The organism is Collinsella aerofaciens (genome assembly GCF_018785245.1).
GTDB lineage: Bacteria > Actinomycetota > Coriobacteriia > Coriobacteriales > Coriobacteriaceae > Collinsella > Collinsella aerofaciens_AD.
In genome coordinates this window covers 1-92,217 of the sequence record NZ_WQPL01000033.1, presented here as the reverse complement: position 1 = coordinate 92,217, position 92,217 = coordinate 1, and the positions used below count along the sequence as shown (strand labels likewise).

The following is a 92,217-nucleotide window of genomic DNA, read 5'->3' as shown; positions in this document are numbered from 1 at the left end:
GCCGAGTCGCCGTGCCCGCGCGCCTTGCCTTTCGGGTTCACCATCCATGGTGGGGCGCGTTTCTAACGAAGCCGTAACGGTCGTTGGGGTCTTATATATGTCTGGACACTCTATGCTCGCGCTGGATAGACATCGCCAGAACGGGTATAGTATCGAAAGTTTTGTCGTTTACCAGCGGGGGAGTCCTGTGGGAATCAAAAAGAAGATCAAAAAGGAGCTTATCGGCACCTCCGATTACCCGTCGAATAAGATCTTTACGATCTCCAATTTCATTACCTTCACGCGCCTGATCCTCACACTGGTCTTCCTGTACCTGTTTGTGACGGACAACAACCGCGTCGTCGCCATCGTCATCTACGCCATCGCGGCCTCCACCGACTGGATGGACGGTCAGATTGCCCGCATGACCAAAACGGTCTCGTGGCTCGGCAAGGTTATGGATCCCATTTGCGACCGCGCGCTGCTATTTACAGGCGTTTTAGGTCTCGTGGTCCGTGGCGAGCTTCCCATCTGGGTCTGCGTGCTCATCATCGGTCGCGATATCTACCTTGGCATTGGCACGCTCATCGTGCGCCACTATCACCGCCGTCCCATCGACGTGGTGTTTCCCGGCAAGATTGCCACGGCTCTGCTCATGACCGGTTTTTCGCTCATGCTACTAGGCTTTCCCACTGTGGACGGCTGGCATCTGCTGCCCGCCACGTTCACGGCCTTCCCGGGCCTCAACGGCAGCCCGGTACCGCTTGGCATTTTCTTTGTGTACGGCGGCGTCATCTTCTCCATGCTCACCGCTGTCATCTATTCCATTAAGGGCGGAGCGGCCATTAGACAGGCCGTGGCGCATCCCGAGGACGAAGACATCGACTTTCTTAACCCCGAAATCGAAGATTAAGCCATTGGGGTATGATTACGTACAGTTCATTCTTTGCGGCATGTCCGCGTTAAGTTAGGGGTTGTCATGGACAACATGGTTAACAATATGCCTCAGAACGATAAGGCTTCAGACGCCACCTGCGTTTTCCGCGTTCCATCGAGCGATGTCACCGTTCCCGACCTCATGGCCAACGTGCACATAACCGCGCCCGTGTTGTCTATCGTCAAGGGCCCGCAGACCGGCGCCGCCTTTGAGCTCGAGGACAACGTGACCACCATCGGTCGCGATCCCGCAAACGGCATCTTCCTCAACGACATGACCGTGTCTCGTAGCCATGCGCGCATTATTCGCGAGGGTCTGGGAGCCCGCATCGAGGACCTGGGCTCGCTCAACGGTACGTGGGTTGACGGCGCTATCGTCAACGGCGCACCGCTGCACGACGGCTCTTCCGTCCAGATCGGTACGTTTACGCTCATCTATCACGAGAGCACGCCGGAGCGCATCGAAACCGGTGAGTAGGGCATGGCCGAACGCAATTATCTGAGTATCGGCCAGGTCGTCAATTTACTTCGAGGCGCATACCCCGATCTTTCGAACTCAAAAATTAGATTTCTCGAAGATGAGGGGCTCATCACCCCTCATCGCACGCCTAAGGGCTATCGTCAGTACTCCAAGGAGGACGTTGACCGCCTGGAGGTCATTCTGCATCTGCAGAAGACTCGCTACATGCCGCTCAACGTGATCAAGCAACGCCTGGAAAACGCCACGGACCTGTCTACGCTCGCCTACGAGGTGGGCCTGCTGTCCGACGTTCCGCTCAAGACGGAGCCCAAGGAGACCAAGCAAAAGCTGCATCCCATCGAGACCATTCCCGACATGCTCGGTGTTGAGATCTCGTTTATTCGCTCCCTGGCCGAAAACGACCTCATTCGCATCATCAAGAGCCCGCAAAACCGCGAGCTAGTCGATGGCCGCGATTTCCCGATCATCCGCTACTGCTCCGAACTTTTGCGCTTCCATATCGAGCCTCGAAACCTGCGCCAGTACGTATCGTCGGCAAACCGTGAGTCCTCTATGTTTGAGCAGGTGCTCGTGAGCATGCTCGGTATGGATACTTCCGACGACGAGCGCGACGCCAAGCTCGAGCGTGCGTTTAAGAAGTTGCATGACCTCACCGAGGGCGTGCATACCGCACTGCTCAAGAACCGTGTATTCGAGTCACTCAACGCCGTGGTCGAGGACGCCGATATCGATGCCCTCGACGAGGAAATCGCACGCTCGGAATCCACCAAGGCCAAAAGCGAAGAAGCATCCGTCCCAATGGCTCCTGTGCGTGAGGAATCCCTCGTGCAGCCGCTCAAGGTTGTCGCCCCCTCGCACGTCGGCACCGCCAGCGCGGACAAATAGACGCTGCTACAAACCAGCTTCCCATGAAAGGTAATGCCATGTACGACTTCGAATCTCATATCGTCGATATCCCCGACTATCCCGAGCCCGGAGTCGTCTTTAAGGACATCACGCCGCTCTTTGGTAATCCCGAGGCACTAAAAGCCATGGTAGATGCCCTGGCTGAGCATTTTGCCGGCATGGGCATCACCAAGGTCGTGGGTCCCGAGGCTCGCGGCTTTATGGTCGGCGTGCCCGTGGCTGTCGCCCTGGGCGCCGGCTTTGTGCCAGCTCGTAAACCGGGCAAGCTGCCACGCAAGACAGTAAGCCAGAGCTACGAGCTCGAATATGGCACCGACTCTATCGAGATCCATGCCGATGCCATTACCTCTAAAGATACCGTGTTGATTCTGGACGACTTGGTCGCGACGGGCGGAACCGTCGAGGCAACAGGTAAACTGGTGCGAGATATGGGCGCAAAGCTTGTGGGTTACGGCTGTATCCTCGAGCTTGCGTTTCTCAACCCGCGCGAGAAGCTCACGCCCTCCAACGAGGACGTCGAGCTCTTTAGCCTGGTAACGGTGGACTAACCGCTACCCCTAGATACCGGAAAGGAAGCTCCATGCGCACAGCAAACACGCATAAAAACATGGCACGCTGCGCTGCTACGGCAACCCTCGCTTGTGTTTTGGGCCTGGGCCTCGCGGCTCCTGCCTATGCCGATACCGCATCCGACCTTGCCGCTGCTCGTACCAAACTCGAGCAGATCGGCACGCAAACCCAGCAGATCTACGACGAACTCGCCACTCAGACGCAGGCACTCGACCAGACCGCTGGCGAGATCACGCAAAAGCAGCAGGAAATCGCCGATGGCCAGACCAAGCTTTCCAACTACGTTGCAGGTGAGTACAAGACCGGCGGCCTGAGCCTGCTCCAGGTACTGACGGGCGTCGATGACCTGGGCGATATGCTCAACCGCCTGTTCTACTACGGCAAGGTTTCCGACAAGCAGGCCCAAACCATCCAAGAGGTCAAAGAGCTCAAGCAGGAACTTACCAACAAGCAGGCCGAGCAGGAGAAGAACGTCGCCGCTACGCAAAAGAAGGTCGACGAGCTCAACGCTCAGCAGGCCGAGGCTCAAAACGTTGTGAACTCTCTGGACTCCCAGCTGAAGGCCGAACTTGCCGCCGAGGCCGAGGCCAATGCCGCACTGCAGGCCGGCATTAACGCCAGTACTGCCGAGAAGGCCACGGTGAACACCGAGACCGCCGGCACGACTGAGAACACTAACAAAGGTGGCGGTACGACCAATGACGGCGGCAACACGCCTGCCCCCACTCCCACGCCCGCTCCTGCCCCTACGCCGCAGCCCGCTCCGGCTCCGGCTCCGACTCCGGCCCCTTCTGCGCCGAGCCAGTCAGTTGACGGCGGTTCCGTTGTTTCGCGCGCCTACAGCAAGCTTGGCTGCGCTTATTCCTGGGGCGGCATTGGCCCGAACAGCTTTGACTGCTCGGGATTTGTTAGCTACTGCCTCACCGGTCGCTACTGCCGCCTGGGCACCACCGGCACGTTTATGGGTTGGACGCGCGTTTCCGATCCTCAGCCGGGTGACGTTGTGGTCAACTCTTACCACACCGGCATCTATATTGGCGGCGGCCAGATGATCCATGCTTCCGACTACAACACGGGCGTTATCATCAGCTCTGTCGCAGCCGGTATGAACAACAACTACATTTTCGTGCGCTACTAAGTCACTCTGTATAGCAAACGAATGTGAACCTCGTGACCTATGGGCTGCGAGGTTCATTTATTTGTAACCGCTCTGCATTCACGATTCCAATGAGCTAGTTTTCAATACTAGATGCACGTTTCATAGATAGGCAAGATGGCTATAATAAATGAGAAACATTTAGAAAGGACCCTCTATGAGCTGGGCACTTATCTCCGATTCAAGCTGTAACCTCCGCGATTGGCGACCGACCGCGCCCCATACCACCTTTGCAGTTGCACCCCTCAAAATTCGAGTGGGGGAGCGCGAGTTCGTCGATGACCTCACGCTCGACGTTCACGAACTCAATTGCGCCGTGCAAGCGGAGTCGAGCGCTTCTTCGAGCGCCTGTCCGAGCGTAGGCGAGTGGAGCGAACTCTTTAGGCTTGCCGACAAGACAATTTGTATGCCCATCTCGGAGGGCGTATCGGGCAGCTATAACGCCGCCGCCACGGCACGCGATTTAGTTCTTGCCGAGGAACCGGACCGTCAGATTCATCTGGTCAATTCACGCGGAGCCGGCGGCAAAATGGACCTGATCTTCCTCCTGTTCGACCGGTATCTTGCAAGCAATCCAGACGTTTCATTTGAGGAAGCCTGCAGCTATTTCGACGAGCTGGAACAGAACAGCAAGATCCTCTTTAGCCTGTGCTATTACGAAAATCTCGCCAAGGCCGGACGTATTCCCAAGGCAGCCGGGGTCATCGCCAATAAACTCAACATTCGAGTTTTAGGCACTGCAAGCGAGGCGGGGGAGATTAAGCTCGTTGGTCACACCCGTGGCGAAAAGAAGATGCTTGGCAAGATTGTCGATACCATGGAGGCCGAGGGCTTTACCGGCGGCGAGGTCGTTATCGACCATGTCGAGAATGAGGCGGGCGCCCAGGCACTCGCCAGCCGCATTGTGGAGCATTGGCCCGGCTCCAAGACCATCATCATGCCCTGCAATGGACTGGATTCATACTATGCCGAGATACACGGGCTCATTATCGGCTACGGCATGGGCGTGGCTTCGGGCCAATAAAGTCCAACTAAACAAAAATACGGGCGGGACAAAGTGTCTGATGGCTCTTTGTCCCGCCCGTCTTGTACCTCGGTTAGCTATTAAACCCATTGAACTTTAGGTAGCTCATTAGATACGCCTTCGATACAAAAGACGATACCGCGCTGCGAACGAGCAGCGACTCGCGTGTGACCTGATGAGCCGTATCGGGTACAGGAACCTGCTCAATCGAAAAAGCCGCGCGAATCGACGCCTCGAGCTGATCAATCACATAATCAAAGGCGGTCGGTGCATCGTAGCTCAGACGTTGAATGTTAAAGAGCGCCTGAACAGCAGCGATGGGCAGCACCTGCTTAAAAATACAGATAGCAATAAGGCGAGCGATCTGCTCGCGACCATATTGCTTTTTTACCGGAGCCGGCACCAGACCGACCTTTACGTAGTTGTTGATCATGGAAGGCGTAATGACGGGCTGCTCCACACAAATCGAAAGCGGCTCCATCCACAGTTCGATATACTCAATGACCTGGTCACGGTAGAGCGTTACATTCGGCAACTGGTTATAGCGCGGCAAGCTGAGCGTATTGAGTTTACGGACTATATCAGACTGGATAAATGCATCAGGTAGCACCGTGGGCTGAATATCCTCTGGGCTAATACTAACCGACGTATCGGACATAGGAATGACATGTTTAACGTGATTCATATGGTGCCTCCGTTCGTTTTCAATATTGTATTCTAGATTATCTAGTTTTGCATACCACAATGAACGGTATGATCGTCGTCTTTGGCTGGGGTCAGGCCGTAGGATAACTGGCTCGTATTTTGCACAACAAAACGTCCAGCGGCAACGAGCTTGAGGCAGCGCTGACGCTGGACGTTTAAGAAAAATAACAACCTTACATAAGATATATTATCGTACTTATCCGCGTAAGAAAGCATATGCGCTGGTAGCCGCTATGGCTCCGTCCGAAACGGCGGTCACAACTTGACGTAAACGCTTGGAACGGATATCGCCGGCAGCAAATAAGCCAGGCGTGCGGGTGGCCATCGATTCGTCAGTCACAATACCGCCGTCGGGAGCCAGATCCACCAGATGCCCAACAAGCTCGGTATGAGGCTGCGTACCGGCAAAGACAAAGATGCCAAACGAGCCAGGATCGAAGGACTCGGAATAGGTTTCACCGGTGGCGTTGTCCTTAAATGTGATAGTCGTGGGCATAGCCTCGCCCGATAGTTCCACGATACTAGTTTGGCACCTAACTGAAATATTATCTTTTGCGAGCACCTTTTGAACCACGCCATCGGGAGCCCGGAACTGATCGCGGCGCAAGACGATGGTCACGCTGCTGGCGATTTCTGACAAGAACAGGGCTTCCTCACAGGCAGCATTACCACCGCCTATGACAAAGACCTGCTTGCCACGAAAGAACATGCCGTCGCACGTCGCGCAATACGAAACGCCACGACCGCGATACGTATCCTCGCCAACAAAACCAGCAGATCGCGGCGTGGCACCCATGCAAGCGATAACGCTCGAGGCCAGTGTATCGCCCGTATCGTGATGCACCGTAAACAGCGCTGTATCAGCATCGTACTCGATGCCCGTCACCATGCTCCATGTAACCTGCGCTCCCAAGCGCTCTGCATGTTGCTGAAAACGCTCGCCAAGTTCGGCGCCGCTCAAGAGCGGAATGCCCGGATAGTTCTCGACCTCATTGGTTGTGGCGATTTGTCCTCCCGACATGCCTTGCTCTATCACGGTCGTCGTTAGGTTGGAGCGCGCCGCGTAAATGGCGGCAGCATAGCCCGCAGGGCCGCCACCGATAATCGCAACATCGATCGGCTGATGGGTAGTCATGAAAAGACCTCCTGTCGAAAGATTGGCGTTCACTGCGCTCATACCCAAATTTAGGCGAACGTGTCATTCATGCACTACAATGATTCATTGCGAAACAATGATGAAGGGGAGTTATCGATGGATCAAACGCAGATGGGCAATGACGCTCCCCTGCCCACGCAAAGCACTCCCCAATCGGAACAAACCACGCTCTTGGCTCAGCAAAAACCTCTCGTGACCATCGTGCATGCCTCGGTCGGATCGGGCCACAAGGCCGCCGCAAATGCGATTGCGCAGGCATTCGACCTCATCCGCGGCACCCATGGCATCCCCAAGGATGTTGAGATTGAAGTGCTCGATATCCTTGATTTTGGACGTATAAAATTCGACGGCAACAAAACGGCCGCCTCGTTTACCGGCGCCACGCGCCCAATTTATGACTTGACCTGGCGTTATACCCTTACCGGACACCTGCTTTGGGGCGGTGGCACGGCATGGTCGCGCATCATGTTCCCCGAATTTAACGAATACGTACGGACTCGTAGGCCCATTGCCGTGGTCGCCACGCATATCACGGCAGCCAACGTTGCCGTCGGCGCGCGCGTCATTACGGGCATCGATTATCCCGTCATTTGCGTACCGACCGATTACGAGGTCGAGGGTTGGTGGCCCCATAAGGACACCGACCTATTCTGCGTGGCAAACGAGTTTATGGCCGAGACACTTCGCCCCCGTAAGGTTCCCGAGACAAAGATCCGCATTACGGGCATCCCAATTCGCGCCGGGTTCGACACGGATTACAATCGCGAGGAAGAACTCGAGAAGTTCAATCTCCCCACAGACAAGCTCGTTGTGCTAGTGATGGCCGGCGCCAGTTTGCCTCAACCGTACGTTCGCTTTCGCGCGGAGATGGACCGAACCCTCCCCTTCCTGCGCAGTTTCGAGGACATGCACTTTGTCTTTTTGCCGGGCAAGGATGCCGAATATGCCAATCGCCTCAAAACGCTCTTCGATGCCATGAAACTCGAGAACGTCACGGTTCTTGACTACGTCGATGACATGGCAGCGCTCATGCACGGCTGCGACCTGGCAATTCTCAAATCGGGCGGACTCACTGTTACCGAATGCCTGTGCGCACACCTGCCAATGATTCTGCTGGGCAAGTCATATGGCCAGGAAAAGGCCAACACCACCATGCTCACCGGCATGGGCGCCAGCATGCATGTCACCACCGCACGCGAGCTCATCGTAACGTTGCGCCATCTCCACGATCATCCCGAGTCACTCAAGGCACTGCTCATCAATGGCGAAGTGCTGCGCCGCCCACGCGCCGCCGAGGACATCGCCATCGCAACCATGGAGCTTGTAGGCAAGCCCCAAAAACGTAAACGAGCCTTCTGCCGCTTCTACTGGGGCGAAAAACCCGCGCATATCCGCTAGCGTCTTAATGTCCGCTGCTCGGCGGGAGCCGCCCATATATCATTCCATGCTCAAACATTCTCGCTTCGCAGGGGCGCATGAATCCCGCCCGTCCGGGGCTCACCCATATCATTCCATGCTCAAACATTCTCGCTTCGCTTCGCTCGCTGCGAAACTGCGCGTGGAACGATATGGGTGAGCCCCGGACGGGAGTCTTCTTGCTTGAAAACAAAAAACAATCTTTCTATCAAACCGATTCGATAAGGGAACTTTTCATTAATCGAACCGGTTTGCTATAAGATTTTATCTGCTTTTTCTGAAGAAGCCGTTTCAGTTGCTAGCACGTAAGCGAAGCTCTCCCGTGGGAGGCCCCTATATATCGTTCCACGCGCAGTTTCGCAGCGCAGCGAGAATGTTTGAGCATGGAATGATATATAGGGGCCTCCCACGGGAGAGCGGACATTACAATACGCCGCTAGAACCGAAACCGCCGGCTCCTCGGTCGGTTTTGTCTAGTTCGTCTACCTCTACGAGATTGACCGTGGGGACTTCTTGGATGACGAGCTGGGCGATGCGGTCGCCTTTGTTGATCTGGATATTGTTGGTGGGATCCAGGTTGATGAGGATGACCTTAAGCTCGCCTCGATAGTGGGCGTCGATGAGACCGGGAGTGTTGACTATAGACAGGCCCTGCTTAATGGCTAGGCCGCTGCGGGGCTGGACAAAGCCAGCATAGCCATCGGGCAGTGCAATGGCCAGGCCAGTAGATACCAAGCGGCGCTCAAAGGGCTTGAGGGTGCAATCCTCGTTGGCGCGGAGGTCAAGACCGGCATCTGTGGGATGAGCGTATTTGGGAAGCTCGACCGTGGGATCGAGACGCTTAATGTTAACGGTAATGTTGGACATGAAATCACCTTAGCTTGTCGAGCTCTTGCAAAAACTCATCTACGTCTTTGAAATCGCGATAGACCGAGGCAAAGCGAATGTAGGCCACCTTGTCGATCTTGGCCAAGCGCTTGAGCACCATATCGCCCAGTTCGTGGGACGTTACAGCCGTCAGCGTACGGGAACGCAGCTCCACCTCGATATCATCGATGATCTCGTTGAGCTTTTTCGTATCGATATCGCGCTTAATCGTGGCGCGCATCAGGCCGACCAGCAGCTTGTTGCGATCGAACCGCTGCTTTGACCCGTCGGATTTGATGACCTCGATGGGATCTTCGCAGCGCTCGAACGTCGTAAAACGATAATTGCAAGAACAACACTCGCGGCGACGCTTGATAGTGTTGTTCGACTCCTGCATACGGGAATCGACAACGCGGGTATGTGCCTTGCCGCATTTGGGACAGCGCATGGTACCTCCTCTTAAACGATAACAAGGGTACCATGCGACCGGGCCGAAATCTTACGAACGAGCCGGAACTTTCAGAACTGCACCAGCATCAAGAGAGCCGCGATCGAGGTGATTGACGCTACGGATCATGTCGGAAGTCTCCTGCGTGGAAAGACCATCGATGGGATGCTCCTGAGCAAGCGACCACAGGGAATCGCCGGACTGCACGCGAACCGTCTCGTAGGTAACGTTGGCTACGAAATCGGCATATGCTGCGTGACGAGCAGAAAAAACTGACGTGGCAAGCACGAAGAACAGGGTGAAGGCTACGGCAACAGCAACAATCGTCGAGGCCTTCAGAGCAACAGGAGACAAAGCAACGGACGCACGATGGGTGCGAACGGGTTTAGTGGCCACGGCCTGAAAATGAGACCGGCCGCCCTTCACGACCGTGAAGGCAGACGAGGCGGGCGCCTCAAGCTTAAGGGCGAGATTTCCCTGGATCATATCCGCTGCGTTCATTTTGTTCTCCTCTCGTTTGTTTTGACGAGAACTGTTTTATCAAGCCGCGGGGACAAAAAAGTCTAGCGCGGGAACGAGTGTTCGGTTATTATTATCTTCGAACAGTTGTTCCTGTCAAGCAAAAATAGAACATTTGTTTGGTATGGGTAGAGAGGAATCCCTGATGGCTCGCAAAATTACCAAGCGTCAGCAGCAAATTTACGACTTCATCAAGGAATATCAGCAGGAGAAGGGCTATCCGCCCAGTGTGCGCGAGATGGCTTCGGCTGTGGGCCTTTCCTCCCCTAGCACCGTACATGCGCATCTCTCCGCACTCGAAGCACGCGGCCTGCTCAAGCGTGACGCCACCAAGCCTCGCGCTCTCGAGCTCTTTGACGAGGACGGATCTTCCGTATCCATCTCAAAGTCCGATGAGCCCACGGCGCCGCGCGGCACCGTATCGCTGCCTCTCGTAGGCCGTGTCGCTGCAGGGATTCCCATCCTTGCCGAGCAGAATATCGAGGACACCTTTACCATCCCAACCGAGATCGCAACGGACCAGGGGTCCTTTATCCTTGAGGTCCACGGCAATTCGATGATTAACGTCGGCATCTATAACGGCGACTACATCATCGTTCGCGAGCAAAAGAGCGCCATGAATGGCGAGATTGTCGTGGCCATGATCGATGGCTCCGCAACAGTCAAAACGTTCTACAAGGAGCAGGGACGCGTTCGCCTGCAGCCCGAAAACGACACCATGGAGCCCATCTACGCGACAAATCCCACGATTCTGGGCAAGGTCGTCGGTTTGATGCGCCGGTTCTCGTAATGCAGAAACGTATCACCGTCTTTGATACCATTCGTGGGTTTACCATGCTGTCGATGGCGGGATTTCATGCCTGCTACGACCTTGCCTACCTATATGGTTGGGAGATGCCCTGGTTTACCCAGACCATCTTCCAGGACATCTGGCGTGCCAGCATCAGTTGGGTATTTTTATTTATTGCCGGCTGGATGTGCATCCTCTCGCGCAACAACATCAAGCGTGCCGCCAAATATGCCGCTGCCGCTTTGGTCGTATGGATTGCAACGACGCTCGTCTCGGTTGATGACTCGGTGAACTTCGGCATCATTTTCTGCATGGCGGCGTGCACTGCCATTGTCGCGCTCGCGCGCCCGGTTCTCGATAGAGTGCCGGCAGTATGGGGTATAACGATTTGCCTCATACTCTTTGCCTGTACCTGGAGCATTCCTAAAGCGGTCTACCCTATCCCCTATCTAGCTTGGCTGGGGTTCCCAAGTCCGGACTTTGTCTCCGGTGATTACTATCCACTCATACCCTTCTTATTTATGTACCTCGCAGGCTTCTTTACCGCCCGCGCGGCACAGAAATCAAACCACAAGGTACCAGCATGGGCCTATGCAAATCCCATCCCGGTGCTCGCAAGCCTCGGACTCCATGCGCTGCCGTTCTACCTGCTTCATCAGCCCATTATCCTAGGCGTTTTGGAGCTGATTTATTCCGTTCGGTAACGCTCAAGACGTGGTGCGATACGGGCTGGCAGCTTTGCCACAATACGAACGCCGCCCTCAAGATATTCCTCGTGCAGAAGGGTTCCCTGTTCGTGCACGAGCGTGATTAACGCGCCCTCTCGATACGGGATATCGGCCGAGAGCAACACGTCCGTAGCGGCCGCTTCACGAGCGATGCGGTCGACTAAGTCATCAAGGCCCTCACCCGTCTGAGCCGAGAACAGCACCGCCTCGGGATAGCGCCGGCGAAAGCTCAAACGGTCGACGCTATCGAGCAGATCAATTTTATTGAACACGGTAAGCGTCAGGCGTTCACCGGCACCAATCTCGTCAAGGACACGATCAACTGCCTCGAGCTGACGCTCGTAATCCTCATCGGAAGCATCTACAACTTTAAGAATCAAATCGGCGCCGAGCACCTCGGAAAGCGTAGATTTAAACGCGTCGACCAGGCCATGGGGCAGCTTTTGAATAAAGCCGACGGTATCGGTAATCGTCATGCCGCGGCCGCCGGGCAAACGGTACGAGCGCGTCGTGGGATCGAGCGTGGCAAACAGCTTATCCTGCGAAAGTACCGTGGATCCCGTCAATCGATTAAGCAGCGTCGACTTACCGGCATTGGTGTAACCAGCCAACGCCACGCGAAACGCCGGCGATTCAATACGGCTTTTCGATTGCACATCGCGACGTTGTTCAACCTGTTTCAGCTCGCGTCGAAGAGCCGCGATCTTATTGCGAATCAGGCGACGGTCGACCTCGAGCTGGCTTTCGCCCTGGCCAAAGCGCGAGCCAATACCGCCACGAGTCTGTTCCTTGGCAAGGTGGCTCCACATACCTCGCAGACGAGGTAGCAGGTACTGCAGCTGAGCCAGCTGTACCTGCAAGCGGCCCTCACGAGTCTGGGCATGCAGGCCAAAGATGTCCAAAATCAATGCCGTACGATCAATAATCTTGACCGGTTCACCCACGGCTTTCTCAAGATAGGACTGCTGCGAGGGCGTCAGGTCGTCGTCGAAGATAACAACATCCGCATCCATGCGATGCACCAAACCGCACAGCTCCTCGACCTTTCCGGAGCCGATAAACGATTTGGGATAGGGCTTGACCAGGCGTTGAGACAAGCGTGCCACGCATTGGGCCCCAGCAGTGTGAGCCAAGCGCTCGAGCTCGTCGAGCGAACGGTCGAGCGGCCAGGCGTTATCGCGCCACTCAACACCAACCAATATGGCGCGCTCGGGTTCATGCGCCGTGGGGACCAAGGGAAAACGAGCCATTAGGCAGCCTCGATACGACGGTAGATATCATCAACGACCTCATCGATCGTAAACTCATCCATATCGAACCACACGATGCGATCGTCACGTTTAAACCAGGAAAGCTGGCGCTTTGCATAGCGACGTGAACGCATCTTGATAAGCTCACGAGCCTCATCCATGGTAATAGCGCCACGCAAGGCATCAATAATCTCTTTGTAACCAATTGCCTGCATCGACGTGAGCGCATCGCCCAGGCCCTGGTCCATAAGGCCACGGACCTCATCAACCAGTCCCTGCTCAAACATAAGGTCGACACGCAGGTTAATGCGCTCATAGAGCACTTCACGGCTACGCGTCAGACCAAACCACAAGGCATGATAACGCTCACGCGGAACACTGAATTTCGACTTCTGCTGAGCATACGACACGCCGTCATCGTGCATCTCGAGCGCACGAATCACGCGGCGAACGTTATGGGGATGAATCACGGCAGCCGATTCCGGATCGCGCTCAGCAAGCAGGGCATGCAATGCTTCCTCGCCAATGCGCTCGGCAAGCTCTTGATAGCCCGCGCGGCGTTCGTCCTCGAGGTCTCCCGAAGGAAAATCCATTTCATCGAGTGCGGCCTTGAGATACAGGCCCGTACCGCCGCAAAAGACCGGAAGACGTTGCTCGCCAAGCAAACGCTCGACATGTGCTCGGGCGTCCAACTGGTAGAGCGCGGCGGAATACGCGACGCCCGGATCCACGATATCGACAAGGCGCAGGGGTGCCGAGCACTCCTCGGGCATCATCTTGGCCGTACCAATGTCCATACCGCGATAGATTTGCATCGCGTCACACGACAACACTTCGGACGAAAGGCGAGCAGCCAGGCGATCGGCAACATCGCTTTTACCGACCGCCGTCGGACCGACAATCGCTATGGCAGAAAGGCTTGCACCGGGAGAGATCATTAGCGCGGCTCGCCCACAACGGAGCCAGACAGATACCACGTCTTGGCGATATCAACATCGACGTCGACGATTTTACCGATGAGCTGATCGATGCTATAGCCAGCAGGAATCGGCGCATGCACAGTCTGATTCTTGGGACTCTTGCCCAGCAGGACCGCGTCGTTCTTTTTACTCGTTCCCTCAATGAGCGCCGGCACCACAGTATGAAGCTCACCCTGGTTATACTCGTGTGCTGTGGTCTCGATAACCTTAACCAGGCGGTTGAAACGCTCGAAAATAACCTCATGCGGCGTAGGATCATCAATCTCGGCGGCCGGGGTACCGGCGCGCTTGGAATAGATGAAGGTATAGGCCTGGGCATAGCGGACCGTCTCGGCAAGTGAAAGCGTCTGCTCAAAGTCTTCTTCAGTCTCGCCCGGGAAGCCAACGATAATGTCGGTCGAGAGCGCGATATCGGGCATACGGTTGCGAATGCGATCGACCAGGCCCAAATAGTCCTCGCGTGTATAACGGCGATTCATCTCTTTGAGGATCCGAGTCGAACCTGACTGGACGGCCAAGTGCAGCTGCGGCATAACGGCAGGCGTCTCGGCCATAGCGTCGATGGTCTCGGGCAGTAGATCCTTGGGATGCGAAGACGTAAAGAAGATGCGCTCCACGCCCGTATCGCCCACGGCACGCAGCAGATCGGCAAAACGCGGCTTGCCAAACAGATCGCGACCATATGAGTTAACGTTTTGGCCCAGCAGCGTAATCTCACGCACGCCCTGGCGCACCAAACCGGTCACCTCGTCGACAATTTCCTCGAAGGGGCGACTCTTTTCGCGACCGCGCACGTACGGCACGATGCAATAGGTGCAGAAATTATTGCAGCCCGTCATGATGGGCACCCAGGCGTGATACTGAGTCTCGCGATGCCACGGCATGCTCATGGCATCCGTATCCTCATGCTCATTGGTGCGGATATGACGCTTACCATCAAGGAACGCCTCGGCAATGAGCTCGGCCACATGTGCGATAGAATGCGTACCAAAGATGACATTGACGTTATCGACGTTGGTGAGCAGGCCCTCGCCATCGCGCTGCGCGATGCAACCACCAACGGCAACCACGCGCTTACCCGAAGGCGAAGGCGGCAGGCTTTTGCAGGAATTGCACTGACCGTACAGGCGAGTATCGGCGGCCTCGCGCACGCAGCATGTCATGAAGACAACGATATCGGCATGCTCGGGATCGAGCGCCATGAGGCAGCCATACGAATCGAGCAGACCGCTCACACGCTCGGAGTCGTGCTGATTCATCTGGCAGCCAAAGGTGCGGATAAAGTAGGTTTTACCGGCAAGAATATCGCGTACGGAACGCTGGTCCATGTGCATAAGTCCTAACGATGGGGAGCGAAACGAGGCAAGCAGAAGCTATGCCACAGGCTTAACATCATCCATGACGACGTTATCCATAGCAGCTCGATTGATCTGGTGAACGTAGATAGAAAGGCGGATGGCCGTGCGCGACTCCCCGTTAATGAGGATGTCGGAGAACACGGGCGCGCAGGAAATATCAAAACCAGTTGGAATCAAAAAACCGCGCGCGATAGCCACGGCCTTAATGGCCTGGTTGACAGCACCGGCGCCGACACACTGGATGTTGACGGGTACACCATCCTTGACCATGCCGGCGATGGCGCCGGCAACGGACGCGGGCGATGATTTGCTTGATACCTTCAGGCAATCCATGAAGAAACTCCTGCGTTTAAAAGTACGTTTTAACTGCAATAACTGTATCGTACCGAGTGGACTCGGTAAAGGCACTATTCCTCTTTGGCAAGATCGAAGGTCACAGTGATTCGATCACGCGAAACACGAATCTTTGGGTCGCCGCAAAGGTTGAGATAGTACCGGGCGGCAAGGTCATTAAAGTCACGCTCCACAGCACGCGAAAACTGTGCCATGTCATCCTTGGCAATACGTAGCCCGCGACGATCCTTCGCAAGATCGACAGGAGCCGGCGTATGCGAGGACGAATCACGCTCGCGCAGCAGACGCGCGGTCACACCGCGAACGGGCTTAATCTGCCCTGCCAAAATGCGATAAGCCGTGCGCTCGGACATCTCAAGACCCAAACCCGAACAGATACGGATAAAGTCCTCGGCATCAGAGGCAAGGCCTAAACGATCGACAACCGGAAGCTCGCTCTCGTCATCAATGAACAGGAGACGCGACGTATCGAGCTGACTTGACGCCTGAGCATAAAGGGTCGCGGCAATCTCAGACGGAGAACCAAGATAGACATCGCAACCACGCAACTCCTCGAGCGCAAACTCACAAGCAGCGCGAATAATATTATGCGGACCGCGAGCACAGACATAACGCCCGTCCTCATCCTTGACGGCCTGGGGCCAGCTGGACTGATCGGCACGCTCACTGAGGCGGTCGGCCGCAACGCTCACCTTAAAGGCTGAGCCAAGATCGACACCGGACGTAACCACGCGGGCCTCGTCGGTGTTCTGCTTGATCGAAAACAATGCCATGCCACGACCGTGAACGCCCCAACGGTCCATCTTCATGCTCTCGAGCTTGGAGGTAACACGGGCATCGAAGATTCGCTCTTGCATATCCTGCGGAACGCCCGAACCGTTATCCAAAAAGACAAGCGTGCGGACGCCATCTTCCTTAGTCGTGGCGAGATAGACCTTGTCGGCGCCAGCATCGCGAGCATTACGGAGCATTTCGATGACGATGTCCTCGACATGCTGAATGTCGTGCTTTGCTTGGCGCCGCTCGGCCTCCGAAACGCGGAGGCGGACATACCCCTCGCCAAGGTTCTCCTCGACGCGAAGGTTGCCCTCCCCCGACATCGACGCGATAAATGAGATGAGCTCGTTCGCGTCGCTCATGTTATTTAGCGATATCGACAGCGCGGCTCTCGCGAATCACGACGACGCGCACCTGACCGGGATACTCCATCTCTTCCTCGATCTGATGGGCGATATCGTGAGCCAGGACCGTGGACTGGGCATCGGAGATCTTGTCCGGCTGAACCATGACGTGGACCTCGCGACCAGCCTGCATGGCATAGGTACGCTCGACGCCGTCATGGGAGTTGGCAATCTCCTCGAGCTTCTCAAGACGCTTGATGTAGTTCTCGGCAGACTCGCGACGGGCGCCGGGGCGAGAGGCAGAGACAGCATCGGCGGCCTGTACCAGGACATCGAGCACCGTGTTGGGGTCGACGTCGGCATGATGAGCCTCGATAGCGTGGACGATAACGGGCTTCTCGCCATAACGGCGGGCAAGCTCGGCGCCGATGACGGCATGCGGGCCCTCGACGTCGTGGTCGATTGCCTTGCCCAGGTCGTGCAGCAGGCCGGCGCGCTTGGCGGTCACAACGTCCAGGCCAAGCTCGGAAGCCATCACGCCGCACAGGTCGGAGACCTCGAGGGAGTGCTGAAGCACGTTCTGGCCAAACGAGGTGCGGTAACGCAGAGCACCGAGGGTCTTGACGATCTCGGGGTGCAGGTCGTGAATGCCGGTGTCGAAAGCAGCCTGCTCGCCGGCCTCGCGCACGCGCTGCTGAACCAGGTCGGCAGCCTTGTGATACATCTCCTCGATGCGGGCGGGGTGAATGCGGCCGTCGGCGATGAGGTTCTCGAGGGCGACACGGGCGGTCTCGCGACGGACCGGGTCGAAGCTCGAAAGAACGACGGTCTCGGGCGTGTCGTCGATCACGAGGTTGACGCCGGAAACCTGCTCGAAGGTCCGGATGTTGCGACCCTCGCGACCGATGATACGACCCTTGAGGTCATCAGAGGGAATGTGCACGGAGGTAACGGTGACCTCGGCAGTGTGGTCGGCAGCGCAGCGCTGAATCGCCAGGGACAGAATCTCCTGGGCGGTCTTGTGGCACTCGGCGCGAACCTGCTGCTCGGACTCGCGAATGATCGTGGCGGCCTCGTGGGTGACCTCCCCGCGAACCTTATCGAGGAGCTCCTTGTGGGCGTCCTCGCGGGTAAGGTCGGCAATACGCTCGAGCTCGGAGGTCTGCTTTGCGCAGAGCTCCTCGAGCTCACGGGAGCGCTTCTCGACCTGACCGGCCTGGCTGGACAGCTGATGCTCGCGCTTGTCGAGAGCGTCGTTGCGGCGATCGAGGGATTCCTCGCGCTGCATCACGCGGTTCTCGAGCGTACGAATCTCGTTCTTACGCTGCTTGTCCTCGGCCTCGGCCGCCTGCTTGTTCTTGATGATTTCCTCTTTAGCCTCGAGCAGAGCCTCTTTTTTGAGGGTCTCGGCCTGACGCTTAGCATCACCGATCAGGGACTCAGCCTGTGCGTGTGCCGACTGAATCTTTTCGTCGGCCTCGTGAAGACTACCCTGCTTGGCGGTGCGCATGAAGGCAATGGCGGCGATGGCACCCAAAACGATGCCAACGAGCGCTGCGATGATAGGCATGCTCACTCCTTTTTATGGATTCGTTACACAACAAAGCGAACCATCCTTACGAACGGCTCGCGACATTTGAGTAATATGGGCGCAGCTTATGCGGGTCGGATACAGATAAACATATAAACAAACTCATCACAGATGAGCACATATCACAAAGCAAATGACAGTGTTTATCGTACGTTGAACCACAACAACTGTCAAATAAATGGCCCCAGCACGGCGGCTAAAACGCGGTGAACGGCAGGACCACAAAACGCATATGCCTAAACCGCACATTCCTCGCATTCGGCATCGAGGCGTGCCTTAACGGCATCGGCGGCGATGTGATACGAGAAGCCCTTGCCCATCAAAAACCGAACCAGTTTTTCGAATCCGCGCGTCTCTGGAACACGTCGCTTGGCGAGCAGGGCCGACGCACGCTCCAAATCGTCTTCGACGGCAAAATATTCCTCGGGATAACCGGGAATGTCATCGAGCACGACATGACGACGCTTGAGCTCGGTCTCGATTTTGCGCTGTCCCCAACCACGCCGCTTGCGTTCCTCGATAAAGTACGAGCAAAAGCGGTTCTCGTCTAAAAAGCGATACTCGGTGGCGCGCTCGACGGCGAAATCAATCGCTGTCTGGTGAAAGCCGTAGCAAGCCAGCTTGTCACGGACCTCACCCGTCGCATGGTCGCGGCGCGATAACATCTCGGTCACCATGGTAAGTGCACATTTACGCTCGAGGAGCTGCACCGCCTCACGAAAGTTGTCCCAATCACAGGGAAGATCTGGGCGGTTTTTGACATACAGGCGCGCGACCCGCACGGGAATCCAAATAGAACGCTCAAAACCGCCCTCAAGCTCACAATCGATATGTGCGCAAGGCTTTTTGGACGCATACCCGCTCGAGAACGAGGAGGCCGCCTTCTTATCGGGAAAGACGACCGTGGCCTCGGTCACCGTATACGACATGAGCGTAACCGCTACTCGTCGTCATCATCGAGCATGGCGGAACCATCGATGGCGTAAAGCTCGTCAAACTCCTCAGGCGCAGGCTGATCGGTCAGCTCGACCTCGGACGGAGCATCGTCATCAAACTCAAGTCCGCAGGCAAGGCGGACCTTATGCTCAATCTCGTCGGCGCAATCGGGGTGTTCGCGCAGGAAAGCCTTGGCGGCCTCGCGACCGTTGCCGAGCTTGTCCTCGCCATAGGCAAACCAAGAGCCCATCTTCTTGCAGATGCCACACTCAACAGCCATGTCCAGAATCGAGCCCTCCTTAGAGATGCCCGTACCGTACATGATGTCGAACTCAGCAGAACGGAACGGAGCTGCCACCTTGTTCTTAACGACCTTGGCGCGCACGCGGTTACCGATAACCTCGTCCTTAAGCTTAATGCTGTCGATGCGGCGAATGTCGATACGAACCGAAGAGAAGAACTTAAGGGCGCGACCGCCCGTCGTGGTCTCGGGATTGCCGAACATGACGCCGATCTTCTCACGCAGCTGGTTAATAAAAATGCACGTCGTGTTGGACTTGGACAGCGAGCCGGCGAGCTTGCGGAGCGCCTGGCTCATCAGGCGAGCCTGAAGACCGACCGTAGTGTCGCCGATTTCTCCCTCGATCTCGGCACGCGGGGTCAGCGCGGCGACGGAGTCGACAACGATGGCATCGATGGCGCCGGAACGCACAAGCATGTCAACGATCTCGAGCGCCTGCTCACCCGTATCGGGCTGGGAAATGAGCACCTCGTCGATATCCACGCCGATGCGCGCTGCATACGTGGGATCGAGCGCGTGCTCGGCATCGATAAATGCCACAACGCCACCCATTGCCTGGGCCTCGGCCAGGATCTCGAGCGAAAGCGTCGTCTTACCGGAGGACTCGGGACCGTAGATCTCGACGATACGGCCGCGCGGCACGCCGCCGATACCCAGCGCGGCATCGAGGGCCAGAGCGCCCGTGGGAATGGCCTCGACCTCGAGCTCGGGACCACCGTCACCGTACCTCATGATGGAACCCTGGCCGAATTTCTTCTCGATCTCGGCCTTGGTGGTGGCGATCATCTCATCGCGCTCTTTACCCGTCGTGCGAGCATGAACGGTACGTACGGGACCTGAATTCTTGGCCATGAATAGCCCTCCTCTTAACAACCTGCATCGATAATAAACGAACGGCTGTTCGTGGTCAACCGTTCAGGCCAATCATATGCAGGCAGTCTTTCCAAAACCCAACCAAACGCCGACCAAACACTGACCAAATGCTTGACCACAAAGGGACAAATAAGAGCAAGGAAGGCAAGAATACGTCTACAACCAGCGCAAACGCCAAATGAGCCTAAGGTCCCTATCTCCACAATTAAGGGGCCCTGAGGCCCCTTAAAACACGTCTATTCCATAGAGTTGAGCACAAGGGCAATGCGCCCCAATGCCTCCGTGACCGCATGGGCACGAACACACGAACGGTCGCCCTCATAGTAGCAGCGCACAGAGTCCACGACTGGCACGCCCCCATCGGCGGAACGATACGCCCAGCCAATATAGAAAGTGCCAGCCGGATCGTCCTCAGTGCCGCCGCCGGGGCCGGCATAACCCGTTGCGCTCACTGCAATATCGCTCTGGTACAGCTCCAGCGAACCCACCGCCATCTCGCGCGCGGTCTGATGCGACACCGCGGTATAGCGGTCGAGCGTCTCCTGCTCAACACCAAGAACGAGATGCTTAATCTCATCGCAATAGGTCACCGCACCGCCAAGCAGCGCCGCCGAGGCGCCCGGGATATCGGCAATCGTCGAGGCGATCATACCCGCCGTCAGCGACTCAGCCGTCGAAACCGTCACGCACCGAGCGCTCGCTCGCTCGACAATATCACGCGCCAGCTCCTCGTTATGTGCGAAAATCTGCTCAAAAGAGTCCGTCATACCCACCAGGACCTAGACCGAAAAGACGATCTTGCGGCAGTTCCAGAAGTACTGGGCGCCCGAGATAACGGTCAGGACAACGGCAACGGCGTACAGGAAGCGCGACACCGAGTAGATGCCGAGCGTCAGCGCCACCGGGCCAAGGTGCAAGCCGGCCATCGCAAAGACGCACAGATAACCGCAGATGGAGACCATCGTGGTCGCCGTCTTGTACTTGCCGAGCTTATCGGCCGCAACGACCACACCGGCAGCACTCGCGACCATGCGAAGAGCGCTCACCAGCAGCTCACGGAACAGGATAATGAACACGGACCACACGGTCACCGCGCCAAAATCCAAGAACAGCAGCAGGGCCGAGAACACCAGCAGCTTGTCCGCGATGGGGTCCAAGAACTTGCCGAAATCGGTGATCTCGTTGCGCGAACGCGCCAGATAACCGTCGACCTTATCGGTGCACGACAGGATCACATACAGAATGAAGGCAGCGGCGGCGAGCGGGCCGTCGAAGGTGCTCCAATCCGTACCGGCAACACTCGTGTGAGAAAGCGCCGACACGATCATGAACACCGGGATAAAGACGATGCGAACGCACGTCACGATGTTGGCGGGCGTCCAGACACTCGTCAGTTCCTTATTGCTCTCGTTAGCCATGACGCTCTCCTACTCCACAACATGACCGATAAGCTCATAGCAGAAGCTATCGGTAAACTCGACGGTCAGAATATCGCCCACGGACGCCTCGCTAGCGTCCAGATGCACCGCGCCATCGGAATCGGGCGCCTGGAACCAGGCATGGCCGATCAGCTCGGCGCCATCCTCGGTCTCTTCGATACCGTCGACGATTACCTGGGCGCGCTCGCCCACATGTGCGGCGGTGGCGGCAAAACCGAGCGACTCGGCCAGGTCCATGGCCTCCTGGGCGCGCTCGAGCTTAACCTCCTCATCGACCTGGCCCTCCATCTTAGCGGCCAGGCTGCCTTCCTCACGCGAGTAGGCAAAGACACTCGTGTAGTCAAAGCCGACGGTGTCCATAAAGTCGATAAGGTCGCGGAACTCGTCGTCGGTCTCGGTCGGGAAGCCGACCATGGCCGTGGAACGAATCACGATGCCGGGAATGCGCTCGCGAAGGTCGCGGAACAGATCCTCGAGCTCCTGGCGCGAACCGGAGCGCCGCATGGCCTTGAGAATGCGCGCGTCGCAGTGCTGCACGGGGATATCGATATAGGGCAACACCTCGGGCGTATCGCGAATCGTCTCGATGAGTTCGTCAGTCATGCCCTCGGGCTGCAGATAGAGCACGCGGACCCAGACGTTGTGCGGGCGCACGGCCTCGGCGACGGCACGCAGCAGCTGCGCCAGATTGCGCGGCGAGTCATCGGCGACGTCCTCGTCGGCAAAGTCGGTACCCCAGATGCCCGTGTCCTGGCCGATCAGCACGATCTCGCGCACACCGCCGGCAACCAGGTCGCGCACCTCGGAGATGATGCTCTCGGCATTACGCGAATGATAGCGGCCGCGAATGTAGGGAATCATGCAGAAGCTGCAGAAGCGGTTGCAGCCATCGGAAATCTTGACGTAGGCAACGGCGCCCTCGACGGTACGCTTGACCTGCGGGATATAGGCTGCAATCTCACGCTCAACACCCAGCACGCCATCGATGACCGCCACGATGCCGTCCTCCTCGTCGGCCTTCACAAAGGCAGCGACCTCGGGCAGCTCGTCAGGCAGGTCGTCGCCATAGCGCGACGGCACGCAGCCGCACATGACGATGGGACAAGAACGCACGCCGTCCTGAACCTCGTTGGCGAGCTCGAGCGTGGTCTCGATGCTCTCGGACGTTGCGGAGGCGAGGAACGAGCACGTATTGACGATGGCAATATCGGCATCCTGCGGGTCGAATGCCTCCTCATAGCCCGCGGCGGTCAAAAGAGAACGCATGCGGTCGGTGTCAACCTCGTTCTTGGCGCACCCGAGGGTGATGTAGAGCACGGAGCCCAACGGTGTATCCATGTTGGAGAGCGGTCCTTTCGAATGATATTAGCGGTAGTTGGTGAACTGCAGCGGCTGGCCGTAGTCCTGGTCGCGCAGGAACTGGATCACAGTCTGCAACGCGTCCTTCGAAGCAGAGGAAACACGCAGCTTGTCGGCCTCGATGGTCACCTTGACCTTGAGCTTTTGGTCCTTGATGTCCTTGTTGATCTTCTTGGCGGTCGCCTGGTCGATACCCTCGACGATATGGCCGAGCACGCGCACGGTGCCGCCCGACGCCGCCTGCGGAGCATCCCACGAGACAGCCTTGAGGTCAATGCCGCGCTTGATGAGCTTGGAGCTCAACACGTCGATAATCTGTTTGGAGACAAAGTCGGCCGGGGCGTTGATCGTAAAGAGCTTGTCGCCCTTCGAAAGCTCGATCGTGGCACCGGAATCCTTAAGGTCATAGCGCTGGGAAATCTCGCGCGTGGTCTGCTGGAAGGCGTTGTCGACCTCTTGCATGTTGACCTCGGACACGACGTCGAAGCTGGAATCTTTAGCCATGATGTTTCCTTTCGCGTACGAGCGGCTTAGTAGCTATCGTACGAATAGTCGGTAGAATCGGTGGGCGTCTGACCGTCAGTTGCGGTATCGGCGCCATTCGTGGACTGGGCATCGGTGCCGTCGGTGGTATCGGTACCATCGGTGGTGTCGGTACCATCAGAACTTTTACCATTCTCGGAATCAGTCGTCTCCTTCTTGGGAACGGTGATCGTCACACGCGCCACGCCCGAGGTCTTGGTATCGTAACGAACCTTTTCACCGTTCTTGGTAACGGTGACATCGGAAGGCTTGGACGTGGTGATCTCGATTGAGGACTCGGGCGTGTACTCCTGCTCAAAGGGGCCAGTCGCCTGAGCGCCATAGACCGACTTGCCGTCGACCTTGACCTCAATCCACGCGGTCTTTCCCTTGGCAACGGAGACCTTGACCTTCGTGACCTCGTTCTCTTCCTTCTTGGCCGTCGTCTTGGTAGCGTCCGAATCAGTCGACTCATCCGTCGCCTCATCGGTGTCTTCGTCCTCGTCGACCGTTTCGGTCTTCTTAGAAGACTTCTTAGTCGTCGTCTTGGTGGCAGTGGGCGTCTCGGGCGTGGTCTCGGGCGCCGAAGATGCGCAGCCGCGCAGAAACACCACGATGAGAACGATCAGCAGCAACGCCACGGCACCGATGCCGGCGTAGACGATACGCGGATCGAGCCCGTTGTTTTGAGGAGTACGGGATCCGCCGCGTCCACGACCGGAACTGTTGCGGCCGCCTCCCTGAGGCATACGACCGCGATTGCTATCGGGACGGCCGCGATAGCCACCCTGGCCCTGAAGGCTGCGCTGACCCGAGCGGGGCGCAAGTTCACCGCGGCCTTGATAGCCACGCTGGCCCGAACGCGGAGCCGAAGAGCGCTGACCATACGGCTGTGATTGAGAGCGAAGACGCGGCGTCACCTGCGTGGTATCGGCATCCGCATAGCCACCGCGAGAGCGTCCGGTGGAGACACCACGGTAACCGCGATCGGAATAGCCGCCGTCGCCGTAGCCGGCACGAGGGTCACGCGCCACGCCGCGGGCAGCGGGAAGTGCACGGTCCTCGGGCATCGGCGTACTGCGGAACCGGTCACGCTGTGAGCGAATCTCCTCGCCCGAACCCGTCTCGGTAATATAACCGGCCTGCTGAGGACGCTGTCCATAGCGGGTCGAACGACCGCCCTGAACCATCAGGAAGCGCCCGTTATCGACCGAGGAACGCGAATTGACGTAGCCGGCGGCGTCCTGAAAACGACCGCCCCGCTGCGACGTCTCGCGCTCGTATGCCATCAGGTCGTCAAAGTAGGCATTGACTACCTCGCGCGGATTGAGGCCCAAAAAGCGAGCATAGCTCGAAATCATGCCCTGCGCATAGCCGCGCGGCGGCATCGAAGCAAAGTTACCGGTCTCGAAAAACTCGATGATCTGCGGCCTGATTTTGATGGTGTTGGCGACCTGCTGAATGGATAGGCCCATTCGGCGACGCTGCTCGAGCAGCATGTCACCAAAGCGTGCGGCCATCAGAATCCTCCAAACTCACGATCTTCACGTGCCATCTCGGCGTCGACAGATTCCAGCGCGGCAAGCCCCTCCTCGTCCAACAGGACCTCGCGCGGCTTGGAACCGTCGGGCGGGCCGACGACACCCTTCTCTTCCAGCATGTCCATAATACGCCCGGCACGCGCATAGCCAACCTTCAGACGACGTTGCAGGCCAGATGTGGAGCCAAGCTGCGATTCCACCACAATATGGGCGGCTTCCCAAATGAGCGGATCATCGTCTTGCGGCTCGGCGACTCCGGTGCGGACAATGCCGCCGCCACCCGCCATGGACATGGAAGCGGGCGCCACGGCAGACAGGATCTCCTCGTGGTAGTCTGGCTCGCTCTGCGACTTGACGAACTCGACAATCTCGTTGATTTCGTCGTCCGAGACAAAGCAGCCCTGAATACGGCGAGGCTTACCCCAGTCGACCTTGGAGAACAGCATGTCGCCCAAACCGGTCAGCTTTTCAGCACCCATCTGATCGATGATGACGCGCGAGTCGATGCCCGTAGCAACGTTAAAGGCGATGCGGTTGGTGATGTTGGCCTTGATGAGGCCCGTCACCACGTTGGAGCTGGGGCGCTGCGTGGCCACGATAAGGTGGATACCGGCGGCACGGCCCAGCTGGGCGATACGCACGATCGAGGCCTCGACATCCTTACCGGCGACCATCATCAGGTCCGAGAGCTCGTCAATGATGATGACCAGGTAGGGCATCTTTTGCGGTGGGTTGTCGTAATGCTCAAACTCGCCGGCGGCCTGCTTTTCGTTGTAGGTCGAAATCTTACGCACGTTAAGGCGCTCGAAGACCTTCAGGCGGCGCTCCATCTCGGACACCGCCCACTGCAAGGCACTCGCGGCCTGCTTGGGCTCGGTCACCACAGGCACATAGAGATGCGGCAGACCGTTATAGCCCGCAAGCTCGACGCGCTTGGGGTCGACCATAATCAGGCGAACGTCCTCGGGAAGAGCGCGCATGAGCAAGGTCGTGATGATGGAGTTGATCATGACCGACTTACCGGAACCGGTGGTACCGGCAATCAGCAAGTGGGGCATCTTAGCGAGGTCGGCGACAACCGGCGTGCCCTCGGCATCGCGGCCGATGGCCAGCTCGAGCGGACCGCCCTTCACATAGGGCAGCACGTCACCCAGGTTGACGTTCTGACGCTTGCGATTGGGGATTTCGATACCCACAAGCGAGGTGCCGGGAATCGGCGCGAAGATGCGCACCGACTGGGCGGCAAGCGAAAGCGCGATATCGTCCTCGAGGCTCGAGATCTTGCTCACGCGCTCGCCCTCACCGGGCTGCAGCTTAAAGGTCGTCACCGTGGGGCCGGCGATCCAGCCGACCACGCGGGCGCTGCGGCCAAACTCAAGCAACGTCGACTGCAGAGACTCAGCGGTCTGCTCCAGCTCCTTGTCCGAAGACGCGGCAGAAGCCGACTGCGGGTTGGCATGAAGGATTTCGAGCGGCGGAAGCTTAAGACCGTCCTCTTCTTCGCCCTCGTTATCTGCGGCGCCGCCGCCCGCTCCCCCATCGCTAGCCGCAGCCGATTCGACAGCACTCAAGGCAGGCGCATCGGCAACCTTGGGATGCTTCAAGAAGTCGGGAATCTGAGGTGCTGCCGAGACAGGATTCACGGCAAACGGCGGCTCGGACTCGTCAATCTTATCGGGATCGTCTTCCATCGAAAGCTGGCCGGTTACCTGGTCGCGCTTGGCACGGCGACGCGGCAGCAAAGTGGTCTTGGCGGTCTCGAGCGGAGTCTCGTCGTCCTCGTCATCGCCCTCGGTGAGCTCAATCTCACTATCGGACCAAGACGGGTCTGGCTCGCTCGTGTTGAGCTTGGGCGCGATCTTGCCCTTCTTGGCATGGCGACGCGGCAGCAGCGTGGTCTTGGCGCGCTCTGCCTCCACGGCCTCGGACACGTCGACAAACGGGTCATCGTCCTCGTCATCATCCAAAATCGGGTCGGCATCGCCACCCATGGCCGTGGTCACGGCGGCGTCAGTTCCCTTCTGGCGCAAGATGCTCAGGTGCGGACGGGCAACGCCGGGCACCGACAGGGCTTCGTCGTCACCCCACGGGCTCGCGTTAACATCGGCACGACGGCGCTCGGCAAAATCGGCCGCGCGGTCGCGGGCAGAGCGCAGCACGCCACCCACCGAAAAGCCGATGATGACCAAGCCCACGACGACAAGGCCCAACAGGACTACCATCGCGATAGGCTTACCCAGGGCATTCTGCAGCGCACTCGCAATAAACGCACCGATGTAGCCACCCGAGGCGGACAAATTTTGCGGCGTGAACATAAGGTCACACGAGACACTCGTACCCGGCACCATCAGCGAAAGAATGGAGACGACGGCGATAAAGACCACGGCGCCGCCCGCAACAGAGCGCACGTTGAGCGGCGAGTCCTCGCCTAAAAAGAGCGTGGCGGCAAACAGCAAAATGACGATCGGCAGCACGTAGGCGCCCAGGCCAAAGCCCAGGTGGTAAAAACCGGCAACAGCAGCCGTCACGGGCGCTGTTGCCGGAGAAATCACGGCAATAAAGGACGCAATCGCCAAAACGGCAATGACCACGCCGGCGATATCGCGATTGGCCGAGGGCTCCACCAAGGGCTCAAAATCGTCGAAGTCCGCCTCGTGGCCCTTATTGGCACGCAGATGGGAACCGGCACCCTTAGCAGATGCCGGTTGGTTATTGGCCTTATTGCCTTTGGCGTTTTGTGCAGATCCGCGCGCCAAACTAAACCTCCATGACGACCGGGATGATCATCGGACGGGTGCGCGTACGGCTCCAGATAAAGTTAGAGAGCGAATCGCGCACGGCCTTGCGAATGGCATCGGAACCGCTGCTCGTAAAGCTAAACTTGCCCTTCTCGATCGTCTTCATAATGGACGCGGAGGCATCCTCGGAGAATTGGTCGTCGATGGCAAACGAGACGCCGCGGCCCGAGAACTCGATGGCCTCGATCTTCTTGTGCTTGAGCGAGACGATGGCAACAGCGGTAACCATACCGTCGTTGGCGAGCTTCTGACGATCGCGCAGGACGATGGGGTCGGTATCGCCGATACGCAGGCCGTCGACGTAGACGACGCCGGACTCGACGGGCGTACCGCGTTTGACGATACCGCCGCGCATCTCGAGCGTGTCGCCGTTATCGAGGATAAAGATGTGATCATCCTTGATGCCCATCTTACGAGCAAGCTGGGCATGGGCACGCAGATGCACGGCCTCGCCGTGAACCGGCATAAAGTAGGTGGGCTTGGCCATGGCCATCAGTAGCTTGAGTTCCTCCTGGCTACCGTGACCGGAGACGTGAACGAGAGCGCGGTTCTTATCCCACACGTCGCAGCCGAGCTTGGCCAGACTGTTGACGACCTGCTGGACGGCCTTCTCGTTGCCAGGAACGGGAGTTGCCGAGAGGATAACGGTATCGCCCTCGTGGATGGAGAGCGTCTTGTGCTCTCCGTTGGCCATGCGGGACAGGGCCGACAGCGGCTCGCCCTGCGAACCGGTGCACATGACGACGATCTTGTCGTCGGGCAGGTTATCGATATCGAAGGCATCGATGATATCGGCATCGTCGATGTTGAGGTAGCCCAGCTCACGCGCCACGCGGGTGTTCGTGAGCATGGAGCGACCGGTCACAACGACCTTACGGCCGCACTTGCGGGCGGCATCGCAGATCTGCTGCAGGCGATGGATATGGCTCGAGAACGACGCGACGAACACGCGACCCGGGGCGTTCTTGATAGCGTGCAGCAAGTTGGGACCAACCTCGGCCTCGGACTTGGTAAAGCCGGGAACCGTGGCGTTGGTGGAGTCGGACAGCAGCAGGTCGATACCCTGCTTGGCAAAGCGGCTGATAGCGGCATAGTCGGGCGTAACGCCGTCGATGGGCGTCTGGTCGAGCTTAAAGTCGCCGGTGTGCATAACGGTGCCCTGGTTAGTGCGAATGAACACGCCCAGAGCGCCGGGGATGGAGTGCGTCATCGAGAAGAAGTCGAGCGAGATGCCACCGAGATTGACATGGCTTCCGCCCTTGACCTCGCGGAACTTGGGCGCGCGGATTCGGAACTCAGAGAGCTTGCCCTCGATAAAGCCAAGCGTCAGCTTGCTCGAGAAGATGGGCACCTTGTTGTTGAGGTCCTGCAGTAGATACGGAAGCGAACCGGTGTGGTCCTCGTGGCCGTGGGTGACGACGATACCGCGGAGCTTCTCCTCGTTTTCAAGAACGTAGGTGTAGTCAGGAAGCACCAGGTCGATACCGGGCTGGGAGTCGTCGGGGAACATGAGGCCAGCGTCGACGAGCACCATGTCGTCGCCGCACTCGAAGACCGTCATGTTCTTGCCGATGCCGTCAAGGCCGCCGAGCGGAATGATCTTCAAGGGAGATGATTTTTTAGCTGCCATAGGTTAGTGTGGTTTCCTTTCTTCGAAACGGGTCTGGAACAACCGACGGGGCGCTTCTGGCAAACCGACCGCCGGGAACGTACAAACATGCATCACAGAGTCGATGCAATATCCACAGTATGATACCCATTTGCACAACAACAGACCACCCATGCATCAAAGCCCCATCTGAACTGGTCTATCCCGCCGGTTTCCCGTGGGGCGGGCACTGATGAAGTTTTCTGCTCTACAGTCCTGCTCACGACGGAGGCCACATTAAGTGGCCTCCTGTTCGTGCGGAACTCGCGATAAACTTCATCAGTGCCCGCCCCACGGGAAAACTGCCAATAAGGGACCAGGTTTATTTTGGGCAGCTTTATCTGGGAAAATACTGCTACGTCTATCTACTGATCTGAAATCTGGCTACTGAATAGACTGTCTAACTAAATAGCGAGCGGCACTAACCAGCCCTTTTGCTTGCGCCCGGGAGGGACGCATATGAAGTTTATCGCGAGTTCCGCACGCAAAGGAAAGCACTTAATGTGCTTTCCGTCTTGCGCAGGACTGTAGAGCAGGAAACTTCATATGCGGCCCTCCCGGGCGCAAGCAAAAGGGCGACCCCCTTAGGAGTCGCCCTTGTTGAGCTGCTTATGTTTAGCTGTTACTCGGCGTCGTGGTGACGGCGGGGCTTGCGGCCTCCGTTGTCACCGGGACGGCGCGGACGGTCGCTGCGCTCGGAGCGCTCGCGACGCGGACGCTCACGGCGCTGGAAGTGCTCGCCGTCGCCCTCAGAGGCACCCTCGGCACGAGCCGGGGCCTCGGGCTTGTCCAGACGATCGAGCGAAATCTTGCCACGATCGTCGACCTCGATGACGACGACCTTGACCTCGTCGCCCACGTTGAGGACGTCCTCGACCTTCTCCACGCGGCCCTTGGCGACGCGGGAGATGTGCAGCAGGCCGTCCTTACCGGGCAGCAGGTTGACGAAGGCGCCGAAGGGCTGGATGGAGACCACGCGACCGGTGTACTCCTCGCCCGGCTCGGGAACCTTGATGATGAGCTTGATACGCTCGACGGCCTGGTCGACGGACTCGCCGGTGCCGCCGACAAAGACGGTGCCGTCCTCCTGGATGTCGACCGAGGCGCCGGTCTCGTCCTGGATACCGCGGATGACCTTACCGCCGGAACCGATGACGTCGCGGATCTTGTCGGTCGGAACCTGGATGGAAACGATGCGCGGAGCGGTGCTGCGCGTGGTGTGGCGCGGCTCGGGAATCACATCGAGCATCTTCTGCAGGATGAAGGCGCGACCCTCCTTGGCCTGTTGCAGAGCGCGGGCCAGGATGTCGAAGGTGAGGCCGGTGGCCTTGTTGTCCATCTGCAGGGCGGTGATGCCCTCGGTGGTGCCGGTGACCTTAAAGTCCATGTCGCCCAGGAAGTCCTCGAGACCCTGGATGTCGGACAGGACCACGGTCTTGCCCTCCTCCTGGATCAGGCCCATGGCGATACCGGAGACCGGGCGCTTAATGGGCACGCCGCCGTCCATAAGGGCGAGCGTAGAGCCGCAGGTCGAAGCCATCGAAGAGGAGCCGTTGGACTCCATGACCTCGGAGACCACGCGGATGGCGTAGGGGAACTCGTTCTCGTCGGGGAGCACCGGAAGCAGGGCGCGCTCGGCCAGGTTGCCATGGCCGATCTCGCGGCGCTTGGGGCTGCCCATGCGGCCGGTCTCGCCGGTGCAGAACGGCGGGAAGTTGTAGTGGTGCATGTAGCGCTTGCCCTCGGTGGGCTCGATGGTATCCAGACGCTGGCCCTCGTTGAGCATACCGAGCGACAGGACAGAAAGCACCTGGGTCTGGCCACGCTGGAACAGACCAGAGCCGTGAACGAGCGGCAGGTAGTTGTCCTTCACCATGATGGGACGGATCTCGTCGGCGGCACGGCCGTCGACGCGCTCGCCGGTCTCGACGACCATGGTGCGCATGGCCTTCTTCTCGAGCTTCTTGAGCGCCACGGGGATCTCGCGCTCCCAAGCGGCCTGCTCCTCCTCGGTGAACTCGGCGCGGATGGACTCCTTCAGAGCCTCGACCTTACCGATACGGGAGAGCTTGTCGGCGTCGCGAAGGGCGGCAGCCATCTCGTCGTAGTGGGCGAAGATGCGCTCCTGGACCTCCTCGACGGGCTGGTCGAGCGGGTACTCCTTCTTGACGATGGGGCCGTTGACCTGCTCCCACTCGGCGACGAACTCGTCCTGAGCCTGGCAGAAAGCAGCAAGGGCCTCCTGGCCAAACTTCATAGCGGCGAGCATGTCGTCCTCGGAGATCTCCTCGGCGCCGGCCTCGACCATCGAGATGAAGTCGGCGGATCCGCCCAGCTCCAGGTCCAGATCGGAGTTCTCGCGCTCCTCGTAGGTGGGGTTGACGATAAACTCGCCGGTCTCCACGTTACGGCCGATGCGCACGCAGGCAAGCGGGCCCTCGAAGGGCACGCCGCCGAGCGTCATGGCCAGGGAGGCACCCATGACGTTGATGACGTCGAAGGGGTTGACCTGGTCGGCGACGAGCGAGGTAGCGACAATGTGTACCTCGTTGCGGAAGCCGTCCGGGAAGCTCGGGCGAATCGGACGGTCGATCATGCGAGCGGTGAGCGTGGCCTTCTCGCTGGGACGGCCCTCACGCTTGAGGTAGCCACCCGGGATGCGGCCGGCAGCGTACATCTTCTCGTTGAAGTCGACGGTCAGCGGGAAGAAGTCATAGTTCTTGCGCTCCTTGGAGACGACCACGGTATCGAGCATCGTGGTGTCGCCCTGCTTGACCAGACAGGCGCCAGTGGCCTGCTTGGCAAGCTCGCCGGACTCAAAGGTGTAGGTCTTGCCGTACAGCTCAAAGGTCTTGGATACGAGTGTCATTGTTCTCCTTTACCCCACAGGCCCCTTGCCTGCGGGCTTCTCATGTGACGCGGGCCCCCTGCCCCCGCCACGCTTCAGAGCGTGATTGTTCACGCCCTTACACAAAAAGAGCGTCCCGCATGCAGGACGCTCTTAGCATGTACAAGTTCGCTACTGAATATTGTCGCGAATGCCCAGAGCCTTGATGAGCTCACGGTACTCGACGATGTCGTTCTTCTTGATGTAGGAGAGAAGACGACGACGACGGCCGACGAGCATGAGCAGGCCACGACGGGTGTGGAAGTCCTTCTGGTGGGACTTCATGTGCTCGGTCAGCTCCTTGATGCGCTCGGACAGGATGGCGACCTGAACCTTGGGGTTGCCGGTGTCGACCGGGGTGTTACCGAACTGGGCAGTCAGCTCAGCCTTGCGCTCTTTGGAAACAGTCATTGTTTCACCTTTCGTTTAACGTCGCCCACGGGCGACTCGATTCGCCTCGGACTGGGAAGCCGCCGGTGGAGCGAGCAACCAAGATCGAGGTACCAACAGGCCGATATGTTACCACAAGCAGCCCGCCCCTGCGCATCATCACCGACCCAACATGAATTCCATCGCACGGAGGCGCTGATCGGTGTGCGTCGCAGCCCAAACATGCGAAAGCCCGAGCAAGAATGCCGCCGTATGCGGGTCGATTCGCTCGGCCATGAGCGCATCGAAGGTCATGGACATGAGGGCGCGAAGCCATGCGACCTCACCAGTCGATACCAGCTCGGCACCCGGAACGCTCGACGCGCACGATCCGCACATGAGCCCGCCCGCCTGTGGTGAAAAATACGACAGCATGGGGTCTCCGCACAGCACGCAGGCCGAAAAATCTGGTCGATAGCCAACGTGCGACAGCAGCTTAAAGACATATGCCGCCACAAGTAAATCCATATGCGCAGCGTCGAGCCCGCTGCCGACCAGGGTAAGCGCCCGTTGCGTAATGGCAAAGGTAAACGGGTCCTCGGCGTCCTCGAACGAGCACACGCGTGCGACCTCGGCGATCGCGCTTGCGGCGCAAGTCGTCTCGTAATCGGGCGCAGCGCCGAGCGGCGCCTCCATAAGCTCGGCCTGGGAAACCACGTCGAGTGACCGTCCATGCGCAAGCAGCATATCAACGGTACAGAACAGCTCGCAGCGCGCCGCCAACCGCCCGCCGGGCTTACGCGCACCCTTTGCCACGGCACGAACCTGTCGACCCCGCTCGTCAAGCATCGTCAGGATCAGGTCCGTCTCTTTGAGCTTCGTCTTATCGAGGACGAGCACCTTCGTGCGATATGTCCGGGAGCCTGCCATGCGCGCCGCGCGTCCTTAGTCCTCGGCGTTGTAGCCAAAGCGGCGAATCTGGGCCTCGTCGTCACGCCAGCCGGCCTTGACCTTCACGTCCAGCTCCAAAAAGACCTGCGTGCCAAAGATGCGCTCAAGATCGCGGCGGGCGTCGATACCGATATGCTTGATCATCTCGCCGCCCTTGCCGATGATGATGCCCTTTTGGCCCTCGCGCTCGACGTAAATGGTGGCGTGCACGCGCAGCACCTTCTTGGTCTGCTCGAGCGCATCGCAGATCACGCCAACGGAGTGCGGAATCTCATCACGGGTGCGGCGCAAGACCTTCTCGCGCACAAACTCGGCAACGAGCGTCTCATCGGAAGCGTCGGTACCCATGTCCTCGGGGAACCAACGCGGACCCTCGGGCAAAAAGTGCGCAACGGTCTCTATAAAGGCATCGACGTTGAAGTTCTTAACCGACGACGTCACAATCTCGTCGTCATATTCCATAAGCTCGTGGGCAGCCTTAAGCTGCTCCATGACCTGTGCGGGGTCGGCCTCATCGGCCTTAGTGAGCACCAGGACCTTCTTGCAACGAGCGCATCTGACACGCTCGGCAACCCAGGCGTCTCCCCTGCCGATGGGCTTGGTGGCATCAATCAAAAACGCGACGACATCGACATCGTTCAGCTCGAACAGTGCACTCTTGTTGAGCTCGGATCCCAGACCGTCCTTGGGCTTATGGATACCCGGGGTATCGACAAAGACCAGCTGGTAGCCGGGGCGGTTGACGACGGCGCGCATACGGCGGCGAGTCGTCTGGGCCACCGGCGAGGTAATGGCGACCTTCTTGCCGTAACAGGCGTTGAGCAGCGTGGACTTGCCGGCGTTGGGGCGTCCGACCAGGGCCACAAAGCCGCTGCGGAAACCGGGTTCCACGTCACCAAAGCCCGCGAGGTTCTCATCCTCGTCGCACAGGGCGTCGAGCTCCTCATCGCTCATGCCCTCAAACGGGTCGAACTCCTCGACATCCTCGAGCCCCTCGGTATCCACCGCGTCCAAAGTCTCGTCGTCCAGGATCTCATCGGTAGGCTGCATATTGTCGGACATGGGAATCCCTTTCTAAATAAAGCCGAGCGCGTGGGCAAATACCAGCACGCCCACAATCGCGGCGGTGATGGAAAGAATGTATACAGAGGCGGCGGCGATGTCCTTCGCACGCTTGGCCAGCGGATGGAGCTCCTGGGTCGCTAGGTCGACGATAGCCTCCATAGCGGTGTTGCACAGCTCGCCGTGAATCACCAGGCCACAACAGATGATAATCGTGGCCCACTCGGCAATGTCAAGGCCCACGATACAGCCGGCAATGACGGTGCACACGCCCGCCAAGAGCATGACCTTAATGTTGCGCTCGGTCTTGACGGCGGTGACGAAGCCCTCCATGGCGTAGGAAAACGACTTTAAGAAGGACGGATGGTCCTTGTTCGATCCGGGAATCATAGACGGCTCCTAGTCGTGGGCGTGGTTGGTGATGGGGCCGACGTGGACTAGCTTGGGGTCCTCGCCGCGCTCGAGCGCCAGATCGCGCAGGATGGCGTCCTCGCGGGCCTCCATGACCTCGGCCTCGTCGTCCTCGATATGGTCATAGCCCAGCAGGTGCAGCATGCCGTGTACGAGCATCAGACGACACTCGTCAGCGGGGCTATTGCCAAAACCGGGGGCCTGACGGGCAATAACCTGCGGGGCCAAGATGATATCGCCGAGCTCGAGCGTCTCGTCGGCGGGAATATCCTCGTCAAAGGCCGAGTCGCATTCAAACGAGAGCACATCGGTGGTGCGGTCGATACCGCGCCACTCGTGGTTGAGCTCGTGCATCTCGTCCTCGTCGACATACGAAAGGGAAATCTCGACTTCACGCTCAACGCCCTCGGCGGCAAGCACAACCTCGCAGATGTGCTCCACCTCCTGCGCGTCGAGCAGCGTATCGAGCTCGGCATCGTTGCTGATCAATACACTCAACGGGACTCCTTTCGGTCGCGCGGGCGCTGCTCGCGCACGTCATCATAAGCATCATATGCCTCGACGATACGCCCCACCAGGGCATGGCGCACCACGTCGGCGCGCTCGAGGTGCGAAAATGCGACATCGTCGACACGACCCAAAATCTGCTCAACGTCGGCAAGACCGCCGCGACGACCCACCAGGTCACGCTGGCTCAGGTCGCCGGTAATCACGAACTTGGAGTTGAACCCAAGGCGTGTCAGGAACATCTTCATCTGCTCGGGCGTGGTATTTTGCGCCTCGTCGAGCACCACGAAGGCATCGCTCAGCGTGCGGCCGCGCATGTAGGCAAGCGGGGCGATCTCGATCACGCCGCGCTCCATAAGCTCATCGGTGCGCTCGCGATCCATCATGTCAAAAAGGGCGTCGTAGAGCGGACGCATGTAGGGATCGATCTTTTCCTCGAGGGTGCCGGGCAAAAAGCCCAGATTCTCCCCCGCCTCGACAACCGGACGCGTCAAGATCAGACGGCCCACCTCGTGACGCTTGAGCGCGGCAACGGCGAGCGCCATGGCCAGATAGGTCTTACCGGTGCCGGCAGGACCCAGGCCAAACGTGATGGTATGCGTGCGGATGGCATCCACATAGCGCTTTTGGCCGAGCGTCTTGGGGCGAATGACGCGGCCGCGATACGAAAGCAGCACGTCATCGCGAAGCGACGTAGCCTCGTGCTCACCGTCGCGCAAGACGGCCAGGCAGCGAGAGACATCGTCGGCAGACAGCGTGCGCCCGGCGGCCGCCTCGCAAAAAGCGTGCTCGAAAAAGCGCGCCACGAGTTCGACCTCGTCCGGGTCGCCGCTCACGGAGATGCTATCGCCACGGGCGACCACATGAGCGCGAACCAAACTCTCGAGCGCACGAAGGACGCCGTCGCCGGCGCCCAAAACGCGCGAGGGATCAATCCCCTCGGGAACGGTAAGTCTAATCTTCGAGGCTTCCATGAACCTCCCTGCGTGCATGGACCAAGCCGGAATCATCGACTCCGATGATAGCAACATCGAGCAGGCACGGGGCTGTAAGTCCACAGGTATCGTCAAGACGGGCATGATGGAACGAGCCGAGCGTCAGGTTGTCGCCATACTCGAGCACGGCACGCTCGACCGTGCCCACGCGACGGCGAGCGTCGGCAATAGCGAGCTCCTGTGCGGCGGCCCGCATACGGCGGCTGCGCTCGGCCATAACCTCGGGCGGAACCTGGTCGGGCATGTCGGCAGCAAGGGTACCGGGACGCTTGCTGTAGCGGAACACGTGCATACGCGAGAAACCCACACGGCGGCACAGCGCCAGCGACTCCTCGAACTCCTCGTCCGTCTCGCCAGGGAAGCCGACAATAACGTCGCAAGAAAGTGACGCCTGCGGCAGATTGGCGCGAATCATACGCACCGTGTCCTCAAAGGCCTCCGCACTATAGGGACGGCCCATGCGATGCAGGGTCGCCGTGCAGCCGGACTGCACGGGCAGGTGCAAAAACGGGGCGATACGCTGCGGAAAGCGCGCCATAACCTTAAGCAGGCGCTCGGAGATATCCATGGGCTCGACCGAGGAAATGCGCACATGCGGAATAGACGTGCGCTCCATGATGGCCTCGAGCAGCTCATCGATTTCGACGTGCTCGTCGGTCGCGCTCTTGCCATCGTAGGCACCCAGGTTCACACCGGTCAGCACCACCTCGGGCACGCCGGCCTCCTGGGCCTCGCGAACTTGCTCGAGCACGGACTCGACGGGCACGGAGCGCTCGGGGCCGCGCGCCTTCCACACAATGCAATAGGTGCAGCGATGGTTGCAGCCATCCTGAATCTTCACGCCCAGGCGAGAGCGACCGAGCGCATCGACCACCTCGCCATCGCTGCAGGCGGGAACGCTATCGGATTCGACACCCAGTACCTCGCAGACGCGCTCGGCGACATCTATCTTGGACGGCTCGGCAATCACGCGATCCGAAAGCTCCGACAGCTCCTCGGGATGCAAATTGACCACGCATCCGGTCACGAGCACATAGGGCTCGTTTGGATGGGCCAGCGCATGACGGACGGCCTTACGGGTCTTGGCCTCGGCCTCGCCCGTAACGGCACAGGTGTTAATGACGATCAGATCGGCATCCTGGGGATCCACAATAGCAAAGCCCAGGCGCATAAGATCGGCAGTGATACGGTCAGACTCAACCCGGTTGACGCGGCAGCCGAGGTTGACGACGGAAATATGGGGTGCGAGCACGCGGGCTCCTTAATCGAGGATATCGTCGAGGGCACTCTTGATACGGTCGGTCACCGACTTCTTACCGGAAGCGACGTCATCGCCCATCTCATCGGCAAAAGCACGGAGCAGCTCGTGTTGCTTATTGGAAAGATTGGTGGGAACGACCACGCGCAGTTGCACGATCAGGCGACCACGCGAACCGCCACCGCCAATGCGCGGCATGCCGTAATTATTGACGCTCACGGTGTCGCCGTACTGTGTACCAGCAGGGACCGTCACCTTGACGACCTCATCGGGCATAATGCCCTCGACCTCGATCTCGCAGCCGAGCGCTGCCTGCGCAATCGAAATATCGCTAACGAGGTACAGGTCGTCACCGTTGCGCTTAAAACGCTCGTGGTCGGCGACGCGCACGTTGACGATCAGGTCGCCCGAGGGCTCGCCGCGAAGGCCAGCCTCGCCAAAGCCGCTCACGCGCAGCTGGCGACCGGTCGAAACGCCGGCGGGGATATCGATGTCGATCTTTTCATGCGAAGGCGTGCGGCCCTGACCGTCGCAGGTCTCGCAGGGATGATCGATGACCGTGCCCTCGCCGTGGCAGTCGGGACAAGGCGAAGAGGACTGAACCTGGCCCAGGAACGAACGCTGGACCGTCGTGACATAGCCCGTGCCGTGGCAGCGGCTGCACTGCTTTTCCTGCGCGCCCTCGGCCCTACCGGTGCCATTGCAATCCTCACAGGGAGCAAGGCGGTCATAGCTGATCGTCTTTTTGCACCCGAGTGCCGCCTCCTCGAGCGTCACCGAAAGGGAGATGGCCATGTCGCGGCCGCGACGACGCTCACGGCGATTTCGGGCGCCACCGCCGGCACCGCCGCCAAAGAACGACGAGAAGAGGTCGTCCATGCCCATGCCGCCAAAGATATCGTTAATGTCGACGTAGCCCGAACCACCAGGGCCGTCGGCAATGCCGTAACGGTCGTAGTTAGCACGCTTCTGCTCATCGGAAAGAACGGAATATGCCTCGTTGAGCTCTTTGAACTTGGCCTCGGCCTCGGGGTCGTCCGAAACGTCCGGGTGTACGGTACGGGCCTTCTTTAGAAACGCGCGCTTAATCGTCCGCGCGTCGGCATCCTTGTCGACGCCAAGCACCTCGTAGTAATCCCTATTTTCCGACACGACCGAATCCTTCCGACTTTCATTATTGTCACAGTGCGTCCTATACCCAAGCTGGGCCGGCCGCAAACAGAGGGTTTGATGTTATTGCATTGCGTAGGGTGAAAGCATGGCACGTTGCGAGCAGCTCGCAAACCAAACCGACACGAGCGCAAACATAAATCCGTTGGCAAAACCGTTGGCAAACTGCATCGCGCCGCGCTTCCACCACAGCAGGCTGCGGTGCAGCACGCCGTCCGAGAGCACCATGAACAGGCCCATGGCAAACGGAATAAAGCACATCACGGCAAAGGCCGAGAACACGCCCGAGATGGCCGATAGCACCAAAAACGGCGCCACGATGCCCATCAGGTAAAAACCGGTACGGGCCTTGCCTTCCAGGCGCTCGGCCTCAACATGGGCGCGACCGACCAGATCACCGCCAGAGGCGCCGTTGGTGCCGGCATGACCCATGCCGCCAATACGGACCTCGTCGCCATCGTGCGTGCCGGCGGGAAACTCAATCGTCTGCTCGGAGGTCACACGGGTCCGCCCGCTGCCGCCGCAATCGGGACAGGGGTCGGCGACGACCTTACCGGAGCCACCGCACTCAGGGCAGACCGACTGGAACGTGCCGGCACCAAACAGAAAGGACAGGTCGACATCGATGTGGCCGCGACCACCGCAGCTCGGGCAGGTATGGGCATGCTCAGACGAAACGGAGCCCGAGCCACCGCAATGACCGCAGGTATCGAAGCGCGTGTAGCGGACGGTCTTGCGGGCACCGCCCTTGGCCTCCTTGGCGTCGAGCTTAATATCGACGACCACGTTGGCGCCGTTCTCGGGATTATAGGCAGCCTGCCCGCGACGCGGCTGGCCCCAGGCTCCACCAAAGGGAAAACCACCCTCAAAAGGATTGCCGTACCCGGCGCCGCCGGCATAGCCGCCACCGTAGGGCGAGGCCGAAGGTGCACCCGCAAAGGGATTGCCAGAGCGCATAGCGTCGTAGCGCGCACGTTTTTGCTCATCCGAAAGCACGGCGTAGGCCTCGGAAACCTCTTTAAACTTTTCCTCGGCATCCGGCTCTTTGTTGACGTCCGGATGGAGCTTGCGGGCCTTTTGCTGAAAGGCCTTTTGAATATCACGCGAGGTGGCGTCCTTGGAGACACCCAGAATCTCGTAGTAATCTTTTTCGTTCATCGTCGCCATGCGCGGCAACCTCCTGCTCACAGCAGCGTATATATTCCGGTAATTCTACCCGAGCGGCCTAAGCTAGATCCCAAAACAGCTCGAACAGAACATTTCCATCGAGCCAGCCCAAGTGGGTCGGCGCCAGACGAGCTCGAACATGGCCCGCGACGACATCTGCCGAAGTGAAGGGTCCCTCATGGACCCCGAACGTCTCGGGCACCCAAGTGGCAAGACCCAATTCGAGTGCGCGATCGCAGGCGGCTGTCAGCTCATCGGCCGGGATGACACGAGCCGCGCAAACCAGCAGGTCGGACGCGACACCGCGCGTCATGCGGCAAGCAAGCATCAGGTCTTCGGCCGCAGCCTCACGCTGCGACAGATATTCGGCCTCGAACGCCATCGCGTCATCGTCACGTTGCACCAGACGCACGCGGTACGAATCGCCTCGAGAAAACACGCCGGGGAACAAACCTGTAAGACGGTCGAAATCCTCGGCGTCGAGCATGCCCGCGGCAGAACGACCCAGGCCCAGGTAGCCCCGTCCGGTCCAGTAGGCAATGTTATGGGCGCACTCATGGCCGTCGAGCGCGTAGCTCGCCACCTCATACGGGTGATAGCCGGCGGCACCCAGGAGCTCGCGTGCCACGTCCATGCATGCGGCCTGAAAATCCTCATCAGGCTCGAGCGACTCGTCGCGGCACGCCATGCGATAAAGGGGCGTCCCCTCCTCAAGCGTGAGCGGGTAGACCGACACATGATGCGGAGCCGCCGCCAGCACGCCATCGAGCGTGCGCTTCCAACTCGCCGCGGTCTGCCCGGGAAGTCCGCACATAAGGTCGCACGACACGTCAAGCCCAGAGTTCTTGACCGTCGCGATGGCGGCAAACGCCCGATCGGCATCGTGAATACGGCCGATGGCGGTAAGTTCGGTGTTATCGAGCGTTTGCACGCCCAGAGAGACGCGTGTGACACCAACCTTGGCAAGCGCAGTGGCAAGCTCGGCGGTCAGCGACTCGGGATTGGCCTCGCAGGTAAACTCAACGGGGGCGCACCACGCACGAATACGCCGCGCCAGCTCCACCAGGCGCTCCCCCGCCAGCGACGGCGTACCGCCGCCAACATAGACGGTGCGGATATGGTCAAGGGCCCCAGCCTTGCCAAAAGCATCGAGGCGCGCGAACAACTGCTCAAAATAGACATCGAGCGCAGCACTCAGGTCGCACGGAGAAAAACTGCGCGAGTCAAAGTCGCAGTACCGGCACTTTTGGGCGCAAAACGGCACGTGCACGTACAGCGCGGTAACGGCCACCCTTAAGCCTCCAGCGGATGAGGGGGCACCGATTCGCCGGCGGCAAGGGCAGCCTCGCAGGCCACCACATCGCGCTCGATATCATCGACCAGCACCATAAACTCCTCGTACGTGGAGCAGCGCACCACCTGAGCGCGCCAGGCGGCGGCATGGGGCATGCCCTTTAGATACCAGCTCGCGTACGTACGGGCGCGCGACATAAGCGGCAGAAGCTCGTGCGTCAACGTCAGGTGCTCACGCAGAGCCTCCAGGCGCTCGACCGAGGAGCGAGAAGGAACCGGCGTGCCATCGAGCGCAAGGGCGCGAGCATCACCGAACACCCACGGATTGCCGTAGATGCCGCGCGCGATAAACACCGCGCTGGCACCCGAGCCTTGCAGATGCTCAGCAGCGTCCTCGGCCGAGAACACATCACCCGAACCAATCACGGGAATCTCGACAGCGTCGGCAACCTCATCGACGACAGACCAATCGGCCTGGCCCGTATAGAGCTGCGTGGCACAACGACCGTGCACGGCGACTGCGGCGGCACCGGCGCCTTCGAGCATCTGGGCAAACGTCGCGGCATTACGGTCCTCGGCATAAAAGCCCTTGCGGATCTTTACAGTCACGGGCACATGTGCCGCGCCCACCGCCGCCTCGACGATCTTCTCGGCCAGATCGGGCGTGCGCATAAGCGCCGAGCCCTCGCCCTTGGTAACGACCTTGCGCGCCGGACAAGCCATGTTGATATCAATCAATGACAGGCGATCACCCACGCGTTCCTCGACAGCAGCGACGGCACTCGCAAACTGCTCGGGCTTGGAGCCAAAGAGCTGCACGCAAATCCGCTGCTCCTCGTCGGCCGGTAGCACCAGGCGCCAGGTCTTGTTGCTGGCATAGGCAAGGCCCGCCACGCTCACCATCTCGCTATAGGCAAGGTTGGCACCGCGGCGGCGGCACATGATGCGGTAGGCAGGGTCGGTCACGCCGGCCATGGGAGCCATAAGGAACGGCTGCTCGGCATAGGCACCCAGCAACCGCGTACTGTATTCACAAAGCGCCATGGACTTACTCGTCCACCTTGAGGATCGCCATAAAGGCCTCCTGCGGGACCTCGACCGAACCGATGGCCTTCATGCGCTTCTTGCCCTCTTTCTGCTTCTCGAGCAGTTTGCGCTTACGCGAGATATCGCCGCCATAGCACTTGGCCAAAACGTCCTTGCGGCGCGCCTTGACGGTGGAGCGGGCGATAATCTTGTTGCCGATGGCGCCCTGAATAGGCACCTCGAACAGCTGGCGCGGAATGATTTCCTTGAGCTTGTCGCACAGACCGCGTGCCAGGCCATAGGCCTTGTCCTTGTGCACGATAAACGAAAGCGCGTCCACCTCATCGCCCGAAAGCAGGATATCGAGCTTGACGAGCTCGGAGGGACGATACTCGTTGAACTCATAGTCGAGCGAGGCATAGCCCTTGGTACGGCTCTTGAGCTGGTCAAAGAAGTCCAGGATGAGCTCGGCAAGCGGCATGTCAAACCGCATCTCGACCGATTTGCTCGTGAGATGGATCATGTCGGTCGTAATGCCGCGGTGCTCGATGGCGAGCTGCATGACGGCACCCGTATACTCGGGCGGGCAGATAATCTTGGCCTTGAGGTAAGGCTCCTCGATGCGCTCGATGCGCGTAGCCTCGGGCAGATCTTGCGGGCTGCGGACATCAATCATCTCGCCGTCGGTCTTGTAGACGTGATAGTCCACCGAAGGGCTCGTGGCAATCAAATCCAGATTGAACTCGCGCTCCAGGCGCTCCTTGACGACCTCCATATGCAACAGGCCCAAGAAGCCCACGCGGAAGCCAAAGCCGAGCGCCACCGAGGTCTCGGGCTCCCACACCAACGACGGGTCGTTGACATGCAGCTTATCGAGAGCGTCGCGCAGGTTCTCGTAATCCTTGTTGTCGATCGGGAACAGGCCCGTATAGACCATGGGCTTGGCCTCGCGGTAGCCGGGAAGCGGCTCGGGGCAGGGATTCGACGCCCACGTGAGGGTATCGCCCACGTGCACGGCCTCGGGATCCTTCAGGCCCGTGACCACGTAGCCCACCTCGCCGACCGTCAGTGCGTCTACCGGCGTCTCGGCGGGACGCTTGACGCCCACGCCGTCGACCAAGAAGTCACCCTCGGCCTGCATCATGCGCAGGGTATCGCCCTTTTTGATGGATCCGTCAAAGACGCGGACCGTGGCAACGACGCCGCGGTACTCATCGAAATACGAATCCAGGATAAGCGCCTTGAGCGGCGCGTTAGCATCGCCCTTGGGCGGAGAGATCAAAAAGACAATGGACTCCAGCAGATCGTGGATACCCTCGCCGGTCTTGCCCGATACGCATACGGCATCGTCGGCAGGAATCGCCAGATCATCCTCGATCTCGGTCTTAACCTCGTCGGGATGTGCCGACGGCAGGTCGATCTTGTTGATGGCGGGCACGATATCCAGGTTGGCGTTCATGGCGAGTGTCGCGTTGGAGACGGTCTGCGCCTCGACGCCCTGCGTGGCGTCGACGACGAGCACCGCGCCCTCACAGGCGGCCAGCGAGCGCGAGACCTCATAGGTAAAGTCCACGTGGCCCGGTGTATCGATCAGGTTGAACTGATACGTCTCACCATCGTCGGCGTCATAGGAAACGCGAACGGCATTGGACTTGATCGTGATGCCGCGCTCGCGCTCGATATCCATGGTGTCGAGCAGTTGCGACTCCATATCGCGCTCGTCGACGGTATGGGTGAGCTCGAGGATGCGGTCACTGATCGTGGACTTGCCATGGTCGATGTGCGCAACGATTGAGAAGTTGCGGATGTGGGAAATGTCAATTGAAGTATTCATGCGGACTATCTTACCCGAGCGGTACAAAAAATGGAGCCTGTTCCATAAAACAGGCTCCATTTATGCGCGTAATCTGTGTGGTGTGAAATTTACAACTTAGGCGTTGATGCTGTTCACGAGCTTGGCAAGACCGGACTTGCGGTTGGAAGCCTGGTTCTTGTGGATAACATGCTTGGCGGCAGCCATGTCGAGACGCTTGGTGACGGTCTTGAGGGCAGCCTGGGCCTTCTCGGCGTCGCCCTCGGCGACGGCGGACTGGACGTGCTTGGTCAGCGTCTTGAGCTCGGACTTGACAGCCTTGTTACGCATGCGAGCTGCCTCATTGGTGCGGATACGCTTCTTCTGAGACTTGATGTTTGCCACTTCTGGAGTTCCTTTCGAGTTCCTTGCAAAAAATGTATGACACCTCTGAGACACGGTGAGGTCATGCAAGCGCCTACTATAGCACGCTCCCCCTCAAAGGGATAGAACGAATTTGTCAAATAGGCAGGTATCATCACGATTTTCTCAAGATGTTCGTAATCCAGAGCAAAAGCGCGGTCTCAGAATCGGCCGAACCCTTGAGCGCGAGCTCCACATCGACCGCTCCCTCGAGCACTGCGACGAGCTCTGCCATCGAAAAGCGGCGAGCCCAGGTCAGGTGATTCTTGACCTGCCAGGACTGAAGCTTAAGCGTTGCGGCCAGCTCACGACCCTGTCCGCGCGCATCGAGCGCCTTGGCAACGATAAGCTCGCGAATACGGCCGCACAGCAATGTGTAAGTCCACACGTAGCTCTTGGCGGGCAGTAGATTGAAGAGCTCGAGCGAGCGGCGCATGTCACGGGCCGAGACCGCATTGAGAAAGTCCCAAGGCTGAACCTCGGCCGTACGTACAATCCAGCGCTCAACGTCGGCAAGCTCAATCTGGGGCGCCTCGACCATCTGGGCAAGCTTAGCCAAGTCGTTATCGAGCATGCGAGTGTTTTCACCCGAACGCGAGACGAGTTCCTCGGCTGCCGCCGTCGAGATCGACTTGCCATGCTGCGTCGCCATCTGCTGAACGCGGCGCGGTAGCTCCCAGCGCTTGGTGACGGAGCAATCGATCACGGCCTTCTTGTCGATCTTGGCGATCGCCTTATACAGGCGCGTGTTCTTGGCAAGCGAGTCGGCGATGATGAGGCAGACCGTTGTGGGGCTGGGACTTGCGAGGTACTCGACGAGCGGCTCCGAGACAGCTTTAGCGAGCTTTGAGCAGCCATCAAGGATTACCAGGCGAAACTCGCTGCCCATCGGAAAGGTGTTAAGCGATCCGATAATGGACTCGATATCGGGGTCCTTAGTCATGTCGCGCTCGTCGAGGTTAAACTCGACCATACCCGACTTTTCCAGACGCGCTTTCATACGCGAGACGGCGTGATCGCGCTTGACTCCGTCGGTACCGACGATCAGATATGCCGGCAGCAGACCGGTTTCGGACATTGCGCTCCCCTCCCGCAGGCCTTCGTATTCGTTCCGTGCCATTCTAGCCCAGGGGCCCACCACACGCCAACGACGTCGTCACGGTCGCTGGCATCGCATCGCAAAGCCATTCGCAGTTGGCGTGACGGTAATGTCGCCGTGTTCGATGGTGCACGCGAACACGCCGCCCGCTTCCTTAACGGCATCGATGCAGGCATCGGACGGATGGCCGTATCGATTCCCCTCGCCCGCGCTCGCGAGGGAAAGCTCGGGCTTCAGGACGTCCAGCAACTCACCATCGACTGAAACCTTAGAGCCGTGATGCCCAAGTTTAAGTACATCGATATCTCCCACTTCCTGCACGAATTCCCGTTCTTGATCGAGCTCGGCATCACCGATGAGGAGCATGCGCAGGCTCTTGCCTTCCTGAGCATAAGAGAGCAGCAGGACAAGCGAGTCCTCATTTCCCTCGCCATCCACGGACTCGAATGGCCACATCACGCGGGCGCAAAATGAGCCGATGTCGACCGTATCCCCACGGCGCACCTGCCGATACTCCACGCCAGGTCTGTTCAATACCTCGACAGGAGCATCCTCCAGCGCATCCGCCGCCACGGCAATCGTTCCGACCGAAAACTGTTCGAGCACGGCAGGCAGACCACCCCAGTGGTCCTCATCCCAATGCGTAACAAAGACGGCATCGATATGGTGCACGTTATTGCGAACCAACGCCGCTACCACGCGTTCGTCGAGCCCGCAGTCGACGAGCGCTACTGCGCCGCCCTCGCGGATAAGAATCGCATCGGCCTGGCCCACATCGAGTACCGTCACCGAAGGCGGAGCGAATCGATCCCAGTAGACGTACGGAATAGCAGCCAAGAGCACCAGGCATGCAAGCCCCGCCGCCATAGGACGTGCACGGGGACGCGGCCACCAGATCAGCAGAACCGCCAGCATACACGGCACTAGGTAAATCCACATGCTATCGGGCGACGCACTCACGGATGCACCCGGCACGGCGGCAAACAGCTGCTCGAAGAACAGCGCGCAACGGGCGGCAATCATGGGCACAACGAGCGCCCAAGTCCGCAATGGTGCCACGAGCGAAAAGGGAACCAACACGATCGAAACAGCAAGCAGTACGCTCACCACCGGACCGATGACCGCATTTGCCAGCGGAGCAATGAGCGAGAACGTACCGAAGGCAGGAATGGTAATGGGGAGCGTCGCCAACTGCGAGCACAGTGTGACGGAAAGCATACTGGCGATGCCCGATGGCACACCCAGCTCACCCAAAGCGTAGGTCGCATAGGAGCAAAAGCACAGAATAGCAAAAACGCTGGCGCATGAAAGTTGAAAACCCATCTCGAACAGCACCGTCGGCCGCAGTAGCACAAAGATGGACATGGTTACGAAGAGCGCCGATGCGCCGTGCCGGCGACGCCCTGCGCCGTTTACGACAAGCGTCGCGAACACCATGCAGCACGCGCGCACGGCCGAGGGCGAAGCGCCCGTAAAGGCAGCGTAGCCCACAAGCGTTATCGCCAATATCACCCGCTGAAAGCCACGTGAGATGCGAATCTTTTGCAATACGCCCTCGATTACAAACCCCACGATAGCCAAATGGCTGCCCGAGACGGCGATAAGATGCGCCGTACCCGTCACCGAAAACCAGTCGCCCGCCTGCTGGGCGCGCAGCTCGGCCGAACGACCGCAGACGACACCGGCTATGAGCGCACGCGCCGGGTCGGTCGCAGGCGCAATGGACGCAAGCAGCTCATTTCGCAACCGAAGCAGCGGCCCCGGAGAGCCCTCATCGACCGACAAAATCCGAACGGCTTTAACCTTGCGCACCTCGCCTCGGAGCGCTCGCGATCGTCCATACGCATCGTTCTCAAAACGTGAAACGCGACCGATAACACGCACGTGCGCCCCAAACTTGAGCTCGCGGTCACACGTTAGGCGAACCGTTGCCAAGTTCTTACCGTCCGCGCGTGCCTCGCAGGTATAGGAATACACGTCGTCGTTTATGGATGGATCGCCCTGCACGACAAACTCGAGGCCGCTTGCCGCTCGACCGTCGAGCGCCTTCGAGGCGCTGAGCGCACCCACAGCCCACCACGCCGAGACGACCGCTCCCGCCACGAGACCGACGGACGCGGCATACAGCCACCGCTTCAAAGGGGCAAGCCGCGCACAAGATTGAGCCAGCACAACGAATACCGCCGCCGCAAATGGAATGGCCCATAGCAGCCCGACCGCCGGCGCCTGCTCCCTCAGCAGCACATCAGCGGCCACGTTGAGCACCAAGGCGCAGCTCATGCACACGCCGGCACACAGAGCCATCGTCCACGGCATCAAGGGCCGCGGAGGCATCACATGCTCGCGCTCTGTCGCACTCATACGCAGATGCAATCTTTGATTTTGGCAAGCTTCTTCTCGCCGATTCCCGACACACGCATCAAATCGTCAACCGAGGCAAAAGCACCGTTCTTTGTACGCTCATCGATAATCGACTGGGCCATGGAGGGGCCGATGCCCGAGAGCGTCTGCAGCTCTGCCGCACTTGCCGTATTGATGTTTACTAGGCCTGTTGCGCCACTCACGCCCGATGATGCGGAAGCCCCACCATCAACACCGGCTTCCGCAATGGACGCCTGCTGTTCCCCTACCGTTGGAACGTGAATTTTTTGTCCATCAGTGACCTTAGATGCCCGATTGAGCCCCGTAACGTCTGCCTCGGGCGCCAGCCCGCCGGCGGCATCAATCGCCTGAGCCACCCGCGCGCCGTCCTTGAGGCGATATACGCCGGGCGACACAACGGCGCCATCAACATCGACATAAACCTCTGCCGCGGCAGAAGCCTTTGTCGAAGAGCCTTCGGATACCTTTCCGCTCGAGGCATCGCCGGATCCCGGCTTCACCAACGAGCCTGAACCGTCAGTGCGCTCAAACGACACACCGCCGGCACCGCCGCCAAGGTTCGCCATCGCCAAGCCGCTCGCCATCGCAATGACGACCAGTATCGCCATCAACACTGCCTTATGACCGAACAGCTTGTCCGCCCAGCGGTCCATCTTTTTGACCCGTTCGTGTTGTTCGCGCTGCGCCATAGCAAAACCTCCCAACACCATCGTGTCAGGAAAGGAGTTCCACAACAGCCACGCCCCAAAACCGGTTTTCTCGGTCAAACCAAAAGCTGACCAAAACCTTGCACAAATCTGTCCATTTATTCAGGCACACGTCAGCAAATGAACACTTAGCTGCAAAATGCTCAGATAGCAAAAGACCGACGATGCAGACGCATCGTCGGTCTATGCACATATTTACTCGTGATCTTGGTAAATCTCACGCGGAGCAAGCTCCGAATGTTTGCGTTTTAAGGTCTTGGGGGCCTTATACGTGTTGCTCTCAAAGTCGATGTACTCGGTCTGCTTGAGCAGGCGCTCGATCATCTCCTCGTGATCGAACAACTCCCAGGCCTCATGAACGGCATCGAGTTTAGCGTGCGTCTCGGGACGGCGCGGCATAAAGAGCGTGCAGCAGTCGGGAGCGGCCTCAGTCGAGATATCGAACGTACCGATCTCCTCGGCGCGCGCGATGATCTCCTGCTTGTCCGAACCGATGAGAGGGCGGAACACGGGGATCTTCACAGCCTCGTTGACGGCCATGATGTTCTCAAGCGTTTGGGAGGCAACCTGCCCAAGCGATTCGCCCGTAACGATGGCCTTGGCGCCCTCGATGTGTGCAATGCGCTCGGCAACCGAATACATAATGCGGCGATACATGATCACGCGCAGGTTGCTGGGACAGGTGACCGAAATCTCACGCTGGCAGTCGCCAAACGGCACCACGTACAGGCGGCCGATCTGGACACCCGGCTCAAGCGCACGGATGATGTCCTGCACCAAATACTCGCTCGTGTCGGGCGTCTGCGGACGACCGGAGAAATGTACCGGCACGCACACCGCGCCGCGACGCGCGAGCATCCAGGTCGCCACCGGAGAATCGATACCCGACGACAACAGCGTCACGACCTTGCCGGCAGAACCCACCGGCAGACCGCCCACGCCACGCTCGGAGCGCGCATACACGTAGACGCTACCCTGGACCACCAGTACGTGCACCATCGCATCGGGGTCGTGCATTTGAACCTTTTTATCGGGGAAGGCCTCGCACAGTACCTCGCCCACCTGACGATTGATATCAATCGAGGTGAGCTCATAGTCGGTATTGGAGCGCTTGGCGTGCACCTTAAACGAATCGAAAGGACCAAACTCGCGCAGCGCCTTGACGGCGGCGGCACAGTACTCCTGCGGGTCGCGGTTAGTGTGATACGCCAAAGACACACGAGCAACGCCGGGAACGGTGCGAATGACACGCGCCGCCTCATCGGCCTGATGCTCGTTAAAGGTCACGAGGATATAACCGGAAATTCGAGACACGGCATTCACGGAAAAGGCGGCCAAGGCCGCCTTGATGTTATCCATGAGGATATGCTCAAAATGTGCGCGGTTCTTACCCTTCAGTCCAACCTCGTGATAGTGGACCAGGCAGACGCGAGCCGCCATTTAGGCTTCAGCAACCTTGTGGCCGAGCGCCTTCTCGTAACGGGCCTCGTCGTAAGAGATGTCACCGTCGACAATCTCGTCCATAGCCATCGAGATAGTGTCGGCACCGGAAAGCCCGATGGTGATGTCATCGACATCCTGGACGGCAAGCACGCGGTTGTGCTGGCCACGCAGCATGCTATTGATGTCGCAGGCGCGCTTGGAGGCAAGCGAAGCGAGCAGGAAGCGGTTGTGATCGGTCTTCTCCAGAAGATCGTCAATGCAAGGCTTTACAACGGACACGGACCTCAGATCCTTTCATGCATATCGAGAACGCGAACGAGCTCATCGGTCGCGCGGTCGAGATCGTCATTTACCACGACGTCGTCGTAGCGGTCGGCAAGGGCAAGCTCATCGGCGGCGTTTGCCATACGCAGCTCAATCGTCTCGGGCGTCTCGGTACCGCGACCGACTAGACGCTCGCGGAGCACCTCAAGCGAAGGCGGCTTGATAAAGATCAGCACGGCCTCGGGGAAACGCTCCTTCACCTGCAGGGCGCCCTGGACATCGATCTCCAAAATCAGAGATGCGCCAGAGGCGAGCTTGGATGTGACCTCGCTCACCAACGTGCCGTAGCAGTTACCGTGGACCTCGGCCCACTCAACAAACTCACCGTTTGCCACGCGGCGGTCGAACTCCTCGCGCGTCAGAAAAAAGTAGTTGACGCCGTCGACCTCACCTTTGCGTGGTGCTCGCGTGGTAGCCGAAACCGTCAGGCCCAGGTTCGAGCGGCGCTCGCGCACACGAGTGACGAGCGTACCCTTGCCTGCGCCTGACGGTCCAGAAATCACAAAGAGCTTGGAATCCTGAGCGCTCACTTATTTGGTCAGCTGCTCGAGGAGCTGCTCGCGCTGACGGACGCCGAGGCCCTGGACGCGACGGGTAGCGGAGATACCGAGCTCCTCCATGATCTTGGCGGCCTTGGCCTTGCCATAACCAGGGAGAGACTCGATGAGGGTGGAAACCTTCATGCGGGAAGCGATGGGGTCATCGGAGTTGAGCACGGACTCGAGGGACTTCTCGCCCTTCTTAATCTGCTCGCGAAGCTCAGCGCGGGCGTGACGTGCGGCAGCAGCCTTCTCAAGAGCCTGCTTGCGCTGCTCATCGGTAAGCTGAGGGAGTGCCATTCGTACCTCCAAAAAGTTAGGTTATATCTGATTCAATAATTGGCATTTTAGCACGTAGAACGTACAAAATGCCCAATCGCGGCTCCATAGGTTAGACGATACCCGCAAAAAGTGCAATATACTGCGCCCAAAGTTAAGCCCCTGACCTGCGATTCCACACAAAGGATGGGAAAGTTTACGCAGGCACAGGGGCTATTTTGTGCTAATGAGACCCAAAAGTGGTGACTTAGGGGAATCTTTTACGCGACGTTTTCGACCAGCTCGGCGACAATGGCGTCAAAGGCGGCAACCGGATCGTCGGCGCCGGTGATGGGACGGCCCACCACAATGTGGCTCGCACCGCGCTCGATAGCCTGGGAAGGCGTCGCCACGCGGGACTGGTCACCAAGGGCGGCACCCACCGGACGCACACCCGGAGTCACGATCAGGGCATCAGGGCCCAGCAGCTCACGCATGTCGTGAGCCTCCATCGGCGAGCACACGATGCCATCGATGCCGTTGGCCTGAGCGAGCTTTGCCAGGCGGGCGGCCTCCTCGGCCACGGGCGACTCGACGCCGATCTCGCTCAAGGCATCCTGATTCATGCTCGTGAGCACGGTGATGGCGACGAGCTTGGCGCGGTCCTCGCGCGCCTCCTCGGCACCCTCGCGGCAGGCAGCGAGCATGGCGCCCGAACCCAAGCCGTGAACCGAGAGCAGGTCGGCACCGGCAAGCGAGGCCGAACGGGCGGCACCGCGAACCTGATGCGGAATATCATGGAACTTAAGGTCAAGGAAGACCTTAAAGCCCAGGTCCTTGAATGTCTTGACGATCTGGGGACCCTCGGCGTAATAGAGCGTCATACCAACCTTGAGCCAGGCGGCATGGCCCGAAAGCTCGTGGGCGAGCTCGAGCGCACGCTCGCGGTCGCAGTCGAGAGCGACGATTACGCGGTCGCGGGCATCGGTCTCTAGCATTCGAAAGCACCTACCAGTTCGTTGATGTCCTTCACGCCCTGGGACTCGGCCCAGGCCTCGAGCTCGTGCGCGATCTTGAGCGAAGCGCACGGATCGACGAAGTTGGCCATGCCGACCGACACGCAGGTGGCGCCGGCCAGGATAAACTCGGCCGCATCCTCGCCGGTCATGACACCGCCGACACCGTTGATGGGGATATCGACGGCCTGGGCGACCTCCCAGACCATGCGCACGGCGATGTGGTGGCACAGCGGGCCCGAAAGGCCGCCCTTGGGCTTTGCCACGCGGGACTTGCGGGTATGGACGTCGATGGCCATGCCCTGAATGGAGTTGATGACCGAAAGGCCGTCGGCGCCGGCAGCCTCGAGGGCCTTGGCAATCTCGGCGACGTTGACCGGCGCCATCTTCACGAACAGCGGCTTATCGGTCACCTTGCGGCAGGCAGCCATAACGGATGAGGCGCCCTCGGGCGTAGAGCCCATGGCGGCGCCGCCGGCGGCGATATTAGGGCAGCTCACGTTGATCTCGTAGCCGGCAGCCCAGGGGCACAGCTCGACATACATCTCAAGCGCGCGGACAAACTCGTCAACGGAGTGGCCGGCAACCTGACAGATGACCTGGCAGCCGTCCTTGGACAGCTGTTCGAGCCACGGGCCGGACTCGCGGGCAAAGGCAGCCACGCCGGGGTTCTGAAGGCCCACGGAGTTGATCATACCGCCGGGAACCTCGGCCATGCGGGGCGCGGGGTTGCCGGGCCAGGGCTCGGCTGCGCAACCCTTGGTGGTGATGGCACCCAGCTGGGAGACATCAAAGAAGTTCTGGAACTGCCAGCCGTAGCCAAAGGTACCGGCTGCGGTGTTGATGGGGTTTTGCATCTTGACGCCGCCGAAATCGACGGCCATGTTCACGGTACCCACTAGAAGACCACCACCTTGGAAGCATCGAACACGGGGCCGCACATGCAAGCACCCTTCATACCGTCGACCGTCTCGACATTGCAGGTGTTGCAGGCGCCAAAGCCACAGCTCATCATGCGCTCGAGCGACACCTCGCAGTACACACCGGCCTCAGCGGCAGCGGCGGCGACTTTCTTCATCATGACGGCGGGACCGCAGCTGGCGACGTAGTCGTAGCCGCCCTCGCCGAGCAGCTCGGCTGCCGGGTCGGTGCAAAAACCGTGCGTACCCAGCGTACCGTCGTCGGTGCACACGTTAACCGTGGCGCCCAGCGCGCGGAACTCATCGATGCCCACGGCCTTGGACGCGGTGCCAAAGCCCAAGCACACGTCGACGGCCACACCCTGCTCGGCAAGCTTACCGGCCAGGCAGAGGACAGGCGGAACGCCGATGCCACCGGCGACAAGCAGGGCCTTCCTGGTGCCCTCGGGTACAATCCAGCCGCGGCCACCGGGGCCCAGCAGGTTAGAGGTGGAGCCAGGTCCCATCTGGGACAAACGACGGGTATCGTCGCCCACGACGGCGTACCACAACTCGACGGTGCCGGCCTCGGCGTCGGCGCGGTAGTAGCTCAGGGGCACACGAAGCAGCGAGGACGCATCACCGGGCACGGCGATGTTCACAAACTGACCGGGCTTGAGCGCACTTGCAAGCTTGGGGGCCGAGATGACGAGCGAGAAGATGCCGTCGGCGATCTCCCGGTTCGAGACGACCTCGAAGTCGTGCATGCGTGCAGTGGAAGGTGTGGGCATAGACGCTCCAATCCCCCATGCGGTTGCATGGTCCAAACGAACAGAAAGCGCGGCACCGCAAGGGCGCCGCGCACAAAAGCGATAAGGCTATGCTAGCAGATGCAGCCGTCGGCAAGCGTCTGTTTACCGCCGACAAATACATCGGTGGCACGACCAGTGAGCGTGCGGCCGGCAAAACCGGAGTTCTCGGCGCGCGACTCGTAACCGTCCTCGCCGACCGTCCAGGTTGCGGAGGGGTCGAACACGGTCAGGTCGGCGACAGAGCCCGCCTTGACCTGAACCTGGTCGAGGCCCAGGATCTCACGCGGCTTGATGGCCATGAGCTCGACCATGCGAGCCATGCTCATCTTACCCGTGTTGACCAGCTCGGTGAGCACAAGCGCCAGCGAGGTCTCAAGGCCGATCATGCCAAAGGGCGCAAGCTCGAACTCGCGGGCCTTCTCCCACGGGGTGTGGGGAGCGTGATCGGTGACGATAACGTCGACGGTACCGTCGATGACACCCTGACGGATAGCCTCGGCGTCCTCGTCGGTGCGCAGCGGCGGATTGACCTTGAGCGAGGTGTTGTAGGTCTCGTCCAGGTCGTTCTCGGTCAGGAACATGTGATGCGGGGTAGCCTCGCAGGTAACCTGAACGCCAGCGGCCTTACCGGCACGCACGATCTCCAGGCCATGGGCGGTGGAGATGTGCTGGATGTGCAGCTTGGCACCGGTCAGCTTGGCGATCTCGATGTCGCGGGCGATCTGGAGCTCCTCGCCGGCAGCCGGCCAGCCCTCGAGGGCCAGACGGGTCGAGACCTTGCCCTCGTTGATCTGGCCGTGGCCGACCAAGTCCTCGTCCTGGCAGTGGCTCATAAAGACCTTGCCGAACATCTTGCCGTAGTCCATGCAACGACGGAGCATGCCCGCGCCCTGCACGCCGCGACCGTCGTCGGTGAAGGCGACGGCGCCGTGGGCGACCATATCGCCCATCTCGGACATGGCCTCGCCCTTAAGACCGCTGGTCATGGCGCCCGACGGATAGACGCGGCAGTGACCGACCTCGGCAGCACGGGACTTTACGAACTCCACGACGGTACCGTTATCGGTGACGGGATCGGTGTTGGGCATGGAGCACACGCCGGTAAAGCCGCCCTTGGCAGCTGCGCGGGTACCGCTCTCGATGTCCTCTTTGACCTCGTAGCCGGGCTCGCGAAGGTGAACGTGCATATCCACCAGGCCGGGGACGAGGTACTTGCCGGAAAGGTCGCGGACCTCGGCTCCCTCGACGGCGAGATTCTCGCCGACCTCGGCGATCTTGTCGCCGTCAATCAGGACGTCAACGACACCGTCAAGCTCGACGGACGGGTCGACGACGTGGGCATTCTTAAGAAGCAAGGCCATTATCGGCACCTCCAAGCAGCAGATACAGGATAGCCATACGCACGCAGATACCGGCGTAGACCTGCTCCAGGATGACGGAGCGTTGCGGGTGGTCGGCCATATAGGAATCGAACTCGACGCCGCGGTTGATGGGGCCCGGGTGGCAGATAATCGCGTCGGGCTTCATGAGCTTCTCGCGGTCCTTGGTCAGACCGAAGAGCTTGTGGTACTCGCGAATGGTCGGGAACGGAGCACCCTCGAGGCGCTCCTGCTGCACGCGCAGCATGTAGACGACGTCCAGCTCGGGCAGGACGGAATCGAGGTCGCTCGTCACGTGGTCGCAGCCCAGGACCTCGGGCGCCGGCGGTAGCAGCGTGCCGGGGGCGACGGCGTAGGTCTCACAGCCCATGATCTTAAGGGCGGGGATCAGCGAGCCGCAGACGCGGGAGTGCGCGATATCGCCGACGACGGCGACCTTCAGACCGTGGAAGTCGCCCTTGTGCTCCCAGATGGTGTACAGGTCGAGCAGGGCCTGCGTGGGGTGGTTGTGCTTGCCGTCGCCAGCACAGATGACACTCGCGGGCGAGTTCTGCGTGACAATGTAGGGAGCACCGGCGTGCTTGTCGCGCACGACGATGCAGTCGATCTTGTAGGCATTGAGGGTCTCGACGGTGTCGACGAGGCTCTCGCCCTTGACCGTGGAGGTCGAGGAGCCGCCAAAGTTGAGGCTGTCGGCCGAAAGACGCTTCTCGGCGAGCTCGAAGGAGCTACGGGTGCGCGTCGAGGGCTCGTTGAACATGTTGACGATGGTCTTACCCTTGAGCGTGGGGACCTTCTTGATCGCACGCTCGTTGACCTCGGAGAACGCCTTGGCGGTCTCGAGGATGAGCTTGATGTCCTCTTCGGAGTACTCGGTAATGTCGATCAGGTGCTTATGGTTGAACGCCACGGTACTACTCACCTCCCAGCGGCGCGGAGCCCACGTGGGAACCCGGCGCGACGTCGTTAATCTCGACGGCGGTGTGGCCGTCGACTTCCTTCATATATAGGTGCACGTTCTCCTCGTGCGACGAGGGAACGTTCTTGCCGACAAAGTCCGGCGAGATGGGGAGCTCGCGGTGGCCGCGGTCAACGAGGACTGCAAGCTCGATGCGGCTCGGACGGCCCAGGTCCATGACGGCGTCGAGAGCGGCGCGAATGGTACGGCCCGTATACAGGATGTCGTCCACCAGCACGACGCGTTTGCCGTCGACGCTAAAGGGAATGTTGGTGGCGTGGATCGCGGGAGCGAAATTGGTAGCGTAGTCGTCGCGGTAGAAGCTGATGTCGAGGCTGCCGAGCGGAACGTCGACGCCCTCGATCTCCTTGATCTCCTCGGCGAGCTTCTTTGCCAGAAGGTCGCCGCGCGTGACGATGCCTACCAGAGCGAGGTCTTCACAGCCCTCGTTGCGCTCGAGAATCTCGTGCGCGATGCGGGTCATCGCTCGATTGACGGCGGTCTCGTCCATGATGACCGCCTTGGGGGAAGTCGTGCCCATCGATCTCCTTCCTCACATGTCTTGACTGCTGACACAGTCAAAAAAAATAGATGCCCGACCGCTTAAAGCGGACCAGACACCCACAGGAAAGGCTGCTCGCATGGCAGCTATGTAATTCCATGTGGGTATCTCGTACCCCTTTAATGGTCAAGGGATAGTGTAGCCAACCTCGAGCTTAATTGCGAGCATAAATACAGAGCAATCCGCAAACGGAGCCCAATGCTCCATAAACCTATATATATTTGTGGGACGAGCTTGAAAACATACGCACGAGCTGGCATAATCCCCTCTGCTGCACGCAAATCGGATCTACGTCCAGGGCCGTGGCGTGGGCACTATCGCCAAAAGAGGAATATCTCTGTGTAGATTACGCACAGGGAGCTGCTTCTGTGCTATAGTTCAGGCTTGTTTGTTAACGCGACATGTTCGTTTGTCGCCCAAGGAGGGTCAGTTATGTCCAAAGTTTGCGAAGTTTGCGGTAAGCACCCCGTTGCCGGTCGCTCCATCAGCCACTCTCACCGCGTCACCAACCGTAAGTTCCGCCCCAACATCCAGCGCGTCTACGTCGTCGTCGATGGTCACCGTCGCAAGATGAACGTTTGCTCCACCTGCCTCAAGTCCGGCAAGGTTGCGCGCTCCTAAATAAGGTCTTACCAACAAGTACCTCGGACTCTCCGGGTCAAAGACCTCGCGTTCACATAGAACTTACCAAAGGCGCCCTCCCCTACGGAGGGCGCCTTTTTGCACTCATTGCACTCACTCATTGGGGACAAGCTTAGGGCACTCATTGGGGACAGGTTTACATGAGTGCTTTCGCGCATTTGGGACAGACATGACGCATACCGGCAGCGGTTCGGCCCCTACCTCACGCAGCCTCCCTCCAGCCTACAGTGGCCTTGGTCACGCTTGTAGCGCCAATGCCGGTGATACGGGCAATTTGCTTGACCGTGAGATGTGCCCGCCTGAGCCTCAGCAGACAGGCATCGCGATCGGGGCGCGGCAGGGCCTTAAGAAGCGAGGGGTCTACGCTCGGCAGAACTTCGCGCGCGACGGTAAGGGCATCCTCATCGGGGATCCGCCGGCGTGGAAGAACCTCCACTGGCCAGATGCGCCCGGCAACTTCCTCGAGATGCTCGCAATAGCAACGGGAGCCTCCGACAATATCGAGCATGGGGGCCGCATCACAGATGTCAAAGGGATCGTAGCCCAGCTGATATGCCCTAAAGCTTGACCAGCGGTATGCTTCGAGTGAGCCAATTGCACCCTTCACAGGATTGAGATGGATATAATCGAGTAGCTGCACCGCCTGCGAGTCCGACTCAACCGCGACCCGCGAATAGCGATTATCAAACAGATGCCCCGTTCTTCCCGTTTTCCCGTTGAAATACTTAGCATATGCCGTCAGCGCACACTGCATTGCCTTTGAAAGATTGTCAAATGGGTCATCAACCATCAAATGGAAGTGATTGTCCATAAGGCACCAAGCCAACACCACCACTTTATGGTGCGCAAACCTGTCCGAAATGTCCGATAAGAAACGATATCGGTCAGAGTCATCTTCAAAAATAATCTGTTTGGAGTTGCCGCGGTCAAAGACGTGGTAATAGCCGGTGAGCGAAACAGCGCGGGCGCATCGAGGCATAATCTCTCCTTTCAAAAACTGAACAGGCAACACCTAAAAGGAGAGAAGGAACGCGAAATGCTGAGCCTGTGACTTATTTATATCCAATGAGCGGCAAAAACAGGCCCAGAACGGCAAAATGGCAAAACAATGTCTGTCCCCAATGAGTGAAAGCGCTCATGTAAGCCTGTCCCCAATGAGCAGGGTGATGCAACAGGCGTATGGTTTTAGTTGAATCGCTTCATTTAGTTGAAGCGTTTTAGTGTGCCTTTTAGAGGAATCTGACCGTTCACCGAATTATTTCTTGCTATCATGCAAGGCGTAGGGTAAATCTCCGATCGCAAGGAGACACAAATGGTGAAAAAGTCACCGGAAAACACTACTCCCGCAATTGTGGACAACGTAGAGGCGCTTGAGGCTAAGCTCGCTCAGATGCGAGAGGCCCAGGCGCTTTTTGCTACGTACACGCAGGAGCAGGTCGACAAGATCTTCTATGAGGCCGCCATGGCCGCCAACAAGGCTCGTATCCCGTTGGCGAAGATGGCCATCGAGGAGACCGGCCGCGGCGTTCTTGAGGACAAGGTCATCAAGAACCACTACGCCGCAGAGTACATCTACAACGCTTACAAGAACACCAAGACCTGTGGCGTTCTGGAGCGCGACGAGGCTTACGGCATCACCAAGATCGCCGAGCCCATCGGCATCGTGGGCGCCGTCATCCCGACGACCAACCCCACCTCCACCGCGATCTTCAAGACGCTGATCAGCCTGAAGACCCGCAACGCCATCATCATCTCCCCGCACCCGGCTGCCGCCAAGTGCACCATCGCCGCCGCCAAGCTCGTGCTTGACGCCGCCGTAAAGGCCGGCGCGCCCGAGGGCATCATCGGCTGGGTCGATGTCCCCTCCATCGAGCTGACCAACATGGTCATGCGCGACGTCGACATCATCCTCGCCACCGGTGGCCCGGGCATGGTCAAGGCCGCCTACTCCTCGGGCAAGCCCGCCCTGGGCGTTGGCGCCGGTAACACCCCGGTCGTCATCGATGACACCGCCGACGTGCTGCTCGCCGTCAACTCCATCATCCACTCTAAGACCTTCGACAACGGCATGATCTGCGCTTCCGAGCAGTCCGTGACCGTCATCGACACCATCTATGACCAGGTCAAGGCCGAGTTCCAGAAGCGCGGCTGCTACTTCGTCAAGCAGGGTGCCGAGATGGAGGCCCTGCGTGCCGCCATGTTCAAGAACGGCGCCCTCGATCACCGCATCCCCGGCATGGCTGCCGCCAAGATCGCCGAGCTCGCCGGCATCGAGGTTCCCGCCAAGACCAAGATCCTGATCGCCGAGGTCACCTCCACCGACCCCGCCAAGGAGGAGTTCTCCCACGAGAAGCTCTCCCCGGTCCTGGCCATGTACCACGCCAAGGACTTCCAGGAGGCCGTCGACAAGGCCGAGCACCTGGTGCTCGCCGGTGGCCCGGGCCACACCGCCTCTCTGTACGTGCACCCCGCCCAGGCCGAGAAGATCAGCCTGTTCGAGCACGTCATGAAGGCCTGCCGTATCGTCATCAACACCCCGTCCTCGCACGGTGGCATCGGTGACCTGTACAACTTTGGCATGAAGCCGTCTCTGACCCTGGGCTGCGGCTCCTGGGGCGGCAACTCCGTCTCCGAGAACGTTGGGGTGAAGCACTTGATCAACGTTAAGACTGTGGCCGAGCGCCGTGAGAACATGCTGTGGTTCCGCGCTCCCGAGAAGGTCTACTTCAAGAAGGGTTCCACGCCCGTCGCCCTCGACGAGCTGGGCAACGTCATGGGCAAGAAGCGTGCCTTCATCGTCACCGACCAGTTCCTCTTCAAGAATGGCAACACCCGCGCCATCGAGGCCAAGCTCGACGAGATGGGCATCGCCCACGACTGCTTCTACGACGTCGAGCCCGATCCGTCGCTGCAGTGCGCACGTCGCGGCGCCAAGCAGATGGCTCTCTTTGAGCCGGACGTCATCATCGCCGTCGGCGGTGGCTCCGCTATGGACGCCGGCAAGATCATGTGGATGATGTACGAGCACCCCGAGTGCAAGTTTGAGGACATGGCCATGGACTTCATGGACATCCGCAAGCGTATCTTCACCTTCCCCGAGATGGGCAAGAAGGCCTACTTCGTCGCCGTTCCGACCTCTTCGGGTACCGGCTCCGAGTGCACGCCGTTCGCCATCATCACCGACAAGGAGACCGGCATCAAGTGGCCGCTCGCCGACTACGCGCTGCTCCCCAACATGGCTATCGTCGACGCCGACAACTGCATGACCGCCCCGCGCGGCCTGACCGCTGCCTCCGGCATCGACGTCATGACCCACGCCATCGAGTCCTACGTCTCCATCATGGCTTCCGACTACACCAAGGGCCTCTCCGAGCGCGCTGCTAAGCTCGTCTTCGAGAACCTGCCCTCCAGCTTCACGAACGGCGCCAAGGACCCGCATGCCCGCGAGGAGATGCACAACGCCTCTTGCATGGCCGGTATGGCCTTCGCCAACGCCTTCCTGGGCCTCAACCACTCCATGGCCCACAAGCTCGGCGCCTTCCATCACCTGCCCCACGGCCTCGCAAACGCCGTCATCCTGACCCGCGTCATGCGTTACAACGCCGCCGAGGCTCCCGTCAAGATGGGTACCTTCTCCCAGTATCCTTACCCCAACGCGCTGCACAACTACGCCGAGATGGCCAAGTACTGCGGCATCGAGGGCAAGGACGACAAGGAGGTCTTCGAGAACTTCATCACAAAGCTCGAAGAGCTCAAGGACTTCATCGGCGTCAAGAAGACCATCGCCGACTACGGTGTTGACGAGCAGTACTTCCTCGACACCCTCGACGAGATGACCGAGCAGGCATTCAACGACCAGTGCACCGGCGCCAACCCGCGCTACCCGCTCATGAGCGAGATCAAGGAGCTCTACCTGGACGCCTACTACGGCCGCGAGCCTCAGGACTACGCCGTCTGCTAGTTTTAGCACGGTTTTTAACGGCGGGGGTGCACGGGTGTTTCACACACCCCCGCCGTCGCTTCTATCGCATCGTTGAAAGGATGCAACCATGCTGCTACCCGATTCCAAGACCGAGCTCGTCCGCCGTGGCAACAAGGTCGTTTACGACCTGGGCGACAAGATCGTCAAGGTCTTTAACGAGACCAAGCCTGTCTCCGACGTGTTCAACGAGGCTTTGAATCTTGCCCGCATCAATGAGTGCGGCATCCGCAGCCCCAAGGCTCTCGAGGTTTCCCAGCTCGAGAACGCCAACGGCTGGGCGCTCGTGACCGAGAAGGTTCCGGGCACCACCCTTGCCGAGAAGATGACTGCCGAGCCCCAGCGCTTTGGTGAGTACCTCGAGATGTTCGTCGACCTCCAGATCGAGATCCACGGCTACACCTCCCCGCTGCTCAACCGTCAGCGCGACAAGTTCGCCCGCATGATCGACAGCCTTGATCAGCTCAATGCCACCACGCGCTATAACCTTCAGGAGCGTCTGGACGGCATGACAAAGGAGTTCAAGGTCTGCCACGGCGACTTCAACCCCTCCAACGTCATCGTCGGCGACGACGGGCAGCTCTATGTGTGCGACTGGGCACACGCCACCCAGGGCTCCCCTGCTGCCGACGTTGCCACCACCTACCTGCTCTTCGCGCTCAACAGCAAGGATCAGGCCGAGGCCTACCTGGAGCTCTACTGCGACCGCGCCGACATGCCCATGCAGGTCGTGCGTCAGTGGACGAGCATCGTCGCCGCTTCCGAGCTCGCTCGTAAGCGCAACGTGAACGATGAGTTCTTGAAGAACTGGATCGACGTCGTCGATTATCAGTAATATCTGAGCGATTTATTTCGCATCGGAGGCACAAGGAAAACCCCGTAGCTCGCATGGGCTGTGGGGTTTTCCTTTTAGATATCGAGGATGCCACAAGATAAAAGGACGGCCCCGCATCTCCCCGATCTGGAGAAATGCGGGGCCGTCCCGTATATCGAACTACAAGCGAAATCGTCGATTAACGGCGTGCTGCCTTCACAAGCTCGGCGACCTTGGCGACGACCTCGTCGATCGCCACATCCTCGCGCTCACCCGTGGCACGGTCCTTGAGCTCCACAGTACCATTCTTAAGGCCACGCTTACCCAGAACGACCTGATACGGGAAACCCATGAGGTCGTTATCGGCAAACTTAAATCCCGGATGCTCATCGCGATCGTCGACGACGACCTCGATACCCTCGGCACACAGGCCATCAACGATCTGCTCGCAGACGGTAGCGCACTCTTCCTTCTTGGGATCAAGCGGAATCACCGCGACCTCGTACGGGGCAACGGAGACCGGCCAGACGATACCGTGCTCGTCGTTGTGCTGCTCCACGACGGCAGCAAGCGAACGGGACACGCCCACGCCGTAACAACCCATGATGAGCGGCTTCTCCTTGCCGTCCTCATCCATAAAGGTGGCACCCATGGCCTCGGAATACTTGGTGCCCAGCTGGAAGACCTGGGAGACCTCGATGCCGCGGGCAGCGGAGAGGGGCTTTCCGCAGTGCGGGCAGGGATCGCCGGCAACGACGGTTACCAGGTCGGCCCACTCGTCGACGGTAAAGTCGCGCTCGGGGCAGGCACCGGTAAAGTGATAATCGACCTCGTTGGCACCGCAGGCCCACTGCTTGGACTCGCGCAGGCTCTCGTCACACACCAGACGAATGCCCTCGGGCAGGTTAACCGGTCCGATAAAGCCCTTATGCAGACCGTAGGTCTGGAGCTCCTCATCGGTCATCATGCGATAGCCCTTGCCAAAGACGTGCTCGGCCTTGCAATCGTTGAGCTCGTGGTCGCCCGGAACAATGGCCACGACGGGCTTGCCCTCGGCGTCGATGAGTGCCAGAGACTTGCGCGTGCCGTTCTCGGGGAAGCCGAAGAACTTTGCAACGGCCTCGATGGTGCCCATACCCGGAGTCTCAACCTTGGTAAGCGTACCATCGCCGGGGCCCTCGGTCACAACGACCTTGGTGCTTGCAGCCTCGTCATCGGCAGCAAAGCCACAATCGTCGCAGTAGACCAGCGAAGCCTCGCCGGCGTCGGCCAGAGCCATGTACTCGACGGAAGTGTCGCCGCCGATCTCGCCGGAGTCGGCGACAACGGGCAGGGCCTTGATGTAGCAGCGCTCGCAAATGTTGGCGTACGCCTGCTTCATCTTGTCGTACTCCTCCTGCAGGCTCTCCTGCGTGGCGGAGAAGCTGTAGGCGTCCTTCATGATGAACTCGCGGCCGCGCATCAGGCCAAAGCGGGGACGGAACTCGTCGCGGAACTTATCCTGGATGTGGTACAGGTTGACGGGCAGCTGTTTGTAGGAGCGCAGCTCGTTGCGCACCAGGGCCGTGACGGTCTCCTCGTGCGTGGGGCCCAGGACGAACTCGCGACCATGACGGTCGTCAAAGCGCACGAGCTCCTTACCATAGGCGTCGATGCGGCCGGACTCGCGCCACAACTCAGCGTCGACCATGATAGGCATCATAAGCTCCTGGGCGCCGGCGGCGTCCATCTCGTCGCGCACGATGTTCTCGATCTTGCGGATCGAGCGCCAAGCAAGCGGCAGGTAGGAATACAGACCGGCGGCCTCCTTGCGGATCATGCCAGCACGGAGCAGCAGGCGGTGGCTGGCGAGCTCAGCGTCCGCCGGATCCTCTTTAAGCGTCGGCGCATAGAGCTTAGACATATACATTGCTCGAGTCATTTACTTCTCCTCAATAAGCTTGTCGACCTCTGCCATAAGCGCGTCGACAATTTGGTCCTCAGCTACTTTACCAATGATCTGGCCATGCGAAAAGAGCAAGGCCTGACCACGTCCGCAAGCAACGCCCAGGTCGGCATCAGAAGCCTCGCCGGGGCCATTAACGGCACATCCCATCACAGCAATCGAAAGCGGCGCGGAGTAGTTCTTAAGCCGATCGGTGACCTCCTCGGCGATGGGAATAAGGTTAACCTGGCAGCGGGCGCACGTGGGGCACGAGACAATCTCGGGGCCACGGCGACGCAGGCCCAACGACTGCAGAATACCCCAGGCAACCGGCGGCTCCTCAACCGGATCGGCTGTGAGCGACACACGCATGGTGTCGCCAATGCCTTCGGAAAGCAAGATACCCAAGCCTACAGAGCTCTTGATGGTGCCCTGGAGCTTGGTCCCCGCCTCCGTCACGCCCAGGTGAAGCGGAACGTGGGGAATCTCACGCGACAGGGCTCGATAGGTATCGAGCGTCGTTTGCACGCTATGAGCCTTGGCCGAAAGCACAATGTTCGTAAAGCCGCGGTCTTCAAAATGCTTGACGAAACGCTCGCTCGACATCACGAGCTTTTCGGGCTGCGTGAGGTCTTCGCGCTCGGCGATATCCTGCTCAAGCGAGCCCGCGTTCACGCCAATGCGAATCGCGCACCCAGCGGCGCCCGCGGCATCGATCACGGCATCGACCTTGGCCCAATCGCCAATGTTGCCGGGATTGATGCGCAGCTTGGCAGCACCGGCCTCAACGGCACCAATGGCGAGCTTATGGTTAAAGTGGATATCGGCAACGATTGGCACCGGAGACTCGGCACAGATGGTGCGGAAACCCTCAAGCGCGGCCTCGGTGGGCACGCTCACACGCACGATATCGCAGCCAGCCTGCGCCAACGCGCGAACCTGCGCAAGCGTTGCCTGGACATCAGCGGTATCGGTGCAGGTCATAGACTGAACCACCACCGGCGCGCCGCCACCGATCTGTACACCGCCCACATGCACGGGGCGCGTCAACTCGCGCGGCAAAGGATGGGATAAAGACAATCCAAACACTCCCCTACAGAATAAATCGAAGGATGTCGGAACGAAGCATATAGACAAACAGCAACGCAAAGAGCGCGATGCCCACATAGCTCACAATCGTCTGGACCTTGAGCGGAAGCTCGCGGCCCGCAATCTTTTGAATGATCTCGATGACCAGCTTGCCGCCATCGAGTGGTGGGATGGGCAGCAGGTTCATAAAGCCAAGCGAGAACGAAATGAGGGCGGCAAACGAAAGGAACGTGGCAGGGCCGGCAGCAGCAGCCTGTGAGGACATAACGCTAATGCCCACGATCGAGGAGGACTGGTCGAGAATCTCCATCGTATGCTGCGGCTGGAGCAGGCGCATCACGCCCTCCGCTGTCTGCACGACATAGGAGAACGACAGGCGAGCCGACGTGATGGGGTCTAAACGGACCACCTGCGTAGAGGCATACACACCTAGGCGCTCGTCCTCTTTGAGCGCAACCGTGGTCGAATGCTGCTTGCCGTCACGCTCGTACTCGATGGCGATATCGTCCTTACCGGCGGCCTTGCCGATGGCATCGTAAACGTCCATCCAGGTAGAGCACGATACTCCGTCAACCGAAAGGATCGCGTCGCCGCCCTCGATACCCGCCTTGGCGGCAATAGACCCCTCGTCAACCTGACCGATCACGTTGGTATCCATCGGCACGGTGACACCCGCAATGGAATAGATACTCATAAGGAGCAAAAAGCCCGTCAAGATATTGACAATAATGCCCGCGAGCAGCATAAAGGCGCGCTTGAGAAAGCCCTGGCCAAGATAGGTGTGCGAGCGTTCTTGCGCAAGGAACTCGGCCTCGCCGCACGGCAGCTCCCACACATCGCCCTCGGCAGTTGAATGTTCGCGATCGAAACGGCGGCCGTCAAAGGTGGTGTAACCCGCCGCGTCTCGCGGCAGCGTCTGATACTTGGTGGGATAGTAGCTCGGCGAGGGCTTCTCCCCTTCCTCATACCAGGGCGCGATGGAGCCCCAACCCAAGAGCAAGGCACAAGCCTCGAGCACATCCTCCTCGGAAAGCACGAGCTCGGCGGCAAGGTCGACCACGGTCACACGACCATGACGGTAGATAGCCGCGAGCACGCGATCAGCGCACGAGACATCGGTCGGATCCATACCGCAGATGGCAGCGTAGCCACCCAGCAGCAGCGGGGTCACGCCAAACTTGGTTCCAATGCGACGCGACGTGTAATGGATGTCAAAGCGGCACGGCAGGCCCAAAAAGAACTCGGTCACACGGACGCCGCAGGCACGTGCCGCCAAAAAGTGGCCGCCCTCATGCAAAAACACGAGGACGGAAAGCATCAACAGGCCCCAAAAGACCGATGAGAGAACGCTCAGAACAGTATCCATAAAACGAAAAAGCAATCCTTATGGGTTAGGAACGGGTTGCGCCGAGCACCTGCGCAGCCTTTTCACGCGCCCACGCATCGATGTCGCGAAGCTGCTCAAACGAATCGACCGCCTGCATATCGTGGGCATCCATGCAGGATTCCACAATGCGATCGATATCGGTAAAGCTACAGCCATCGTGTAGGAAGGCATCGACGGCGACCTCATTGGCGGCATTGAGGACGCACGGCATGGTGCCACCCGTCTTGCCGGCACGCTCGGCCAGTGCCAGGCAGCGGAAGGTATCCATGTCGGCAGCATCAAACGTGAGCTGCCCCAGCTCACGGAAATCGATACGAGGCGCCGGGGTATGCCAACGCTCGGGATATGAGAACGCGAACTGGATGGGAATACGCATGTCGGAAGCACCGAGATGCGCCATCACGGAGCCGTCGGCAAACTCGACCATAGAGTGAATCTTGGACTGACGCTGCACGACCACGTTAATGAAATCGAGGTCGCAGTTAAACAGATGCATGGCCTCAATGCGCTCCAGGCCCTTGTTCATGAGGGTGGCGGAGTCGATGGTGATCTTGGCACCCATGGCCCACGTGGGATGTGCGAGGGCATCGGCACGCGTCACGCGATTGAGCTCGTCGCGCGTGCGGCCAAAGAACGGACCGCCCGAGCAGGTAAGCCAAATACAATGAGCCTCGCGCGGGTCCTCCCCCAGATAGCACTGGTAGATGGCGGAGTGCTCAGAGTCGACTGGAATAAGCTGGCCCGGTTGTGCCAACGGCATAAGCAAGTCGCCACCGACGACGAGGGACTCCTTGTTGGCAAGGGCAAGGCGCTTATTAGAGGTCAAGGCCGCATGGCTCGCCTCGAGACCGGCGGCGCCCACAATAGCAACGAGCACGCAGTCGACATCGTCGCGACGCGCGAGCTCGCAAACCGCCTGCGCGCCAACGCCGAGCTTCGTTCCCTCGGGCAACTCCTGCAGCACGGCGTCATCGCCGTGAGCGACATCGGCCACGGCAACCGCCGGAACCGAGAACTCGCGGGCAGCGGCAACGAGCTCAGAGGTGCTGGAATTAACGGACAGCGCCGTCACCTGCAGGCGATCAGCATGCTGACGGCACACATCGAGTGCCTGGGTGCCGATAGAGCCCGTACAACCCAGGATGGCAACACGGAGGCGTCCATCGGGGCCATACGTCGTCTGGAATGACATTACAGCACGCCTCCGATCATCAAAAGCAGCTGAGCGGTAATGCAGCCAAAGATAAGCGAGTCGCTACGGTCGAGCATGCCGCCATGGCCCGGGATAAGGTTGCCGGAATCCTTGACGCCCACGCCACGCTTGATGCGCGACTCGATAAGGTCGCCGATAACGCCCAAAATGGACACGACCACGCCGCACAGCAGCGCATAGGGCAGGCTGAGCTTGTAGAAGTGCGTCGCCCACAGAATGAGCCAAATCAAAACCGAGCCCAGGATGCCGCCGACAAACCCCTCCCAGCTCTTTTTGGGAGAGATCTTGGGAACCATCTTGTGCTTGCCGATACGGCTGCCCACGATGTAGGCAAACGAATCGGAGACCCAAAGGGACGCACAAACGCCCACCGAAAGCAGGGCGCCGGCAAAACCGGGCACGGCATCGCGCAGCAGCACGATAGCCGACAGCATAAAGCCAGTGTAGATGGGACCCATGAGCGTCACGGCCACATCAGAGATGCGGGTACGCGGCGACCAGACATACCAAATGCCCACAGCGAGCATCAGGGCAAAAAGCAGGGCATTCAGCAGCATCGAATCGCCCAACGCCGACAGCGGAAAGAGTACGGCGGCAGCGATACCCATGCGCTCGTTAGCCATCTTGCCATCAAGCCTTGTCATACGGAAAAACTCATAGCAGCACAGACCGCTCATGACGGCAACAAAGATGGCCGTGGGCACGATACCCAAAACCAGGCACAGGATAAAGACAACGGCGTAGACGATACCGGCGGCGGCACGGGTAATAAAGCCCGCCAGCCACGAACCGGCGCCGCTCTTCGCTGCAGGCGCTCCCGCGGTGGCAGCTTTGCGCGCAGGTGTCTTGGGAGCAGATGCCTTGGGACGATCGGACACGATTAAGCCTCCTCGGTCTTGCTCAGTCCACCAAACCTACGGTCACGGCCCTGATAGGCCAAAATGGCGTCGACAAGGCCCCAACGATCAAAGTCGGGCCAATAGGTATCGGTGACGTAGAACTCGGAATAAGCCACCTGCCACAGCAGATAGTTCGAAAGGCGCAGCTCACCGGAGGTGCGAATCACAAGCTCCGGATCGGGAAGTCCAGCGGTATAGAGGTGCGAGGCAACCATATCATCGTCGATAGCAGCAGGATCGATCTTGCCGGCGACGGCATCGAGCGCAATCTGACGGACAGCGCGGGTAATCTCGGCACGCGCGCCGTAGTTGACGGCAAGCGCCAGCGTCATACCGGTGTGATCGGCGCACTCGGCAAGACCGCGTTCAAAAACGTCGCGGGTCTTCTTGGGCAGCGCGGAAATGTCACCCAAAAAGACAACGCGCACGTTTTCACGCTTCAGAAGCGGCAGCTCGTCGATGAACGTCTTGGCAAACAGATGCATCAAGACGTTGACCTCATGCTGCGGGCGGTTCCAGTTTTCGGTAGAAAACGCATAGGCAGAAAGCACGTCGACGCCCAGACGCACGCAGGCGGTAATGATCTCGCGCAGCGAGACGATGCCCGCCTTGTGGCCCTCAGTGCGTGCAAGACCGCGCGACGTAGCCCAACGACCGTTGCCGTCCATGATGCACGAGATATGGTGCGGAATGTTATTGAGGTCAAGGTCGGAAAAACCGACGCCCGCAGGGGCGTCGGCAAAGTACTCGACCAGTTTATGCTCGTCGTATTGCACCTTAGATCTCCATGACCTCGGCTTCTTTTTCCTTCAGAAGCTCCTCGACCTTGGCGACATACTCATCGGTGTGCTTCTGGACCTTGGCCTGCTCGCGACGGACATCGTCCTCGGTGAGCTCCTCATCGCGCTCGAGCTTGTTGTTGAAGTCGCGACGGATGTTACGGATAGACACCTTGGCCTGCTCGGCGTACTCGCGGCACTCCTTGACGAGCTCGCGACGGCGCTCCTCGGTGGGAGCCGGGAACGGCAGACGAACGACGGTGCCATCGGAGTTGGGGGTAATACCCAGATCGGAAGCGCCGATGGCCTTGACGATAGCATTGATGAGTGCCTTGTCCCACGGCTCGATGAGCAACATGTGGGCCTCGGGGGTCTTGACGGCGGCAACCTGCGTGACCGGCGTGGGAACACCGTAATAATCAACGGTGATGTCGGACAGAATGTTGGCATTGGCGCGGCCGGTACGGACCTTGGAGAAGTTATGCTTGAGGGACTCGAGCGACTTGTCCATATGGGCGGTGATGTTCTCTGCCATGCTTAATCCTCCTGATAGACGAGCGTGCCGACGGGCTCACCCGCGAGCGCGCGCTTGACGGTGTCCTCGCCATCGATGTTGAGGACCAAAATCGGCATACGGTTATCCTGGCACAGTGCCGTAGCCGTGGAATCCATAACCTGCAGGCCGCGGACGAGCACCTCGTGATAGGTAATCTTGTCAAAACGGACGGCATCGGCGCACTTGACGGGATCCTTGTCGTAGATGCCGTCAACCTTGGTGGCTTTAATCAGAATCTCGGCGCCGATCTCGCACGCACGAAGAGCCGCGGCGGTGTCGGTCGTAAAGTACGGATTGCCCGAACCGGCGGCAAAAATAACGACGTTGCCCTTGGAAAGGTGGTTGATGGCGCGACGGCGAATATAGGGCTCGCAGATCTCGTTCATCTGGATAGCGCTCATAACGCGGCAGGGAACATCGTTGTGCTCGAAGGCATCCTGCAGGGCGAGCGCGTTCATAACGGTTGCCAGCATGCCCATGTAGTCGGCCTGAGCACGCTCCATGCCACCGGCAGCGCCGGCCATGCCGCGGAAAATATTACCGCCGCCGACAACGACGCCGACCTCATGGCCAACGGCGAGCAGCTCCTTGACCTGCTTGGCAAGATGGTCGGTAACCTTGGGGTCGATGCCATATTGGCCGTCGCCCATCAGTGCTTCGCCGGAAAGCTTAAGAAGCACGCGTTTATATCGGATGTCGGACAAAGCGATCCTCCTTTAATTAGACTCTCAATATGATATCAAAGGCTCTGATAAGAGCCATGAAAAAGCAGGCTGTGAGTAAAACCCACAGCCTGCTCATTACCAGCTACAAGAGCTTATTTACTCGCCACGGACCAGACGGTCAAAGGCAACGACGGTAATGGTGTCGCCGAGCTCCTTGGAGACCTGCTCAGCGTACTTCTTGATGGTGAGGGAGCTGTCCTTGATGAACTCCTGCTCGGTGAGCACGGACTGCTTGTAGAACTTCTCCAGACGGCCGACAGCCATCTTCTCCTGAATGGCCTCGGGCTTGCCGGACTCGGCAGCCTGAGCCATGTAGATCTGCTTCTCGTGCTCGACGGTCTCGGCCGGAACCTGATCGCGGGTAGCGCAGATCGGGGCGACGGCGGCAACCTGAAGGGCAACGTCGTGAGCGAAGGTCTTGAAGGACTCAGCCTGAGCGGTCTCGGTCTTCTCGAAAGCGAACTCGACGAGGACGCCGATCTTACCACCCATGTGGATGTAAGAAGCGAGCGCGCCGTTCTCAGCCTTGCGGGCAGCGAAGCGGGAGATCTTCATGTTCTCGCCCATGATGTGAATCATCTCGGTGAGCTCGGAGGAAACGGTCTCCTCGCCCATCGGCTTCTCGAGCAGAGCGTCGACGTCAGCAGGCTCGGTGGTAGCGACAACCTCAGCGACCTTGGAAGCAAAGCCGGTGAACTTGGCGTTGGAGCCAACGAAGTCGGTCTCGCAGGAGAGCTCGAGCAGAGCGCCGGTCTTGCCATCCTCGGAGACGAACGCGGCGACAGCGCCCTCGTTGGTCTCACGGCCAGCCTTCTTGGCAGCCTTGGCAAGGCCGTTCTTACGCAGAACGTCGACAGCGGCGTCCATGTCGCCGTCAGCCTCGACGAGAGCCTTCTTGCACTCCATCATCGGGGAGTCGGTCATCTCGCGGAGTTGCTTGACCATAGCGGCGGTAATCTGGGCCATTGTGGTTCCTTTCAAAGAGATGAAAAAGAATTAACTAAGACTGATTTACTCGGCCTTGGGCTCAGCGGCCATCTCGGCCTCGGAGACCTGCTCCTTGCCGGAGCCAGCGAGGCAGGCGTCAGCCATGAGCTCGCACATAAGGGTGACAGCGGAGATAGCGTCATCGTTGCAGGGGATGCCGTACTCGACCTCGTCGGGATCGGAGTTGGTGTCGATCAGGGCGACGACGGGGATGTTCAGGCGCTGAGCCTCCTTGATGGCGTTCTCCTCGCGCTTGGTGTCGATGACGAAGAGAGCCTGGGGCAGACCCTTCATGTCGCGGGCGCCACCGAGGTTGGTCTGGAGCTTGGTGAGCTCCTTGCCGAGCACAGCCTGCTCCTTCTTGGGCAGAACAGCCATGCGGCCGTCCTCGACCATGGCCTCGAGCTCCTCCATGCGGTTGATGCGGGAGCGGATGGTGACGAAGTTGGTCAGCATACCGCCGAGCCAACGCTGGTTGATGTAAGGCATGTTGGCGCGCTCAGCAGCGTTCTTGACGGCCTCCTGAGCCTGCTTCTTGGTGCCGACGAACAGCACGTTGCCACCCTTGGCGACGTTCTTGACGAAGGTGTAGGCCTGGTCGGCGTCGAGGATGGTCTGCTTGAGGTCGAGGATGTAGATGCCGTTGCGCTCACCGAAGATGAACGGCTTCATCTTGGGGTTCCAGCGACGGGTCTGGTGACCGAAGTGGCAGCCGGCCTCGAGCAGGGTGCGGATATTAATCTTGGTAGCCATGTTAAACCTCCTGTGGTTTGCCTCCGCGCGGGGTCATCCTCCAAAACCAACCCGGACATGTGCTACCAAAGCCCGGGCACCACGGTATGAAGTAGCCGCGCGTGCGTGATAAAAACATGTTGCCGTGAAGCAACCCGATGAATGATAGCAGGAATGCCTCTTCCTGCCAACCCGCAATCAAAACCACACACCTGAGTGCGGCGCGGGACGTCCCAGCCACTATTCGCCGCGGGGATGGGCTTGAGCCACAGCCCGCTTAAGCCGATCGGGTGTGAGATGCGTGTAGATCTGCGTCGTGGACAGGCTCGCATGACCTAGCAGCTCTTGAACCGAGCGCAGGTCCGCACCGCCCTCGAGCAAATCGGTCGCAAAGGTATGGCGCATCGCATGCGGGGCAATGTCGGCCGGAATGCCGGCGAGCGTCGCCAGCGTATGGAACCGCCGCCTGAGCATGGCGGCACTCATGCGATTGCCGCGCGCCGATATAAGCAGCGGATGCGGCCCGGTAGCGGGGTCACGGCGCTTTGCCTGAGCGAGCAACTCCGGCCTCCCCTCCTCAATATAGAGACGCGTCGCCTCGAGTGCGCGACGATACAGAGGGACGATACGCTCCTTGCTCCCCTTGCCCCAAAGTCGCAGCGTTCGCTCGGACCAACCAATAGACTCCACGTTGAGCGCCGCGAGCTCCGAGATTCGCGCGCCGGAGGCATAGAGCAACTCAAGCATCGCCGCATCGCGCAGTCCCGCGGGCGTCGAGGTATCAGGCGTCTTGAGCAGCGCCTCAACCTGCTGGGTCGTAAGGACGCCCGGCAGGTCACGTGGCAGCTTGGGCGATGCGATCGCCGAGACCGCATCGCCCTCGACAATCCCCTCGGCAGCCATCCAGCGATAGAGAGATCGAATAGCCGACAGGTGCGCCGCAAGCGTTCGGGGAGCCACCTGCTCACGCGAAAGCTCGGCAAGATAGCGACGAATGGTGCGCACGTCGGCAGCGAAAGCATCAATATTCTCGCGCTCGCACCAGACAGCAAAGCGCTCTAGCCTCGAGCCATAGGCCGTCACCGTGTTGGGAGAAAGTCCCTCAACACGTGCGATATAGGCGATAAACGAGTCGACGGCATCGTACAGGTCAAAGGCTATGACCGGTCGCCTCCAAACAAGTCGGAGCGCGTGGCCAAGTAGGCATCAAGGGCCTCGAGGGCGCGATCCGCATAAGCCTGATAGCGGTCGCGTTTGCTGCGGCGCTTACCATCCTCGAGTGGCGGCACCAGGCCAAAGTTGACATGCATAGGCTGATAGCCCACGGTGGCAGGATCGGTCGCATAGCCCACGAGCGCACCCAGGGCGCCCACACGCGGCAACTCGACGCCCGCGGCACCGATAGCCTCGGCATAGGTGTTGAGCGCCGCGAGCAGACCTGTCGCCACGGCTTCCATGTACCCCTCGGTGCCGGTGATCTGACCGGCCAGGCGCACGCCGGTACCGGGCACGGCAAAGGTGCTATCGAGCACGTGAGGGGCGTCGACAAAGGTATTGCGGTGCATGACACCGTAGCGGAAGAACTCAGCGTTCTCCAGGCCCGGCACCATATGGAAGACGCGCTTCTGCTCGCCAAAGGTCAAGTTGGTCTGGAAGCCCACCAGGTTATAGGCGGTCTTCTCCTTGTTCTCGGCACGCAGCTGAATCGCCGCCCAGGGGCGACGTCCGGTACGCGGGTCGGTGAGGCCGACGGGCTTCATGGCGCCAAAGCGAATGGCGTCCTTGCCGGTGCGCGCAACTTCCTCGGCAGGCTGGCAGGCTTGGAACAGATCGCCGCCCTCAAAGTCTTTGAGCACCACGCGGTCGGCCGTGGTAAGCGCCTCGATAAAGGCCTCGTACTCCTCCTTGTTGAGCGGAGCGTTGAGATAGTCGCCGCTCCCCTGCTCCTCGTAGCGCGACTGCGAGAACAGCACGTCCATATCGAGCGTGGAGGCATCGACGATCGGCGCCGCCGCATCAAAGAATGCCAGGGCATCGCCACCGACGAGCTTCATAACCTCTTCGCTCAGCGCCGGTGAACACAGCGGGCCCGCGGCAATGACCACGTGGCCCTCGGGGATCTGGGTGACCTCGCCGTGAACGACCTCGATATTGGGGCGGGCGGCAACCTCAGCCTCGACGAGCTCGGAGAATGTAACACGGTCGACCGCCAGGGCGCCACCAGCGGGAACAGCAGCGCGATGGGCGCAGTCGAGCAGGACTGAACCCATGCGCTCAAGCTCGGCCTTCAGCAAACCAGCCGCGGAATCCGGACGGGTCGACTTAAACGAATTGGAGCAGACGAGCTCTGCCAGGTGATCGGTATGGTGAGCCGGGGAGCTCACCTGGGGGCGCATCTCGCACAGCTTTACGGCAAACCCGCGGTCTGCCAGGTGGATCGCGCATTCCGAACCCGCCAGACCGCCACCGATAACCGTCACCTGATCGAACTGCATCTGCAAACACCTTTCTAATTGACACGTTTTCCATTGTGACCGAAGGGCGTCTGGGCGTGAAGGGCAAACTTGGAGGGCGCATACCTTCCATCCATCATGCGCTCGATAAGGCCCTCGAGTTCAAGCGAACCCAAGAGTTTGAGTACGCCGACAGCATCGAGTGAGACGAGCGCCGCGATGTCGTCGACCTTGAGCGGAGAGGCGATGAGCGCATGCATCACGGTCTGCTGTGTTGGATTCAGGTCGGCAATGCCGGGAGCATCGGGGCGCGAGTAGCGCAGGGTGCCGTATATGCGAGAGATAGCCATCTCGATGGACTCCTCGTCGACAATGCAGCAGGCACCGTTCGCAATGAGATAATTCGTGCCACGCGACTCGGGCGATAGGATCGACCCCGCCACGGCAAGAAGTTCGCGCCCCAAATCCATAGCAGCCTCGGCTGTAGAAAACGTCCCGGAAGGCATACCCGCCTCGGATACAAAGAGGGCTTGCGACAGGGCCGCGATCACGCGATTGCGACGCGGAAAGGCAAACTTGCGCGGACCCATGCCCCACGGAGAGATCGACACGACCGCGCCGCCCGTATCGAGCGTGCGCGTAATCAGCCCCGCGCTCGAACGCGGGTAGACCACGTCGGCGCCCGTCCCCAGCACCACAACGTGTTTGCCGCCGGCGTTGACCGCAGCCCAACCCGAGGCCTGGTCACAACCGACCGCACCGCCCGAAACTACCGTCACTCCCGCCTCAACCGCCACCTTCGCCGCAAGCTCTGCCACGGCAAGACCATACGGCGAGGCCTTGCGCGCGCCGATGATGGAGAGCGCGGGCGTCGAAAGCACCTCGGGGTTGCCGCGCACATAAAGCGTCTGGGGTATATCAGAAAGCTCCAAAACGGTCTCGGGATACAACGCATCGCCTGGATGCAGCTCGAAGGTTCCCTCGGGCATTACTGGTCCCTCCTTCCCTGGTACATCGCCGCCTCGAGCACGTGGTCCTGCGTCACTTGCTCGCTCTCGGCGACATCTGCGATCGTACGCGCAATGCGAACCAGGCGCACGATGCCACGCCCTGTGAGATGTGTGCGTTTGGACAGGCCGAGCACGCATTTCTCGGCAGCCTCATCAAGCCCAAAGGTCGAAACGACGCCGTCAATGGACCGCGACTCATCTTCCTCGGCCTCGGTGTCCGCATCGTCCATACGGGATTCACGCCAGGCGCGAAAGGCGCGCCCACGCACGACGTAATCGCGCAGCTCGGCCGATGACATACCCTCCGCGCCCTCAATGATCACCTGGGGATCGGGGCGGGTCACGTCGATCATCATGTCGATGCGATCAGCCAAGGGACCGCGCAACTTGCCCCGATAGCGCTCGACCATCGCCGCCGAGCAGCGACACGGCACTTCGCGATCGCCCAAAAACCCGCAGGGGCAGGGATTGCTCGCAGCGAGCAGCTGAAAGCGCGACGGAAACGTAAAGGCCCCGTCAACGCGCACGATCCTCACGTACCCGCGCTCGATGGGCTGACGCAGCGTCTGCAGCACGCCGGTGGGAAACTCGGCGAGCTCGTCCAAAAAGAGCACGCCGCCATGAGCCAAGCTAATTTCGCCCGGATGCACCGGACGCCCGCCGCCGATAAGTCCCGCGGTCGAAATACTGTGATGCGGACTGCGGAAGGGGCGATGCCCCGCAAGCAGTCCATCGATGTTCTCGCCCAAGACCGAATGGATACACAGCGCCTCCTGCTGATCCTCGAGAGAAAGTTCGGGCAAGATGCCTGTCATGCGCCGCGCAAGCATGGTCTTTCCCGAACCGGGCGAGCCGATCATGAGCAAGCCGAGCTCGCCGGCGGCCGCAAGCGCCATGCCACGTTTGGCGACCTCCTGCCCCAGCACGTCGGCATAGTCGAGCTCAGGCTCAAAGGTCGCCTCGACGCCCTCGGAATCCAAGTAGTGCCGGGCGGCATCGCCCATACCATGAGCAAGCTGAGACAAATGATCGATAAAGCCGCAATCCACGCCCGCGAGTGGCACATGCTGGTCGGACCTGCCGGCGATAAAAGACAGCCCCATGTCGCGAGCCAATAGCTGAAACGCTACCTCGCCCTTGACAGGAAGCACCGTACCGTCCAAGCCAAGCTCACCAGCGATAAGACAACAATCGAGGTTGTCGCGGGGAATCTGACCATCGGCCGCTAGAACAGCGATGGCGATGGGCAGATCAAAACCACTTCCGGTCTTGCGAATATCGCCGGGCGCCAGATTGACCGTAATGCCCGAGCGTGGGATCTCGAACCCGGCGGAGCGCATCGCACAACGAATACGACCACGTGACTCCATCACCTCCATACTCGGGATGCCGAGCATCTGAATGCCCGGAACGCCGCCAGCAAGCGAGACCTCGACCGTGACGGGAATCGCCTCGACGCCGCGGATGCAGGCCGCGTGAACGGCAAACGTCTCGAACGCCATCACGACACCTGCCAATCGAACGCGTTGTACTGGTGCTCGATCTCGGCGATATGCCCGCCGCGAATGGTGACGGCCACGGCATCGAAGCGAATCGCCTTGAGCGGATAATGCTCCATGAGATAGCAGCTTGCGATGCGGCGGTAGCGGCGTTGCTTTTGGGCATCCACGGCCTCCTCGGGAAAGACCCGCGTGGTGCAATCCAGGGCGACGCGTCTCGTCTTGACCTCGGCCATCACAACGACATCGTCGAGCTCATCGAGCAGCACCAGGTCGGCCTCGCCCTCGGTGCAACGATAGCCCTGCTCCAGCAAGGTGTAGCCGCGCTCGTTAAAGTAGTCGATTGCGATAAGCTCGCCCAGCATGCCCAGCTCGCGAGGACTGAGTCCCTTGATAAACTCGGGCGTCATCGCCCCGCAGTCGAGCTCGCCGTTTTCCCAACGCTCCTTAAGCTGCTGCGTCTTGCTCTTTTTGCTTGCGGCACTCATGGGGTCTCCTTTCCCGCACGCTGCAGTGCCCCGATGATGAGGGCACCTTTCATGCGGGTAAGTACCGGAAGCAAACCAAAAGCTGACCAAATGCCGACAAAAAACGGGGCGTACGCAGCAATGCTGTTGCATACGGCCCGCTACCAGCAGGTTTATAAATCCCCAGAGGTCCCTGTCTCCACAATTGACCTAGAAAAGGCGCTCAGTCTGCAGAAAGTTTCCGCAAAAGCTCACACGATGCAGCGGAGAAAGACCATGTTTGCGAATGGCCTCGATGTGCTCGGGGCTCGCATAGCCCTTCGATTCGGCCAGATGGTACTCGGGATACTCGGCATCGTACTCGACCATCATCTCGTCACGCGTGACCTTGGCCATGATGGACGCCGCGGCGATGCAGGCGATTTTGGCATCGCCCTTCACCACGTCGCGCTCGTTGGGAACGGCGCCCAAGGGGTTACCGTCCATAAGCACGCAATCGGGCTCGAGCCCCGTATCGGCCACGGCGCCCGCGACGGCAGCGCGGATGGCGCGGGCCATGCCCATATCATCGATATCCGCAGGCGCGATATGGCAAAAACCGATTGCCGTCGCCACCTCGGCAATCTTCACTGAGAGCAACTCGCGGCGCGCGGGCGTGAGCTTTTTGGAATCGTTGATACCCCAGACGCGCGGCTCCATAGGAAGACAGACGGCGCATACCGTCAAAGGACCGGCCACCGATCCGCGACCCACCTCATCGACACCAACGACCACCCCATCGCCGCCAAGCTCATGCATAAGCTCGTACATGTCATTGACGCGCTCGCGCTCGGCAAGCTCTTTGGCATGGCGCTTAAGGGCGCGTTCGCAAGCCTTGATCACCTGCTGGCGCGGGTCCTCGCGATAATGCTCCACGAGGGCGGGAATCTCCTCAAACGTAGCGCTCGCCAACTCACCGGCAACCTGCGATGCCGAAACCGAGCTCGTCATGTTGGCCATACCAGGCCCTCCTTGCATGCAAATCAGATAAAAAGAAGGGCCACCCGAAGGTGACCCTTGTGTCCAAACGAGTGGACAGACGCTGCGATCTTCTTAGCGCTTCTCGGGGATGCGAGCAGCCTTGCCCACCTTGTCGCGGAGGTAGTACAGCTTGGCGCGACGGACGCGACCATGACGAACGACCTCGAGCTTGGCGATCTTGGGGCTGTGAAGCGGGAAGGTACGCTCAACACCGACACCGAAGGACATCTTGCGGACGGTGAAGGTCTCGCGGGCACCGGCGCCGGCCATGCGGATGACGTCGCCCTGGAAGACCTGGATACGCTCGCGGTCGCCTTCCTTAATGCGGTAGTGAACCTTGACGTTGTCGGCGACGCGAACCTGAGGAATGTCCTCGCGGATCTGCTGACGCTCGATTGCGCGGATGTAATCCATGTGCAATTCCTTACTCTTCTAGAGGTGCCGTACCGCCTTGGCCGGCACGTAGTTGAACAAACGTATTCGAGTATACACGCGCGGGTTTCTGCTGCAAGAACAATTTTTTACGCAGACAAAAAGACAAAACCCGCACATGATAACCGCCCGCCTCACGAATGAGACGGGCGGCATGAAGGGGGCTATGCTAGGCGTCTAAACCCAAAACGTTAGGCGGAACGCTTCGCCTCGAGCTTGGCTTGGGCGGCCGCAAGACGCGCCAGGGGCACGCGGTAAGGCGAGCAGGACACATAGTCCACATCGGCCACATTAAACAGACCCTTGATGGACTTGGGGTCGCCGCCGTGCTCGCCGCACACGCCAAAGTGCATGTCGGGGTTGGTGGCGCGGCCCTTCTCGACGGCCATGCGCACCAGCTCGAGCACCGCCGTGTCAATGGTCTCGAAGGGGTTGTCCTTCAAGATCTTCTTGTGCATGTACAGCGGGATGAACTTAGCCTCGGCATCGTCACGAGAGAAGCCGAAGGTGGTCTGGGTGAGGTCGTTGGTGCCAAAGCAGAAGAAGTCGGCATGATGCGCGATCTCGTCAGCGACCATGCAGGCGCGTGGCAGCTCGAGCATCGTGCCCACGGGAATATTGAGCTCGACGCCCTCCTCGGCAGAAACCTCGGCGATTACCCGCTCGATGACCTCGCGGGTCTGGACATGCTCCGCCGTGATGGAGACGAGCGGAACCATGATCTCGGGTCGCGGGTCGACGCCCTCCTTGATAAGGCGGGCAGCAGCCGTGGCGACGGCGCGAACCTGCATGAGTGGCAGATCGCTAAAGACGACGGACAGGCGAACGCCGCGCAGGCCGAGCATGGGGTTCGACTCGACCATGCCGTCGATACGACGCAGGCGGGCGCGCAGGGCTGCAAGCTCTTCCTCGCTGGCGCCGGCGGCTTCCTTCTTGGTGATGGCGACCTCGAGCTCGCGAGGATTATCCAGGAACTCATGAAGCGGCGGATCGAGCAGGCGGACGACCACATCGCGACCGGACATGGTCTTGAACATCGCCAGGAAGTCCTCGGTCTGAACCTTGAGCAGGTCGGCCAGGGCCTGCTGCTTCACGGCCTCATCGTCAGACAGGATAAAGCTCTGGATGATGTTCTTGCGGTCGCCCAGGAACATGTGCTCGGTGCGGCACAGGCCGATGGCCTCGGCGCCAAACTCGAGCGCAAGCTCGGCATCCTCGGGATTGTCGGCGTTGACGCGCACATGGTTGGCATGGCCACAGGTCTCGTCCAGGCGAATCTCGTCGGCCCAGGACAGGATGGTGTCCAGATCGCCGGTAAGCTCGGCGGAGACCAGGTCGACGGCGCCGTCGACGACGATGCCCTGGGTGCCGTCGATGGAGATGACATCGCCCTCGCGCAGCACGCGGTCGCTGCCCTCGATGCGCACGACCTTCTCGGCGGCGTCGATATGGAAGCGCTCAACGCCACAGACGCAGGGCGTACCCATGCCGCGGGCGATAACGGCGGCATGACTCGTCTTGCCACCGTGGCTGGTCAGGATGCCCTCGGCGGCGACCATGCCCTTCAGGTCGTCGGGGTTGGTCTCCCAACGAACCAGAATGACCTTGTGGCCCTCGGCGGAACGCGTGACGGCGTCGTCGCTCGAGAACACGACCTCGCCCACGGCGGCACCGGGGCTGGCGTTCAGACCGCTGGCCAGCGCCTCGTACTTCTTGGAGGCGTCAAACTGCGGGTGCAGGAGTTGGTCGAGCTGCGCGGGATCGATGCGGCTCACGGCCTCCTCGCGGGTGATCAGGCCCTCCTCGACCATTTCGATAGCGATGCGCAGGGCGGCGGTGGCGGTGCGCTTGCCCACGCGGGTCTGGAGCATCCAGAGCTTGCCCTGCTCGATGGTGAACTCGATATCGCACATATCGCGATAATGATCCTCGAGCGTCAGGAACACGCGCTCGAGCTCCTCACCTGCGGACTCGAGGCCCGGGGTGGTCTTGAGGTCGGCAATGGGCTCGGTGTTGCGGATGCCGGCGACGACGTCCTCGCCCTGGGCGTTAACCAGAAAATCGCCGTAGAACTCCTTGGTGCCGTCGGCCGGATTACGCGTAAAGGCGACGCCCGTCGCAGAGGTCTCGCCCTTGTTGCCAAAGGCCATGGCCTGCACGTTGACAGCGGTGCCGAGGTCGTCGGAAATGCCATGCTGCTTGCGGTAGATGCAGGCACGCTCGTTCATCCAGCTGCCAAAGACGGCCTGGATGGCAAGGCGTAGCTGAAGCTCCGGGTCGTGCGGGAAGACGGGCTTGCCGTCAGCGACCTCGAGCTCGGGATACAGGGAGGCATCGACGTTCTCGGAGAAGATGCCCTTAAAGGTCTCGACGAGTTCCTGCAGGTCCTCAGCCGAAAGCTCGGAATCGACGCGAACGCCGGCGACCAGACGGGCCTGGGTCAGGGCGTTCTCGAACAGGTCGGCGTCAACGCCCATGACGACATTGGAAAACATCTGGATAAAGCGGCGGTAGCTATCCCAAGCAAAACGCGGATTTTGCGTCTGGGCGATGAGACCCTGAACGGAGTCGTCGTTGAGGCCTAAGTTGAGGACCGTGTCCATCATGCCGGGCATGGAGAACGGAGCGCCCGAACGAACCGACACGAGCAGCGGATCGGAGGCGTCGCCGAGCTTCTTGCCGCAGCGGGCCTCGAGGTCCGCCTCGGCAGCAACGATCTCATCGAGTGCGCCCTCGGGCCACACGTTGCCGGCACCGGAGTACTCGACGCAAGTCTGGCAGGTAATGGTAAAGCCACCGGGAACCGGCAGGCCGATACGGCTCATCTCGGCAAGGTTTGCGCCCTTGCCGCCAAGCACGAAGTTCATGGACTTGTCGCCCTCAGTGACACAGGTGCCCTGGGCGTCGGTTCCAAAACGGTAAACCCTCTTGCAATCGCTCACGATACTTCCCCTTTCATGCACTTACGCGCACGACCGTGGTAACGAATCGACCCGCCAAATGCGGGCCGTGAGGGAACTATACGGCGGGTTTTGAGCGGGCTTAAGCAGAGGATGCGCGGTTTGGTAAACGTGCTAAAACTGGCGGTAAACGGTAGGTAAAGGTGGTTACCTTATGAATATACCACTGTAAGAAAGTGCAGGTCAGATGCGATATTTTTGCTAAATCGCTTTATCAAAATGCTGCTACTATTAGGCTCGACGGGCGGCGCGGCGGGCACGGGCTTCTTGGATTTCCTCCAAGTGGCTAATGATCTCGGCTGCGCTTTCCTCGATGGCCTTGCCGTCGGTACGCACCACAAAGCAGCCTAGGCGCTTCATGAGCGCACGGGCTTCCTCGAGCTCGCTGTGCACGCTCTCGGGCTCGGCATAGGAGCCGGCAACGGCACGAGCGTAGTCATCGCCCAAGCGGCTATCGCGAATTTCGGAAATCACATCGACGGTCGAAATCAGGCCGAACAGGCGCATCGGGTCGACCTCGTAAATCGACTTGGGCGGCTCCATGCCATGCGCCAGTGGGACATTGGCGACCTTGTAGCCCTGATAGGCCAAATACATCGACAGCGGCGTCTTGGACGTACGCGATACGCCCAGCAGCACGATATCGGCACCCGACAGATCGTCGCAGCCGCGCCCGTCATCGTGCTCAACGAAATACTCCATGGCCTCGATACGATGGAAATAGCGGTCATCAGTCTTGTGAATCACGCCCGCGACGCCCTTTGGCGACACACCGATGAGCGACGACAGCACGGCGAGCGTCGGGCCGATCAGGTCGACCGAACGGATATGCAGCATACCCAGGTAATCGAGCACACGGGCGCGAAGCGCCGGATCGACAATGGTGTGAAACACGGCAATATCGCGATGGTCGGCATCGACGCGCGGCCCCACAAATGACTTGACCTGCTCCACGGAAGTCACCTTGGGCAGACGTAAAACGCGAAAAGCCCCTTCATCAAATTGCCCGGACGCCGCAAGCACCACCTCACAAGCGGTATCACCGAGCGAGTCGGAGATAACGATAACGGTGGGACGAGCGGTGACCGGGCAATCCATGCGGGGCTCCTTTTGCGCTTACGCGCAGGCTGGCTTACTTTTTGCGGGCAAGCTCACCGATGTTGGCAATGCCGGAGAAAACGGCCTCGAAGCGGTTGAGCAGCTTAAGGCGATTATCGCGGAGCTGCTCGTCCTTGTCCATGACCATGACCTCGTCGAAGAAGCGGTCGATGGGGGCGCGCAGGGCGGCAAGGGCGGCAAATGCGGCCGGGTAATCCTCGGCAGCAAGGGCGGCGTCGACAGCGGTCTGAGCAGCCTCGGAGGCATCGGCAAGCGCGAGCTCGACCTCGCCCATCAGGGCGCGGTCGTACTCCGCGCCCAGCTCGGGCTTGGAGATGTGCGCGGCGCGGGCATAGGCGGTCGCCAGGTTATCGAACGTCTCAGCGTCGTTCTTGCGGGCCTCGTCGAGGGCGGCGCAGCGGGCGAAGAAGACGGACGGGGCGATGATGTGCACCGCGGAGACGGCGGCAACGGTATCGGCCGGGATCTTTTCGTCGCGGGCCATGCTCACCAGACGGCCGTGGAAGAAGTCGCGAACCTGCTGAGCGACCTCGGCGGCGTCGAACTCGATACCCTGCTCGCTATAGAGCTCAAGGGCAAAGTCGATAAGCGACGTGGGATCGATCGGCAGACGGTCGCGCAGGATGTTGATGATGCCGATAGCGGCACGACGCAGCGCGTAGGGATCGGAGGAGCCGGTCGGGGGCTCGCCAATGGCAAAGATACCGGCGATGGTATCGAGCTTGTCGGCGCAGGCCACGATGCAGCCAGCGGTGCCCTCGGGCAGCTCGTCACCGGCAAAGCGGGGACGATAATGATCGCGAATGGCGTGGGCGACCTCATCGTTCTCCCCCATCGCGGTGGCGTAGTAACCGCCCATCACGCCCTGCTGGCTCGTGAACTCGACGACGGCGTTGGATACCAAGTCGGCCTTGCACAGGTGCGCGGCGCGAGCGGCATCGGCTGCCAGGTGAGCACCCAGGTGTGCCTCACGGGCAATAGCGAGCGCGAGCTGCTCGATGCGCTCGGACTTGGCGAGCACGCTACCGAGCTTCTCCTGGAAGGCGACCTTGGCCAGACGCTCGCGGAACTCGTCGAGGGAGATCTTCAGGTCCTCCTCGTAGAAGAACTTGGCATCGTCCAGACGGGCACGCACAACGCGCTCGTTGCCGTCGATCACGCGCTCGGCGTTCTCGGGCTTGCTGTTGGAGACGACCACGAACTCACGCGTGAGCTTGCCCTCGCCGTCATAGATCGGGAAGTAGCGCTGGTTGGTGAGCATGGACTCGCAGATGATCTCGTGCGGGACCTTGAGGAACTCCTCATCGAAGGTCCCGACGAGCACCGTCGGCCACTCGCAGAGGTTGATGACCTCCTCAAAGACCTTCTTGGGCGTATCGACATGGCAGCCGGGACGGGCAGCCTCGACCTCGGCGATACCGGCAAGGATGGCCTCGCGACGGCGCTCGGCAGAAAGCACGCCGGCGTCCTCGAGCACCTGCTCGTAGACGGCGGGGCTGGCGACCACATGGTCACCGGGGCCAAGCACGCGATGACCACGCGTGGTGTTGCCACTCGTCACGTCGGCAAACGACACGGGCACAACGTCCTCGCCCAGAAGGCAGCAGATCCAGCGGACCGGACGAACAAAGGTCGCATGCTCGTGACCCCAGCGCTGAGAGCGGTAGTTGGGCCACTGCAGGCCAGCGATAGTCTTCTCGCACAGGGCCGTCAGGATCGGGGTGGCCGGGGCGGAAGGGATGTTCTTCTCGGCAAAGACGTACTCACGGCCGTCGGTGTCCTCGCGACGAACCAGATCCTCGGCAGCCACACCGCACTTGCGGGCGAAGCCCTGGGCGGCCTTGGTGGCGTTACCATCGGCATCGAAGGCGATGTTGGCCGCGGGGCCGCGCTTGACCTCGTGAACCTCGTCGGTCGCGGTGGCGACGTCGGCAACGAGCGCAGCCAGGCGGCGCGGGCTCGAGATCACACGGACCTCGCCGTGGGCCAGACCGGCCTCGTCGAGACCCTTGGCGATCATGGTGCCAAGCTGCTTGACGGCATTGTTCAGCGGTGCGGAGGGCATTTCTTCCGTACCGATCTCAAACAGGAAATCCTTAGCGTCTGCCATGGCTTACGCCACCTCGCCTTCCTGATCGGCATTCTCGTTGACTCCGGCGACCTCGGCCATGTAGGCCTCGCAGCACGCCTTGGCGACGGCGCGGACGCGCAGGATGTAGTTGGCACGCTCGACCGCGGACAGGGCGCCGCGAGCATCGAGCAGGTTGAAAGCGTGGCTGCACTTCATGACGCAGTCATATGCCGGCAGCGGCAACTTGCGCTCCAGGCAGGAATGGCACTCGGCCTCGTAGTCGTCAAACTTCTGACGCATCATCTCGACGTTTGCGACCTCAAAGTTATAGGCACTGAACTCGCGCTCGTTCTCGAGGAACACGTCGCCATAGGTCATGGGCGTGCCGTCGGGCAGGTAGCTCCACACCAAGTCGTAGACCGAGTTGACGCCCTGCGCATACATGGCAATGCGCTCTAGGCCATAGGTGATCTCGACGGGCACGGGGTCGACCTCGATGCCGCCTACCTGCTGGAAGTACGTAAACTGCGTGACCTCCATGCCGTTGAGCCAGACCTCCCAGCCAAGGCCCCAGGCGCCGAGCGTCGGGCTCTCCCAGTCGTCCTCGACAAAGCGGACGTCATGGTCGTTGGGGTCCAGACCGATAGCGGCAAGAGACCCCAGGTAAAGCTCCTGGGCGTTGACCGGTGAGGGCTTGATGAGCACCTGGAACTGATAGTAGTGCTGCATGCGGTTGGGGTTCTCGCCGTAGCGGCCGTCGGCGGGACGGCGGCAAGGCTGCGCATAGCAGGTGCGCCACTCGGCGGGACCGAGCGAGCGCAGCGTGGTCGCGGTATGGAAGGTACCGGCACCGACCTCGGAGTCATAGGGCTGCATGATGACGCAGCCCTGCTCGCCCCAGTACTGCTGGAGGCGCAGGATGATGTCTTGGAAGGAAAGCGATGAAGCGTTCATGCCTCTAATATCCCCTCGTCGAAACGATTACACGGTTAGGTACTGTACTATAGCGGTTTTTAGTCGATAGCGCCCAGACGGTTGAGCGGCCAGTAACGCACGAGCGCCACGGCGATCAATTCGGAGCGGTCGACCGGGCCAAAGTAGCGGGAGTCAGCAGAGTTCTCGCGGTTGTCGCCCATCACCCACACGCACCCGTCGGGAACGGTGTAGGGATAGCTTACCTGAGCGCCGGGCGCTTGGACCGAAAGTGGCCAGCTCATGCCCGTCGTATAGTCCTCGTCGAGCGCTTGGCCGTCAACGACCACCTTGCCATCCTGCAGGTCGACCGTCTGACCGGCCGTGGCAATAACACGCTTGACAAGAACATCATGCTCGGAGGTGCCATCGGGGTTGTGAAACACCACGATATCGCCCTGCTTGACGGGCTGACCGAGCTCGAGGCTCACCTTTTGTGCCAGGATCTGGTCGCCAATCTCGATTGTGTCCTCCATAGAGCCGGTGGGCACCACAAAGGGCTCGACCACAAAGGTGCGGATCAGGAAGGTGGCGGCGAGCGCGATTAGAATGACCAAAACCCATTCCAAGGCGCCCCGCAAAGTGAAAACGGACCTCTCGCCAAAATCATGTTCAAGATGAACTCGTTGGCGGCCTTTATTGTCCTCTATGTTATTCACCTCTTCCAGAAAGCAAATCCTGCGCGTAAGCACGCTCCTCGGGCGTGAGCCGCGCTGTCTCGATCAGGTCGGGACGCCAGCGGCAGGTGCGCTCGATGGCGTTCTTACGACGCCACGCATCGACCTTAGCATGATCGCCGCTCACAAGCACCGGAGGCACGCCCTCGCCGTTGAACTCGGCAGGACGGGTGTACTGCGCGTACTCGAGCAGGCCTCCATCCTCGGCGGTCGAGAACGACTCGTCCACGTTGCTCATCTCGTCGCCCAGGGCGCCGGGAATCAGGCGTACGACGGCATCGGCAACGACCATAGCGGGAAGCTCGCCGCCCGTAAGCACGTAGTCGCCGATCGACAGACGCTCATCGGCATACGCATACGCGCGCTCGTCGACGCCCTCGTAGCGACTGCACACAAACAGCAGGCGCTCACTTTTGAGCAGGCGCTCGGCCACATGCTGCGTAAAGGGCTCGCCACAGGGGGTGAAGAACACAACCGTGGGCTTGGGACCCTCTGCGCTAATGGCCTCGATGGCCTCTGCGATAGGCTCGACCTTCATGAGCATGCCCTGCCCGCCGCCGTACGGCTCGTCATCGACGGTACGATGGCGGTCGTGCGTCCAGTCGCGCAGGTTATACGCCTTAAAATCAAAAAGGCCGGCCTTGCGGGCGCGGCCCAAAATCGATGTGGACATGACGGGCTCAAACATCTCGGGAAAGACCGAAAGGGTCTCGATCAGCATGTTGTCCTCCCTACTTGTCCATATCGATCAGGCCGTCCATAACATGGACGGAAATTGTTCCTGTGTCGGGAAGATCGAGCACGACCTGCTCGATCACGGGAATCAGTACCTCGCCGTACCGATCGCCCTCGACAACCCAAACATCGTTAGCGGGCGTCGACATGATCTCGACGATCGTGCCGAGCGAACCGAAGCGCTCGTCGACCACCTCGCGACCCATCAGGTCGGTATAGGCAGCGTCGAGCGAATCGAGCTCAAAGTCGTCACGATTTGCCAGCACGTAGCATCCCGTGATGCCCTCGGCGGCCGTCAAGTCGTCAATGCCCTCAAACGAGACCAGATCGCCATCGCCCGTATCGGTGACGGACACGACCGTGCAAAAGCGGTCGCGCTTGAGCGCCGGCGGCGTCAGGGCGACGCGCATACCCGGCTCTAATACAGAAGGAAGCCCCCGCAGCGGCTGCGCGAGGACCTCCCCCTTCCTTCCGTGCGGCTTGACCACACGGGCGATGTTTTTGTACTGGGACCTCAAGGTCCTAGCCCAGAACCTCTACCTCGACAGCAGTGTCGAGGCGAGCAGCCAGTGCACGGGCGAGCGTGCGAATGGCCTTGATGGTACGGCCACGACGGCCGATGACCTTAGCGACGTCATCCTCGGCGACCGAAACCTCAATCGTAGAGGCGTCATCACCATCGATGACCTCAAGGCTCACGGAATCCGGGTCGTCGACGATCTGAACAACGAGATATTCGACGAGATCGGCGATGCGATCTGAGAGCATTGCCTCACCCTCGAGCTGTGCAGCGTCAACCTCAGGCACGATTTACTCCTCGGCGCCCTCAGCGGCCTCAGCGGCAGCCTTAGCGGCCTCGGCCTCTTTGGCGAGCTGCTTCTTGGACTTCTTGACGACGGTCTCGGTCTTCTCGCCCTCGTTGGCGGCCTTGACCAGAGCGGCGACGGCGTCGGTGAGCTGAGCGCCCTTGGACTGCCAGTCGGCGATCTTCTCGAGGTCAAGGTTGATGGTCTTGGGGGCGGTCATCGGGTTGTAGCGGCCAACCTCCTCGATGATACGACCGTCACGCGGGGCGCGGGAATCGGCGACGACGACACGGTAGTACGGACGCTTCTTAGCGCCGTGACGAGCAAGGCGAATCTTGACTGCCAAAGGAAACTCCTCCAACCAAGCAGCTTTAGGCTGCAACTACAAACAAACAGTTGAACATAATACGCCATCGACGCGGGCAGGTGAAGTCCGTGAGACCAACTTCTTCGGTGTAGTCGAGGGCAAATCCATATCTTAGACAAGAATTCGGGATTTGCAAGCACATACACGCACCCCACATGAGCTGCGCGGTATACTCATGACATGGAAAGACGCGAACATACATACGGTTATGAGGATGCCATGGGCGTCACGCCGCCTCCCTGGACGGGTCCGGCGGTGGGTCTGATGGACCTTGATGCGTTTTTTGCGAGCGTGGAGATGCTCGATCATCCCGAATGGCGCGGAAAGCCGCTCATCGTGGGCGGAGACGCCGATTCGCGTGGCGTCGTGTCCACGTGTTCGTATGAGGCACGTCGCTTTGGCGTGCACTCCGCCATGCCCTCAGCCGAGGCGCGGCGCTTGTGCCCGCAAGCCATTTGGACGCACGGGCACTTTGATCGCTACCGAGAGGTGAGCGCGCAGGTCATGGCGATTCTCGCCGACGAGACCCCGCGCGTCGAGCGCGTATCCATCGACGAAGCCTTTATCGATATCACACCGGGTCGCTTTGCGCCCGAAGACCCGCTGCTGGTTGCGCGGCGTATAAGCGACCGCGTGGCAGGGCTGGGAGTGACCTGCTCCATTGGCGTGGGCTGCAACAAGACGGTCGCAAAAATCGCAAGCGAGCGGGATAAGCCGTTTGGGCTGACCATCGTGCGCCCCGGAACCGAGCAGCGCTTTTTGGCCGCGCTGCCGGTATCTGCCATGAGTGGCATCGGGCGCTCGGCCGAGGAGCGACTGCGCCGCATGCGCATCTACACCCTCGGCGAGCTATCACGTGCACCGGAATCCACCTTGGCCTCTATTTTTGGCGTCAACGGCGAGCACATGCGCCAGCGTGCGCTGGGACTCGAAATCTCTGAAGTCACAAGCCTCGATGAAGAGCGCGAGGTCAAGTCGGTCAGCAATGAACGCACCTTTGCTAAAGATTTGACTGAGCGTGGGGATATTGAGGCGGCGATTGCGCTGTTGGGAGAGTCAGTGGGACGCCGTCTGCGCCGTCAGGGGCTGACGGGTGCCACGGTAACGCTCAAACTCAAGTATTCGTATGGCAGCGGGCGTACGGCACAGCGCCGGCTGCCTCATCCGACCGACGATGAGAACATCTTCGTGGCGGTTGCGCTCGAACTGCTCGACAACATCTGGCAGGAAGGCATGCATGTTCGCTTAGCGGGCATCGGCATGAGCGACTTCGACCACCAAGGCGGCATCCAGACCGACCTGTTCTGCGAGATCGATGACCGCGGAGCCCAATCCAGCGACCGCCGCGACCTCTCCGTCGCCATCGACGCCGTCCGAGACAAATTCGGCGACAGCGCCCTTTCCTTCGGCCGCCAATCCCGCTTCTCCTCCCAATGATTTTTCTGGGACGGGGATTAAAAAATCATTCTGGCGCTATCGGTGCTTTTGATTATTTTGGGACGGGGATGAAATAATCATTTCAGGCCTCATTTCGCCCTCTGAATAATATTTGTCCCGATTCCCGTAATGCGCGAAATCTGGGCAATCGTAAAGCCTCGATGTTTCAGCATTGCCAACAGACGATTCCGTTCTTGCTTCGACAACGTCTTGAGTTGGTAGGGCTCAAGTGGAGCCAATAGAGCCTGTGCGACTTCCAAAGCATCCATATCGGAAACGTGTTTGCCTTCAGGCAAGTAATACGAATTGGGCTTGCCGTCTGTACTTGTAAGGTAAAACGCCTCCGAACCACCAAAAAGTTCGACAATATCACTGCAATCGCAGATTTCAGGCGTACCGAAATACTCGTGGAAGCTACTCCAACGATACATAGGTGCAGAAGATATGCCTGCCTTCGCAGGATTGTCGTGAATGTAACGAACGCAACGGAGAAGCTGCTCATCATCAGAAATAACAACGCTCTTAAAACGTTCTTGAAAAACTGGCCCACGCCTGCCTGTCTTCAAATTAAATCGCATAGCATACGCTGTATCTATGGCGTGCATAGCAGTACTCATTTGGTTATCGGGGTCATCAAATAGCAGATGCACATGATTGTCCATCAAACACCAAGCAAGCAACCGAATATGGTCGGATGTAAAACGCTGACTCATCAGATTGAGGAAATAGTAGCGGTCGTCATCGTCCTCAAAGATCAGCTGGTCAGCACAGCCTTTGACCATAACATGATAATGACCGAGTTCGGATAACACACGGGCAACGCGAGTCATCGAAGCCCTCCCTTCCGAGTTTGCGATAGCTACAGCATACAAAAGGAGGAAAAAGAATAAACCGAACCGCCCAACAAAGATGAGCGGTTCGGTGAACGGCAGGAATGATTTTTTTAGGCTCTGTTAGACCAGGATTGACATACATGTGTCCCCACGGTGCCATATCGTTGACCCCATAGACCGCGATGATGGGGG

88 protein-coding genes are annotated in these 92,217 nt (G+C 59.8%); 13 read left to right on the top strand and 75 right to left on the bottom strand.

The window, feature by feature from the left end; genetic code table 11:
• Window positions 1-187 precede the first annotated feature (187 nt).
• The 6 genes from GPK39_RS07745 (at window position 188) to GPK39_RS07720 (ending at window position 5,052) form a co-directional block, all read left to right on the top strand.
• Window positions 188-892, top strand: a complete 705-nt coding sequence (locus GPK39_RS07745; RefSeq protein ID WP_215674808.1) for a CDP-alcohol phosphatidyltransferase family protein — start codon at window positions 188-190, stop codon at window positions 890-892.
• A 66-nt stretch (window positions 893-958) separates the two neighbouring features.
• Window positions 959-1,393: an FHA domain-containing protein gene (locus GPK39_RS07740; protein WP_022094516.1), complete on the top strand. Its 435-nt coding sequence runs from the start codon at window positions 959-961 to the stop codon at window positions 1,391-1,393.
• A 3-nt stretch (window positions 1,394-1,396) separates the two neighbouring features.
• Window positions 1,397-2,281: a transcriptional regulator FtsR gene (gene ftsR, locus GPK39_RS07735; protein ID WP_215674806.1), complete on the top strand. Its 885-nt coding sequence runs from the start codon at window positions 1,397-1,399 to the stop codon at window positions 2,279-2,281.
• Between the two features lie 38 nt (window positions 2,282-2,319).
• Entirely contained in the window at window positions 2,320-2,850 is a 531-nt protein-coding gene (locus GPK39_RS07730; protein ID WP_215674804.1) for an adenine phosphoribosyltransferase, read from the top strand.
• A 32-nt stretch (window positions 2,851-2,882) separates the two neighbouring features.
• Window positions 2,883-4,010, top strand: coding sequence for a coiled-coil domain-containing protein (locus GPK39_RS07725; RefSeq protein WP_215674802.1), 1,128 nt, complete (start codon window positions 2,883-2,885; stop codon window positions 4,008-4,010).
• 175 nt (window positions 4,011-4,185) lie between these two features.
• Window positions 4,186-5,052, top strand: coding sequence for a DegV family protein (locus GPK39_RS07720; protein WP_215674800.1), 867 nt, complete (start codon window positions 4,186-4,188; stop codon window positions 5,050-5,052).
• 73 nt (window positions 5,053-5,125) lie between these two features.
• Here GPK39_RS07720 and GPK39_RS07715 read toward each other — a convergent pair whose 3' ends face one another.
• A complete protein-coding gene (locus tag GPK39_RS07715) occupies window positions 5,126-5,737 on the bottom strand; it encodes a DUF1836 domain-containing protein (RefSeq protein ID WP_215674798.1) in 612 nt (203 codons plus the stop codon).
• A 216-nt stretch (window positions 5,738-5,953) separates the two neighbouring features.
• Complete coding sequence (locus tag GPK39_RS07710; protein WP_252204803.1) at window positions 5,954-6,892, bottom strand: NAD(P)/FAD-dependent oxidoreductase; 939 nt, start codon at window positions 6,890-6,892, stop codon at window positions 5,954-5,956.
• A 117-nt stretch (window positions 6,893-7,009) separates the two neighbouring features.
• Between GPK39_RS07710 and GPK39_RS07705 the strand changes: the two genes are divergently transcribed.
• A complete protein-coding gene (locus tag GPK39_RS07705) occupies window positions 7,010-8,311 on the top strand; it encodes an MGDG synthase family glycosyltransferase (RefSeq protein ID WP_252204801.1) in 1,302 nt (433 codons plus the stop codon).
• Window positions 8,312-8,752: 441 nt separating this feature from the next.
• Here GPK39_RS07705 and dut read toward each other — a convergent pair whose 3' ends face one another.
• From dut to GPK39_RS07690, 3 genes are read right to left on the bottom strand one after another with little or no spacing between them, the layout of a single operon-like run.
• Window positions 8,753-9,196 (bottom strand): dUTP diphosphatase, encoded by a 444-nt coding sequence (dut, locus tag GPK39_RS07700; RefSeq protein WP_215674793.1) that lies wholly within the window; start codon window positions 9,194-9,196, stop codon window positions 8,753-8,755.
• 4 nt (window positions 9,197-9,200) lie between these two features.
• Complete coding sequence (gene nrdR, locus GPK39_RS07695) at window positions 9,201-9,644, bottom strand: transcriptional regulator NrdR (protein ID WP_055285168.1); 444 nt, start codon at window positions 9,642-9,644, stop codon at window positions 9,201-9,203.
• A 51-nt stretch (window positions 9,645-9,695) separates the two neighbouring features.
• Window positions 9,696-10,145 carry a LysM peptidoglycan-binding domain-containing protein gene (locus GPK39_RS07690; RefSeq protein WP_215674791.1) on the bottom strand — a complete coding sequence of 150 codons (450 nt, stop codon included), beginning with the start codon at window positions 10,143-10,145 and terminating at the stop codon, window positions 9,696-9,698.
• Window positions 10,146-10,308: 163 nt separating this feature from the next.
• On the opposite strand from GPK39_RS07690, the gene lexA reads away from it, so the two are divergent.
• Together lexA and GPK39_RS07680 are read left to right on the top strand one after the other, a co-directional pair.
• Entirely contained in the window at window positions 10,309-10,953 is a 645-nt protein-coding gene (gene lexA, locus GPK39_RS07685) for a transcriptional repressor LexA (protein WP_215674789.1), read from the top strand.
• The gene (locus tag GPK39_RS07680) at window positions 10,953-11,657 is read left to right on the top strand and encodes a heparan-alpha-glucosaminide N-acetyltransferase (protein ID WP_215674787.1); all 705 of its coding nucleotides are present in this window, start codon (window positions 10,953-10,955) and stop codon (window positions 11,655-11,657) included. Before lexA ends, GPK39_RS07680 begins: the two co-directional genes overlap by 1 nt.
• Here the strand turns inward: GPK39_RS07680 and hflX are convergent.
• The 42 genes from hflX to pyrR form a co-directional block, all read right to left on the bottom strand.
• A complete protein-coding gene (gene hflX / locus GPK39_RS07675) occupies window positions 11,642-12,931 on the bottom strand; it encodes a GTPase HflX (protein ID WP_215674785.1) in 1,290 nt (429 codons plus the stop codon). The two genes, GPK39_RS07680 and hflX, sit on opposite strands and share 16 nt — an antisense overlap.
• Window positions 12,931-13,869 carry a tRNA (adenosine(37)-N6)-dimethylallyltransferase MiaA gene (gene miaA, locus GPK39_RS07670; protein ID WP_215674783.1) on the bottom strand — a complete coding sequence of 313 codons (939 nt, stop codon included), beginning with the start codon at window positions 13,867-13,869 and terminating at the stop codon, window positions 12,931-12,933. Before miaA ends, hflX begins: the two co-directional genes overlap by 1 nt.
• Window positions 13,869-15,239, bottom strand: a complete 1,371-nt coding sequence (miaB, locus tag GPK39_RS07665) for a tRNA (N6-isopentenyl adenosine(37)-C2)-methylthiotransferase MiaB (RefSeq protein ID WP_215674781.1) — start codon at window positions 15,237-15,239, stop codon at window positions 13,869-13,871. Before miaB ends, miaA begins: the two co-directional genes overlap by 1 nt.
• Before the next feature lie 45 nt (window positions 15,240-15,284).
• The gene (locus GPK39_RS07660) at window positions 15,285-15,602 is read right to left on the bottom strand and encodes a stage V sporulation protein S (RefSeq protein ID WP_006235982.1); all 318 of its coding nucleotides are present in this window, start codon (window positions 15,600-15,602) and stop codon (window positions 15,285-15,287) included.
• Window positions 15,603-15,676: 74 nt separating this feature from the next.
• Window positions 15,677-16,762 carry an ATP-binding protein gene (locus GPK39_RS07655; protein ID WP_215674779.1) on the bottom strand — a complete coding sequence of 362 codons (1,086 nt, stop codon included), beginning with the start codon at window positions 16,760-16,762 and terminating at the stop codon, window positions 15,677-15,679.
• Between the two features lies 1 nt (window position 16,763).
• On the bottom strand, window positions 16,764-18,314 hold the full coding sequence (gene rny, locus GPK39_RS07650) for a ribonuclease Y (protein WP_215674777.1): 1,551 nt from the start codon (window positions 18,312-18,314) through the stop codon (window positions 16,764-16,766).
• A gap of 257 nt (window positions 18,315-18,571) precedes the next feature.
• Entirely contained in the window at window positions 18,572-19,264 is a 693-nt protein-coding gene (locus tag GPK39_RS07645) for a regulatory protein RecX (protein ID WP_215674775.1), read from the bottom strand.
• Between the two features lie 11 nt (window positions 19,265-19,275).
• On the bottom strand, window positions 19,276-20,424 hold the full coding sequence (recA, locus tag GPK39_RS07640) for a recombinase RecA (RefSeq protein WP_022094695.1): 1,149 nt from the start codon (window positions 20,422-20,424) through the stop codon (window positions 19,276-19,278).
• 257 nt (window positions 20,425-20,681) lie between these two features.
• Complete coding sequence (locus GPK39_RS07635; RefSeq protein ID WP_215674774.1) at window positions 20,682-21,212, bottom strand: CinA family protein; 531 nt, start codon at window positions 21,210-21,212, stop codon at window positions 20,682-20,684.
• Window positions 21,213-21,224: 12 nt separating this feature from the next.
• Window positions 21,225-21,863, bottom strand: coding sequence for a CDP-diacylglycerol--glycerol-3-phosphate 3-phosphatidyltransferase (pgsA, locus tag GPK39_RS07630; protein WP_040359858.1), 639 nt, complete (start codon window positions 21,861-21,863; stop codon window positions 21,225-21,227).
• A 9-nt stretch (window positions 21,864-21,872) separates the two neighbouring features.
• Window positions 21,873-23,222, bottom strand: coding sequence for a 30S ribosomal protein S12 methylthiotransferase RimO (gene rimO / locus GPK39_RS07625; protein ID WP_215674771.1), 1,350 nt, complete (start codon window positions 23,220-23,222; stop codon window positions 21,873-21,875).
• Window positions 23,223-23,249: 27 nt separating this feature from the next.
• Window positions 23,250-23,747: a YajQ family cyclic di-GMP-binding protein gene (locus tag GPK39_RS07620; RefSeq protein ID WP_022094699.1), complete on the bottom strand. Its 498-nt coding sequence runs from the start codon at window positions 23,745-23,747 to the stop codon at window positions 23,250-23,252.
• A 26-nt stretch (window positions 23,748-23,773) separates the two neighbouring features.
• Window positions 23,774-25,285: a helix-turn-helix domain-containing protein gene (locus GPK39_RS07615; protein WP_215674769.1), complete on the bottom strand. Its 1,512-nt coding sequence runs from the start codon at window positions 25,283-25,285 to the stop codon at window positions 23,774-23,776.
• Window positions 25,285-28,062, bottom strand: coding sequence for an FtsK/SpoIIIE family DNA translocase (locus tag GPK39_RS07610; RefSeq protein WP_252204799.1), 2,778 nt, complete (start codon window positions 28,060-28,062; stop codon window positions 25,285-25,287). Before GPK39_RS07610 ends, GPK39_RS07615 begins: the two co-directional genes overlap by 1 nt.
• A 1-nt stretch (window position 28,063) precedes the next feature.
• Complete coding sequence (locus GPK39_RS07605; protein WP_006235967.1) at window positions 28,064-29,734, bottom strand: ribonuclease J; 1,671 nt, start codon at window positions 29,732-29,734, stop codon at window positions 28,064-28,066.
• Between the two features lie 640 nt (window positions 29,735-30,374).
• A complete protein-coding gene (locus tag GPK39_RS07600; RefSeq protein ID WP_055309899.1) occupies window positions 30,375-32,621 on the bottom strand; it encodes a polyribonucleotide nucleotidyltransferase in 2,247 nt (748 codons plus the stop codon).
• Window positions 32,622-32,771: 150 nt separating this feature from the next.
• Window positions 32,772-33,050 (bottom strand): 30S ribosomal protein S15, encoded by a 279-nt coding sequence (rpsO, locus tag GPK39_RS07595; protein WP_035138510.1) that lies wholly within the window; start codon window positions 33,048-33,050, stop codon window positions 32,772-32,774.
• Between the two features lie 138 nt (window positions 33,051-33,188).
• Window positions 33,189-33,938: a DNA repair protein RecO gene (gene recO / locus GPK39_RS07590; protein ID WP_215674767.1), complete on the bottom strand. Its 750-nt coding sequence runs from the start codon at window positions 33,936-33,938 to the stop codon at window positions 33,189-33,191.
• 15 nt (window positions 33,939-33,953) lie between these two features.
• Window positions 33,954-35,021: a GTPase Era gene (gene era, locus GPK39_RS07585; RefSeq protein ID WP_215674765.1), complete on the bottom strand. Its 1,068-nt coding sequence runs from the start codon at window positions 35,019-35,021 to the stop codon at window positions 33,954-33,956.
• A gap of 12 nt (window positions 35,022-35,033) precedes the next feature.
• Window positions 35,034-35,411, bottom strand: a complete 378-nt coding sequence (locus GPK39_RS07580) for a diacylglycerol kinase family protein (protein WP_195239272.1) — start codon at window positions 35,409-35,411, stop codon at window positions 35,034-35,036.
• Window positions 35,412-35,420: 9 nt separating this feature from the next.
• Window positions 35,421-35,930, bottom strand: a complete 510-nt coding sequence (gene ybeY / locus GPK39_RS07575) for an rRNA maturation RNase YbeY (protein ID WP_117564282.1) — start codon at window positions 35,928-35,930, stop codon at window positions 35,421-35,423.
• Window positions 35,927-36,913 carry a PhoH family protein gene (locus GPK39_RS07570; protein ID WP_215674763.1) on the bottom strand — a complete coding sequence of 329 codons (987 nt, stop codon included), beginning with the start codon at window positions 36,911-36,913 and terminating at the stop codon, window positions 35,927-35,929. The genes ybeY and GPK39_RS07570 overlap by 4 nt, the downstream gene beginning before the upstream one ends.
• Window positions 36,894-38,186: a MiaB/RimO family radical SAM methylthiotransferase gene (locus tag GPK39_RS07565; protein WP_215674761.1), complete on the bottom strand. Its 1,293-nt coding sequence runs from the start codon at window positions 38,184-38,186 to the stop codon at window positions 36,894-36,896. Before GPK39_RS07565 ends, GPK39_RS07570 begins: the two co-directional genes overlap by 20 nt.
• A gap of 9 nt (window positions 38,187-38,195) precedes the next feature.
• Window positions 38,196-39,344: a molecular chaperone DnaJ gene (dnaJ, locus tag GPK39_RS07560; RefSeq protein WP_035138517.1), complete on the bottom strand. Its 1,149-nt coding sequence runs from the start codon at window positions 39,342-39,344 to the stop codon at window positions 38,196-38,198.
• Window positions 39,345-39,425: 81 nt separating this feature from the next.
• Entirely contained in the window at window positions 39,426-40,529 is a 1,104-nt protein-coding gene (locus GPK39_RS07555; protein ID WP_215674759.1) for a DnaJ domain-containing protein, read from the bottom strand.
• A 58-nt stretch (window positions 40,530-40,587) separates the two neighbouring features.
• A complete protein-coding gene (hemW, locus tag GPK39_RS07550) occupies window positions 40,588-41,820 on the bottom strand; it encodes a radical SAM family heme chaperone HemW (protein ID WP_215674756.1) in 1,233 nt (410 codons plus the stop codon).
• Window positions 41,821-41,822: 2 nt separating this feature from the next.
• A complete protein-coding gene (gene dusB, locus GPK39_RS07545; RefSeq protein ID WP_215674754.1) occupies window positions 41,823-42,866 on the bottom strand; it encodes a tRNA dihydrouridine synthase DusB in 1,044 nt (347 codons plus the stop codon).
• Window positions 42,867-42,870: 4 nt separating this feature from the next.
• Window positions 42,871-44,682 carry a translation elongation factor 4 gene (lepA, locus tag GPK39_RS07540; protein ID WP_117848629.1) on the bottom strand — a complete coding sequence of 604 codons (1,812 nt, stop codon included), beginning with the start codon at window positions 44,680-44,682 and terminating at the stop codon, window positions 42,871-42,873.
• Between the two features lie 96 nt (window positions 44,683-44,778).
• Window positions 44,779-45,045: a 30S ribosomal protein S20 gene (rpsT, locus tag GPK39_RS07535; RefSeq protein WP_022094714.1), complete on the bottom strand. Its 267-nt coding sequence runs from the start codon at window positions 45,043-45,045 to the stop codon at window positions 44,779-44,781.
• A 133-nt stretch (window positions 45,046-45,178) separates the two neighbouring features.
• Entirely contained in the window at window positions 45,179-46,141 is a 963-nt protein-coding gene (holA, locus tag GPK39_RS07530; protein WP_215674752.1) for a DNA polymerase III subunit delta, read from the bottom strand.
• Window positions 46,142-46,219: 78 nt separating this feature from the next.
• Window positions 46,220-48,523, bottom strand: a complete 2,304-nt coding sequence (locus GPK39_RS07525) for a DNA internalization-related competence protein ComEC/Rec2 (RefSeq protein ID WP_215674749.1) — start codon at window positions 48,521-48,523, stop codon at window positions 46,220-46,222.
• A complete protein-coding gene (locus GPK39_RS07520; RefSeq protein ID WP_215674747.1) occupies window positions 48,520-49,311 on the bottom strand; it encodes a ComEA family DNA-binding protein in 792 nt (263 codons plus the stop codon). Before GPK39_RS07520 ends, GPK39_RS07525 begins: the two co-directional genes overlap by 4 nt.
• A 135-nt stretch (window positions 49,312-49,446) precedes the next feature.
• Entirely contained in the window at window positions 49,447-50,691 is a 1,245-nt protein-coding gene (gene thiI, locus GPK39_RS07515; protein WP_022094718.1) for a tRNA uracil 4-sulfurtransferase ThiI, read from the bottom strand.
• Window positions 50,692-50,973 carry a DNA-directed RNA polymerase subunit omega gene (locus GPK39_RS07510; RefSeq protein ID WP_035138532.1) on the bottom strand — a complete coding sequence of 94 codons (282 nt, stop codon included), beginning with the start codon at window positions 50,971-50,973 and terminating at the stop codon, window positions 50,692-50,694.
• Window positions 50,974-50,978: 5 nt separating this feature from the next.
• Window positions 50,979-51,548, bottom strand: coding sequence for a guanylate kinase (gene gmk, locus GPK39_RS07505; protein WP_006236131.1), 570 nt, complete (start codon window positions 51,546-51,548; stop codon window positions 50,979-50,981).
• Window positions 51,549-51,857, bottom strand: a complete 309-nt coding sequence (gene mihF / locus GPK39_RS07500; RefSeq protein ID WP_006236130.1) for an integration host factor, actinobacterial type — start codon at window positions 51,855-51,857, stop codon at window positions 51,549-51,551.
• 239 nt (window positions 51,858-52,096) lie between these two features.
• The gene (gene pyrF / locus GPK39_RS07495) at window positions 52,097-52,813 is read right to left on the bottom strand and encodes an orotidine-5'-phosphate decarboxylase (RefSeq protein ID WP_022094720.1); all 717 of its coding nucleotides are present in this window, start codon (window positions 52,811-52,813) and stop codon (window positions 52,097-52,099) included.
• Window positions 52,807-53,715: a dihydroorotate dehydrogenase gene (locus GPK39_RS07490; RefSeq protein WP_215674885.1), complete on the bottom strand. Its 909-nt coding sequence runs from the start codon at window positions 53,713-53,715 to the stop codon at window positions 52,807-52,809. The genes pyrF and GPK39_RS07490 overlap by 7 nt, the downstream gene beginning before the upstream one ends.
• Before the next feature lie 14 nt (window positions 53,716-53,729).
• Window positions 53,730-54,497 (bottom strand): dihydroorotate dehydrogenase electron transfer subunit, encoded by a 768-nt coding sequence (locus GPK39_RS07485; RefSeq protein ID WP_215674884.1) that lies wholly within the window; start codon window positions 54,495-54,497, stop codon window positions 53,730-53,732.
• Between the two features lie 116 nt (window positions 54,498-54,613).
• The gene (locus GPK39_RS07480; RefSeq protein ID WP_215674745.1) at window positions 54,614-55,903 is read right to left on the bottom strand and encodes a dihydroorotase; all 1,290 of its coding nucleotides are present in this window, start codon (window positions 55,901-55,903) and stop codon (window positions 54,614-54,616) included.
• Window positions 55,887-56,831, bottom strand: a complete 945-nt coding sequence (locus tag GPK39_RS07475) for an aspartate carbamoyltransferase catalytic subunit (protein ID WP_035138537.1) — start codon at window positions 56,829-56,831, stop codon at window positions 55,887-55,889. The genes GPK39_RS07480 and GPK39_RS07475 overlap by 17 nt, the downstream gene beginning before the upstream one ends.
• 4 nt (window positions 56,832-56,835) lie before the next feature.
• Window positions 56,836-57,420, bottom strand: a complete 585-nt coding sequence (pyrR, locus tag GPK39_RS07470) for a bifunctional pyr operon transcriptional regulator/uracil phosphoribosyltransferase PyrR (RefSeq protein WP_006236123.1) — start codon at window positions 57,418-57,420, stop codon at window positions 56,836-56,838.
• A gap of 453 nt (window positions 57,421-57,873) precedes the next feature.
• Between pyrR and rpmB the strand changes: the two genes are divergently transcribed.
• A complete protein-coding gene (gene rpmB, locus GPK39_RS07465) occupies window positions 57,874-58,062 on the top strand; it encodes a 50S ribosomal protein L28 (RefSeq protein WP_022094725.1) in 189 nt (62 codons plus the stop codon).
• 223 nt (window positions 58,063-58,285) lie between these two features.
• On the opposite strand, the gene GPK39_RS07460 is transcribed toward rpmB, so the two are convergent.
• Complete coding sequence (locus tag GPK39_RS07460; RefSeq protein WP_215674743.1) at window positions 58,286-59,062, bottom strand: transposase; 777 nt, start codon at window positions 59,060-59,062, stop codon at window positions 58,286-58,288.
• Window positions 59,063-59,395: 333 nt separating this feature from the next.
• Between GPK39_RS07460 and adhE the strand changes: the two genes are divergently transcribed.
• On the top strand, window positions 59,396-62,044 hold the full coding sequence (gene adhE, locus GPK39_RS07455; protein WP_117797767.1) for a bifunctional acetaldehyde-CoA/alcohol dehydrogenase: 2,649 nt from the start codon (window positions 59,396-59,398) through the stop codon (window positions 62,042-62,044).
• Window positions 62,045-62,132: 88 nt separating this feature from the next.
• Window positions 62,133-62,897, top strand: a complete 765-nt coding sequence (locus GPK39_RS07450) for an aminoglycoside phosphotransferase family protein (protein ID WP_006236119.1) — start codon at window positions 62,133-62,135, stop codon at window positions 62,895-62,897.
• A gap of 178 nt (window positions 62,898-63,075) precedes the next feature.
• On the opposite strand, the gene GPK39_RS07445 is transcribed toward GPK39_RS07450, so the two are convergent.
• From GPK39_RS07445 to rpsP, 26 genes are all read right to left on the bottom strand, one after another.
• Window positions 63,076-64,797, bottom strand: a complete 1,722-nt coding sequence (locus tag GPK39_RS07445) for a proline--tRNA ligase (protein ID WP_252204795.1) — start codon at window positions 64,795-64,797, stop codon at window positions 63,076-63,078.
• Window positions 64,798-65,880 (bottom strand): flavodoxin-dependent (E)-4-hydroxy-3-methylbut-2-enyl-diphosphate synthase, encoded by a 1,083-nt coding sequence (gene ispG, locus GPK39_RS07440; protein WP_215674741.1) that lies wholly within the window; start codon window positions 65,878-65,880, stop codon window positions 64,798-64,800.
• A gap of 13 nt (window positions 65,881-65,893) precedes the next feature.
• A complete protein-coding gene (locus GPK39_RS07435; protein ID WP_215674739.1) occupies window positions 65,894-67,255 on the bottom strand; it encodes a M50 family metallopeptidase in 1,362 nt (453 codons plus the stop codon).
• A 25-nt stretch (window positions 67,256-67,280) separates the two neighbouring features.
• Window positions 67,281-68,468 carry a 1-deoxy-D-xylulose-5-phosphate reductoisomerase gene (gene dxr / locus GPK39_RS07430; protein ID WP_215674736.1) on the bottom strand — a complete coding sequence of 396 codons (1,188 nt, stop codon included), beginning with the start codon at window positions 68,466-68,468 and terminating at the stop codon, window positions 67,281-67,283.
• On the bottom strand, window positions 68,468-69,367 hold the full coding sequence (locus GPK39_RS07425) for a phosphatidate cytidylyltransferase (RefSeq protein ID WP_338404406.1): 900 nt from the start codon (window positions 69,365-69,367) through the stop codon (window positions 68,468-68,470). Before GPK39_RS07425 ends, dxr begins: the two co-directional genes overlap by 1 nt.
• A 2-nt stretch (window positions 69,368-69,369) precedes the next feature.
• Window positions 69,370-70,164, bottom strand: coding sequence for an undecaprenyl pyrophosphate synthase (locus tag GPK39_RS07420; protein ID WP_215674734.1), 795 nt, complete (start codon window positions 70,162-70,164; stop codon window positions 69,370-69,372).
• A gap of 1 nt (window position 70,165) precedes the next feature.
• Entirely contained in the window at window positions 70,166-70,702 is a 537-nt protein-coding gene (gene frr, locus GPK39_RS07415) for a ribosome recycling factor (RefSeq protein ID WP_006236112.1), read from the bottom strand.
• Window positions 70,703-70,704: 2 nt separating this feature from the next.
• The gene (pyrH, locus tag GPK39_RS07410; protein WP_040359955.1) at window positions 70,705-71,427 is read right to left on the bottom strand and encodes a UMP kinase; all 723 of its coding nucleotides are present in this window, start codon (window positions 71,425-71,427) and stop codon (window positions 70,705-70,707) included.
• A gap of 117 nt (window positions 71,428-71,544) precedes the next feature.
• A complete protein-coding gene (gene tsf, locus GPK39_RS07405) occupies window positions 71,545-72,414 on the bottom strand; it encodes a translation elongation factor Ts (RefSeq protein ID WP_215674733.1) in 870 nt (289 codons plus the stop codon).
• 45 nt (window positions 72,415-72,459) lie between these two features.
• Window positions 72,460-73,188: a 30S ribosomal protein S2 gene (rpsB, locus tag GPK39_RS07400; RefSeq protein ID WP_006236109.1), complete on the bottom strand. Its 729-nt coding sequence runs from the start codon at window positions 73,186-73,188 to the stop codon at window positions 72,460-72,462.
• Between the two features lie 219 nt (window positions 73,189-73,407).
• Window positions 73,408-74,316 (bottom strand): tyrosine recombinase XerC, encoded by a 909-nt coding sequence (locus tag GPK39_RS07395; protein ID WP_252204809.1) that lies wholly within the window; start codon window positions 74,314-74,316, stop codon window positions 73,408-73,410.
• 8 nt (window positions 74,317-74,324) lie between these two features.
• Window positions 74,325-75,662, bottom strand: coding sequence for a methylenetetrahydrofolate--tRNA-(uracil(54)-C(5))-methyltransferase (FADH(2)-oxidizing) TrmFO (trmFO, locus tag GPK39_RS07390; protein ID WP_215674731.1), 1,338 nt, complete (start codon window positions 75,660-75,662; stop codon window positions 74,325-74,327).
• Between the two features lie 14 nt (window positions 75,663-75,676).
• Window positions 75,677-76,609 carry a DNA-processing protein DprA gene (locus GPK39_RS07385; protein ID WP_215674729.1) on the bottom strand — a complete coding sequence of 311 codons (933 nt, stop codon included), beginning with the start codon at window positions 76,607-76,609 and terminating at the stop codon, window positions 75,677-75,679.
• Complete coding sequence (locus GPK39_RS07380; RefSeq protein ID WP_215674727.1) at window positions 76,609-78,132, bottom strand: YifB family Mg chelatase-like AAA ATPase; 1,524 nt, start codon at window positions 78,130-78,132, stop codon at window positions 76,609-76,611. The genes GPK39_RS07385 and GPK39_RS07380 overlap by 1 nt, the downstream gene beginning before the upstream one ends.
• Window positions 78,132-78,617 carry a YraN family protein gene (locus tag GPK39_RS07375; protein WP_215674725.1) on the bottom strand — a complete coding sequence of 162 codons (486 nt, stop codon included), beginning with the start codon at window positions 78,615-78,617 and terminating at the stop codon, window positions 78,132-78,134. Before GPK39_RS07375 ends, GPK39_RS07380 begins: the two co-directional genes overlap by 1 nt.
• A gap of 189 nt (window positions 78,618-78,806) precedes the next feature.
• Window positions 78,807-79,595: a ribonuclease HII gene (locus GPK39_RS07370; RefSeq protein WP_195503114.1), complete on the bottom strand. Its 789-nt coding sequence runs from the start codon at window positions 79,593-79,595 to the stop codon at window positions 78,807-78,809.
• A 93-nt stretch (window positions 79,596-79,688) separates the two neighbouring features.
• Complete coding sequence (gene rplS / locus GPK39_RS07365) at window positions 79,689-80,030, bottom strand: 50S ribosomal protein L19 (RefSeq protein WP_006236098.1); 342 nt, start codon at window positions 80,028-80,030, stop codon at window positions 79,689-79,691.
• Window positions 80,031-80,239: 209 nt separating this feature from the next.
• The gene (ppdK, locus tag GPK39_RS07360) at window positions 80,240-82,990 is read right to left on the bottom strand and encodes a pyruvate, phosphate dikinase (protein WP_215674723.1); all 2,751 of its coding nucleotides are present in this window, start codon (window positions 82,988-82,990) and stop codon (window positions 80,240-80,242) included.
• Between the two features lie 249 nt (window positions 82,991-83,239).
• Complete coding sequence (locus GPK39_RS07355) at window positions 83,240-84,106, bottom strand: pyruvate, water dikinase regulatory protein (RefSeq protein WP_215674721.1); 867 nt, start codon at window positions 84,104-84,106, stop codon at window positions 83,240-83,242.
• Between the two features lie 34 nt (window positions 84,107-84,140).
• On the bottom strand, window positions 84,141-86,237 hold the full coding sequence (gene glyS, locus GPK39_RS07350) for a glycine--tRNA ligase subunit beta (protein ID WP_055309868.1): 2,097 nt from the start codon (window positions 86,235-86,237) through the stop codon (window positions 84,141-84,143).
• A gap of 3 nt (window positions 86,238-86,240) precedes the next feature.
• Window positions 86,241-87,152, bottom strand: a complete 912-nt coding sequence (locus GPK39_RS07345; RefSeq protein WP_006236091.1) for a glycine--tRNA ligase subunit alpha — start codon at window positions 87,150-87,152, stop codon at window positions 86,241-86,243.
• Between the two features lie 59 nt (window positions 87,153-87,211).
• The gene (gene lepB, locus GPK39_RS07340) at window positions 87,212-87,727 is read right to left on the bottom strand and encodes a signal peptidase I (protein ID WP_252204792.1); all 516 of its coding nucleotides are present in this window, start codon (window positions 87,725-87,727) and stop codon (window positions 87,212-87,214) included.
• 94 nt (window positions 87,728-87,821) lie between these two features.
• Entirely contained in the window at window positions 87,822-88,568 is a 747-nt protein-coding gene (trmD, locus tag GPK39_RS07335; RefSeq protein WP_148346244.1) for a tRNA (guanosine(37)-N1)-methyltransferase TrmD, read from the bottom strand.
• Window positions 88,569-88,578: 10 nt separating this feature from the next.
• The gene (gene rimM / locus GPK39_RS07330; protein WP_055309865.1) at window positions 88,579-89,100 is read right to left on the bottom strand and encodes a ribosome maturation factor RimM; all 522 of its coding nucleotides are present in this window, start codon (window positions 89,098-89,100) and stop codon (window positions 88,579-88,581) included.
• Window positions 89,101-89,104: 4 nt separating this feature from the next.
• Window positions 89,105-89,350 carry a KH domain-containing protein gene (locus tag GPK39_RS07325; protein WP_171021534.1) on the bottom strand — a complete coding sequence of 82 codons (246 nt, stop codon included), beginning with the start codon at window positions 89,348-89,350 and terminating at the stop codon, window positions 89,105-89,107.
• A gap of 42 nt (window positions 89,351-89,392) precedes the next feature.
• Complete coding sequence (gene rpsP / locus GPK39_RS07320; protein ID WP_022094749.1) at window positions 89,393-89,734, bottom strand: 30S ribosomal protein S16; 342 nt, start codon at window positions 89,732-89,734, stop codon at window positions 89,393-89,395.
• Window positions 89,735-89,935: 201 nt separating this feature from the next.
• Here rpsP and dinB point away from each other — a divergent pair, with 201 nt between their 5' ends.
• The gene (gene dinB, locus GPK39_RS07315) at window positions 89,936-91,192 is read left to right on the top strand and encodes a DNA polymerase IV (RefSeq protein ID WP_215674716.1); all 1,257 of its coding nucleotides are present in this window, start codon (window positions 89,936-89,938) and stop codon (window positions 91,190-91,192) included.
• An 89-nt stretch (window positions 91,193-91,281) separates the two neighbouring features.
• Here dinB and GPK39_RS07310 read toward each other — a convergent pair whose 3' ends face one another.
• The gene (locus tag GPK39_RS07310) at window positions 91,282-92,022 is read right to left on the bottom strand and encodes a transposase (RefSeq protein ID WP_215674714.1); all 741 of its coding nucleotides are present in this window, start codon (window positions 92,020-92,022) and stop codon (window positions 91,282-91,284) included.
• Window positions 92,023-92,217: the final 195 nt, after the last annotated feature.

Bases quoted from the DNA above. Each gene is read 5' to 3' on its own strand.
- GPK39_RS07740 (WP_022094516.1), top strand. From the start codon at position 959: ATGGACAACATGGTTAACAATATGCCTCAGAACGATAAGGCTTCAGAC.
- ftsR (WP_215674806.1), top strand. From the start codon at position 1,397: ATGGCCGAACGCAATTATCTGAGTATCGGCCAGGTCGTCAATTTACTT.
- GPK39_RS07730 (WP_215674804.1), top strand. From the start codon at position 2,320: ATGTACGACTTCGAATCTCATATCGTCGATATCCCCGACTATCCCGAG.
- GPK39_RS07725 (WP_215674802.1), top strand. From the start codon at position 2,883: ATGCGCACAGCAAACACGCATAAAAACATGGCACGCTGCGCTGCTACG.
- GPK39_RS07720 (WP_215674800.1), top strand. From the start codon at position 4,186: ATGAGCTGGGCACTTATCTCCGATTCAAGCTGTAACCTCCGCGATTGG.
- GPK39_RS07715 (WP_215674798.1), bottom strand. From the start codon at position 5,737: ATGAATCACGTTAAACATGTCATTCCTATGTCCGATACGTCGGTTAGT.
- GPK39_RS07710 (WP_252204803.1), bottom strand. From the start codon at position 6,892: ATGACTACCCATCAGCCGATCGATGTTGCGATTATCGGTGGCGGCCCT.
- GPK39_RS07705 (WP_252204801.1), top strand. From the start codon at position 7,010: ATGGATCAAACGCAGATGGGCAATGACGCTCCCCTGCCCACGCAAAGC.
- dut (WP_215674793.1), bottom strand. From the start codon at position 9,196: ATGTCCAACATTACCGTTAACATTAAGCGTCTCGATCCCACGGTCGAG.
- nrdR (WP_055285168.1), bottom strand. From the start codon at position 9,644: ATGCGCTGTCCCAAATGCGGCAAGGCACATACCCGCGTTGTCGATTCC.
- GPK39_RS07690 (WP_215674791.1), bottom strand. From the start codon at position 10,145: ATGAACGCAGCGGATATGATCCAGGGAAATCTCGCCCTTAAGCTTGAG.
- lexA (WP_215674789.1), top strand. From the start codon at position 10,309: ATGGCTCGCAAAATTACCAAGCGTCAGCAGCAAATTTACGACTTCATC.
- GPK39_RS07680 (WP_215674787.1), top strand. From the start codon at position 10,953: ATGCAGAAACGTATCACCGTCTTTGATACCATTCGTGGGTTTACCATG.
- hflX (WP_215674785.1), bottom strand. From the start codon at position 12,931: ATGGCTCGTTTTCCCTTGGTCCCCACGGCGCATGAACCCGAGCGCGCC.
- miaA (WP_215674783.1), bottom strand. From the start codon at position 13,869: ATGATCTCTCCCGGTGCAAGCCTTTCTGCCATAGCGATTGTCGGTCCG.
- miaB (WP_215674781.1), bottom strand. From the start codon at position 15,239: ATGGACCAGCGTTCCGTACGCGATATTCTTGCCGGTAAAACCTACTTT.
- GPK39_RS07660 (WP_006235982.1), bottom strand. From the start codon at position 15,602: ATGGATTGCCTGAAGGTATCAAGCAAATCATCGCCCGCGTCCGTTGCC.
- GPK39_RS07655 (WP_215674779.1), bottom strand. From the start codon at position 16,762: ATGAGCGACGCGAACGAGCTCATCTCATTTATCGCGTCGATGTCGGGG.
- rny (WP_215674777.1), bottom strand. From the start codon at position 18,314: ATGCCTATCATCGCAGCGCTCGTTGGCATCGTTTTGGGTGCCATCGCC.
- GPK39_RS07645 (WP_215674775.1), bottom strand. From the start codon at position 19,264: ATGTCGTATACGGTGACCGAGGCCACGGTCGTCTTTCCCGATAAGAAG.
- recA (WP_022094695.1), bottom strand. From the start codon at position 20,424: ATGGCCAAGAATTCAGGTCCCGTACGTACCGTTCATGCTCGCACGACG.
- GPK39_RS07635 (WP_215674774.1), bottom strand. From the start codon at position 21,212: ATGACGGACTCTTTTGAGCAGATTTTCGCACATAACGAGGAGCTGGCG.
- pgsA (WP_040359858.1), bottom strand. From the start codon at position 21,863: ATGGCTAACGAGAGCAATAAGGAACTGACGAGTGTCTGGACGCCCGCC.
- rimO (WP_215674771.1), bottom strand. From the start codon at position 23,222: ATGGATACACCGTTGGGCTCCGTGCTCTACATCACCCTCGGGTGCGCC.
- GPK39_RS07620 (WP_022094699.1), bottom strand. From the start codon at position 23,747: ATGGCTAAAGATTCCAGCTTCGACGTCGTGTCCGAGGTCAACATGCAA.
- GPK39_RS07615 (WP_215674769.1), bottom strand. From the start codon at position 25,285: ATGGCCGCACGCTTTGGTGACATGCTGCTCGAGCAGCGTCGCCGAATG.
- GPK39_RS07605 (WP_006235967.1), bottom strand. From the start codon at position 29,734: ATGGCAGCTAAAAAATCATCTCCCTTGAAGATCATTCCGCTCGGCGGC.
- GPK39_RS07600 (WP_055309899.1), bottom strand. From the start codon at position 32,621: ATGACACTCGTATCCAAGACCTTTGAGCTGTACGGCAAGACCTACACC.
- rpsO (WP_035138510.1), bottom strand. From the start codon at position 33,050: ATGACTGTTTCCAAAGAGCGCAAGGCTGAGCTGACTGCCCAGTTCGGT.
- recO (WP_215674767.1), bottom strand. From the start codon at position 33,938: ATGGCAGGCTCCCGGACATATCGCACGAAGGTGCTCGTCCTCGATAAG.
- era (WP_215674765.1), bottom strand. From the start codon at position 35,021: ATGTCCGACAATATGCAGCCTACCGATGAGATCCTGGACGACGAGACT.
- GPK39_RS07580 (WP_195239272.1), bottom strand. From the start codon at position 35,411: ATGATTCCCGGATCGAACAAGGACCATCCGTCCTTCTTAAAGTCGTTT.
- GPK39_RS07570 (WP_215674763.1), bottom strand. From the start codon at position 36,913: ATGGAAGCCTCGAAGATTAGACTTACCGTTCCCGAGGGGATTGATCCC.
- GPK39_RS07555 (WP_215674759.1), bottom strand. From the start codon at position 40,529: ATGGCGACGATGAACGAAAAAGATTACTACGAGATTCTGGGTGTCTCC.
- dusB (WP_215674754.1), bottom strand. From the start codon at position 42,866: ATGGCGCTTTGTGAATACAGTACGCGGTTGCTGGGTGCCTATGCCGAG.
- lepA (WP_117848629.1), bottom strand. From the start codon at position 44,682: ATGAATACTTCAATTGACATTTCCCACATCCGCAACTTCTCAATCGTT.
- holA (WP_215674752.1), bottom strand. From the start codon at position 46,141: ATGTCCGAAACCGGTCTGCTGCCGGCATATCTGATCGTCGGTACCGAC.
- GPK39_RS07525 (WP_215674749.1), bottom strand. From the start codon at position 48,523: ATGAGTGCGACAGAGCGCGAGCATGTGATGCCTCCGCGGCCCTTGATG.
- thiI (WP_022094718.1), bottom strand. From the start codon at position 50,691: ATGGCGGCTCGCGTCTGCCTGGTCCACTATCACGAGGTTGGACTGAAG.
- mihF (WP_006236130.1), bottom strand. From the start codon at position 51,857: ATGGCACTCCCTCAGCTTACCGATGAGCAGCGCAAGCAGGCTCTTGAG.
- pyrF (WP_022094720.1), bottom strand. From the start codon at position 52,813: ATGCTAGAGACCGATGCCCGCGACCGCGTAATCGTCGCTCTCGACTGC.
- GPK39_RS07490 (WP_215674885.1), bottom strand. From the start codon at position 53,715: ATGGCCGTCGATTTCGGCGGCGTCAAGATGCAAAACCCCATCAACACC.
- GPK39_RS07485 (WP_215674884.1), bottom strand. From the start codon at position 54,497: ATGCACGACTTCGAGGTCGTCTCGAACCGGGAGATCGCCGACGGCATC.
- GPK39_RS07480 (WP_215674745.1), bottom strand. From the start codon at position 55,903: ATGGCCTTGCTTCTTAAGAATGCCCACGTCGTCGACCCGTCCGTCGAG.
- pyrR (WP_006236123.1), bottom strand. From the start codon at position 57,420: ATGGGCACGACTTCCCCCAAGGCGGTCATCATGGACGAGACCGCCGTC.
- rpmB (WP_022094725.1), top strand. From the start codon at position 57,874: ATGTCCAAAGTTTGCGAAGTTTGCGGTAAGCACCCCGTTGCCGGTCGC.
- GPK39_RS07460 (WP_215674743.1), bottom strand. From the start codon at position 59,062: ATGCCTCGATGCGCCCGCGCTGTTTCGCTCACCGGCTATTACCACGTC.
- adhE (WP_117797767.1), top strand. From the start codon at position 59,396: ATGGTGAAAAAGTCACCGGAAAACACTACTCCCGCAATTGTGGACAAC.
- GPK39_RS07450 (WP_006236119.1), top strand. From the start codon at position 62,133: ATGCTGCTACCCGATTCCAAGACCGAGCTCGTCCGCCGTGGCAACAAG.
- GPK39_RS07445 (WP_252204795.1), bottom strand. From the start codon at position 64,797: ATGACTCGAGCAATGTATATGTCTAAGCTCTATGCGCCGACGCTTAAA.
- GPK39_RS07435 (WP_215674739.1), bottom strand. From the start codon at position 67,255: ATGGATACTGTTCTGAGCGTTCTCTCATCGGTCTTTTGGGGCCTGTTG.
- dxr (WP_215674736.1), bottom strand. From the start codon at position 68,468: ATGTCATTCCAGACGACGTATGGCCCCGATGGACGCCTCCGTGTTGCC.
- frr (WP_006236112.1), bottom strand. From the start codon at position 70,702: ATGGCAGAGAACATCACCGCCCATATGGACAAGTCGCTCGAGTCCCTC.
- tsf (WP_215674733.1), bottom strand. From the start codon at position 72,414: ATGGCCCAGATTACCGCCGCTATGGTCAAGCAACTCCGCGAGATGACC.
- rpsB (WP_006236109.1), bottom strand. From the start codon at position 73,188: ATGGCTACCAAGATTAATATCCGCACCCTGCTCGAGGCCGGCTGCCAC.
- trmFO (WP_215674731.1), bottom strand. From the start codon at position 75,662: ATGCAGTTCGATCAGGTGACGGTTATCGGTGGCGGTCTGGCGGGTTCG.
- GPK39_RS07385 (WP_215674729.1), bottom strand. From the start codon at position 76,609: ATGCCCGAGGGAACCTTCGAGCTGCATCCAGGCGATGCGTTGTATCCC.
- GPK39_RS07380 (WP_215674727.1), bottom strand. From the start codon at position 78,132: ATGGCGTTCGAGACGTTTGCCGTTCACGCGGCCTGCATCCGCGGCGTC.
- GPK39_RS07375 (WP_215674725.1), bottom strand. From the start codon at position 78,617: ATGAGTGCCGCAAGCAAAAAGAGCAAGACGCAGCAGCTTAAGGAGCGT.
- GPK39_RS07370 (WP_195503114.1), bottom strand. From the start codon at position 79,595: ATGGCCAACATGACGAGCTCGGTTTCGGCATCGCAGGTTGCCGGTGAG.
- rplS (WP_006236098.1), bottom strand. From the start codon at position 80,030: ATGGATTACATCCGCGCAATCGAGCGTCAGCAGATCCGCGAGGACATT.
- GPK39_RS07355 (WP_215674721.1), bottom strand. From the start codon at position 84,106: ATGGATTGCCCGGTCACCGCTCGTCCCACCGTTATCGTTATCTCCGAC.
- glyS (WP_055309868.1), bottom strand. From the start codon at position 86,237: ATGGCAGACGCTAAGGATTTCCTGTTTGAGATCGGTACGGAAGAAATG.
- GPK39_RS07345 (WP_006236091.1), bottom strand. From the start codon at position 87,152: ATGAACGCTTCATCGCTTTCCTTCCAAGACATCATCCTGCGCCTCCAG.
- trmD (WP_148346244.1), bottom strand. From the start codon at position 88,568: ATGCTGATCGAGACCCTTTCGGTCTTTCCCGAGATGTTTGAGCCCGTC.
- GPK39_RS07325 (WP_171021534.1), bottom strand. From the start codon at position 89,350: ATGCTCTCAGATCGCATCGCCGATCTCGTCGAATATCTCGTTGTTCAG.
- dinB (WP_215674716.1), top strand. From the start codon at position 89,936: ATGGAAAGACGCGAACATACATACGGTTATGAGGATGCCATGGGCGTC.
- GPK39_RS07310 (WP_215674714.1), bottom strand. From the start codon at position 92,022: ATGACTCGCGTTGCCCGTGTGTTATCCGAACTCGGTCATTATCATGTT.